This is a genomic window from Solibacillus ferritrahens (assembly GCF_037027585.1).
GTDB classification, from domain to species: domain Bacteria; phylum Bacillota; class Bacilli; order Bacillales_A; family Planococcaceae; genus Solibacillus; species Solibacillus ferritrahens.
Window position 1 is genome coordinate 57,672 of record NZ_JAXCLE010000006.1, and the last position, 113,563, is coordinate 171,234.

The 113,563-nt window shown below is 36.5% G+C and carries 135 protein-coding genes, 3 pseudogenes and 2 riboswitches (2 of these 140 only partly in view); of the genes and pseudogenes, 104 read left to right on the forward strand and 34 right to left on the reverse strand.

Annotated elements, in window-relative coordinates; all coding sequences use genetic code 11:
- The 4 genes from SNE38_RS07595 to SNE38_RS07610 form a co-directional block, all read right to left on the reverse strand.
- Positions 1-1,098, reverse strand: partial view of a HAMP domain-containing sensor histidine kinase gene (locus tag SNE38_RS07595; protein WP_336046226.1) — the 5' portion only. The gene continues 279 nt to the left of window position 1, outside the view; 1,098 of the gene's 1,377 nt are visible here — the first part of the coding sequence; the start codon lies at positions 1,096-1,098; its stop codon lies beyond the left edge, outside the window.
- The gene (locus SNE38_RS07600; RefSeq protein ID WP_336046227.1) at positions 1,095-1,772 is read right to left on the reverse strand and encodes a response regulator transcription factor; all 678 of its coding nucleotides are present in this window, start codon (positions 1,770-1,772) and stop codon (positions 1,095-1,097) included. Before SNE38_RS07600 ends, SNE38_RS07595 begins: the two co-directional genes overlap by 4 nt.
- A gap of 84 nt (positions 1,773-1,856) precedes the next feature.
- Positions 1,857-2,534: an ABC transporter ATP-binding protein gene (locus SNE38_RS07605; RefSeq protein ID WP_191703557.1), complete on the reverse strand. Its 678-nt coding sequence runs from the start codon at positions 2,532-2,534 to the stop codon at positions 1,857-1,859.
- 1 nt (position 2,535) lies between these two features.
- Positions 2,536-3,567, reverse strand: a complete 1,032-nt coding sequence (locus SNE38_RS07610; RefSeq protein WP_336046228.1) for an ABC transporter permease — start codon at positions 3,565-3,567, stop codon at positions 2,536-2,538.
- Between the two features lie 236 nt (positions 3,568-3,803).
- Between SNE38_RS07610 and SNE38_RS07615 the strand changes: the two genes are divergently transcribed.
- From SNE38_RS07615 to SNE38_RS07660, 10 genes and pseudogenes are all read left to right on the forward strand, one after another.
- Positions 3,804-4,508, forward strand: coding sequence for a YoaK family protein (locus tag SNE38_RS07615; RefSeq protein WP_336046229.1), 705 nt, complete (start codon positions 3,804-3,806; stop codon positions 4,506-4,508).
- Between the two features lie 124 nt (positions 4,509-4,632).
- On the forward strand, positions 4,633-4,827 hold the full coding sequence (locus tag SNE38_RS07620; protein ID WP_191703554.1) for a hypothetical protein: 195 nt from the start codon (positions 4,633-4,635) through the stop codon (positions 4,825-4,827).
- A gap of 565 nt (positions 4,828-5,392) precedes the next feature.
- Positions 5,393-5,962: a GNAT family N-acetyltransferase gene (locus SNE38_RS07625; protein ID WP_336046230.1), complete on the forward strand. Its 570-nt coding sequence runs from the start codon at positions 5,393-5,395 to the stop codon at positions 5,960-5,962.
- 96 nt (positions 5,963-6,058) lie between these two features.
- A pseudogene (locus SNE38_RS07630) lies at positions 6,059-6,166 on the forward strand (DNA mismatch repair protein MutT); the annotation flags it as partial.
- A 40-nt stretch (positions 6,167-6,206) separates the two neighbouring features.
- Complete coding sequence (locus SNE38_RS07635) at positions 6,207-6,722, forward strand: DUF6985 domain-containing protein (protein WP_336046231.1); 516 nt, start codon at positions 6,207-6,209, stop codon at positions 6,720-6,722.
- A gap of 366 nt (positions 6,723-7,088) precedes the next feature.
- The gene (locus SNE38_RS07640) at positions 7,089-7,643 is read left to right on the forward strand and encodes a sigma-70 family RNA polymerase sigma factor (protein ID WP_336046232.1); all 555 of its coding nucleotides are present in this window, start codon (positions 7,089-7,091) and stop codon (positions 7,641-7,643) included.
- Positions 7,640-8,743 carry a DUF4179 domain-containing protein gene (locus SNE38_RS07645; protein WP_191703550.1) on the forward strand — a complete coding sequence of 368 codons (1,104 nt, stop codon included), beginning with the start codon at positions 7,640-7,642 and terminating at the stop codon, positions 8,741-8,743. The genes SNE38_RS07640 and SNE38_RS07645 overlap by 4 nt, the downstream gene beginning before the upstream one ends.
- Before the next feature lie 180 nt (positions 8,744-8,923).
- Positions 8,924-9,370, forward strand: a complete 447-nt coding sequence (locus tag SNE38_RS07650) for an NUDIX hydrolase (protein ID WP_336046233.1) — start codon at positions 8,924-8,926, stop codon at positions 9,368-9,370.
- Positions 9,371-9,579: 209 nt separating this feature from the next.
- Entirely contained in the window at positions 9,580-9,933 is a 354-nt protein-coding gene (locus SNE38_RS07655) for a hypothetical protein (protein ID WP_225223738.1), read from the forward strand.
- A 270-nt stretch (positions 9,934-10,203) separates the two neighbouring features.
- A complete protein-coding gene (locus SNE38_RS07660; protein ID WP_191703547.1) occupies positions 10,204-10,581 on the forward strand; it encodes a nuclear transport factor 2 family protein in 378 nt (125 codons plus the stop codon).
- A 47-nt stretch (positions 10,582-10,628) separates the two neighbouring features.
- Here SNE38_RS07660 and SNE38_RS07665 read toward each other — a convergent pair whose 3' ends face one another.
- The gene (locus tag SNE38_RS07665; RefSeq protein WP_191703546.1) at positions 10,629-12,473 is read right to left on the reverse strand and encodes a serine hydrolase domain-containing protein; all 1,845 of its coding nucleotides are present in this window, start codon (positions 12,471-12,473) and stop codon (positions 10,629-10,631) included.
- Between the two features lie 271 nt (positions 12,474-12,744).
- On the opposite strand from SNE38_RS07665, the gene SNE38_RS07670 reads away from it, so the two are divergent.
- From SNE38_RS07670 to SNE38_RS07680, 3 genes are all read left to right on the forward strand, one after another.
- Complete coding sequence (locus tag SNE38_RS07670) at positions 12,745-13,305, forward strand: AAA family ATPase (RefSeq protein WP_191703545.1); 561 nt, start codon at positions 12,745-12,747, stop codon at positions 13,303-13,305.
- Between the two features lie 72 nt (positions 13,306-13,377).
- Positions 13,378-14,427, forward strand: a complete 1,050-nt coding sequence (locus tag SNE38_RS07675; RefSeq protein WP_336046234.1) for an ankyrin repeat domain-containing protein — start codon at positions 13,378-13,380, stop codon at positions 14,425-14,427.
- A 165-nt stretch (positions 14,428-14,592) separates the two neighbouring features.
- Positions 14,593-15,369 (forward strand): class I SAM-dependent methyltransferase, encoded by a 777-nt coding sequence (locus SNE38_RS07680; protein WP_336046235.1) that lies wholly within the window; start codon positions 14,593-14,595, stop codon positions 15,367-15,369.
- A 333-nt stretch (positions 15,370-15,702) separates the two neighbouring features.
- Here the strand turns inward: SNE38_RS07680 and nadR are convergent, their stop codons facing one another.
- Entirely contained in the window at positions 15,703-16,782 is a 1,080-nt protein-coding gene (gene nadR, locus SNE38_RS07685) for a multifunctional transcriptional regulator/nicotinamide-nucleotide adenylyltransferase/ribosylnicotinamide kinase NadR (protein ID WP_191703542.1), read from the reverse strand.
- A gap of 2 nt (positions 16,783-16,784) precedes the next feature.
- Positions 16,785-17,498 carry a nicotinamide riboside transporter PnuC gene (gene pnuC, locus SNE38_RS07690; RefSeq protein ID WP_336046236.1) on the reverse strand — a complete coding sequence of 238 codons (714 nt, stop codon included), beginning with the start codon at positions 17,496-17,498 and terminating at the stop codon, positions 16,785-16,787.
- Between the two features lie 293 nt (positions 17,499-17,791).
- Here pnuC and SNE38_RS07695 point away from each other — a divergent pair, with 293 nt between their 5' ends.
- A complete protein-coding gene (locus SNE38_RS07695) occupies positions 17,792-18,067 on the forward strand; it encodes a YqhV family protein (protein ID WP_191703540.1) in 276 nt (91 codons plus the stop codon).
- A gap of 45 nt (positions 18,068-18,112) precedes the next feature.
- Here SNE38_RS07695 and SNE38_RS07700 read toward each other — a convergent pair whose 3' ends face one another.
- Both SNE38_RS07700 and SNE38_RS07705 read right to left on the reverse strand, forming a co-directional pair.
- Positions 18,113-19,345 carry an MFS transporter gene (locus SNE38_RS07700; RefSeq protein ID WP_191703539.1) on the reverse strand — a complete coding sequence of 411 codons (1,233 nt, stop codon included), beginning with the start codon at positions 19,343-19,345 and terminating at the stop codon, positions 18,113-18,115.
- A gap of 117 nt (positions 19,346-19,462) precedes the next feature.
- Complete coding sequence (locus SNE38_RS07705; RefSeq protein ID WP_191703538.1) at positions 19,463-20,089, reverse strand: LysE family transporter; 627 nt, start codon at positions 20,087-20,089, stop codon at positions 19,463-19,465.
- A gap of 149 nt (positions 20,090-20,238) precedes the next feature.
- Here SNE38_RS07705 and SNE38_RS07710 point away from each other — a divergent pair, with 149 nt between their 5' ends.
- Together SNE38_RS07710 and SNE38_RS07715 are read left to right on the forward strand one after the other, a co-directional pair.
- A complete protein-coding gene (locus SNE38_RS07710; RefSeq protein ID WP_191703537.1) occupies positions 20,239-20,505 on the forward strand; it encodes a YesK family protein in 267 nt (88 codons plus the stop codon).
- Between the two features lie 507 nt (positions 20,506-21,012).
- On the forward strand, positions 21,013-21,381 hold the full coding sequence (locus SNE38_RS07715; RefSeq protein WP_191703536.1) for a VOC family protein: 369 nt from the start codon (positions 21,013-21,015) through the stop codon (positions 21,379-21,381).
- A 14-nt stretch (positions 21,382-21,395) separates the two neighbouring features.
- Here SNE38_RS07715 and SNE38_RS07720 read toward each other — a convergent pair whose 3' ends face one another.
- The gene (locus SNE38_RS07720) at positions 21,396-22,058 is read right to left on the reverse strand and encodes a GNAT family N-acetyltransferase (protein WP_336046237.1); all 663 of its coding nucleotides are present in this window, start codon (positions 22,056-22,058) and stop codon (positions 21,396-21,398) included.
- A 403-nt stretch (positions 22,059-22,461) separates the two neighbouring features.
- Between SNE38_RS07720 and SNE38_RS07725 the strand changes: the two genes are divergently transcribed.
- The 10 genes from SNE38_RS07725 (at position 22,462) to SNE38_RS07770 (ending at position 30,017) form a co-directional block, all read left to right on the forward strand.
- Entirely contained in the window at positions 22,462-22,890 is a 429-nt protein-coding gene (locus tag SNE38_RS07725) for a DUF1641 domain-containing protein (protein ID WP_191703534.1), read from the forward strand.
- 33 nt (positions 22,891-22,923) lie between these two features.
- On the forward strand, positions 22,924-24,111 hold the full coding sequence (locus SNE38_RS07730; protein WP_191703533.1) for an NAD(P)/FAD-dependent oxidoreductase: 1,188 nt from the start codon (positions 22,924-22,926) through the stop codon (positions 24,109-24,111).
- A 123-nt stretch (positions 24,112-24,234) separates the two neighbouring features.
- Entirely contained in the window at positions 24,235-24,858 is a 624-nt protein-coding gene (locus SNE38_RS07735) for a serine protease (RefSeq protein ID WP_191703532.1), read from the forward strand.
- Between the two features lie 15 nt (positions 24,859-24,873).
- Positions 24,874-26,208, forward strand: a complete 1,335-nt coding sequence (locus tag SNE38_RS07740) for a dehydrogenase (RefSeq protein WP_336046238.1) — start codon at positions 24,874-24,876, stop codon at positions 26,206-26,208.
- 96 nt (positions 26,209-26,304) lie between these two features.
- Positions 26,305-26,946: a cyclic di-AMP binding protein CbpA gene (cbpA, locus tag SNE38_RS07745; protein WP_191703530.1), complete on the forward strand. Its 642-nt coding sequence runs from the start codon at positions 26,305-26,307 to the stop codon at positions 26,944-26,946.
- Positions 26,947-27,084: 138 nt separating this feature from the next.
- The gene (locus SNE38_RS07750; protein WP_191703529.1) at positions 27,085-27,717 is read left to right on the forward strand and encodes a GIY-YIG nuclease family protein; all 633 of its coding nucleotides are present in this window, start codon (positions 27,085-27,087) and stop codon (positions 27,715-27,717) included.
- Between the two features lie 126 nt (positions 27,718-27,843).
- A complete protein-coding gene (locus SNE38_RS07755) occupies positions 27,844-28,227 on the forward strand; it encodes a hypothetical protein (RefSeq protein WP_191703528.1) in 384 nt (127 codons plus the stop codon).
- A 134-nt stretch (positions 28,228-28,361) separates the two neighbouring features.
- The gene (locus tag SNE38_RS07760) at positions 28,362-29,072 is read left to right on the forward strand and encodes a cytochrome c biogenesis CcdA family protein (protein ID WP_191703527.1); all 711 of its coding nucleotides are present in this window, start codon (positions 28,362-28,364) and stop codon (positions 29,070-29,072) included.
- A 55-nt stretch (positions 29,073-29,127) separates the two neighbouring features.
- The gene (locus tag SNE38_RS07765; RefSeq protein ID WP_191703526.1) at positions 29,128-29,493 is read left to right on the forward strand and encodes a response regulator; all 366 of its coding nucleotides are present in this window, start codon (positions 29,128-29,130) and stop codon (positions 29,491-29,493) included.
- 32 nt (positions 29,494-29,525) lie between these two features.
- Complete coding sequence (locus SNE38_RS07770; RefSeq protein ID WP_336046239.1) at positions 29,526-30,017, forward strand: CcdC family protein; 492 nt, start codon at positions 29,526-29,528, stop codon at positions 30,015-30,017.
- A gap of 52 nt (positions 30,018-30,069) precedes the next feature.
- On the opposite strand, the gene SNE38_RS07775 is transcribed toward SNE38_RS07770, so the two are convergent.
- A complete protein-coding gene (locus SNE38_RS07775; RefSeq protein WP_191703680.1) occupies positions 30,070-30,504 on the reverse strand; it encodes a DUF2621 domain-containing protein in 435 nt (144 codons plus the stop codon).
- Between the two features lie 119 nt (positions 30,505-30,623).
- On the opposite strand from SNE38_RS07775, the gene SNE38_RS07780 reads away from it, so the two are divergent.
- The 4 genes from SNE38_RS07780 (at position 30,624) to SNE38_RS07795 (ending at position 32,025) form a co-directional block, all read left to right on the forward strand.
- Positions 30,624-30,842, forward strand: coding sequence for a DUF1659 domain-containing protein (locus SNE38_RS07780; protein WP_191703524.1), 219 nt, complete (start codon positions 30,624-30,626; stop codon positions 30,840-30,842).
- Between the two features lie 33 nt (positions 30,843-30,875).
- Entirely contained in the window at positions 30,876-31,097 is a 222-nt protein-coding gene (locus SNE38_RS07785; protein WP_191703523.1) for a DUF2922 domain-containing protein, read from the forward strand.
- 44 nt (positions 31,098-31,141) lie between these two features.
- Complete coding sequence (locus SNE38_RS07790; protein ID WP_408022377.1) at positions 31,142-31,300, forward strand: YvrJ family protein; 159 nt, start codon at positions 31,142-31,144, stop codon at positions 31,298-31,300.
- A gap of 113 nt (positions 31,301-31,413) precedes the next feature.
- On the forward strand, positions 31,414-32,025 hold the full coding sequence (locus SNE38_RS07795) for an SCO family protein (protein ID WP_336046240.1): 612 nt from the start codon (positions 31,414-31,416) through the stop codon (positions 32,023-32,025).
- Between the two features lie 632 nt (positions 32,026-32,657).
- Here the strand turns inward: SNE38_RS07795 and SNE38_RS07800 are convergent.
- Positions 32,658-33,191, reverse strand: coding sequence for an HIT family protein (locus SNE38_RS07800; protein WP_336046241.1), 534 nt, complete (start codon positions 33,189-33,191; stop codon positions 32,658-32,660).
- Between the two features lie 99 nt (positions 33,192-33,290).
- Between SNE38_RS07800 and SNE38_RS07805 the strand changes: the two genes are divergently transcribed.
- The 7 genes from SNE38_RS07805 (at position 33,291) to SNE38_RS07835 (ending at position 36,859) form a co-directional block, all read left to right on the forward strand.
- Positions 33,291-33,821, forward strand: coding sequence for a GNAT family N-acetyltransferase (locus SNE38_RS07805; protein WP_336046242.1), 531 nt, complete (start codon positions 33,291-33,293; stop codon positions 33,819-33,821).
- Between the two features lie 33 nt (positions 33,822-33,854).
- Positions 33,855-34,766, forward strand: a complete 912-nt coding sequence (locus SNE38_RS07810; RefSeq protein WP_336046243.1) for a hypothetical protein — start codon at positions 33,855-33,857, stop codon at positions 34,764-34,766.
- Positions 34,744-35,424: an HAD family hydrolase gene (locus SNE38_RS07815; protein WP_336046244.1), complete on the forward strand. Its 681-nt coding sequence runs from the start codon at positions 34,744-34,746 to the stop codon at positions 35,422-35,424. Before SNE38_RS07810 ends, SNE38_RS07815 begins: the two co-directional genes overlap by 23 nt.
- A 13-nt stretch (positions 35,425-35,437) precedes the next feature.
- Complete coding sequence (locus tag SNE38_RS07820; RefSeq protein ID WP_191704453.1) at positions 35,438-35,584, forward strand: hypothetical protein; 147 nt, start codon at positions 35,438-35,440, stop codon at positions 35,582-35,584.
- Between the two features lie 115 nt (positions 35,585-35,699).
- Positions 35,700-36,026, forward strand: a complete 327-nt coding sequence (locus tag SNE38_RS07825) for a hypothetical protein (protein ID WP_336046245.1) — start codon at positions 35,700-35,702, stop codon at positions 36,024-36,026.
- A 138-nt stretch (positions 36,027-36,164) separates the two neighbouring features.
- Entirely contained in the window at positions 36,165-36,722 is a 558-nt protein-coding gene (locus SNE38_RS07830; RefSeq protein ID WP_336046246.1) for a cysteine peptidase family C39 domain-containing protein, read from the forward strand.
- A 2-nt stretch (positions 36,723-36,724) separates the two neighbouring features.
- A complete protein-coding gene (locus SNE38_RS07835) occupies positions 36,725-36,859 on the forward strand; it encodes a hypothetical protein (protein ID WP_336046247.1) in 135 nt (44 codons plus the stop codon).
- Between the two features lie 123 nt (positions 36,860-36,982).
- Here the strand turns inward: SNE38_RS07835 and SNE38_RS07840 are convergent, their stop codons facing one another.
- From SNE38_RS07840 to SNE38_RS07850, 3 genes are all read right to left on the reverse strand, one after another.
- The gene (locus SNE38_RS07840) at positions 36,983-37,186 is read right to left on the reverse strand and encodes a transcription initiation factor TFIIIB (RefSeq protein WP_336046248.1); all 204 of its coding nucleotides are present in this window, start codon (positions 37,184-37,186) and stop codon (positions 36,983-36,985) included.
- A gap of 20 nt (positions 37,187-37,206) precedes the next feature.
- Complete coding sequence (locus tag SNE38_RS07845; RefSeq protein WP_336046249.1) at positions 37,207-37,896, reverse strand: VC0807 family protein; 690 nt, start codon at positions 37,894-37,896, stop codon at positions 37,207-37,209.
- 98 nt (positions 37,897-37,994) lie between these two features.
- Positions 37,995-39,188, reverse strand: a complete 1,194-nt coding sequence (locus SNE38_RS07850; protein WP_336046250.1) for a transglutaminase-like domain-containing protein — start codon at positions 39,186-39,188, stop codon at positions 37,995-37,997.
- A gap of 198 nt (positions 39,189-39,386) precedes the next feature.
- Positions 39,387-39,521: riboswitch (FMN riboswitch) on the forward strand.
- 100 nt (positions 39,522-39,621) lie between these two features.
- Positions 39,622-39,755: riboswitch (FMN riboswitch) on the forward strand.
- Between the two features lie 120 nt (positions 39,756-39,875).
- Between SNE38_RS07850 and ribE the strand changes: the two genes are divergently transcribed.
- Genes ribE through ribH form a run of 3 tightly spaced genes read left to right on the forward strand, consistent with a single transcriptional unit; the run spans position 39,876 to position 41,617 of the window.
- Entirely contained in the window at positions 39,876-40,511 is a 636-nt protein-coding gene (ribE, locus tag SNE38_RS07855) for a riboflavin synthase (protein ID WP_336046251.1), read from the forward strand.
- A gap of 14 nt (positions 40,512-40,525) precedes the next feature.
- Positions 40,526-41,137 (forward strand): 3,4-dihydroxy-2-butanone-4-phosphate synthase, encoded by a 612-nt coding sequence (gene ribB, locus SNE38_RS07860; protein ID WP_191704458.1) that lies wholly within the window; start codon positions 40,526-40,528, stop codon positions 41,135-41,137.
- A gap of 15 nt (positions 41,138-41,152) precedes the next feature.
- On the forward strand, positions 41,153-41,617 hold the full coding sequence (gene ribH / locus SNE38_RS07865; protein WP_336046252.1) for a 6,7-dimethyl-8-ribityllumazine synthase: 465 nt from the start codon (positions 41,153-41,155) through the stop codon (positions 41,615-41,617).
- Between the two features lie 641 nt (positions 41,618-42,258).
- Here the strand turns inward: ribH and SNE38_RS07870 are convergent.
- The gene (locus SNE38_RS07870; protein ID WP_225223836.1) at positions 42,259-42,504 is read right to left on the reverse strand and encodes a hypothetical protein; all 246 of its coding nucleotides are present in this window, start codon (positions 42,502-42,504) and stop codon (positions 42,259-42,261) included.
- Positions 42,505-43,032: 528 nt separating this feature from the next.
- Here SNE38_RS07870 and SNE38_RS07875 point away from each other — a divergent pair.
- The 6 genes from SNE38_RS07875 to SNE38_RS07900 all read left to right on the forward strand — a co-directional run bounded on the left by SNE38_RS07875 (position 43,033) and on the right by SNE38_RS07900 (position 48,124).
- On the forward strand, positions 43,033-43,335 hold the full coding sequence (locus SNE38_RS07875) for an ArsR/SmtB family transcription factor (RefSeq protein WP_336046253.1): 303 nt from the start codon (positions 43,033-43,035) through the stop codon (positions 43,333-43,335).
- Positions 43,323-44,612, forward strand: a complete 1,290-nt coding sequence (locus tag SNE38_RS07880) for an arsenic transporter (protein WP_191704462.1) — start codon at positions 43,323-43,325, stop codon at positions 44,610-44,612. Before SNE38_RS07875 ends, SNE38_RS07880 begins: the two co-directional genes overlap by 13 nt.
- Positions 44,613-44,632: 20 nt before the next feature.
- Complete coding sequence (gene arsC, locus SNE38_RS07885; protein WP_191704463.1) at positions 44,633-45,046, forward strand: arsenate reductase (thioredoxin); 414 nt, start codon at positions 44,633-44,635, stop codon at positions 45,044-45,046.
- Positions 45,047-45,254: 208 nt separating this feature from the next.
- Positions 45,255-46,553 (forward strand): NAD(P)-binding domain-containing protein, encoded by a 1,299-nt coding sequence (locus SNE38_RS07890; protein WP_191704464.1) that lies wholly within the window; start codon positions 45,255-45,257, stop codon positions 46,551-46,553.
- 17 nt (positions 46,554-46,570) lie between these two features.
- Positions 46,571-47,050 (forward strand): GNAT family N-acetyltransferase, encoded by a 480-nt coding sequence (locus SNE38_RS07895; RefSeq protein WP_336046254.1) that lies wholly within the window; start codon positions 46,571-46,573, stop codon positions 47,048-47,050.
- A gap of 234 nt (positions 47,051-47,284) precedes the next feature.
- The gene (locus SNE38_RS07900) at positions 47,285-48,124 is read left to right on the forward strand and encodes a methyl-accepting chemotaxis protein (protein ID WP_336046255.1); all 840 of its coding nucleotides are present in this window, start codon (positions 47,285-47,287) and stop codon (positions 48,122-48,124) included.
- 424 nt (positions 48,125-48,548) lie between these two features.
- Here SNE38_RS07900 and SNE38_RS07905 read toward each other — a convergent pair whose 3' ends face one another.
- A complete protein-coding gene (locus SNE38_RS07905; RefSeq protein ID WP_191704467.1) occupies positions 48,549-48,833 on the reverse strand; it encodes a hypothetical protein in 285 nt (94 codons plus the stop codon).
- Positions 48,834-49,093: 260 nt separating this feature from the next.
- Between SNE38_RS07905 and SNE38_RS07910 the strand changes: the two genes are divergently transcribed.
- The 6 genes from SNE38_RS07910 to SNE38_RS07935 all read left to right on the forward strand — a co-directional run bounded on the left by SNE38_RS07910 (position 49,094) and on the right by SNE38_RS07935 (position 54,899).
- On the forward strand, positions 49,094-49,876 hold the full coding sequence (locus tag SNE38_RS07910) for an ABC transporter ATP-binding protein (RefSeq protein ID WP_191704578.1): 783 nt from the start codon (positions 49,094-49,096) through the stop codon (positions 49,874-49,876).
- Positions 49,866-51,920 carry an FtsX-like permease family protein gene (locus tag SNE38_RS07915; RefSeq protein ID WP_191704468.1) on the forward strand — a complete coding sequence of 685 codons (2,055 nt, stop codon included), beginning with the start codon at positions 49,866-49,868 and terminating at the stop codon, positions 51,918-51,920. The genes SNE38_RS07910 and SNE38_RS07915 overlap by 11 nt, the downstream gene beginning before the upstream one ends.
- Before the next feature lie 10 nt (positions 51,921-51,930).
- Positions 51,931-52,608 (forward strand): response regulator transcription factor, encoded by a 678-nt coding sequence (locus SNE38_RS07920; RefSeq protein WP_336046256.1) that lies wholly within the window; start codon positions 51,931-51,933, stop codon positions 52,606-52,608.
- The gene (locus SNE38_RS07925; RefSeq protein ID WP_191704470.1) at positions 52,605-53,627 is read left to right on the forward strand and encodes a sensor histidine kinase; all 1,023 of its coding nucleotides are present in this window, start codon (positions 52,605-52,607) and stop codon (positions 53,625-53,627) included. Before SNE38_RS07920 ends, SNE38_RS07925 begins: the two co-directional genes overlap by 4 nt.
- A 525-nt stretch (positions 53,628-54,152) precedes the next feature.
- The gene (locus SNE38_RS07930) at positions 54,153-54,608 is read left to right on the forward strand and encodes a DUF2975 domain-containing protein (RefSeq protein ID WP_336046257.1); all 456 of its coding nucleotides are present in this window, start codon (positions 54,153-54,155) and stop codon (positions 54,606-54,608) included.
- A gap of 39 nt (positions 54,609-54,647) precedes the next feature.
- Positions 54,648-54,899 carry a hypothetical protein gene (locus tag SNE38_RS07935; protein ID WP_191704472.1) on the forward strand — a complete coding sequence of 84 codons (252 nt, stop codon included), beginning with the start codon at positions 54,648-54,650 and terminating at the stop codon, positions 54,897-54,899.
- 200 nt (positions 54,900-55,099) lie between these two features.
- Here the strand turns inward: SNE38_RS07935 and SNE38_RS07940 are convergent, their stop codons facing one another.
- Positions 55,100-55,558, reverse strand: a complete 459-nt coding sequence (locus SNE38_RS07940; RefSeq protein ID WP_336046258.1) for a hypothetical protein — start codon at positions 55,556-55,558, stop codon at positions 55,100-55,102.
- A gap of 140 nt (positions 55,559-55,698) precedes the next feature.
- Between SNE38_RS07940 and SNE38_RS07945 the strand changes: the two genes are divergently transcribed.
- The 6 genes from SNE38_RS07945 to SNE38_RS07970 all read left to right on the forward strand — a co-directional run bounded on the left by SNE38_RS07945 (position 55,699) and on the right by SNE38_RS07970 (position 60,798).
- Positions 55,699-56,013 carry a PadR family transcriptional regulator gene (locus SNE38_RS07945; protein WP_336046259.1) on the forward strand — a complete coding sequence of 105 codons (315 nt, stop codon included), beginning with the start codon at positions 55,699-55,701 and terminating at the stop codon, positions 56,011-56,013.
- Positions 56,010-57,215 (forward strand): DUF2812 domain-containing protein, encoded by a 1,206-nt coding sequence (locus SNE38_RS07950; protein WP_336046260.1) that lies wholly within the window; start codon positions 56,010-56,012, stop codon positions 57,213-57,215. Before SNE38_RS07945 ends, SNE38_RS07950 begins: the two co-directional genes overlap by 4 nt.
- An 87-nt stretch (positions 57,216-57,302) precedes the next feature.
- Positions 57,303-58,268 (forward strand): M23 family metallopeptidase, encoded by a 966-nt coding sequence (locus tag SNE38_RS07955; RefSeq protein ID WP_336046261.1) that lies wholly within the window; start codon positions 57,303-57,305, stop codon positions 58,266-58,268.
- 29 nt (positions 58,269-58,297) lie between these two features.
- Positions 58,298-59,476, forward strand: coding sequence for a DUF2812 domain-containing protein (locus SNE38_RS07960; RefSeq protein ID WP_336046262.1), 1,179 nt, complete (start codon positions 58,298-58,300; stop codon positions 59,474-59,476).
- A 396-nt stretch (positions 59,477-59,872) separates the two neighbouring features.
- Positions 59,873-60,493, forward strand: a complete 621-nt coding sequence (locus tag SNE38_RS07965) for a LysE family translocator (RefSeq protein ID WP_336046263.1) — start codon at positions 59,873-59,875, stop codon at positions 60,491-60,493.
- Between the two features lie 182 nt (positions 60,494-60,675).
- Positions 60,676-60,798 carry a hypothetical protein gene (locus tag SNE38_RS07970; protein WP_336046264.1) on the forward strand — a complete coding sequence of 41 codons (123 nt, stop codon included), beginning with the start codon at positions 60,676-60,678 and terminating at the stop codon, positions 60,796-60,798.
- A gap of 43 nt (positions 60,799-60,841) precedes the next feature.
- Here the strand turns inward: SNE38_RS07970 and SNE38_RS07975 are convergent, their stop codons facing one another.
- Together SNE38_RS07975 and SNE38_RS07980 are read right to left on the reverse strand one after the other, a co-directional pair.
- Positions 60,842-61,441: a GNAT family N-acetyltransferase gene (locus SNE38_RS07975; protein ID WP_336046265.1), complete on the reverse strand. Its 600-nt coding sequence runs from the start codon at positions 61,439-61,441 to the stop codon at positions 60,842-60,844.
- Positions 61,442-61,502: 61 nt separating this feature from the next.
- Positions 61,503-61,916 (reverse strand): carboxymuconolactone decarboxylase family protein, encoded by a 414-nt coding sequence (locus tag SNE38_RS07980; RefSeq protein ID WP_336046266.1) that lies wholly within the window; start codon positions 61,914-61,916, stop codon positions 61,503-61,505.
- 106 nt (positions 61,917-62,022) lie between these two features.
- Here SNE38_RS07980 and SNE38_RS07985 point away from each other — a divergent pair, with 106 nt between their 5' ends.
- From SNE38_RS07985 to SNE38_RS07995, 3 genes and pseudogenes are all read left to right on the forward strand, one after another.
- Positions 62,023-62,433: an Lrp/AsnC family transcriptional regulator gene (locus tag SNE38_RS07985; RefSeq protein WP_336046267.1), complete on the forward strand. Its 411-nt coding sequence runs from the start codon at positions 62,023-62,025 to the stop codon at positions 62,431-62,433.
- 88 nt (positions 62,434-62,521) lie between these two features.
- A pseudogene (locus SNE38_RS07990) lies at positions 62,522-62,746 on the forward strand (GNAT family N-acetyltransferase); the annotation flags it as partial.
- 114 nt (positions 62,747-62,860) lie between these two features.
- Entirely contained in the window at positions 62,861-63,580 is a 720-nt protein-coding gene (locus tag SNE38_RS07995) for a TspO/MBR family protein (protein WP_336046268.1), read from the forward strand.
- 319 nt (positions 63,581-63,899) lie between these two features.
- On the opposite strand, the gene SNE38_RS08000 is transcribed toward SNE38_RS07995, so the two are convergent.
- The gene (locus SNE38_RS08000) at positions 63,900-64,979 is read right to left on the reverse strand and encodes a copper resistance D family protein (RefSeq protein ID WP_336046269.1); all 1,080 of its coding nucleotides are present in this window, start codon (positions 64,977-64,979) and stop codon (positions 63,900-63,902) included.
- Positions 64,976-65,527, reverse strand: a complete 552-nt coding sequence (locus SNE38_RS08005; RefSeq protein ID WP_336046270.1) for a copper resistance CopC family protein — start codon at positions 65,525-65,527, stop codon at positions 64,976-64,978. Before SNE38_RS08005 ends, SNE38_RS08000 begins: the two co-directional genes overlap by 4 nt.
- Positions 65,528-65,680: 153 nt before the next feature.
- On the opposite strand from SNE38_RS08005, the gene SNE38_RS08010 reads away from it, so the two are divergent.
- Positions 65,681-66,427, forward strand: coding sequence for an alpha/beta hydrolase (locus SNE38_RS08010; protein WP_336046271.1), 747 nt, complete (start codon positions 65,681-65,683; stop codon positions 66,425-66,427).
- 32 nt (positions 66,428-66,459) lie between these two features.
- Here SNE38_RS08010 and SNE38_RS08015 read toward each other — a convergent pair whose 3' ends face one another.
- Entirely contained in the window at positions 66,460-66,843 is a 384-nt protein-coding gene (locus SNE38_RS08015; RefSeq protein ID WP_336046272.1) for an SET domain-containing protein, read from the reverse strand.
- Between the two features lie 76 nt (positions 66,844-66,919).
- On the opposite strand from SNE38_RS08015, the gene SNE38_RS08020 reads away from it, so the two are divergent.
- From SNE38_RS08020 to SNE38_RS08030, 3 genes are all read left to right on the forward strand, one after another.
- Entirely contained in the window at positions 66,920-67,321 is a 402-nt protein-coding gene (locus SNE38_RS08020) for an SLAP domain-containing protein (RefSeq protein WP_336046273.1), read from the forward strand.
- 226 nt (positions 67,322-67,547) lie between these two features.
- Positions 67,548-68,441 (forward strand): 3-hydroxyacyl-CoA dehydrogenase, encoded by an 894-nt coding sequence (locus SNE38_RS08025; protein ID WP_336046274.1) that lies wholly within the window; start codon positions 67,548-67,550, stop codon positions 68,439-68,441.
- A 98-nt stretch (positions 68,442-68,539) separates the two neighbouring features.
- Positions 68,540-68,764 (forward strand): hypothetical protein, encoded by a 225-nt coding sequence (locus SNE38_RS08030; protein ID WP_225223838.1) that lies wholly within the window; start codon positions 68,540-68,542, stop codon positions 68,762-68,764.
- A 112-nt stretch (positions 68,765-68,876) separates the two neighbouring features.
- Here the strand turns inward: SNE38_RS08030 and SNE38_RS08035 are convergent, their stop codons facing one another.
- On the reverse strand, positions 68,877-69,374 hold the full coding sequence (locus SNE38_RS08035; protein ID WP_336046275.1) for a hypothetical protein: 498 nt from the start codon (positions 69,372-69,374) through the stop codon (positions 68,877-68,879).
- A gap of 521 nt (positions 69,375-69,895) precedes the next feature.
- Here SNE38_RS08035 and SNE38_RS08040 point away from each other — a divergent pair.
- From SNE38_RS08040 to SNE38_RS08050, 3 genes are read left to right on the forward strand one after another with little or no spacing between them, the layout of a single operon-like run.
- Positions 69,896-70,402: an RNA polymerase sigma factor gene (locus SNE38_RS08040; protein ID WP_336046276.1), complete on the forward strand. Its 507-nt coding sequence runs from the start codon at positions 69,896-69,898 to the stop codon at positions 70,400-70,402.
- Positions 70,392-71,363 carry an anti sigma factor C-terminal domain-containing protein gene (locus SNE38_RS08045; RefSeq protein ID WP_336046277.1) on the forward strand — a complete coding sequence of 324 codons (972 nt, stop codon included), beginning with the start codon at positions 70,392-70,394 and terminating at the stop codon, positions 71,361-71,363. Before SNE38_RS08040 ends, SNE38_RS08045 begins: the two co-directional genes overlap by 11 nt.
- A 26-nt stretch (positions 71,364-71,389) precedes the next feature.
- Positions 71,390-71,755: a topoisomerase gene (locus SNE38_RS08050; protein ID WP_336046278.1), complete on the forward strand. Its 366-nt coding sequence runs from the start codon at positions 71,390-71,392 to the stop codon at positions 71,753-71,755.
- A 467-nt stretch (positions 71,756-72,222) separates the two neighbouring features.
- Here the strand turns inward: SNE38_RS08050 and SNE38_RS08055 are convergent, their stop codons facing one another.
- Complete coding sequence (locus tag SNE38_RS08055; RefSeq protein ID WP_336046279.1) at positions 72,223-73,407, reverse strand: MFS transporter; 1,185 nt, start codon at positions 73,405-73,407, stop codon at positions 72,223-72,225.
- A gap of 664 nt (positions 73,408-74,071) precedes the next feature.
- Here SNE38_RS08055 and SNE38_RS08060 point away from each other — a divergent pair.
- The 18 genes from SNE38_RS08060 (at position 74,072) to SNE38_RS08145 (ending at position 88,821) form a co-directional block, all read left to right on the forward strand.
- Positions 74,072-74,389: an NUDIX domain-containing protein gene (locus SNE38_RS08060; protein WP_336046280.1), complete on the forward strand. Its 318-nt coding sequence runs from the start codon at positions 74,072-74,074 to the stop codon at positions 74,387-74,389.
- Positions 74,390-74,534: 145 nt separating this feature from the next.
- Positions 74,535-74,696: a hypothetical protein gene (locus SNE38_RS08065; RefSeq protein WP_336046333.1), complete on the forward strand. Its 162-nt coding sequence runs from the start codon at positions 74,535-74,537 to the stop codon at positions 74,694-74,696.
- Positions 74,697-74,803: 107 nt separating this feature from the next.
- Complete coding sequence (locus SNE38_RS08070; RefSeq protein ID WP_336046281.1) at positions 74,804-75,358, forward strand: rhomboid family intramembrane serine protease; 555 nt, start codon at positions 74,804-74,806, stop codon at positions 75,356-75,358.
- A 580-nt stretch (positions 75,359-75,938) separates the two neighbouring features.
- Entirely contained in the window at positions 75,939-77,078 is a 1,140-nt protein-coding gene (locus SNE38_RS08075) for an acyl-CoA dehydrogenase family protein (protein ID WP_336046282.1), read from the forward strand.
- A gap of 4 nt (positions 77,079-77,082) precedes the next feature.
- On the forward strand, positions 77,083-77,955 hold the full coding sequence (locus SNE38_RS08080) for an ABC transporter ATP-binding protein (RefSeq protein ID WP_336046283.1): 873 nt from the start codon (positions 77,083-77,085) through the stop codon (positions 77,953-77,955).
- Positions 77,956-77,966: 11 nt separating this feature from the next.
- A complete protein-coding gene (locus SNE38_RS08085; RefSeq protein WP_336046284.1) occupies positions 77,967-79,037 on the forward strand; it encodes an ABC transporter substrate-binding protein in 1,071 nt (356 codons plus the stop codon).
- Between the two features lie 17 nt (positions 79,038-79,054).
- On the forward strand, positions 79,055-79,825 hold the full coding sequence (locus SNE38_RS08090) for an ABC transporter permease (protein ID WP_336046285.1): 771 nt from the start codon (positions 79,055-79,057) through the stop codon (positions 79,823-79,825).
- Positions 79,822-80,178, forward strand: coding sequence for a FixH family protein (locus SNE38_RS08095; RefSeq protein WP_336046286.1), 357 nt, complete (start codon positions 79,822-79,824; stop codon positions 80,176-80,178). Before SNE38_RS08090 ends, SNE38_RS08095 begins: the two co-directional genes overlap by 4 nt.
- On the forward strand, positions 80,175-80,666 hold the full coding sequence (locus tag SNE38_RS08100; RefSeq protein ID WP_336046287.1) for a redoxin domain-containing protein: 492 nt from the start codon (positions 80,175-80,177) through the stop codon (positions 80,664-80,666). Before SNE38_RS08095 ends, SNE38_RS08100 begins: the two co-directional genes overlap by 4 nt.
- A gap of 15 nt (positions 80,667-80,681) precedes the next feature.
- The gene (locus tag SNE38_RS08105) at positions 80,682-81,980 is read left to right on the forward strand and encodes an O-acetylhomoserine aminocarboxypropyltransferase/cysteine synthase family protein (RefSeq protein ID WP_336046288.1); all 1,299 of its coding nucleotides are present in this window, start codon (positions 80,682-80,684) and stop codon (positions 81,978-81,980) included.
- Positions 81,981-81,995: 15 nt separating this feature from the next.
- A complete protein-coding gene (locus SNE38_RS08110; RefSeq protein WP_336046289.1) occupies positions 81,996-82,367 on the forward strand; it encodes a chemotaxis protein CheY in 372 nt (123 codons plus the stop codon).
- Positions 82,368-82,379: 12 nt separating this feature from the next.
- Complete coding sequence (locus SNE38_RS08115; RefSeq protein WP_336046290.1) at positions 82,380-83,507, forward strand: LLM class flavin-dependent oxidoreductase; 1,128 nt, start codon at positions 82,380-82,382, stop codon at positions 83,505-83,507.
- Between the two features lie 4 nt (positions 83,508-83,511).
- A complete protein-coding gene (locus SNE38_RS08120; protein ID WP_336046334.1) occupies positions 83,512-84,840 on the forward strand; it encodes an LLM class flavin-dependent oxidoreductase in 1,329 nt (442 codons plus the stop codon).
- A 12-nt stretch (positions 84,841-84,852) separates the two neighbouring features.
- Entirely contained in the window at positions 84,853-85,386 is a 534-nt protein-coding gene (gene ssuE / locus SNE38_RS08125) for an NADPH-dependent FMN reductase (RefSeq protein ID WP_336046291.1), read from the forward strand.
- 671 nt (positions 85,387-86,057) lie between these two features.
- A complete protein-coding gene (locus SNE38_RS08130; RefSeq protein WP_336046292.1) occupies positions 86,058-86,567 on the forward strand; it encodes an RNA polymerase sigma factor in 510 nt (169 codons plus the stop codon).
- Positions 86,557-87,177 carry a zf-HC2 domain-containing protein gene (locus SNE38_RS08135; RefSeq protein ID WP_336046293.1) on the forward strand — a complete coding sequence of 207 codons (621 nt, stop codon included), beginning with the start codon at positions 86,557-86,559 and terminating at the stop codon, positions 87,175-87,177. Before SNE38_RS08130 ends, SNE38_RS08135 begins: the two co-directional genes overlap by 11 nt.
- Positions 87,178-87,444: 267 nt before the next feature.
- Positions 87,445-88,251, forward strand: coding sequence for a hypothetical protein (locus SNE38_RS08140; protein ID WP_336046294.1), 807 nt, complete (start codon positions 87,445-87,447; stop codon positions 88,249-88,251).
- Positions 88,252-88,272: 21 nt separating this feature from the next.
- The gene (locus SNE38_RS08145; protein WP_336046295.1) at positions 88,273-88,821 is read left to right on the forward strand and encodes a hypothetical protein; all 549 of its coding nucleotides are present in this window, start codon (positions 88,273-88,275) and stop codon (positions 88,819-88,821) included.
- 311 nt (positions 88,822-89,132) lie between these two features.
- Here SNE38_RS08145 and SNE38_RS08150 read toward each other — a convergent pair whose 3' ends face one another.
- On the reverse strand, positions 89,133-89,657 hold the full coding sequence (locus SNE38_RS08150) for a carbamoyl-phosphate synthase small subunit (RefSeq protein ID WP_336046296.1): 525 nt from the start codon (positions 89,655-89,657) through the stop codon (positions 89,133-89,135).
- A gap of 106 nt (positions 89,658-89,763) precedes the next feature.
- Here SNE38_RS08150 and SNE38_RS08155 point away from each other — a divergent pair, with 106 nt between their 5' ends.
- From SNE38_RS08155 to SNE38_RS08165, 3 genes are all read left to right on the forward strand, one after another.
- On the forward strand, positions 89,764-90,009 hold the full coding sequence (locus SNE38_RS08155) for a CPCC family cysteine-rich protein (protein WP_336046297.1): 246 nt from the start codon (positions 89,764-89,766) through the stop codon (positions 90,007-90,009).
- The gene (locus tag SNE38_RS08160; protein WP_336046298.1) at positions 89,951-90,127 is read left to right on the forward strand and encodes a DUF4083 family protein; all 177 of its coding nucleotides are present in this window, start codon (positions 89,951-89,953) and stop codon (positions 90,125-90,127) included. The genes SNE38_RS08155 and SNE38_RS08160 overlap by 59 nt, the downstream gene beginning before the upstream one ends.
- An 83-nt stretch (positions 90,128-90,210) precedes the next feature.
- The gene (locus tag SNE38_RS08165; RefSeq protein WP_336046299.1) at positions 90,211-90,714 is read left to right on the forward strand and encodes a GNAT family N-acetyltransferase; all 504 of its coding nucleotides are present in this window, start codon (positions 90,211-90,213) and stop codon (positions 90,712-90,714) included.
- A gap of 111 nt (positions 90,715-90,825) precedes the next feature.
- On the opposite strand, the pseudogene SNE38_RS08170 reads toward SNE38_RS08165, so the two are convergent.
- From SNE38_RS08170 to SNE38_RS08180, 3 genes and pseudogenes are all read right to left on the reverse strand, one after another.
- Positions 90,826-91,880: pseudogene (locus SNE38_RS08170) on the reverse strand (LLM class flavin-dependent oxidoreductase).
- 13 nt (positions 91,881-91,893) lie between these two features.
- Positions 91,894-92,832, reverse strand: a complete 939-nt coding sequence (locus tag SNE38_RS08175) for a ring-cleaving dioxygenase (RefSeq protein ID WP_336046300.1) — start codon at positions 92,830-92,832, stop codon at positions 91,894-91,896.
- An 18-nt stretch (positions 92,833-92,850) separates the two neighbouring features.
- Positions 92,851-93,285, reverse strand: a complete 435-nt coding sequence (locus tag SNE38_RS08180) for a MarR family winged helix-turn-helix transcriptional regulator (RefSeq protein WP_191704513.1) — start codon at positions 93,283-93,285, stop codon at positions 92,851-92,853.
- A gap of 134 nt (positions 93,286-93,419) precedes the next feature.
- Between SNE38_RS08180 and SNE38_RS08185 the strand changes: the two genes are divergently transcribed.
- Positions 93,420-93,827 carry a hypothetical protein gene (locus SNE38_RS08185; RefSeq protein ID WP_336046301.1) on the forward strand — a complete coding sequence of 136 codons (408 nt, stop codon included), beginning with the start codon at positions 93,420-93,422 and terminating at the stop codon, positions 93,825-93,827.
- Positions 93,824-94,954 carry a DUF4362 domain-containing protein gene (locus SNE38_RS08190; protein ID WP_336046302.1) on the forward strand — a complete coding sequence of 377 codons (1,131 nt, stop codon included), beginning with the start codon at positions 93,824-93,826 and terminating at the stop codon, positions 94,952-94,954. Before SNE38_RS08185 ends, SNE38_RS08190 begins: the two co-directional genes overlap by 4 nt.
- A gap of 291 nt (positions 94,955-95,245) precedes the next feature.
- Here SNE38_RS08190 and metC read toward each other — a convergent pair whose 3' ends face one another.
- Together metC and SNE38_RS08200 are read right to left on the reverse strand one after the other, a co-directional pair.
- Complete coding sequence (metC, locus tag SNE38_RS08195) at positions 95,246-96,409, reverse strand: cystathionine beta-lyase (RefSeq protein WP_336046303.1); 1,164 nt, start codon at positions 96,407-96,409, stop codon at positions 95,246-95,248.
- Positions 96,406-97,521 carry a methionine biosynthesis PLP-dependent protein gene (locus tag SNE38_RS08200; RefSeq protein ID WP_336046304.1) on the reverse strand — a complete coding sequence of 372 codons (1,116 nt, stop codon included), beginning with the start codon at positions 97,519-97,521 and terminating at the stop codon, positions 96,406-96,408. The genes metC and SNE38_RS08200 overlap by 4 nt, the downstream gene beginning before the upstream one ends.
- 461 nt (positions 97,522-97,982) lie before the next feature.
- On the opposite strand from SNE38_RS08200, the gene SNE38_RS08205 reads away from it, so the two are divergent.
- Together SNE38_RS08205 and SNE38_RS08210 are read left to right on the forward strand one after the other, a co-directional pair.
- Positions 97,983-98,159, forward strand: a complete 177-nt coding sequence (locus tag SNE38_RS08205; RefSeq protein WP_336046305.1) for a hypothetical protein — start codon at positions 97,983-97,985, stop codon at positions 98,157-98,159.
- Complete coding sequence (locus SNE38_RS08210; RefSeq protein WP_191704517.1) at positions 98,146-98,631, forward strand: DedA family protein; 486 nt, start codon at positions 98,146-98,148, stop codon at positions 98,629-98,631. The genes SNE38_RS08205 and SNE38_RS08210 overlap by 14 nt, the downstream gene beginning before the upstream one ends.
- Positions 98,632-98,741: 110 nt before the next feature.
- Here SNE38_RS08210 and mscL read toward each other — a convergent pair whose 3' ends face one another.
- Positions 98,742-99,134: a large conductance mechanosensitive channel protein MscL gene (mscL, locus tag SNE38_RS08215; RefSeq protein ID WP_336046306.1), complete on the reverse strand. Its 393-nt coding sequence runs from the start codon at positions 99,132-99,134 to the stop codon at positions 98,742-98,744.
- Positions 99,135-99,278: 144 nt separating this feature from the next.
- Between mscL and SNE38_RS08220 the strand changes: the two genes are divergently transcribed.
- Positions 99,279-99,974 (forward strand): lytic transglycosylase domain-containing protein, encoded by a 696-nt coding sequence (locus tag SNE38_RS08220; RefSeq protein WP_191704519.1) that lies wholly within the window; start codon positions 99,279-99,281, stop codon positions 99,972-99,974.
- Between the two features lie 68 nt (positions 99,975-100,042).
- Here SNE38_RS08220 and SNE38_RS08225 read toward each other — a convergent pair whose 3' ends face one another.
- Together SNE38_RS08225 and SNE38_RS08230 are read right to left on the reverse strand one after the other, a co-directional pair.
- A complete protein-coding gene (locus SNE38_RS08225; protein WP_191704520.1) occupies positions 100,043-100,300 on the reverse strand; it encodes a GlsB/YeaQ/YmgE family stress response membrane protein in 258 nt (85 codons plus the stop codon).
- A 103-nt stretch (positions 100,301-100,403) separates the two neighbouring features.
- A complete protein-coding gene (locus tag SNE38_RS08230) occupies positions 100,404-100,946 on the reverse strand; it encodes a cysteine hydrolase family protein (protein ID WP_191704582.1) in 543 nt (180 codons plus the stop codon).
- A 739-nt stretch (positions 100,947-101,685) separates the two neighbouring features.
- On the opposite strand from SNE38_RS08230, the gene ilvD reads away from it, so the two are divergent.
- The 10 genes from ilvD to SNE38_RS08280 all read left to right on the forward strand — a co-directional run.
- Positions 101,686-103,356 carry a dihydroxy-acid dehydratase gene (gene ilvD / locus SNE38_RS08235; RefSeq protein ID WP_191704521.1) on the forward strand — a complete coding sequence of 557 codons (1,671 nt, stop codon included), beginning with the start codon at positions 101,686-101,688 and terminating at the stop codon, positions 103,354-103,356.
- Positions 103,357-103,803: 447 nt separating this feature from the next.
- Complete coding sequence (gene ilvB, locus SNE38_RS08240) at positions 103,804-105,552, forward strand: biosynthetic-type acetolactate synthase large subunit (protein WP_191704522.1); 1,749 nt, start codon at positions 103,804-103,806, stop codon at positions 105,550-105,552.
- Entirely contained in the window at positions 105,549-106,064 is a 516-nt protein-coding gene (gene ilvN / locus SNE38_RS08245) for an acetolactate synthase small subunit (protein ID WP_191698894.1), read from the forward strand. Before ilvB ends, ilvN begins: the two co-directional genes overlap by 4 nt.
- Positions 106,065-106,149: 85 nt before the next feature.
- A complete protein-coding gene (gene ilvC / locus SNE38_RS08250) occupies positions 106,150-107,163 on the forward strand; it encodes a ketol-acid reductoisomerase (RefSeq protein ID WP_191704523.1) in 1,014 nt (337 codons plus the stop codon).
- A 1-nt stretch (position 107,164) separates the two neighbouring features.
- Complete coding sequence (locus SNE38_RS08255; protein ID WP_191704524.1) at positions 107,165-108,709, forward strand: 2-isopropylmalate synthase; 1,545 nt, start codon at positions 107,165-107,167, stop codon at positions 108,707-108,709.
- A 336-nt stretch (positions 108,710-109,045) separates the two neighbouring features.
- Positions 109,046-110,146, forward strand: coding sequence for a 3-isopropylmalate dehydrogenase (gene leuB, locus SNE38_RS08260; RefSeq protein WP_336046335.1), 1,101 nt, complete (start codon positions 109,046-109,048; stop codon positions 110,144-110,146).
- Positions 110,147-110,294: 148 nt separating this feature from the next.
- Positions 110,295-111,704: a 3-isopropylmalate dehydratase large subunit gene (gene leuC, locus SNE38_RS08265; RefSeq protein ID WP_191704525.1), complete on the forward strand. Its 1,410-nt coding sequence runs from the start codon at positions 110,295-110,297 to the stop codon at positions 111,702-111,704.
- A gap of 12 nt (positions 111,705-111,716) precedes the next feature.
- Positions 111,717-112,307 carry a 3-isopropylmalate dehydratase small subunit gene (leuD, locus tag SNE38_RS08270; protein WP_336046308.1) on the forward strand — a complete coding sequence of 197 codons (591 nt, stop codon included), beginning with the start codon at positions 111,717-111,719 and terminating at the stop codon, positions 112,305-112,307.
- A gap of 128 nt (positions 112,308-112,435) precedes the next feature.
- Positions 112,436-113,005: an ABC transporter substrate-binding protein gene (locus SNE38_RS08275; protein WP_336046309.1), complete on the forward strand. Its 570-nt coding sequence runs from the start codon at positions 112,436-112,438 to the stop codon at positions 113,003-113,005.
- Positions 113,006-113,129: 124 nt separating this feature from the next.
- A protein-coding gene (locus SNE38_RS08280; RefSeq protein ID WP_336046310.1) for a spore germination protein crosses the window boundary here: on the forward strand, positions 113,130-113,563 show its 5' end (the start). The gene runs 907 nt beyond the window's last position; the window shows 434 of its 1,341 coding nt (coding positions 1-434); it begins with the start codon at positions 113,130-113,132; its stop codon lies beyond the right edge, outside the window.

The following is a 113,563-nucleotide window of genomic DNA, read 5'->3' on the forward strand; positions in this document are numbered from 1 at the left end:
ATTTGTATATTTTATCGCATTTGATAGTAAATTATCCCACACCGCATTTAACAATTCTGCATCTGCATAGATTTGTACTTCAGGTAGAGAATAGCTAAGCATTAAATTTTTTTGTTGAATTTGCCATTCATAATGCTGGAGCAGCTGTTTGATTTGTTTACTTACTGAAAATAATTTAGGTTTTAAAGGCAGGTCTTGCTGATCGAGCGTTGTGAGCTGTAAAAGTTGATTCGTCATAGTCGACAGTCGAGTAATTTCATGATGGATTGTATTAATATATTTTTGATTTATTGGATGCTCTTTTTCAATTAATGTGACATAGCCTTTAATATTTGAGAGAGGTGATTGGAAATCATGCGAAATATTTGCGATGAATTCTTTACGCTTCTCTTCAACTTGTGAAAGCTGTTTTGACATTTGCATAAAGCTTTGTGATAATCGTCCGAGTTCATCAAGTCTTTTAATATCTAGCTTAATATCGTATTTTCCCTTTGCAATACAAGTGGTAGCTTCGGTTAACTTTGTAATAGGTTTAACAATTAACTTCGTACATAATAAAACAAGTAATATGCTAAGGATAATCATTAATAATAATATTGTGGCAAATAAAAAGTGCATTTCATTAAATAACAACTTTATATTCGTTCTTACAAATAATGCGTAAGTCTCACCTTGATACTGAAGCGGAACACCTATTGAGTTTTTTAATTCATTTGCAAAAAAACCAGTCACAAATGTTTGATGGGGAAATTGTAAAATCCCATGATAAATAGTACCATCTAGAACCTGCTGAATTGTTGCATCTTCAATAGATGTGTCACGAAATGGATCCTGAAATGTAGTAGATTGCAATTCACGGTTAAAAACCATAATATGGTAACCGAGTGATGCCGAGTGCTGTAAATACTCGTGTAACTCAAGTTCTGGATGAGTTTCAATATAATTTGCCAATTCAACAGCAAGTAGTGTTGTCTTCTCATCATTTTGAGGCTTTAAGGACTGTTGATAATACAGGTTGGAAAAAAAGAAGGCCACTATGCTGCTGAATACCATAATGACAACCGTTGTTATGACAAATTTTGCATATAATGATTTCATTGAATTTCCTCTATGGAGTAGCCAATACCACGAACGGTTTTAATTTGAATTCGCGGTGTTAATTTTAAGAGTCGTGCACGTAATCGCTTAATATGTACATCAACCGTCCGTTCATCACCACTATAATCAATACCCCATACTTCCTCAATTATTTGTTCGCGTGTTAGCACTTGTGTAGCATGTTTGACTAAAAAGGCCAATAGCTCAAATTCCTTTAAAGGTAGCAATAATGTCCGTTCATTTATAATGACTTCATAGCTTTTATATAAAATTGTAAGTGGACCTAAATGGTAAGTAGCTGAAGGTGTAGTTGCTTCGTAACGACGAAGGAGCGCTTCTACACGAAACTGTAATTCTTTTGGATCAACAGGCTTTACGACATAATCATCCGTTCCAGCTACATACCCCTTTTCCTTATCCTCAAGTTGTCCCTTGGCTGTTAATAAAATGACAGGAAGATTATAGTAATTACGAATAGCTTTAGTAAGCTCATAGCCGTCTAAATAGGGCATCATCACATCAACAATTGCAATTGTAATCGTATGCGTCTTCAATCGCTGAAGTGCCTCCATACCATTCTTTGCATTCAGGACTTGATAGCCTATCTTGGAAAAGTAAATTGTAATGACGTCGCGTACAAGCGGATCATCATCAACAACTAAAATGGTAGTCATCGTCTAAACTCCTAACCTCTATTTAAAATAGCCCAGCATAAGCTGCGCTATTTTAAATAAGTTACAGTATTTTTGAAATCTATTTTATGAAAGCTGTTCATCCAGAATTTTACCATCTCTCATGTGTACAGTTTTATCAACATAACGAAGCATTTCTTCATCATGTGTTACAAGTAAGGTTGTTAAGTTTAATGTTTTTGTTAAACTTTGAAGAAGCATCATAACTTCACTGGAACGTTTTGAATCAAGACTAGCTGTCGGTTCATCTGCAAATAATATTTTTGGTTCATGAATGATGGCACGAGCAATTGCTATTCTTTGTTTTTCACCACCAGAAAGTGAAGAAGGATACGCAGTTTTTCGATGTGTCATTCCTACAAGTTCTAGTACACGAGCGACATCCTTTTTATTTTTTTTCTTATTTGCAACATCCAACATTAATAATAACTGCTCTTCTGCTGTAAGAAACGGTACTAAGTGTGCAAACTGAAATACGAAGCCAAATTGCTCGGCCCGCATTTGGCGAAGCTGTTCCTGGGAAAGGCTTGTTAGGTCTTGCTCATTAAAATAAATATGTCCATTTGACGCAGATTGTAACCCAGCGGCAATTGTTAATAAAGTACTTTTCCCTGAACCAGAAGCTCCGACAAGTGCTGTGATTTCACCTTTATGAAGGGGCAGGTCAATGCCTTTTAAAATCATTTCATTTGTTTCTCCGACAGTGAATGATTTTTCTAGTTGTTGTATAGTAAAAAAACTCATATTATATCTCTCCTTGCTGTATTGCTTGTAAAGGTTGAACTTTTTTAATTTGAAGCCCTGATAATGTTGCTCCGAAAAAGCCAATGACTAAAAATATTGCAGCAAATAATAAGGTCGTATTCAGTGTTAAATGGAAGGGCATACCTTGTGGAGCAAAGTTTTGAAATAGTTGGCTTAACAGAAGGGAAATGCTTAAAGCAATTGCTGAAATTAGGAGCATTTGCGTCCACATCATGATAAATAATGTGCTTGTTTTTACTCCAATTGCTTTCAAAATTCCATATAAACCTATTTTTTGCACGTTCATCATATAAAAGAAAATTGCAAATAGCATGCCACTAATCACAACTAAAAACCAAATAATCATGTTAAGCGAAAGCTGTTCAGCAGAATAACTAGGAATCGTATTTAAAAAATCTTTGTTCGAATACATAGTTAAGCCATCAATTGTTTTTACCTCTTCATTTGCTAAATACAGTAGTTGAAGATCAGTTGTCCGGTACATTTCTGTGAAATCCTCTTGATGAATAAAGGCTACAGCTGCGTGATTAAATTTGGTTTGATCGGAGAAACCAACAATTTCCCACTGACCGCTAAATTGATTACTCGTTAAAATATCACCAATTTTAAACCCTTCTTCTTTTAAAGAAATATCTACAATCATTTCACCTGCAGCGACCCTAGGGAAGATATCGGATTCGGTTGTTGTTACAAAGGCCACACTCTGCTGATTACCTTCAGCATTGTGGAACATACCCATTTGAATAGAAAGGGCCGTAGCATCTGGATACTTTTTAAGAAGCTCCTTTTGCTGTGTACTTGATATTCTTGATAGGGCGTAGTTATCTTCTGCCTCGGTTGTCATATAAAACTGTCCATCTGGTAGCTCTTTAATTAGTGCTGCATTATCTTGAGATAATCCGTTTGCTAACCCTGCAATCATAAATGTCAGTAAGCTAATTAAAAGGACAATTAGTCCAAAAATGAAAAATTTACTTTTATTTTTCTTCATCTCTTTCCATGCTAAGTTCATAAAATTGCCTCCTAATATTGTTGATAGCGTTAGTATATAGACTAATTATGAACACACGATGAACGGGGTATTAAATACTGTCGTCAGCATAGTTTGCACGTAAGAATTATTTGATTTAGTTAATAACTCTATTTCGAATAATTAGCAGCTGCATGTGGAATAATGCCAATTAAATAATAATGTTCTTCAAGCCTGCCCAATATTATTAGAGCATTTTGTGTGAGGAGATAAAGTAAATGAAGGATAAAACGAAAAGGTGGTACTCATTAGCACCTAATTCTTTAGTTATGGGTATGATACTGGCTCTAGTCGGGGGATATTTGGATGCTTATACGTATATCACCAGAGACGGGGTATTTGCGACAGCACAGACCGGAAATACAGTCTTGTTTGCGGTGCGGGCTGCGAGTCCGGAATATAACGGAGCACTTCAAAATATCCCACCATTCGTGGCTTTTATAGCGGGCGTTTTAGTTGCCGAGCATATGAAAGATCGACTGGATATGCACAGACGATCCGTTTTGGCTTTAGAATGTGTGATTTTATTTATCGTCGGTTGGTTACCAGGAAGTGTTCCTAATATGATCATTACAATAAGCGTGGCATTTGTGTCTTCGTTACAGATTGCGACATTTAACAAACTGGGGAAATGGAGCTATAACTCAACCATCACGACAGGGAATTTACGAACAGCATCTTCAGCTTCCTATGAGGCGTTTGCCAATCAGAATAAAGAAGCCATGAAAAAATTTATAAGTTTTTCAGCCATCATCCTTTCTTTTATCGGTGGAGCCTTAATTGGAACCTACTTCAGTACGACATTGGAATACAAAGCAATATGGATTGCCTCGGGAATTATCCTCGTTATAACAATCCTTTATCATAAAACGAGAGAACAGGAAGGCACAGATGAACCAATTGAGGTAAAAGAAAGCCCGTAATTTACAGCGCTCACTTGATCAACAGGTGAGCGTTTTTTAGCGTTAAGAAGTGATTACACTGGTTTTAGTATTAAAACCATTATGCTACAATTGTAAAATATTACATAGCAATTTGGAGGTCACAATGTTTTTTATTTTTATGGCTGTATATGGTACACCAGTTTTAGCGATTATTTTTTGCTTAAACTTGGCCCTAATAATCGATAAATCCCGTAACGATAAGGATTTTCAGGTAAATGTCTACTTAATGACGGGAGCATTTACAATAATGATGTCCTGTATAACAATTGCGCTGTTAACTGTTTTAGATGGCGTTTGATCAAAAAGATGCTTAGGACAACATTAAATAAGGGGAGATTTTACCGTTATTTGATTGATGTAGCTCATTTTAAGATAAATAAGGGAACATTTTACCGCTATTGTAAATAAAATCATAAATTTTCATGTTTTTTAGGTCAATAACGGAAATCCCTTCCCTTATTTTTACTGTATTTTATGTTATTTTAAAAATAACGGAAATTCATTCCTCTATTTATCTCATTACGTAATTCAATCGCCCTCCCCAACCACTCCAACTCAAAGTAATACACTACGTTAAAATCTATAATTACTTTAACAGTAAAACATTCTATTATGCCGCTTGCGCTATCTCGAGGAGGCAGAGAGCGGAACTAATATATTTTATATCTTCATTTTTGCAGAAATTCACTTTATATCAAAGCAGAGCGGACTTCATAAGAAAATCTTATTTTTCAAATTTGTCATCCCCAACTTATGGTGTTGGACCAAGAAAAGATAATAAATGGTATAATGTGGAATGTAGCGGAATTTCTCTTCAATTCATAAGTGTAAGAACAAATTTATAAGAAAAGAGGAAATTTAACTTGTATAAAGATCAAAACTTAATCATTCGACCGATAGAAGAAATGGATTTACCTCGTATTTGGGAATTGGAGTACAAAGAAGAAAAGCCAGAGTGGAAAAAATGGAATGCTCCTTATTATCCGCATGAAACAAAATCATTCGATGAATTTTTACCCATCGGTAGGGGTTGGGTATATCAATCGAATGTGTGGGTAGTAGAAGTTGATGGTATATTGTGTGGAACTGTTTCTTATTACTGGGAACATGAACCATCAAAATGGCTAGAGATGGGTATTCTTTTTTACGAAGGTGGAAACTGGGGGAAGGGGCTGGGAACCCGTACTTTAAAACTATGGATTGATCATTTATTTAACACAATGCCTTTAGTTCGCGTTGGCTTTACTACATGGTCAGGAAATGAACGGATGATCCGCGTAGGTGAAAAATTAGGGATGCAATTAGAAGCGCGCATTCGTAAAGTTCGTTATTATGAAGGAAATTACTATGATTCGATTAAAATGGGCATCTTGCGAGAAGAATGGGCAGCACAGAAATTTAATCATGAAAATAAAATAACGTCCCCAAATTAAACATTAGTAGTTATGTAATTACATAGAGAGCAACATCGCTTGTTTTCATTTAAGGATAGGGATTTTTTTAGAATTGAATGAAAAGAGGTTACGGATATGCGGGATAGAGGTTCAGTAGTAATAATAGAAAATGATAAAGTTGGGTTAATTAAAAGAATTAGAGATAGCTCTGTTTATTATGTTTTTCCCGGTGGTGGAATAGAATTTTAGAAACATCTATTAGTTTTAAGGAGGAAGCTTATTTATGGATTTATTGCACCCTATATTCGGAGAGTTAGAGTTAAATGAATTTGAGGAATACGAAGCAATTAGACTTATAAAGTTTTCAGGATTAGAAAAAAAAGTGAAAATAACTTTTGATGATGAAATCAACGAGGAACATTGTCGAGCATATCAATCTTTTATAGAAAATTTAGATAGAATAACCCCAGATATAATACAGTCTATCATTGAATATCAGAATGAATGTCATGATGACACTGACTATACAGCGAGTTTTAAATATTTCGAAAATACTAATGATGTCATAGAAAGTACCGAACTTTTTGAAATTGCTCTTCAAACAGAACTTCATGGGGGAGTTACGGATTCAAACCTCTATCATAAAGTAATGAAAGAAGAACTAGATGGTATTGAAGAAGAAAGATACGTAGTACTATTGTTTGAAGCGAATTGGGTTAATGATGATTATCGTATCTTAAGTGTTGCTTTGGCGAATGAAAAGGTGATTTACGTCACAGATGAAAATATTACAGTTTAATTTGCAGATTATGAGTATAATACGAAGTCTATCATCTTAAAGATTTACATTCGATGTCGGTGAAATGCTTTTCCACAATATTGTATTCAAAAAAACGTTTTCAATAAGACTTGCTGACTAAATAAAATGCATCCATATGACGATTGATTTAGTTAATCATTTTCGAACATCACTCAACAACAATCATGCGCTTTCCTTGAAATAAGGAAAGTGTTTTTTTATTAAAGGCTCATATTATGCTCGATATCTCTCATCTTTTATGTTTTAGCGTTTCCATAAATAAAAAAATTAGAATAATGAGAATTATTTTAGGTTTATACGATGTATTAAGTGTAGGGCCCTTACAAAGACAAAGGAGTTAATTGTATGAAGATTACGAGCGAGAACTTTATCAAGTATTTTAAGAAGGGAAGAGAAGATGCACTTGAATTTGTAATTGACCAATATATTGGGATTGTGAAAGCAATTATATATAATGCGTTAATATCCTTCCAGGACTCGCAGCTTATTGAGGAATGTATAAGCGATACGTTTCTAGGAGCATTTGAAAATGCAAAGCAGTTTAAAGGAAACCAAGAGGACTTCAGTAAGTGGATTTGTACGATTGCCAAATTTAAAGCGATTGATATACAAAGGAGATCGGTAAATTCACCAAAGGTTGTCGAATTAACCGTGAATGGCTCCGAAGTGAAATCGGCAGAGGATGAATTTTTCTCTAAGTACATGATGGATGAATTATTAATACTCATGGAAAAATTGGATCAGATAGATCATGACATTTTCATTATGAAATATTTTTTAAATATGAAAAATGAAGAAATTGCTCATCAACTAGGCTTAACAAAGGCAGCAGTTGATAATCGCTTATATCGTGGTAAAAAAAGACTTCAACAATTACGTTTAGGAGGCGTTTTCTCTTGAAAAAATTTTATCGTAAATTAAACGATTTAAAAATCGAAATGGACATTGAACCTATGGATGTAGACGAATTGGAAAAGGCTAGAATTAAAAAAAATGTTCTGAAAGGCAAAAAGAAAAATAACTTATTCAGAAATATAGCCGTTGCTGCATCCCTTTTGTTAGCTTCTAGTTTCACTTTAAGTATTGCATTTCCAACCTATGCTGCCAAGTTGCCAATTATCGGTAGTGTTTTTGAATTGTTTAATGAAGATGATCGTTATGTTTTTGGAGAGTATAGCAATTATTCGACTGATATCGGTATTTCAAAAGAAAGTAATGGTATAAATATTACCTTAACAGATGCAGTTTATGACGGTGAAAATGTTGCAATAGCATATACAATTGAAAGTGAAAAGGATCTAGGAGAAAGACCAATTTTAGAAGGAGATTTCATAGTAGAAGAATTTAATGGAGCGTATGAACATAATGGATACTCTGAAAACTATTTAACTAAAAAAATTGGTGAGAATGAGTATGCCGTTCTTTATGTAAATGAATTAATCAAAGGTCCTAAGCCTAGTAAAATAAATGTTTCATGGGAAGGGAACTCAGTTAGAAATTTGAATAATGGGAAACAACAAAATTCTGGAGAATGGTCTTATCAATTCGCTTTACAGGCTTTAGAAAGCGAAACGGAAAATTTAATCGGAACCGGTTACAACACTGAAGACACTGGGGTAGCAATAACACTTATAAAAAAGACTGAAACGCCTATCTCGAGTACATTTTATTTATCGGAATTGGTAGACGAACGTCTGGTTTCGAAGGAAGATGATGAATTCCGAGGTGTACTTATTGAATATAATGTAACAGATGATTTAGGAAATAAACAAAACTTCATTCACTATCGAGATACTGGTCATAGTACTGATTTTCTCGGTAATGTAAGCTTTCCTAGATTAACTCTAGGTGATTTTGATAATAGAGCAAAGTCCATCACTATTACACCAACAGTTCATGTTTTAACAGTTGGTAAATCAGACAGCGATGGAAATAGACCATTGGTACCTGTAATGGCACCATACGAAATTGACCCAATTGTATTTCCCCTAAATAAGTAGCTTTTGCCTGAAATTAAAGGTTCCAGAATGATAATTCTTATCCAATATGCGGGTGCGATTCTGTAACAAGGACTCGCGCTCGTTTTCATGATTGGTCGAATAAGTGGAATAAAAGAAGGAATTATTCGTAAGTGAATCGAAACAACTAAAGATTATTGATTAATAATTTGGAGGATTACAATGAAAAAAGGAAAAATAAGAGCACTGGTTATTTGTATATTTCAAAAAGACGACTCCATTCTTGTTGCAGAGGGCTATGATTCAGTAAAAGGTGAGTATTTTTACCGTCCTATAGGAGGCGGAATTGAATACGGAGAAAAAAGCACAGAAGCATTAATGAGAGAGGTACGAGAAGAAATTGAAACCGAAATTTTTAATCTTACATATTTAGGGACGGTTGAAAATATTTTCACTTTTAACGAAGAAGTAGGTCATGAGATTGTCCAAGTATATGATGCCGACTTTGTTGATTCAACTTTTTATACAGAGGCATTGTTTGAAGGTAAGGAAAGTGACGGGAACACCTTCAAAATTATGCGATTACCTATAAGTAGGTTTCAAAACGATGAACTACGACTTGTTCCTAAAGGTCTTTTAGATTTAATTAAAGAACAACAAAATTGTTAAGGCCTCTAATTGGCACGATTCTTGAAGCAAAATTGCGTTTTTTTCAGCAATAGGGCTAGATCAACTATTCATAAGGGATTGCCTATTTTCTTCAAAAACTGGGTATGGTATAGAAACGGTTTATAATTGCTCTATCAAATTAACAATGCAATAACATCAAATTTTGAAAGGTATTGCAGAGCTATTAAAAAGCATATGATATACCTTAAATGCAATTCTGTAATAAGGATTACGGTAGTTTTTATTATGAACCATTTGCGAAGACGCCTAGTCTGCTAAAGAAAGTAATTGTTGAAACTGAACAAGAAATGGGGGAACTAGCCATGTTGATACTAAATATGTTGCAAGTAAATGATTTTGTTGATAGTCGGATGTTGAATAAGTTAGGGTATCAATTAGATATTTATAAAAATGCTTATATTAGTAAGTGTGGTTCTACACTCGTTTATCTGTATCGAAAACCGTATTTCGGAGAAGTAGTAATAGCGAAAGAAGGAAATGAGCAAAAGCACCAAGAGAATTTAAATGCCCTATTCGCGGCTGGTTATTTGGTCGAAGGGTGAAGTGGAAAACAAAGGAACATAATAATTTCATGCTCCTTTGTTTAAAATTGTATGAAGTTTTTTCCTCAACTAGTAAGAAAATAAAATTAATTAGTAGTCGATACAGGGCGCGATTCTCTTACAAGAATCGGCTCTTTTTTCATTAAAAGTGCCTTTTATATAGGGAGATAAATTGTATACTTAAGCAAATGGGGTGTTGATAAAAGAAGGGTTAATGCTCATTTTGTTGAAATTATTACTATCGAGGAATCAAAGCAAAGGGGAATAAGAATGGACTTCGTGAAGGATTTGTTAAATAGTTATTTTAAGGCTTGGAATGATGGTTTTGTTAGTAAGAACAGTGATGGGATTAGAGATTATATGTCAAAGAGCTTTGTAGGGTATTGGGCACATTCAAATTTAGATAAGCCGGATGTATATTACTATGACTATGATCTTAACAGCGTACTAAGACAAATGGATAATGCCGAGAAAAGCTTTGAAGCTGTGTCAATTACTAAACGCAATAATGAAAATGAAATATTAGTTTTGGGCAGGGAAACCAATTTAATAAATGGAGTGCCTTATTATGCTCAATGTATGTTTGTATGGAGAAAAGAAAGTAATGAGTGGAAATTACTAAGAGAATATATTGAGTTGGAAAGGTAAGAAAGGATAGTAGAGTATAGAAATCAACTTTATCTATCCTTTTCAGTTTAATAATAAAGCTCCCAGCCGAAAATTAAGATGATAATTAGCAGTGAGGAGAAACAACAAAGTGCAATGCGAATTTTTTGACCACGTAGTATCGTCTTTTTTCGCCACTCTAGTAACTGTGCTGCTATACAAACTGCAACTACGAACACATATGCATAATTAATCAAAAAATGAATTCTTAGTTGGGCATAAGGAGTGTAATTTAGTGTTCTATAAAATAAAATGATTACATTTATAACAGGTATGATATTCGCTAAAAGTAGTATCGTTTCCCATTTTTTCGAAATTGCAGTGTGAGCTGTTTTATTTCTGTTTTTTATGGATTGGATGAAACTGATTAGGAGTGTAATAACTGAATAAAGAATACTAAAAGTTATAGCTACGATACTGAGCAGCTTAAAGATTTTTGAACTTTGAGAGATCGGTAACATATCACTTGTTAGCGTTGAGATTTTTTCAAATTGACCACTGTTCAACGTTACATGAAGATAATCATTAGAACCATCTGTAGATTGATAGAGAGAAGGGGAAATTTGTTTATACGTCCCTCCAAAAGCATTCATTTTGTTTGGACCTGGTACTTCAAATCTATTAAGGGTGAATACTCCATATAGTTTGCCAAAACCTTTATAAGGTTGCCTCGCCCAATAGTAACCTTCCTTATGATTCTCTACATTGGGCATGGATTGAGTTACGTTTGTTGGTGAATATTCTCCAAATAGGAGTGTTGGTAAGCCATAACTAAGCTCTACTTCATTCTGTTGATTGGTCATGATAATTAAACCTAAGTTGTTTTCATTGGAAAAGATAAAATTGCTAGAAAAACTATCAGTATTTCCTGCATGCCCTAATACATCTACTGCATAAAGACCTCTCCAAAAACCATGGGCATTTCGTGGTAAACCATTGTTATAGAAATCACTCGTCGTTAACATTTCATCCAATGTACTGTTACTTTGAAATAACGCGCTATTCTCACCATCTCCTGGCATAAGGGCCATCATAAATTTAGCTAAATCCCCTATAGTACCAATTGCACTACCTGCTGGATACAAACCAATAAAGATACGCTCGTTTTTTGAAATACTTAACTCACCTTCACTACTACGATATCCAAGAACTGCATCTCTTTTTGTAGCTATATTTAGGTTATCTTGCTGTTTAGGGTGAATCGATGTGTCGTTCATATTTAAAATAGAAAATATATGTTCATTTACATATTCATAAAATGGCTGTCCAGTGAGGTGTTCGACAATGAAAGCGGCCAGTGCTACACCATAGTTGGAATAGGCAACTATAGTTCCTGGTTCATGAATTTGATAAGGCGTAACAATGTGAAGCATTTCCTCCAAAGGTTTTATTTCATCTGCTGATTTATAGAATAAATCGATAAAACGATCCTCCCACCCGGCATTATGGTGCATAAGATTTAACATCGTAATAGGTGCATTATATTGTAGTTTAGTTAAAAATCCCTCTGGTAAATACGTGCGAATATCTTCATTTAATTCTAATTTTCCCTGCTCTACAAGCTGCATGACACTGGTCCATACAAGAAGCTTCGTAACAGAACCCCACTCAAACACAGTATTTGGTGTAACTTTAATTTGATTTTCAATATTTGCGAAGCCATAGGACGTGTTCATGATAATTTCGTCGTCCTTAATAATTAATACATTAGCTCCAGCAGAAGATGTCCCAATATATTCAGAAACATATTCATCCACCCGGTCCTTCAGTTCAGAATAAGGAATTCCTGAAGGTGTTAACACATCCTCATTTGCAGACACAACTGATGCACAACAAAACAGAAGTACTAATACTATTAAAGTTAATTTTCGCATTAACGCGCTCCTTTTTACATCATTCTATAAATGTTTAAATCTTCCATTTTGTTATATTGTAATTTAGAAAAGGCAAAATAACTAGGAGAATTATTGTTTCATTTAAATGAGAGCGAAATTTGTATAATGACGAGGGTTGGTGATTTTTTACTACTAATGCAGCAGATGAGTGGAAGAAGGAATTTTCCTTATAAAAAAGAATTGTAATATATGGAAAATGCTATAGAATTGGAGTACTGAAGTTGTACTATATTGAATTAGGGGGAAGTTTATGAAATTGATACATATATTTGGACCACAGGCGGTTGGTAAAATGACAGTTGGGCAGGAGCTAGCTAAAATAACAGATTTAAAACTGTTTCATAACCATATGACAATTGATTTAGTTACTCATTTTTTTGATTACAGTACAAAAGAAGGGAAAAGATTAGTAAATTTATTTCGTCAGGAGATTTTTGAAGAGGTTTCAAAAAGTAATCTGTATGGAATGATCTTTACTTACGTCTGGATGTTTGATCAGGAGTCGGATTGGGATTATGTAAAGCAACTTTCCCAGCTTTTCGAGTCCAGAGGAGGCACTGTTTATTATGTAGAATTGGAAGCTGACTTAGACGAGAGACTTGAGCGGAATAAAACCCAAAATAGGCTGGAGCATAAACCTAAAAAAAGAGATATTGAATGGTCTGAAAATGACTTGAGAAGCACAATGGAGAAACATAGACTAAATTCTTTAGAAGATGAAATTTTATTCCAAAATTACATCAAGATTAACAATACGAACTTAAGTGCTGAAGAAGTTGCCAAGATAGTAAAGTTGAAATTCGATTTATAGCATTTTCTTTGGGAGTATTATGTAAGTGTTAACTAACGTAATTTTAAAAATTTGAACTGAGGAGATGCTGGGATGGGGAAGAAGAAAAAAACTTTACCGAAAAATTTCAGTGAACTAATTGAAGCGGGTGATATTTCAGCATTAAAAGAAGTATTTGTGCATTGCGAATTAGATGCCCGTGGCGGTTACAGTAAATCAACTGCTTTAAGCTTTTTCAATATACCGGATGAATTGGTTCGCTGGCTTGTGGAACAGGGTGCGGATATAAATGCTAGTGACAGTTACGGAAAAACAGCTCTACATAATCATGCAAAAAGTTGGCGCGGTAATACGGAATTGCTTCTTGAGTTAGGTGCAAATATAGAAGCAAATGATTATCAAAACGAAACACCTTTATTTGCCGCAGCAGGTTCATTTAATCCAAATGCAGTATCCATATTAGTTGCCAAAGGTGCAAATATCAGTGCAGAAAATAAAAAGAAACAGACGCCTTTAGAAAAAGCTTTGTCGTTTTGTAGAAACATAGATATCGTCAATATGGCGAAAGTTGCTGACATCTTGCTTAAAGCTGGAGCAACTAAAACGCAGAAAATGAAAGACTCTATTAAGCGAATTGGAAATGAGTTTGAATTTTACAGAGAAGGCTTTAATCCAGAATTTTTGAATCAAACAGATGAGGCACTTTTACATCTATATGAACTATTTGATGTTCCTCCAGTAGAGAAACGGATAACTCACGATGACTCCTCTCCAATAACAGTTAAAACAAAAGGATGGCAGGCGCAACATAATGAACTATGGAATTTATTAATTCCTTCACAAGGGCATGCGAAAACTGTACAGGGTGAAGTGATTCGTATTACCGGTAAAGTATCCTATGAAATATTGGATAATGGTGGTGTCAACTGGGATAATCAATTTCGTAAAATGCTTAACAGCTTAGATCAATACTTTAGCATGGGTACGCCTTTACATCCCGCAACTCTTCAGGAGGTCAAAACATTAGTGAAAGAACTGCATAACGGTAATAATGATCCTACGAGACTTTGCGAACTGGCAGTGCAATGGGTACTCAGTAATCCAAATCCTATTAGTTTGGAACAGCCAGGCTATAAGCGATAACTAAGAATTTAATTATCCATAACGTAAGGAGACGGAACTTGGTATTATTTCTTTTAGCCCCTATAGTAATCTTTTAAGTGCGTTGATCCAAAAAGGATTCAGCGCTTTTTTTGTTGAAGTATTATACAAACAGAGCGGAGAAATAAAAGACAAGGGGGATTTATAGTGGGAATTGATTTTCATAATGAAAAAAACAGATATTCTTATTCAACTCGAAAGGCAGATAGTTCATGGATTCATGCTATGGAGGAGTTAGTAAATTTCAACAATATTCCTAAAGCGTTGGATATAGGCTGCGGTGGGGGGATTTACTCGAAAGTGTTATCTGACATGGGCGTAATGTCTGTTACAGGGGTCGACTATTCCGAGGAAATACTGAAAGCTGCTAGAGAAAATTGTAACGAGTATCCAAACATATCATTCAAATTAGGGAATGCCCTACAAACTGATTTAGAAAGTAACGAATACAATTTAATTTTGGAAAGAGCGTTAATCCATCATATACAGGATTTGCAAATGTGCTTCAAAGAGGCCTATAGACTGTTGCTAGAAAAAGGAATTTATATCGTCCAGGACCGGACACCGGAAGATTGTTTATTAAAAGGTGATGCGAATCATATTAGGGGATATTTTTTTGAACGCTTTCCACAATTAATTGAGAGCGAGACGAAACGGAGATACAGCAGTGAATTTGTCATAGAAACACTTACTGATGTTGGATTTACAGAGATTCAGGAAATTAAGTTATGGGAAACTAGAAAAGAATATACAAATAAAGCGCAATTACTAAAAGATTTAAGTGAGAGAACAGGAAGAAGTATATTACACGAGCTAACGGATGAGGAATTAAAATTATTAATTGAGTATATAGATGAAGCAATCTCGTCTGATCAAAACATCGTGGAAAAAGACAGATGGACAATTTGGATAGCGGTTAAATAATTTATAAGCGGTATTGGGATGATCTGGCCCGGATGCATCTACGGGTAGGGCAGGTAACTGATGAAATAGACGGAGAAATTTCCCTTATTCAGAAAATAAATTAAAAAAAGGCCAAAATAACGGTAGAAATTACCGTTATTCGTTCAAAAAACATAAAAATGAAAGCTTTTAATTCAAATAAACGGAAAATCTCCCCTTATTTCTGCAAGATAACGGCTCCAGTCAACAAATAACGGTAAAATCTCCGCTTATTTTGCTTAATTAAAAAACATTTCAACAAGCGTCTACAGGGGAGTAGCCGTTGTTGAAATGTAAAAATTCGCGGTAAATTTATTAATGCCCAGTTATACTGCTGCTTACGATCTCCTTACAATGATTAAACCGTTTATTTCGATCTATTTCATCGACAATTTTCAGTTTAATGCCATACATTTCATATATCGATTTCAGGAGATTATTACGCTTCTGTCTCTCAACATCCGTAACCGGTCTGCGTGTGCCGTCCAGCTCATGGAAGTTGTGGGGTTCGATAAAGATATATTCATCGATTTTCTCTACTTTCAAGTTCAGCATCGTATCAACCAATTCGTGATACTCACCGGTCTCCATGAAATGGAAAAATTGTGTATAAACTAGATCGGTATCTACCATCAACACCTTGTTGGACTTTTTGCTGGCTTCATTCATCAGATGTACATGACCTGCTGCAATATCTGCATAGTCCGATGGCTCCGATATATCGGCGTACCCATTGATTTCGTCATAATATAACCGACCATACTCTTCCAAATGGTTAGTTTCGAAGTGCTTCGCTAACATTTTAGTAAGATGCGACTTACCGACCGATTCTATGCCGCAAATAGCAATACGTTTTACATAATGTTCACGAACAGCGGGCGGTAAGAAATTCCAAGAATGAAAAATACCGTTTTTTCTAATTTCTGTTGCAGAAATGTTGAATGCTGATCTTGCGGTATCAATAATGTGATGCTTTGCCTGCGGTAAGTATTTTGCGAAATATTCTTCATATTCGGGCTCACTGCTGAACACTACATCCACTTTGCCGCCAATTTTAGATAGCAGCTCTTTGTGCGAATCAAAAATGGAATCATCATTCATGTAATCATCCGAGCGCTTTTCATATTGCGAAAGCACACGTATATTCTTAAAATTCTTCAATTCCTTCGTAATCCAGCGTTCACGGACACGACTCGATACCCATTCAAAGCCTGTATTTTCACATAAACTTTTATCATAGACATCATCATAACCAACGACAACGAACAAAATATCTACGAGAGACTGTGCTTCAAAAATACAGTTTAAATGTCCTTTGTGGAATGGTAGGAACTTACCGCCATATAATCCGATTTTTTTATTTTTATATTCGCTGATTGGTACTCCAAAGTTCAATTTTATACAGCTCCTTGCGCCTTGCTAATTTTAATCCAGTTAATATATCCGTAAATTGAGTTAACTAAAAATGCACACCACATGACAAATACTGTCCAATCATTGCCGCCTTGCTGAACTAAAATAATCGCCCATAAGGCAATCGTAATGACATTGACAATAATCCATAAAATCCATTGTTCAGCGTACCGCATAATCATTAAAATTTGAGCTACTACCGATAAAACAACGGCCAAACCATCAAGCCCCGCCAAGTTTGCGCCTATTCTTGATAAAAATAGCGAGTATGAAATATATGCAACTAGTATTCCGGCACCCGTATATAGCCATTGTTTCGTTGTTAGTCTTTTTGCATAAATTTCTTCCCCGTAAGCAGCTTCATCAGGGGATTTCTTATTTTTAAACCATAAGTAAAATCCGATAAATTGAATAGGTAAATAGAATAACAAATTCAGCATGGATTCACCATATAATCCATAGCCATATGCAATGTAACCGTATGTCGTACATTGAACTACCCCGACTACATATGTTCCGATTTTCCCTTTAGCTGCTAATACAACACAAATAATGCCGGCTATAGATGAAATCGTTCCTAGGAGCGTATCGTCCCATAATATACTAAGAATGAGGATGATAGCTGTTGAAACGATTAACCAAGCCTTTTCGAATAACGTCCAATTTTTGAACATAACTACTGTACCTTCTTTCTCCATGATGAATGGCTAAAACGAATATTTATAATGCATCCTAGCAATGGGTAATATTGGTTTAACCGCTAATATTTTAACATTAATTGGAATTAAATGAACTAATTATTCTATTATATTAACAAGAAATTTTTATGTTTTAAGAGAATTATTTATACGTTATATAGGAATTATATGTAATTGTGGGATGATGGTGATGCTCATAGGTATGGGAATCTGCTGATTAAAAGAGAATGCTCTCCAGCTAATATAAATTCGAGGTTAGCTGCATATGTTATGAATGAATAATAGCAGGGGATGTGGTTCCATTTATTGAAAAGGCACTTCTTATTATCATTATTTTAAGACTTATTTCAGGAAGTATTGAATTGACGGCTGCCGCTTTAATGTTTAAATTCAATGATTTGGAAAAGGCCTTTTATATCAATACAATGTTAGCTTTAGTAGGTCCGGTTGTTCTAATCGTTACAACTGGACTAGCTCTATTAGGTCTGGCAGAGAAAATTTCAATGACTAGAATAATATGTCTTTTTGCCGGCATTTCCCTTATTCTGTTCAGTTTGAAAGCTCAATAATTTTAAGGACCGTTCCAGCCGAAAAAGCTGTCAGGTCCTTATTTTTTATGCTGTTTCTTTGGATTTTTCAATTTCCTCGACATTAATGCATTTAAATACAACAAATAATAGGATAAATCCTAATACACCTGCCACAATATAACTGACATTGAGATAGTCTTTCATGACGAGTGACATAATAGGGGGACCGGCTGCAACACCGATAAATCTCGCTGAGCTATAAAAAGAAGAAACTGTGCCTCTTAGTTCTTTTCTGATGTTATCTGTAATAATTGTATCAAGTGCAGGCAAGAGTGCTCCAATGGCGATGCCGACTATACTTGTTACTATGAGCAAAAGAATGAGGTTTTTGCTTGTATAACCTACGAAAACAATGCTTGTAGACATAGCAATTAACGAAATAATAATTATTTTTTTCATTCTTTTCAAGTCGCCTTTAATTTTACGACCAGAAATAAAAGAAGAAATACACAATAGTAAAAGTGGGATAGCTAGTACAAAACCCTTTTTAACACCTTTTATATCATGAACTTTTTCGAGGTTGTCGGATAAGAAGAATAACATACTGAATAATATCAGCATAACGAGTACACCATTTAAAAATATGGTATACAACCATTTGCCTTTCTCTTTGAAAACTTCTTTCGTATTACTTAAAAATTTCTTGAATTTTACGGGTTCATCTTTTTCTTTAGGGACTTTAACAAAGAAAAAAATAAGTGCAATAGAAATTAAACTAAGCGCTGAAATAGAGAAGAAGGGCAGAAACCATAAAATAGCTGCAAATATTGAACCTAAAATGGGGCTTAACACTTTCCCGAACGTATTGGACGTTTCAATAATTCCTAAGGTGGAGCTTATTTTTTCATCATCATCCTGGTATAGGTCACCTACAAGTGGCATTACGATCGGCATTGCTCCGGCCGCACCTATTCCTTGAATAACCCTACCAATAATGATCATCATGTACGGGTCATCCATTTTCCAGGAAGCAAACCCGGCAATAAGACCACCGATTAAAGCGAGGATTAAACTAGGTAATATTACCATTTTCCTTCCAAATCGGTCTGATAAATAACCTGCTACAGGTATAAGGAAAATTGCCGCAATAGAATAGCTTGTAATAATCATGCTTGACTGAAATGATGTGATCCCGACCTTGTCTTCGAGTATCGGGAGCACTGGTATAAGCATGGAATTTCCCAGCGTCATGATTAGAGGAATTGAAGTTAAACTGACAATGCACCAGACACTTACTTGAACCTTACTTTTGTCCATTACCACACCTCGACTAATTTGATTATTTATTAAGGTATGGTTACATTTCGGGCATTTTATGCGCCTTAATTATTTGACAAGATTTTCATATAACAATTTAAGTGTTGTCCGTATGCATTAAAATAACAAATGAAAAGCCATTTTGCCGAAGTAAAGTCCAAATCCGATCATTAATATGGCTGAAACGAAGGAAACGATTTTCAAAAGCCTCGTGGATAATAATTTTCGCGCGAAACTGGAGAAAAAGGACATAAGGAAATCCACTAAAATAATACCAACTAAAATGGCGATACTAAGTATAATGATTTGATAGATTGTAGTTGTACCAGCATTTTTTGCAAGGATGGAGCCATATATCCCAAGCCAGAAAAGAATCGTTAGCGGGTTTAGCAGCGACATGAAGAAACCGGACATAATCGATTGTCTAAGACGTGTTCTTTTTTTGGTATTTGAATCCATCTCAATTTTATGTAGCGATAGAAGATTTTCTATACCTGTATACAAAAGGACAAAACAGCCGAAAGACCAAAGTATCGTTTTCAATAATTCCGAATCAATAAATTGTCCAATCCCGAAATAAACAACAAACATATAAATGACGTCAGTTGTTAAGGCACCGAGACTGAAAAACCAGGCATGAAAAAAGCCATTTTTCAAACCCGTATTTAATAAAACGGTTTTTACAGGTCCAATTGTTGCAGCCATAGATATGCCTAAAAAGACATACGTCAAAATAGAATTCATGAATAGCCCCCCAAGAAAATGATTTCCTTGCATTTTATTCCGAGCCAACGACTTCTAGGACTAGTTAAAGGGAAAATCAAATAGAAAATATAACTAATAAATGAATAAGGTAAACTGTAATGTTATAATTTTCTATAAGGGGGAATTAAATGGATATTTTGATGTTGGATGGATGGACGCCTTTATTGCTAATCGGAATTGTGGCTGCAATAGGGATATTTATTACATCTCGTAAAGTTTCAAGAAAATCTATATTTTCTATCTCTACTGTAATAAGTCTAATATGTATTGTAGTATTTATTTATAGCATTATTGGCGTTGGTGGCTGGGAAGGAATGGGACTTGGAATTATATCGTTTATTATTTTAGCGGGTATATGGATAGGTACTTTTATTGGAGTAGCCTCCAAGGTATAGAGCTTCCGAGAGATTTTATTGATTACGAAATTAAATATGAAAATTCATTTCAGGCACATTTCTTCAATGGAGATGTGTCTATTTTTTATTTAGTAGGAATTAGTAGTTATATATAATTTGCATAAAAATAAGATTTTCTAATGAAGTCTGTACTGCTTGGTGATAGGGTAGGGAGATTGAATTGTGTAATGAGATAAATAGCGGAATGAATTTCCCTTATTTCGAAAATAAAATAAAAAATAGTAAAAATAAGGGAAGGGATTTCCGTTATTGATCTAAAAAACAAGAAATTCCACGATTTTATTTGAAATAACGGTAAAACGTTCCCTTATTTAACCTGAAAATGAGCTACATCATTTAAATAACGGAACAATCTCCCCTTATTTTAGGACGGCATTCATACTTCAATAAGAAATACTTATGAATTTTCATAAATAACCCATAATTTTATTTATATACCATATAACATATAATAAAATTACAGTCTTAATATTTAGGGGGATATATATGATTCTTGGATTACATCATGCTCAAATTACGATACCAAAAGGTGCCGAAGAAGAAGGAAAAAATTTTTATTGCCATGTCTTACGGTTAGAAGAAATTAAAAAGCCAGATTCACTTCAAGGAAGAGGGGGCTTTTGGTTACAAGTTGGTAGTACACAGGTGCATGTAGGAACAGAAGATGGATTTAACAGATTATCAACGAAAGCCCATTTAGCATATGAGGTAGAAGATGTATCCTATTGGAAAGAATTATTAGTTGAAAATGATATAAAAATATTAGATTCAGTACCTATTCCCAATTTTGAACGTTTTGAGTTTAGAGACCCTTTTGGAAACAGAGTAGAGATTATAAGTAACACTCAAAAATAGCTCAAGTAATAAACCTATTTAAACGGATTTCTCCATTCCATTAAAACACCGTAATTACAGGATTCTTCATCCTGCAAATAATTGGGTATGACCTGAACAGGTATACGTCCACAGTGCAGCAAAAAAGAGATGACAGCGTCCTTTATATCGCCGTTAACTACTGACTGAACGTATAATTCTGGTGTAAGCTCTTTTTCATAACGATGGTAGCCGGGCATCCGACTTCCTCCTAATAATCTTTCCAACTTGAGATGGACGACTATATCATACATCGATAACATGAGCCATTTTCCTAAGCCTAACTTACGATAGCCAGGACTTACACAAATATCAACTACATAAAGTGTATTGCCGTTTTGATTATGAGTTCTAATATAACCGTTGTCTGTTATTTCCTCCCATGTATGGTGCGGTTCATTCATATCAAAGTCGACAAGCAAGGCTGTCATAGAGCCAGCCAGTTTTCCTTCCACTTCAATACACAATGCACCTTCTGGAAATAGTTCAGTATGATTTTTTAATTGCTCCGTATTCCACCATAATTCTTCGGGGAATGGAGGGGGGAAACACTCCTTTTGAATGCGGATTAATTCAGCGAAATCCTCTTCCCGATAGTTTCGAATCGTCGCAGGAAACGGTTTACTTTCATTGGATACATATAACTCTTTATAATACATTGCTCCGCCTCATTTCCGGTTTGGATTAAGATCTTTGCGCAAATATTTCTAAGTTGTTGCACTCCGCTTTTAGTAAGTTTCTTCTTATTAATTACAGCATAAATTTATTTACCTCAAAAAAATTATCGCAAAAAAATACTTCATGAAAATAAAATATAAAAGAATAATTCAACCCGAAAAAACCAAGAATATCTCTTAAAATACATAAAAATAAAATTTTTTAATCGGATTAAATTACAGAATATTCGATTAATTAACTTTTCCTAATTTTATTTCATTTTTCTAATTGTAACAAGCGATTCTTTGTGCTATCGTTGCTTAATGAATGGGAATGTGAAAGTAATTACAATTAAGTATGAACTTTCGTTAGAAAAAATATTGGTGTTGGCAAAGGAGAGTTATTATGTCAGAAATGAACAATCAGCAGGTAGAAAAAGTGTCTGTTACGCAAGAACAATTAGACGTATTAGACCAACTATTAAAGCCAGAGGTACAGGCTTCATTAACTACGTTGGTAGATAATTTACCGAAATTAGCTGAAATGACAACTTTATTAACAAAAGCGTATGACTTCGCAACAAGTGTTGCAACAGATGAAACGCTGAAAAATGATACAGTAGCTGCAGTTACTGAAATGGCAAGTCCAGTAGTAGGAACGGCAAAATCTATTGCTCAAACTGCAATTGAAGCGAAAGACCGTGCTGAAGTAAGCAATGAAACAGTAGGTGTTTTTGGCTTATTAAAAATGTTGAAAGACCCTCAAGTACAAGGGGCATTACGTTTTGCAAACGCATTTTTACAAGTAGCTGCTGAACGTAAAGAAACAAAATAAATTGCATAATCTATTTATTGGAGGATATTGATCATGGTAACTAAAGAAATCGTTATTTTAGGTGCTGGGTTTGCCGGTGTATTAGCTGCACAAACAGCTCGCAAATTTTTAACAACTAATGAAGCGCGTATTACAGTCGTAAACCAATTCCCAACACATCAAATTATTACAGAATTACACCGTCTTGCTGGTGGAACAATTAAAGAAGGTGCTGTATCTTTATCACTTGAAAAAATCTTCAAAGGCTTGGATATTAACCTTGAAATCGCAAAAGTTAACAGCTTCAATGTAGATAATAAAGAAGTTGCACTTTCTAACGGCAAAACTTTACAATATGATACGTTAGTAGTTGCCTTAGGTAGCCAAACTGGATTCTTCGGTATCCCAGGCTTAGAGGAAAACTCTTTCGTATTAAAATCAGTAGATGAAGCAAACGCTATTCGCGAGCATATCGAAGCTCGTATTAAAGCATACGCTAAAACTAAAGATGAAGCAGATGCGACAATCGTTATCGGCGGTGGCGGTTTAACAGGTGTTGAGCTTGTTGGTGAAATCGTTGACCACTTCCCGAAAGTAGCGGAGAAATACGGCGTGAAATTCGAAGACCTAAAAATCAAGCTAGTTGAAGCAGGTCCAAAAATTTTACCAGTATTCCCGGATAACTTAATCGAGCGTGCGACAACTTCATTACAAAAACGTGGTGTTGAATTTATCACATCAACTCCTGTTACAGGTGTAGAAGGCAATGTTATTCAGTTAAAAGACCGTGAACCAATCGTGGCAAACACATTGGTATGGACAGGTGGGGTAGCACCACTTCCAATCGTAGGTGAATCTGGTTTAGCGGCAGACCGCGGTAAAGCGACAATCAACGATTTCCTACAATCAACTTCTCACCCAGAAGTATTTGTAATCGGTGATGCATCAGCACACATTCCTAACCCGGGCGACCGTCCAACTTATGCACCAACTGCACAAGTAGCATGGCAGCAAGGTGAAGTAGCAGGCTATAACATCTTCGCTCAAATTAAAGGTGCGGATTTAAAAGAATTCAAATTCACAAACTCAGGTACTTTAGGTTCTTTAGGACGTAAAGACGGTATCGCTACAATTGGTGCTAACAATACTCAATTAGTAGGATTACCTGCTTCACTAATGAAAGAAGCTTCAAATGTTCGTTATATGACGCATATTAAAGCGCTATTCGGTTTAGCGTATTAATTATATAGGGCATACTAGAAAGTTTATTACTTTCTGGTATGTCCTTTTGTTTTCGAATATTTTTTATATTTTTGTTAAAAAACTATTATAATGGAATAAAATGATTGATGAGGTGATATATAGTTGAAATATTTTGAAGCATCCAACTCTTTATTTCTTTTAAACGAGCAACAGCATAACCAATTTTCAAAACTTGAATACTATGATTACTTTTATCACTTAATCCATCCAGACTTCCATTCATTATCATTCGCAAATTTTAGTTTAAGTGACATTTGGGTTTACTATTATTTCGAGGAAGTACCTATTATAAATTCCGAGCATGCGCTACTCTTTTTATTGCGGAATTTTATGATGAATGAAGTCCTGATCAGTTCAAAATTTAAACGATTGAAGAAAACGACAATCGGGTCATATACAAATGCCTTAATGGCTGCTGTTCTCACAGTGAATCTGTTTTTGGACTTTTTGAGTGAGTTGCTCGATGTACTGCCAAAAGAGGAATGCGACTTATACATGAAATTTGAAAACAGCTCGAAGCAACTTTTCAATGATCGGTTTTCATCTTATGAACATTACCCTAAGAAACTGGTACTAATCGAAACAATGATTATTAAAAGTATGCGCCAATACTTGGAACAGAATGAAGCGACCTATACAGAACGGAAATTAAAAGTAATACGTTTTATGGATCAATTTACAATTACAAAAAGAGAGCTATTTGAATTAGTAGCTATAAAGGAGTAGGAGGTCCGCGAATCCATGGTAGAACGATTGAATACAATACATCAGCTTGAATTTTATCGATCACAACAATTTCCATCGTGTGAAGCCCAATTTGAGGCGTTTGAGTCAATTTTTACATACATCATTCAAGAGGGCGATATCGAAACAATCAATGACTTCATACTCTTGGATAGTCAGCCGTTTATATTGTCGAACCATAATATGAAGTTGCTACAATGTCTAATAGATCAGGAACCTTATTTCAAGGACAACTTAAAAGATTGTTTAACCATATTCTATTTGGTTATTGGTCATTGCTATTATTTTAGTCTGAATTTCGAACAGGCGAAAAACTTTTATAAAATTGCGAGTAGCTATGCACTCCAATCTGAAAATTACTCCTTGCTGTCAATTGCTATGAATAACTACACTTCAGCACAGAAGGAAGTTTTGCCGAGTGATATATTATGGCAAATGAGTAAACTCCCAGCAGTCTTTTTTAAGATGGGATCAGTAGATGATGAGCGGTACTTCATAACACGATTTATTGCTCATATTGAAATATCGCTCCATCTTAATAAAGTTCAGTATGCTGAAAGTTTATATAATAGCTATTTTACCGGATATGAAGTGGAAAAGGATTCCCGCATTGATTTACATATCCGTGTACTTCGGGGGAAAATACATTATCAAAAAGGTGAATATGAAACAGCAATAGAGTTGCTGCATGAAGTGCTAGTCGTCTGCATGAATTTAAAAAGAAATAAAGATTTAGTTCAGGAATGCTATACGTTCATTACCGACTCATATAGAATGCTGAATGAGGATAGCATCTCTCGGGAAATGGAGCAGTTTCATGCGCGGTTTTACCGAAAAATCGAAACTGACAAGCGCTATATGGAAAAGTATATTAAAGCTGCCTATAACAATGAGTATGAACAGGATGAACATTTCCTTTCTCCGTTATCGCGATTTAAACTTGCAGGAAAGTGTCTATTGAGTAATATAGACAATGATGGGCATACACTAGTATTGGTGGATTGCAAAATACTAACATGCGAAGAGGATAGCATTAATGACATTCTTTATTTAATTAATGAAGAAATGATGAAGGAAATGAAACAGGCGATTATTACCAGCACAAGAATTGACGCCTCCACAATCGGCTATATTATCCAATTATCTGAACAGGTTACCGATGAGCTGTGTGCGAAGGTGTTTTCAAGAATCCGAGAGCAATATCCAAGGAACGGCAGCGCATTGGAGGCCATCTATTTTGCCTCGGTCAATAATAAGGAAAACAACCTGACAAACTATCAGAAATGTCTCGATTTAGCATATGCGTATATATATTATGAACTTTATAAATAACGTATCGTTTTATTTTACAAAATATTCAAAAAATAACTTTCGTAATTAGGAATCTACTATTAAAATAATAGATAGAACACCAAAGGAGGTAACACAATGCTTGTTAAACAAAAGTATGTTAAAAAGAAAGACGTAAGCTATGTTAAAGAAACTGACCTGATTTCAGATGTACTTGGTCAATTAAATGAGAATGGCTACCGATGCATTCCCGTGCTGGACGAAGCCGGCGAAAAATTTATCGGCAATATCTATAAAGTAGAATTGCTCGAACATAAATTAAAAGATGGCGATATGAAGTCACCGGTAAAGGTACTAACAGAAGAAGCCGATGCTTTCATTCATGAAAACAGTTCGTTTTTTGAAGTGTTTCACTCCATTAAGCAACTACCATACCTAGCCGTAGTTGATACAAAAGGCAATTTTTCAGGCATTTTACCTCATTCTAAAGTATTCGAGCTATTGGAAGAAGCATGGGGTTACAGAACAGGCAGCTGTGCGATTACAGTTGCGCTACCGGATACGGATGGCATATTAATTAAAGTGCTAACGGCAGTTAAAAAGGTATGGCCATTACATTGTGTGTTCTCGATGGATGACGATACTACCTATTTGCGCCGTGTTATCATGACTTTGACTAAAGGTGCTAAACAGTCTACAGTTGATGAGCTGGAAGCCGCTATTACAAAGCAAGGTGCGCGCATTATAGATCTTGAAATATTCGATAAAGAGAATTTTTAATGAAAAAGCGATTCGTTCAAATAGAGCGAGTCGCTTTTTTATTGTACTAATACAGTAGAAATTAAATATTTAGAGGATTTTGTAAATTTATATAGAAATTAAAGTAAATGGGGGATTTATATAGAAAGGGGAGCTAATATGCATATTCAAGTAAAAGGGCAAAAGATTAAATTTAATAAAGTTGAATTGCTTGTACTAGAACAGGGGATTGAAAATTTATTCGTAAGTTTCGATAAAAAAACGTTGAATGAACTTACTTTGCAAAAAAAATACGAACATCTGCAGGAGGAAGCGAGCCGGCATGCACAGCATGTTATAGATTGGCCAGCTGGAAAGGCGTTAAAGCAATTAAAAGATGAGGGGAACATCTTTTATAAGCAATTTCTAAACAATTATGGAGATCTTACATATACACGCTTTATCGTCAACGGGGAAGATGAATTACTGAAGCAGAAAGGGATATATACAATTATCGTCAATAATGAGCTTAAATTTTGCGGGGTTTGCGCACGGACCTTTAAAGAGCGCTTTAATCAACATATAGGTAATATATATGCGAAAGGCTGCTTCAGAGACGGCACGGCTACTCATTGTCATGTGAATGCGAATATTACGTTAATGCTGCCGGACAATGACGTCCATTTTGCTATTTATCCAATGGAGGATGAAAAGGAAATGAATAGCTTGAAAAATGCAATTATTAATCGATTTGAGCCGGAATGGAATTTACGTTCTAACAGAGATTTATACGAATTAACCTCAGTTTTTTAGTTCTTTTCAACTCTCATCGATGAATTGTAGAGGTAATTTTTCACATGAATATAAAAATCAATCACTTTTCTCGTTTCATTTGCCTATATTAGTGGGAATAGTAAATGAAAAAGAATAGGATTGGTGATGAATGTGGAAGCAGCATTAAAATATTACAGGCAAGTTCATAGTGAATATTTATGGCTCCATTTAGTAGTAGCAATTGTATTATTATTTACATCCGTTTTTTGGTTTGTACTTCCTTATTTCGTGATTAGTTACGGGAAATATACGACGACAACGTTCCAGCAAGTGGGGATTTTAATGGGGTTATATACTTTCCCTTCATTGATCGTTACTTTACATTGCTGGTTTATCAATTTTAAAGCGGCACTTCGATGGAAAAAAGAAAATCCACATGAATGTGTTTGGCGTTGGTCGATTAAATTTCAAACAATTACGATCTTCATCGTTATACTATTTACATCAGTCATTTATTCAAGTTTGCTGGTCATTGATATGATTCGGTAGGGATAAACCATTTCATTTTTCGTTTCACATATACCTCACACAGCTGTCAAAAAAAGTTCACATTAAAAAAGTGAGTAATGTATTGGAAAATTTGGTACGATTGAGGCATCAATGTGAAGGAGATTGAATGCAGCATGAATACAGATTTAAATATCTTCTTAGCGTTCGGTGCTGGGTTTCTAAGTTTTATCTCACCATGCACCTTACCGCTTTACCCGGCGTTTTTGTCATACATTACCGGCATGACACTCGATGAGCTCAAAACCGAAAAAGGAATGATGCAAAAGCGTGCCATATTACATACTTTATTTTTCTTGCTCGGATTTTCGATCATATTCATTGCAATAGGGTTTGGAACGTCTTTAGCAAAAGACTTCTTCTTCCAGTATCAGGATTTACTGCGTCAAGTAGGTGCGATTTTAATTGTTGCGTTTGGTTTAATGATTGTCGGCTTATTGCAAGTTGACTTTTTAATGAAAGACCGTAAGTTCCAATTCAAAAACCGACCATCCGGCTATTTTGGTTCCGTGCTGATTGGCCTTGCTTTTGCAGCGGGTTGGACGCCATGTACAGGACCAATACTCGCATCAATTATTGCCCTCGGAGGAGCAAATCCCGATTCGGCGATTTGGTATATGCTCGCATATTATTTAGGGTTTGCTATTCCATTCTTTACATTGTCGTTCTTTATTTCACGATTAAACTGGATTCGCAAACATAGTCAAAAAATTATTAAAATTGGCGGATATATTATGATAGCGGTCGGAATTTTATTGTTCTTTGATGGGTTGACGTACATTATTAATATTCTCTTGCCGATTTTCGATGGCTTTAAGGGATTCTAACAGTACCATGCTTGGAAATAGCATGCTATACTATGGAAAGTGATGTGATCGTTAAATGCCTACTGTTTTGATTGTGGATGATTCGCTTTTCATGCGTGTTACAATCGGAAATATATTAAAGGAATACGGCTTTGAAGTGGTGGGAGAGGCCGCCAATGGAAAAGAGGCAGTTCTGCTTTATGACCAGCTATTGCCTGATCTGGTAACGATGGATATTACAATGCCGGTTATGACAGGCATCGAAGCGGTCCGAAGAATAACTGCTAAACATTCGGATGCAAATATTATCATGATTACGGCACTTGGTCAGCAAAGTAAAATTAAATCCGCCATTGAAAGTGGTGCCAAAGATTTTATTACAAAGCCTTTTCAGCCTGAGCAGTTAAAAGAGGTCGCATCAAATGTTCTCAACTTAACATAATATTTATTTGTCAGCATAAGAGGAGGAATATGATGTTTGACAGTATACCTTCTCACTATTTATTAATTGGTTCGACGATTATGGCCGTCATCATGGGCTCGTTTGTCATGGTTATACGCCTGCGCGCACAAAAAAAGCCGGTATCTACAAAAAAAATCCTCATTCCTCCATTTGCCATGTCTACAGGGGCATTGATGTTTCTTTTTGAGGAATTTCGTGTGGCGCCTATTCAAATAGCGGAAGCGGCGGCTCTGGGCTTATTGTTTTCCGTAGTGTTAATACTTACGTCGAAATTTGAAATACGGGATGACTCAGTATATATGAAGCAATCCAAGGCATTTCCTTTTATATTAGTGGGATTATTGGTTTTACGGATTATTTTAAAATTATTGTTTGCAGAAAGCTTTGATATAGGCGAGCTTGCGGGAATGTTCTTCATTTTGGCGTTCTCCATGATTTTACCGTGGCGTATCGGTATGCTCATCAAGTACAAAAAGCTTGAAAAGTCTCGAATCATTGCATAAATAAAGGCTGTCCATGAAAGTTATTTACTTTCAAGGGCAGCCTTTTTACGCATTAAACCTCAAATAAATGGTCGTAATGGGTTGTATCAATTTCCATTTCCTTCAGTTTTTTACGCAGAAATTTATGGTCGCGTTTAGGAGAGGCGATAATATAACCACGGATAATTAAATCCAAATCAATTTTCGTAGCATGCTCCTCAATAGCAATTTCCCCGATTTTCCCTGCAATTTTCTCCTTAGCTACTTGACGAAATAGCTCAGGTACGGGACTTACAAGTTCAGAAAGCAGCTCTTTTTCTTCATCACCCCATAAATGGATCGTTTTATCTAAATAAATGGCTTGCCAGTCCAAATCCGATTTTCCATCCTGTTTTGGAAGCGCCTTTAAAAATTTGCGGAACATAAAGAAGCCGCCGATCCCCATAAGCGAAACTAGCACGACAACCCAAAATAATATAAACCATAAAAACCAGCCTTCTAAGCCCACAATGTTCACCTCAATTTTACTCAATATTGTCTATTATATAAGGTTTTGTAAATTTTTTCATCGTCATTGTCCCTTTTTTCGAAAAATCGTGACATATATAGGGCAAGGAGGTGATAAACATGAACGAATTCGGATTCCTTTCCGCAACATTGACAGTATTCTATCAAACGGGCGTCGATGAATTTAATGAGCCAGTTATTAAAAGCTCAACTTTCAGAAATGTGGCGTTGAATGCAACAGCACAGCAACTTCACAATGTCGCAACAACAATCGTTGGGTTAACAGATTATGATTATATCGAATCTGTGAAGACGCAAAAAGAAAGTGTAACAGCCTAAACAAACAAAAACTAATGAATCGGAGGTGAGCATATGGCACAAGTATTACAATTAACATTTGCGAATGCTGCTGGAAGTACAATGACTATTAATATTAATGACCCAAAACCAAATTTAACGGAAGCTGAAGTAAATGCAGCAATGCAAACAATTATTGATCAGGCAGCATTCTCAAAAGAAGGATTTTTATTCAACGTGAAGAAGTCCGCAAAAATTGTCGAGCGTCATGTGACAGCTATAGAACTGATCAACTAAAAGGAAGGCCGGTGAAGTGCAATGCTTTACCGGCTTTTTATATAGTGGAAGGAGTGATTATGATGGACCAGTGGATTGCAATCATTCAGGAAGTAACGTTTCCAATCTTTATTTCATTGTATTTGTTATATCGAATTGAAACAAAGCTTGAAGCGATTCATACTGCACTCGTCTCTCTTAGTAACCCGTTAGAACGCCATTAGTTGTGAAGCGTGGTTTCACAATTTTGACACATAACCTTTCGCACGATAACTATTGAGAATGTGGACAACATTCGATAAGATGAAGGTAATGTTTGGGAAGTGGAGAGAGATAAATGAAAAAGAAAAACATAATACTCGCATTTGTACTCGTAATCGCTACAGTACTTTCTGCTTGCAGTAATTATCAATTTAAACCAACGACAAGTTTCGAAATTTCTAATTTTACAGTAACCGACCATCGTAATGAGGAAGTATCGCTAGATAGCTTAAAAGGGGAACCATGGCTTGCAATGTTCATCTTTACAAGCTGCACGACAATTTGTTCACCTATGACGCAAAATATGAAACTAGTACAGGATGAGATCGAAAAGAAGGGGCTTGAGCAATATAAAATTGTCGCCTTCTCCGTAGACCCTGACTACGATACACCAGAGCGCTTAACGGAATACTTAAGCCGCCACAATCCATCAAATGAATCGAAATGGCATATGCTTACAGGCTACGACCAGAAATTTATCGAGCAGCTCGCAGTCAATTCGTTCAAAACACCGGTTAGAGCAATTGAAGGCAATGATCAAGTTATTCACGCAGATACATTTTTCCTAGTCGATGAAAAAGGAGTAGCCGTTAAAAACTATTCCGGCACAGCCCAAGGAACAGACGGTGTTCAATACGAGACAATTGCCAGCGATATGGAAGCATTAATTAAAGAACGGTTAAAATAATAACGTAGGTTTGAGTTTGAGCTCACTAAAGGTGGAAGTGCTTTTAGTGAGTTTTTTTGTAGTTTTTGAGCGGGGTATGGGGCTGGGCCGGGGATAAGGTCGCGGTTATTAGAAGATTTTGGTTTTTTTAGAAAATCAGGTGGAGATATTCGAAATAGCTGAAGCCATTGTAGTGGCGATCTGAGTTATTAGAAGGTTTTTCGTTTTATTAGCAAATTGAAGGGATATATTAGAACAATTGTAACTGATATTAGAAAAAGCCGTACCCATTTCAATGGCGATCTGAGATATTAGAAGATTTTTCATTTTATTAGCAAATCGGAGGGATATATTAGAACAATTGCAACAGATATTAAAAATAGCTGAACCCATTTCAGCGGTGATCTAAGATATTAGAAGATTTTTCATTTTATTAGCAAATCGCATGAACTTATTAGCAAATCAGGTAACTTTATTTGCGGATTTCGCAGTATATTAGAAGAACTCCAGAATATATTAGCAAATCCTCATTTTATTAGAACATTTTAAAATTTATTAGAACATTTCGGTAAGATATTAGAAAAACTTTTCGATCGAGAATAAATGAGAGCCTTCTAATACTGCGAATGAATGAAAAGAATCAGGCAGTTGAATTATTTATTTAACTCCTCGGTAAGATTGCGGATTGCTTCCATAACTTTTTCAACATTGCCTTTATCATTCATTTTATTTCTAGCGTGAAGTAATACCGGTCGAACTGACTCTACTGAACGTCCGAATTCATACATCCATTCATATCTAGGAACCATCCAAGTATGAAAATGATGCGTTGTGTCTTCGTTATAAAAATAATAGACATATTCGATTCCTAAAACCTCTCTTTGTGCTTTTCTTATCCTTGATAAAATATTTATGTAATCTAATCTTTCAAGCTCGGTTAATTCATCTAAAGATTTAATATGTCTTTTAGAAGCTAAAATTATTAACCCTCTAATTGGATAAGCTACATCTTGATGGGCGTGAAAATACGGTGTTTCAATAACCACACCGCCTTCAGGTTCAACTAACCCGCTTGTAATTGCACAACTTAGACACTCAACTTCTACTGTTTCCCCATTTGATAAGTTGATTTTTCTCAAGTATTTTTCCCCCGAAAGAATTTGTTTTTTAATACCAGCTTTATCCATTATAAAATTAAATCCAATTTTCCCACAAATAAATTACGAAAGTTTTAAAAATATAATCCCAATATAAGGTAAAATAAATGTAAACAGGAGGGGGTTTATATGCAAATTAGGCAAGCTCAGTTAAAGGATGCTGCAGGAATCGCCAAAGTACATGTGGATAGCTGGCGGACGACGTATAAAGGAATTATTCCGGATGAATATTTGGATGGGCTATCCTACGAACAAAGAGAAGAACTGTGGGAGAGAAATATGGCAGCTCCCGATAATTACATAGTTGTTGCCGAAAATAGCGATGGGCACATTGTCGGCTTTGCTACTGCAGGGAAAAGGGAAGAAAATCAAACTGACAAGGCAGCTGATTTAACCTCTATTTACCTGTTTGCTGATATGCAAGGTTATGGCATCGGGAAAATGCTAATGAAAGAACTGTTTATCTATTTCACTCAAAATGGTTATGAAAAGATATTTGTGGAAGTGCTAAAGGATAATAAAACCCGCCATTTTTATGAACATTACGGCGCTCAACTAGTAAAGGAAGTCCAAATCAAAATAGGCGGCAAAGCACTTGATGAGCTTATTTATGAGTGGGAAAGTGCTGAGAAGGTACTTGAAAAACTATCGATCTCCTAACACCAGATTTATAAGGAAATGGAGTGATAAAATATGTGGCAAATCAAACAAGTACAGCATATTGATCTATCTACATTAATGGATGAATTAAGGCTTCAATTGGAAGAGGTAAAGCCTCGTATTGAAAAAAAGGCATTTCATGAGTTATTTATTGTAGAAAAAAATGACGAAATCATGGGGCTCTCGCTTAGTTGGTTAAACAGCTTTCATCCAAAAGCTAAATATGTAAGAGTCTATACAACTTCAGCCTGTAAAGAAACAAAGTGGCCGACAGCTCTATATGAGCAATTATTCAATGATACTTATCCGCAGAAGCAGCTTATCTTTTCATGTTGGGATGAGAAAAAAGATGCTATTTCTTTTATGGAAAAGCAAGGTTTTAAGCTATTTAGGAAAACGTATATGCCTGATTTAGAAGTACGAGCTTTATTACAGCAAATGCCGACTGTTCCAACCTTTAAGCAATATGAATCTCTAAATGATGTCCTGCAAAATGAGGAGAAGAAACAAGCCTTTCTTACACAATTAAAGGAAAACTATGAGAACACACATTTACATAATCCTGTGCAAACATATACATGGCAACAGTGGGGAGAAATATTGCTCGATGATGAACCTGATCTAGAGTATAGCTATGTTGTATTTGAAGAAGCACAAGTAAAGGCGTATATTTTGTTGCATAAATTAGGCAATCATTATGAAGTCGGATGGATTGGGTTTCAAGGAAATACCGAAGATGAATGGAAACTGACAGCTCTTTTCAAAACACAAATGGAACTGTTACAGCGTGAAGGAATAAAGAAGGTCTCTATTGAAATAGATACAACAGATACCAGCGCCTTTTCATTATTTAGGTTTCTAGATTTTGAACAATTTCCTAGCTGGAACAGTTATTCACACAAATTCGATAGGGGTAATATAAATGGTCAAAGCAGTGATATTTGATTTGGACGGTACATTATTAAACAGGGATGCATCAGTTAAGCAATTCATAGCGAATCAATATGACCGTTTCTATCACCAACTACATTCTATTAATCGGCTAGATTTTTTAAACCGCTTTATTGAACTGGAACAAAGAGGTTATGTATGGAAGGATAAAGTTTACCAGCAGCTAGTACAGGAATTCAGTATTGAAATCTCTTGGGAAGTCCTGCTTCAAGATTATATAGCTCATTTCCATTCCCACTGTATCCCTTTTGCCCATTTGTATGAAATGCTTGATGAGCTGAAACAGAGAAACATCCGATTAGCAATCATTACAAATGGTTTCGGACAATTCCAGATGGATAATATCCATGCACTCGGTATTGCACACTATTTTGATGCCATTTTAGTATCAGAGTGGGAGCAAATGAAAAAGCCACAGCCTGACATCTTTTATAAGGCACTGAAGCAAATTAGCGTTCAGCCTGAAGAAAGCATATATGTAGGTGACCATCCAGTAAACGATATAGAAGGGGCTCAGAGTGTGGGCATGAAAACTATCTGGAAAAGAGATCCATATTTTGGTTCAGTAACTACACCTTATATAATTGATGATTTAGATGAAATTATAGGTATTGTAGATACGATCAATGAATCCCAATCCAGTCTGCTATGACAAGGAGGTCATTATGAATCATATTGCCATCCATACTCATAAAGAAGCGGCACGCTTTATGTGCCATCTGCTTGAACAGGAAAAGGAATGGATCTTTTCTAAACTAGAGGAGCCGAAACGAATTTTGAGATTTTGGGAGAGAGTTATACAAATTATGTAGCGAAATAATGAACAGTTTTTCCGTTAAAGTCCAATTATATAAGCCTCTTTCCTAGATACATACCATATATGTTTGTTAGTATGAAACAGAGATGAATTTTAAAAGGGTGAATTTGATGTATAAAAAAATGTTAATCGTATTTAGTGCAGCTACTATTTTATCTGCATGCGGAAACAGCGCCGATGCTGAGAAGGAAGTAATTGAAGCGCAATTTGAGCTGCATGGGGATTATGCAAATTTACCAGAATACCTGTATATTCTTGAAGAAATTGAAGCCGAGCAGTATGATTTTAATACTGTAACCGACAATGATGACAAGCGCGTCATTTCTATTCAAGCGGATAGTGAAAATTACCGATCTATTTATGTTTATAAAACATCTCGCTTAATCATCCAGCATGAAGGGGATCAAGGCGAAATATTTAATGAAGAAATCGATTGAAACCACATATAACTAGCTCAAAATCCTCCTACTAGTAGTGGGGATTTTTTTACTCTATGCTAAGGGGGAAGTACTATATTTATATTTAATACAGTCATTTTATGGATCGTTATATCCACACTTATTAATACATATTTAATGACATTTCCTATACCCGTTTTACGTAAAAGAGCTTATCCTGCCAACTATCTGATTCAAGAAAATAATCGAATAGATTTCCAAAACAATTCGGAATGTGCGGCCTTTTCAACAGCGTATATTTTGCGCCATTTTGGTTTGGAGGCGGAGGGGGAAGCGTTATACACACATTTTCCTAGTAAAACGATGGCCGGCAATGTATATCCAAAGGGAATCCGGACGGTGTTAAATAAAAAGGGCTTTAAAACAAACTATTATAAAGGGAATATGCACACATTAAAATACGAAGTTAGTAAAGGAACTCCTGTAATTGTTTTTATTAAAGTACATAAGAATCTCAATAACTTGCATTTTGTCCCGGTTGTAGGCTACGACAAGGAGTATATTTACCTTTCAGAGTCTTTAAAGCATCTGGTGAATAGTGAAGGTGAACACAAGAGCTATAATCGGAAAGTTCCAATCGAAGAATTTAAAAGACTTTGGGATGTAAAGAGACTGCATATGCTTTTTTATAGCAATACATACTTAGCCGTTCATGCCAATTCAAAGGAGGGATGAAAATGTTTAAATATATCGATGATATGGCTGGAGCTATATTTGATATTTTTAAATATATTTGTTATTTTTTTGCTGGCGCAATAATCGTTGGTGCACCACTATACTTGATTGCTAAATTTTTTGAGTGGCTTTTCTAAATGTCTTATATATAGAACTTTGAAAGGATTTAAATTCTAGCATAAGAAAAAAATATCCATTTTCTTTAGGGAAATGGATATTTTTCGGTTAGAGCATAAATTAAAGACCATCCGCCTATAAAATTAATACGTGTCCTTAAACCGTTTTGGCTTTTTAACATAGCCTTCAATTACGAACCCGCACTCCGTACAAATAATGTATTCAACCTTGGACCCGAACCCTAATTTATTGACGACGGACATGACGCTATAGCCATTGTGCTGACCTTTTCCTAAATCCGTCGAACCGCATTTTGGACATTCACTTACCTTTGTAGAATCGATCAATTTCTTCACTCCTCGTTTTGCTATACTGATTCCGTTACTACTTCCGAACTTTGTGTCTCCGGTTGCTTGTTTTCATGTGATTGTTTCGTATGTTTTTGCACAACGTTATTAATATTAAAGAAAAGTCCCATTACAATAATGGAAAATATCCAGCCCGCTACTTTTTTATAGATAAGCATGTCCCCATATCCATCGATACCATATTTATTTAGCAGAAACGCCGTTAAACCTGCCATAAAGAGACCCCGAATAATAAACACCGCTTGGATGATTTGAAACCATTTGAAAATGCCCTTTTGAAAAAATAAAGTTTTGCTGTCTTTTCTGTCATAGCCCTGTAAATAGGCAAAATCGACCGCGATATATAATGAAAAAGGCTGCTTTACGATGAATAGAATACAGTATAAAAAAGTATAAAAGAGACTTAAATAAATGCCATTTATAATCATTTGCTCTGCTGAACCTGACAGTAAATCGACCGTTGTGCCAATTAACAGCGAACCTAAAATAAATATTCCTGTTATATTAAACTGTCTATCAAAAATAAAGCGGTAAAGGGTATAAACAATACCAGGAACGGTTGAAAGCAGCATCGCAACATAATCCCCTAAAGGTTCCCTACCAAAATTCCAAATAATATAGGGTAATGCCGCATAAAATAGCAGCTCAAGTAAAATAGAATTTTTATTCGACTGTGGTTTTTTTGCCATAGAATCCTCCAATATAACAATATAAATACAATTATAAACTGAATTTACATAAAATGGATTACGTTATTTCTTAAAGAATTAATATAAAAAAGTAATTGTTAGACTAACTTGATTACATTTGACATGAAGAATAATAAAAAGTACAGCGTAACAAATGTGAACAATAGGATTCTTTCTTTTCTGGCAATATATGAAATACACGTAACAATAATTGATCCAGCTGCCAATGCAGAAACTAAAGGACTGCTTAACAGAAGGCTTAAGGTAAAGAAAACAAAGAAAGCTGCATAGGACCAGTTTTTTAGTTTTAAAAATACCCCTTGAGCACCTGTTTCGGTAATTTTCCATTTACCTAAATAGTTATGTTCGTTTTTATTAGGTTTTAGTGATAAATTCTCTTGATCAAACTGCATGTATACGGGCTGCAAATAAGGTGCACACCCATCTACTGCTTCATAACCCCAGTAAAAAGGTTCTCCATCAATTTGGAAAGACGCAATGGGCGGGTATGGCGAATTAACTATTGTTAGTTTATCCAGATCGTTATATTTAGGGGATAAATAGAGCTCTGCATCATAAGAAAAGACAACACGCTGTCCTTCTAATTGACCGAAGTATGCAGTCCATTTTAATGTACGGATATTACTAAACAAAAACTGGAATTTCTTCTTCTTTTGAAGTGATGCTAAACTGCAATCGACAGGAACCCAGCCTGCCTGTTCATCATAAAGTTCATTCCACACATGAGCTCCCATCTTACCATTAGCCCAACTACCGATAAGCGTACGGCAAGGAATCCCGATGGAACGACATAGTGAAGAAAATAGAAAAGAATATTCTCCACAATCACCTTGCTTCGCTTGTAAAAAGGACTTTGTGCCACGTCCTTTAGGGGGATAAACATATTTATATTGAGTGACTGTATAATTAAAGATAGCCTTCGCTTTTTCCATTGTCGTTACAGCCCCAGCCGTTATTTCATGTGCTAGATTCCTCATCTGTTCATCCACAACAACGAGTGTACCGCTGCGCAAATAAAATGCCTTTTCCTTATCCGTAAGCATTTTTTGTTCATTTTGTTTATACGTATCGATAGAATAATTCATTTGAAACTGTTCATTTTCTTTTAAAGTAAAATAAAAGAGTTCATTATTGCCGTCATCAATTGTTTTTTCTTCAGGGGAATGAGTACAAGTCACGTCAGGGTGATCCATCGGTAAAGTAGTCCATATCCTTGTTATGCCTTTATTTGAGTTGTGATACGAATATGCTATATTGACAATATTTTTCATTATAGACACCTTTTCTTTTAATGGTTTTTAAATATTCTGGATATTTGTATATACGGAAAATACTTATAAAAGTTTCAATGTATTTAATTTTATAAGATCAAGTAAAGGTAAAAGGAATGAGAAAGAGGGTAGCAAGAAGGTGCGAATTTACTATTAGTTTTCTGATTTATCTATGTTACAATAATTTTCAAATAAAATAATTTCCTTCGGGGTCGGGTGAAATTCCCAATCGACGGTGATGAGTTAATCTCTAAGCCCGTGAGCCGCTTTTTGTGTGCAGGATTTGGTGCAAGTCCAAAGCCGACAGTATAGTCTGGATGGGAGAAGGAATAGCCACGCATTTTTTAAAAATTTGATTTAAAATGTGCTTTTTTGCTATACACTTTTCCCGTCGCACCAAGTGACGGGATTTTTTTATTGATAATTTTATATGAATTTCCTTCGGGGTCGGGTGAAATTCCCAATCGACGGTGATGAGTTTAACTCTAAGCCCGTGAGCCACTTTTGTGTGCAGGATTTGGTGCAAGTCCAAAGCCGACAGTATAGTCTGGATGGGAGAAGGAAGCAATGTCATTCGCTTTTTGAAATTTGTGTTCAAAAGGCTTATTTGATGCTGCTAAATTTCCCTCTCATCGAACTCCGAATTCAATCGGGGTTCTTTTTTAATTTTAAAAAGAGGTGAGTAGGATGTTTACAGGAATTATTGAAGAGTTAGGAACTGTGGAGAAGATTAGTCAGTCCACACAAACGATGGAATTATCCATTCGAGCAAGTAAAATTTTAGAAGATGTAAAACTCGGAGACAGCATTGCGGTGAACGGTGTTTGTTTAACAGTGAAAAAATTTTCGTCCAATTCATTTTTGGCAGATGTGATGCCTGAAACTGTTAAAGCAACAAGCCTGAAACAATTAACTGTTGGTATGCATGTCAATTTGGAACGGGCAATGCTGGCGAACGGTCGATTTGGCGGACATATCGTATCAGGCCATGTTGATGGTGTTGCAATCATACAGCGGAAAAGACCTGTTGCTAATGCGGTCTATGTGGATTTAGCGATGGACCGTACTTTAATTGCACAGTGTATCGAAAAAGGTTCTATAACAGTCGATGGCATAAGCTTAACGATTTTTAATGTGTCAGATACACTCGTTACCATTTCCTTAATCCCCCATACTTACGAACAGACCGTGTTGGGCTATAAAAAGGCTGGGGATGTTGTGAATATTGAAACAGATTTGATCGGGAAATATGTGAAAAAGCATTTACAAAATCAAACGATAAATACGATTACACAAGATTTTCTGCAACGTACAGGGTTTTAAAGGAGTGGGAAAAGATGAATACGATTGACGAAGCAATTCAAGCATTAAAAAATGGTGAAATTATTATTGTATCTGATGATGAAAATCGAGAGAATGAAGGAGATTTTCTCGTTTTAGGAGAATTTGCAACACCGGAAAATATCAACTTTATGGCACTTCATGGTAGGGGATTAATATGTACACCTATTTCTCTAGCCATCGCTGAAAAACTTTGTCTTCACCCAATGGTCCAGAGTAATACAGATACATATCAAACGGCTTTTACGATTAGTATCGATCATATTAACACAACGACAGGAATCAGTGCATTTGAACGTTCAGCAACGATATTGGCATTACTTGAACCAGCAGCGAAGCCGGAACATTTCCACCGTCCTGGGCATGTTTTTCCGCTTATCGCAAAAGAAGGCGGGGTAATAGAGCGCCGCGGTCATACAGAGGCAGGGGTAGATCTTGCAAAATTATGCGGGTCGATGGAAGCGGCGGTCATATGCGAAATTATGAATGAAGATGGTTCGATGGCGCGGATGCCGCAGCTTGAAAGACTCGCACTAAAACATCAGCTGAAATTTATTACGATAGAAGATTTAGTTCAATATATAAAAATAAACACAATGGTTGTATAAGAAGGAGCATATGAAATGGGAAAAACATTTGAAGCGCAATTAGTAGGTACAGATTTAAAAATCGGAATCGTTGTCGGCCGGTTCAATGAATTTATTAATGATAAATTATTAAGCGGTGCAATCGATGGATTAAAAAGACACGGTGTAAATGAAGATAATATTGATACTGCCTGGGTACCGGGTGCATTTGAAGTACCCTTTATTGCAAAGAAAATGGCAGAAGCCAATAAGTATGATGCAGTAATCGGCTTAGGTACAGTCATTCGCGGATCAACAACACATTATGATTATGTATGCAATGAAGCAGCTAAAGGAATTGCCAAAGCGGGCTTGGATACAGGGGTACCGGTTATTTTCGGGATTGTCACAACTGAAAATATCGAGCAGGCGATTGAGCGCGCAGGGACAAAAGCAGGGAATAAAGGCTATGACAGTGCGATGTCAGCTATAGAAATGGCGAATTTAAATAAGTTGTTTTAGATGTTGTTATGTGTCATACCAAGGCATAATGATTAAAAAAGGCTTTCCGAAATCGTATCTTTTCGGAAAGCCTTTTTCGTGCATACGCAAATTTGATTTGGAAACATTATTTAGAATGATTCTGTATGCTTTATCAATCTTTAATTGGACGCTTAGACAACAATAAATTGATTATGAAACCACTGATAGTAAATATAATCATCCCTATCAACACCTTTACTAATGATACCTCGATATCCACAATATGATCAGTCTCCTGTGTTATTTCAAGTACTGTCCACCAGTTATCGATTGAGGATTCATATATGGCAAAGTATAACCATATTAAAAAACAGAAATATACAAATATAAAAATCCCCATTTTTCTATTCATAACACACCTCCTATACAACTTTTCGCAAATTCAGAGTGTTATACCTTTTTAATCTTTCTGATATTATTCGTGTTTTAAGAAAAACGTTTTCAAATGCAAGTTTGGGGAATCTAAAGTCGATCTTCAACAATCGGGCGCTTTCCTTGAATAAGGAAAGGCCCTTTTCTTTCACTTCCGTTTGTATAATCAGCATTGGAATATAATAGATCCTTATTTATAAATTTCTAGCAGTGTTTTTCATTGCCAAATGTTCGAAGAATGAATTTGTTTATTTATTTTTACCGGTTTTTTCATTGCCGTGTTTAAAGTTCCCTGTAATTTTAGCTAATAAAAGCTGTACTTCCATTATATTTTCTGCTGCATTTAATTTTTCTATAAGTTGCGCAGCCTTCCCATCCTTTACAATTTTGATTTGCTTGCCTTCAAAATAGATGATCACTGTCCCTTTTTTCGTTATTTGGTAATTGAATGGCTCTTCCCTTAATCTGTTGCGTTTATCTATTTCACTCACCATATTACCCCCTGTCGACAAAATAGCTTACAAGCCATTTTGTGAAAATATATCCTCTTTCGCAGGGATAATACTCTCTTTTTTATTGTTTAGTTTAAGTAGGGTGTATGTAGACCAAATATCTATGCTTATAATAACTGGAATTTTAGATTTAGTTGGTACATCATATTTTGTGTATCAAATTGTTTCAAAATTGGTTATTCATTAAGATATATAAATGCAGTTTCATACTAGTTAATAGAAGCTTTTCAGTTATTAAATTAAAGGGCGCGATTCTTCAATAAGAAGGTCGCGTTTTCCGTTAAAGGACCATATTGTTGAATAACACTCATTTATAGTTTCCAAACACATATAGGTATGGAAATTTGAATTCTCAATAAGTTCAAAAATATTTTTAAGAACATTTTATTTATTGTCACCTTCTTAGTTGAAGGTGACAATTTTATTTTTATTACATAAGTATTTACTTATATTGAAAGAAATGATACGTTATATAAGTAAATACTTATGTAAAAGATTGGAGGGGTCGTTTTGGATTTATTAGAACAACAACTAAAAGCATTGGCAGATAAAAATCGTCTTACGCTTTTAGCATGCATGAAAAATGGTGAGGTATGTGTTTGTGATTTTGTTGAAGTGCTTGGCATTTCGCAACCTGCTGTTAGTCAACAGTTAAAAAAATTAAAAGATGCAGGTATTATTTTAGAAAGAAAAAAGGGGACGTGGAAATATTACCGAATTGCAGAGCAACTTTCCCCTATTGTAGAAGCTGTCATTAACCAACTAGAAGCTGATGATGGGTGTCGTTGTGGAGGAAATACATGTTCTTGTTAGCAAGCATTCTCTTTATCACAACATTAATTTTCGTTATTTGGCAGCCTAGGGGACTGAATATTGGTTGGTCTGCCATAGCTGGCGCTGTAATGGCATTACTTCTTGGTGTTGTTGATTTTTCTGATGTTGGCTCAGTAATTAACATAACATGGAATGCTACGCTCTCATTTATAGCTATTATCTTAATCTCATTGATTTTAGATGAAATTGGTTTATTTGAGTGGGCTGCCTTACATATGGCGCGTGCAGCAAAAGGCAGTGGCATCAAAATGTTTGTTTATGTTAGCTTACTTGGCGCTATTGTAGCAGCATTGTTTGCTAATGATGGGGCTGCACTGATTTTAACGCCGATCGTATTAGCGATGGTTCGTAACTTACAATTCAGTGAGAAAATGATTTTCCCGTTTATTATGGCAAGTGGCTTTATCGCTGACACAACCAGCTTACCTTTTGTCGTCAGTAATTTAGTAAACATTGTCTCTGCTGACTTCTTTAACATAGGCTTTATCGAATATGCTTCACGTATGTTTATTCCTAACTTATTCTCACTTGTGGCAACCATTGTTGTGCTACTCCTATATTTTAACAAGTCGATTCCACGGGCATATGACGAAGCAATGTTAAAAGAACCACGTCTTGCCATCAATGACATGAAACTATTTAAGTTATCTTGGTTCATCCTAGCAATATTAGTGATTGGTTATTTTTCAAGCGAATGGATTGGCGTACCCGTTTCACTAGTTGCAGGGGTAATTGCAATTTTCTTCTTAGTAATGGCACGTCGAAGTAAAGCTGTCGATACAAAAGCAGTTGTTAAAGGTGCTCCATGGAATATTGTTTTCTTCTCAATTGGTATGTATATTGTCGTTTACGGCTTAGGGAATGCAGGTTTGACATCTGTACTTGCTCGACTTATTGAATGGACAGCAGACCAAGGTTTATTTGTCGCAACGGTTGGTATGGGCTTTATTGCAGCTTTTCTATCATCTGTTATGAATAATATGCCGACTGTGATGGTCAATGCATTAGCAATTGCTGAAACGACTACCAATGGCACATTACGAGAAGCGCTCATTTATGCCAATGTTATTGGTTCTGACTTGGGACCAAAAATTACGCCTATCGGATCTCTTGCGACTCTTGTGTGGCTTTATGTACTTTCAGGAAAAGGCATTAAAATTTCATGGGGGACGTATTTCAAGACAGGGATTTTATTAACGATACCTATTTTACTGTTTACATTATTCGGTCTTTATATCACGCTTTATATTTTTTGAGGAATGGAGCCTTATTTTATATGAAAAACACGTTATATTTCTTATGTACCGGCAACTCATGCCGTTCACAAATGGCTGAAGGTTTTGCCAAAAAGTATTTACCTGATTGGAACATCAAAAGTGCTGGGATTGAAGCGCATGGATTAAATCCAAATGCTGTCAAAGCAATGGCTGAAAAAGGCATTGATATATCGAAACAAACTTCAGATATCATTGACCAAGAGATTTTAAATAACGCAACACTTGTTGTGACTCTGTGCGGTGATGCAGCCGACAAATGCCCAGTAACACCACCGCATGTAAAACGTGAACATTGGGGATTTGATGATCCTGCAAAGGCGAGTGGAACTGAAAAAGAAAAATGGCTTGTATTTCAAACAGTGCGCGATGCGATAGAAACAAGAATTCAGTTGTTTGCTAGTGACCAAAACTGATGCAAATACACAAATCGGGCGATAAGTCAGTCACATTTTTCACGGCTTATATGCAACTCGTTTTACAAGCTAACATCACTTCAGTTGAAAATCTTGAAAAATACATGGTCCAACACTTTTTTCAAAATGATATATCTTCACTCGGTACAATTACGCTTGCTAATTTTAAACAAGCGCTTAAAATATTTATAAGAAATGAGGAATAAAAATGGAGTTTAATATTTTAACAAATTCATCTTGTTGCACACCAAATACAGGGTGTTGCGAACCAAAATATCCAGTCGCTATTATTGGTGCAGGTCCTATTGGGTTAGCCGCTGCTGCCCATTTAAAATCTTACAAATTGCCATTTATCATATTAGAGAAAAATGAGGTGGCTGCAAATGTTGCTTCTTGGGAACATGTGCAACTATTTTCACCATGGGAATTTAATGTAGACAGTGCTGCTAAACAATTGTTAGAAAACACTGGGTGGACGATGCCGAATAAAAACACTATTCCAACTGGAAAAGAATTACGAGAAGATTACTTAATTCCTCTAAGCAAGTTGTTTAAAGAGCAGATCCATACGAATGAAGAGGTTATTGCGATTACAAAGTTAGATACCGATAAAATGAAATCGACCAACCGAGTAAATAAGCCTTTCTTGATTTTCACAAAGAACGGGCAAGCGACAAAAACTTATAAGGCCAGCGCTATTATTGATGCGACAGGTACATGGGGACATTCCAATCCTGCTGTTAGCCATGGGGTATGGTTACCGAACGAACACGCAGCCAGTCATAAAATAAATTATCAAATTCCTAACGTATCTGCCGATTCTTCACGCTATGCAAATAAACGCATTGGTGTTGTAGGTGGTGGACATTCAGCCATCAATTCCCTACTTCAACTAGTAGAATTAAAAGGTGCATACCCACAAACGGAAATCACATGGATTTTGCGTAAAAAGCGTGTTGAAGATGCTTTAGGTGGCGGAACTTCCGATGAATTAGCTGCGCGTGGTGAGCTTGGCTTAAAAATGAAACAAATACTCTCTGATAAAACGATTCATGTGGAAACACCTTTCTATATCCAAACTATTTTAGAGAAAGAAGAAGGATTGATCCTTAAAGGTACAGATAAAAAAATTGGTCCTTTTGATGAGCTAATTGTCAACACAGGCAATCGTCCAGATTTTTCATTCCATAGTGAATTACGTTATGAGGTGGAACCATCGACAGAAGCTGTTTCTGCAATTGCTTCATTAATTGATCCAAACCTTCATAGTTGTGGAAGTGTACCAGCACATGGTGAAAAAGAGTTACGGCAACCAGAAACGAACTTTTACATTGTTGGCTCTAAGTCATACGGACGCGCTCCAACTTTCTTAATGGCTACTGGTTATGAGCAAGTACGTTCAATTGTTGCGTTCCTTGCTGGCGACATATCTGCTGCTCTTGATGTGAAATTAACACTACCAGAAACAGGCGTTTGTCATACTGGGATTGAAGGATGCTGTCAATAAAAAGGGGCTTATATTAGATGATTCGTTATTTAGAAAAGAAAGATATACCTGACGTGCTGACAATCTATCAATTAGGGATTGACACAGGTATCGCGACATTTGAAACAATGGCACCTTCTTTAGAACAGTGGGACCAAAAATTTCACCCAAACCTTCGATATGTCTTTGAAGAAAATGATAACATTTTAGGTTGGATATCTATAACGCCTGTTTCTTCAAGAGAGGTTTATAAAGGAGTAGGAGAAGTAAGTGTTTATGTACACCCTCATGCTAAAGGCAAAGGGGTTGGTACTCAACTACTTGAACAATTAATTGTGCAAGCCAAACTCTCGGGTTACTGGATGCTACAATCATCTATATTTGAAGTGAATTTAGTTAGTATTCAACTTCACAAAAAGTCCGGATTTAATATTGTAGGGTTACGTAAAGGAATTGCTAGAAAAAACGATCAATGGATGAATACAATTTTGATGGAACAACATTTAATACTTGAATAACGAACCTTTAGATAAATGATATTCAACAATCAGGCGCGATTCTTCAATAAGAAGATCGCGTTTTTCCGTTAGAGGACCAGATTGCTCCCAAAATATTATTTTATAGGACTTGTGTAGCATATATTTTAAAACCGTGTTATGTTATTGAAAGAAATACTATACATACAAGCAAACAGCTTGTTATTCAATAGCATTGTAAGATGAAATTTAGCAATTACTCAAAGGAGAACAACAATGAATAAAATAAATTTAAACACAGCCATTCATCCGACTTTACAAAATTATTTAGAAATTTTACCTTTATTCCACTCAATGTTACCAGACCTAGCTATTGGATTAACTGATACACAAGAATGGATTGCTTACTTTCCGGGGCGAAAAATAGATATAGGAGCAAGAGCAGGTACTAAAATAAATCCACAAGAACCTCTAGCAGATTGTATTAAAAACAAGGTAATAATAAATGATGAAGTTCCACCGGAGTTCTTTGGACTTCCTTTCACCGGCATAGCTGCACCTATATTAGATAATGGTCAGGTAATTGGAGCACTAGCCATTCAATTACAAAAACAAAATGAAAAACAACTTAGAGCTATTTCAGATCAGATTTTACAATCACTTGAAAAAGCTAGTAACCGTGTCGTGTCTATCACAGATAGCTCGGAAGGTCTCTCAAAAATCAGTGATAAATTGTTAGAACAGTCCACTCAAGCAATGGAAGAAGTGAAAAATACGGATGAAGTATTAAATTTCATTAAGAGAGTTGCTGATCAAACAAACCTTTTAGGGTTAAATGCCGCTATTGAAGCAGCAAGGGCAGGGGATAAAGGTCTTGGCTTCACAGTAGTTGCTAATGAAATAAGAAAACTTTCTTTTGAAACCGTTTCTTCCACAGAAAAAATAAGACAAACACTAACGAACATCCAAAATTCCGTGAATGAGATTACAGCTTCTATTCAAGAGGTTGTGGTTGTTGGACGTGAACAAGCATCCTCTACTGACGAAATTTCAAACATTATTACTAAGATTGAATCTATGAGTAAAGAGTTAAACAAGTATGCTTCCGAATTATAAAAATTAGGAACGTAAAAAATATACATATAATATGGATTTCCAAAAATAAAAGCGAAGTAGTACCTAAAACAAGGGGCTACTTCGCTTTTAGACTTATTTATTGTGAATACTTAATATTATATACATAATGGCGTAACGGAGTGATGATAATATGACAAGAAATCAGAAAAACGAGGTACCTATTGTTGTTTTAAGCAGCTTTTCTATCCTAGTTTTGCCTGCACTTTATTATAGTGGAGTAAATAGTTTAATCGTAGGAACTTATACTATTATCATGTTTATTATTCTATCTACGTTAACAATAAGCATGATTAAACAACAAAATAGTAGAAAGAATAATAAGGAAGAAAATCACTAAAATGATTTTGAACTTACTGTGGCTTTAATCAACAAACGGGCGCAATTGTTATAAATAAGACTTAGGTCATAATTTCTTACGTTTTCGTTCTAAAAATATAGGTGCTAAATTTAGCAAGATAGAAACAATTGTCAAAAACCAAAATGCCCTTGCCATACCAGGCAGTTCACTTAAAGCCGACCAGTCTTCCACTTTTACCCACCGATTTAAATTACTGAAAGCTGCACAAATTGTTAATGCTGTTAATGATAATGCCATCGCCATAGCAAATTTATAGTCCTTTCCTGCTGCATACATATAAAGATTTATAAAGGTTATAACTACTGCAATAAGACCTAATATTACCCACATAATAATACCTCCATCATACTTTCATTTTTCAATATAGATATAAATTGTAAGTTTATGGTTCTTAAAGCGATGTTTGATATGTGCGTCTTAATTCATTTATATTGGTTGGGCGTATTGAAATCGTAAATTGAATGACTAAGAGAATGGAACTATATTGTAAATCAATTCCTTCTATTTCAAACCTTACGCCAACTGTAAGAGTAATTTTGCTTATTTTTGTAGTAAGGTATTGCTAAGGAAACAAACAGGAGGCTGTAATGGTGAATGCGTCGAATAAATTACTTGAAGTGAAAGAAGTTCATAAAGTTTTTGGGAAAGGACAAAGTGAAACAAAGGCATTAAAAGGTGTCACTTTTGATGTTTTACCAGGGGAGTTTCTTGGCATCATGGGAGCGAGTGGTTCAGGAAAGACAACGCTATTAAATGTAATCGCTACAATGTTGAAGCCAACATCAGGTCAAATATTACTAGAGGGGCAAAATATTTCGTCGTTCAAAGGGGGGCAGCTTGCTGCATATCGAGGCAATCACATTGGTTACTTATTCCAGCAATTTGAACTGATTGATAATTTAACGGTGAAAGAAAATATCGTGTTGCCGTTAGCCATTCATGGAATTCATGTAAGTGCACAGGAGCAACAGTTGTCGGAATTAGTGAACAGATTTGATATTGAAGAACTGTTAAATAAATTTCCGTCACAGTTGTCTGGCGGTCAAAAGCAGCGGGTTGCGGCTGCAAGGGCATTAATTTCCAATCCTAGTATTGTCCTAGCAGATGAGCCCACAGGAGCGCTAGATACAAAAAATGCAAAAGTTTTAATGGAGAAGCTATCTGAACACAATCAACTGCATCGGTCTACGATTTTAACGGTGACGCATGATGCGAATGCAGCTAGCTATTGTTCTAGAATTTTGTTTATCCAAGACGGGGTCATTTTCCATGAACTACGCAGAAATGTACTGGGCGAATCGCAAGAGGCATTTTATGAGCGCATTGTGATGGTGATGGCGCAGCTTGCTGGAGGTAGTAGCAATGTTCTTTGATTTTGTGAAACGTAATAGCCGACAAACGCGAAAGGAAAACGGGGTGTATTTTGCATCGCTGATTGTATCGATTATGGCGTTTTATGTGATTTTGTCACTAGGTGAACAAGATGTGATGCGGTATTTGAAGACAATTGAAAGTGATGCAGTAGATCGCTTACTATTATTAATTCCCGTACTTTATGGGGTTTCACTAGTATTCGTGTTCTTCCTTGTGTATTTTGCAAATCGCTATCAGATGCAGCAGCGTAGTCATGAGTTCGGTATGTATCTAATGATGGGGATGAAGCAAAGTAAGTTATTTCTCATGACGATGGGAGAAGCGATATTGAATAGTATCATGTCTCTTTGTATAGGCTTACCGATTGCTTTGTTTATAACGGAGCTTATTAATTTAACGACGTCTCGTTTAGTTGGCATGGGGATTGTAGGACATGCATTTCGAATTTCATGGGTTGGCATACTATTAACGATTTGTGGTTTCTTTCTTGTGCAATTACTAGCAATGCTGATTTTGAGCTTTAAGTTGAGCCGAAAAGAGCCGAATGAATTACTTCATGAGGATAAAGATAAGTCGCAAAGTACAATGACACCTAAATGGGGTGTAGTCAGTCTACTATCTGGTGCTACTTTACTGCTTGGGACAATCTTTTTATGTATCGCATACGGCATGGCGATTTTATATTTAAGAAATTTTGATTACAGCATATTTGCACTTATTTTACTAATCGGTATAATGGGGACGTTTATAATGTTCCGCGGTTTAGGCAGCTTGATTGGTTTTTATGTGATGAAAAAAGGTAAGTCCACAACAGGTATATCAATGTTTACAGCGAGACAGCTACAGGAAAACGTACTGCATCAATGGAGCTCACTGGCAATTTCATCACTACTTATTTTAATGGCGATGGTGTGCTTTGCGTTCGGGACATTTACTGCGTTAACGAATGATGCAGTATCTACACGAACAGTGGACTACACGTTTAATGATGAAAAGGCAGAAATTCAAGCGGTTGTGCAATCAGAGGAATTAGCACCATATATCGAGCAATTTTACGGCATGGCGTTGCACAATTTTTACGCAAGCGAAGATGAGTCAACATTAAACTTTCATTTTGCTTGGTCAGGATTAATGGAGGAAATATCGAGTGCAACTGATTCAGAGGCTAAAAATATTTTAATTAATAACTTTTCACAGAAAGGTAATCCTTATTTTATTTCATTATCAAGCTATAATGATATGCTACAAGCAGCAGGTAAGGAACAAATTGTACTCGCTGACAATGAAGTTGCGATGTATTCAAGTGAGGTTACAGGTGCTCCTTATGATGTATTAAAGGATTTATTACAAAAGGAGCCGACAATTGAAATTGCGGATAAAGAGTATACATTAGCGTCAAATCTATACTCAGATAATATTGTAGCGGACCGTGCGATTACGTTAATGTATGCACTTATCGTACCAGATACATTGTTCACTCAATATTTTGATGTAGTTGATACGTGGCTGTGGAATATGACGTTAAAAAGTGATTTCGTAAAAGAAAAAGGGCTTATGCAGGCGATGCTTGAAGTCGATCAAGTACTCAACACAATGGATGTGCAATTTGAAAGCTACCTTGCAAGTATGGGCAGACAGCTATTTTATACGGTAGCAGCAACCTATACAACGTTTTACTTAGGCGTGATGTTTTTACTAATCGCCAATACGGTGCTAGGCTTGAACTTTTTAATGCAACAACGAAGCACGCGTAGTCGCTACGAAACACTGGTGATGCTCGGTGCAAATGTACATTCTATCTGTCTGTCTGCACGCAAGCAAATTTGGTTATATTTTATTTTAGCGATTACAGTGGCACTTATTAGTGGTAGTTTTGGGATTTGGTCTTTATTAACCGCCTTGCCAGCGGCTGAGTTTAATGTTCGTAACATCAGTGTGATTGGACTTGTTGTGCTACTATTTATAATAATCGAAGTGATATATATTCGTATGATACAACGAAAAAGCGACGCAGAAATTCAAAAGCTAAACGATATTGACTAGAGGTGTTTGTATGGCGAACATTGTCATAGTAGAGGATGACCATTTTCTACGTGAAGAATTACAACATATTTTACAAAAGGAGGGGTACTCAGTTGTGAGTATCTCTACTTTTGATGCCCCCGTAGAAGCGATTATACAAGCCAATCCGTCCCTTGTATTATTGGATTTAAATTTGCCAGATATGTCCGGCTTTCAAATTTGTCGTACGTTAAAGGCGAAGGGCGTTGGTCCAATATTAGTGTTAACAGCACGTAATCAGTTACGAGATGAACTGCATGCATTAGAGCTCGGGGCGGATGATTTTTTAAATAAACCGTGTCATCCGAAGCGACTCATTGCCCGAATCGAAAAGCTACAGCAACTGTACGCTACAATGCCTAGACTATTAAAATGGGCACAATTCACGCTAGATGAAAAAGGGAATATTTTATATGCTGCTCAGCAGTCTGTCGCCTTATCAGAAAATGAAGCCATTATGATGAAATTATTTATTAACAATTCACCAGCAATAGTGACAAAGGAGCAACTTTTTATAGAGCTATGGGGAAGTAGTGAATTTGTAGACGAGAACATTTTACAAGTCAATATGACGAGACTTCGAAAAACGTTAGATAAGGTGGGAATGTCACGGTCAATTAAAACGGTCAGAGGTATCGGCTATCAATTAATAGGGGGCGAAACCTCATGAAAAAAGTCAATTGGCTACATCTATTTCAGCACTCGCATCACTGGATTTTACTCCTTTTTGTGAATAGTGCTTTATTTATATTTTTAGCGTGGGTTGCTTATCCAAAAGAATTTAAAATATTAGTACCGACGATGCTCATTATCACATTGGTTACGATGTTGTATGGGGTAATTATTACATTGAAAAAACAGCAAGAGAAACAAAATCCTTTTTATCAGTTTTTAAAAGAGCCCTCTCTTGAGAAGGAAGAACATTTATTACAAATTTTAGGTAACTCCTATAAAGAAGTCGTGCACAATTTAGCCAATGAATTACGTCGCCTGCATGATGAAGCACTAGAGGCAAAGTACCAGTCATTAGAATATCAAACGTTTATCGAAAGCTGGGTGCATGAAATTAAAACACCACTTTCATTATTTCATTTTGTGTTACAAAATCGGAAAGACGAAATGTCTTCTTTAGTTTATAAACGGCTAGATCATGCAAATATAACGATTCATGATTACGTAGAACGTATATTATTTTTTGCCAAGCTTCAAGCAGTGCATGTGGATTATAGCTTGAAAAAGGTCTCGATTTTGGAATGCTTTGAAGACGTCTTACTAGAGCTACAATCATTATTGGAAGAGCAGAAGGTAAGTGTTCATACGGATATCAAGGACATTCCCGTTATATCTGATGAAAGAGCGCTTCATTTTATTTTAATCCAGTTACTTGTGAATGCAATTAAATATCGAAACGTAGATAGTGATAGTTTCATTTGGATAGAAACAGGCTTTGAACATGAAAAAGACAGCTATTATGTGAAAGTAGCTGACAATGGACTGGGTGTCTTGCAATCAGACTTACCATTTATATTTGATAAAGGATTTACTGGAGACACTCACAATCAAAAGCAGTCTACAGGAATGGGCTTGTTTTTAGTGAAAAAATTATGTGATGATTTGCAAATTGAAATGAAGGTCGACTCAGAATATAAGCGTGGTTTTACAATGAAGTTATTGTTTCCGAAGGTTTAACCGTACGAAATTGAACAAAAATACTAACGAAGCTAATCGTCCATGAAACGGTTAGACACTGTTACCGTTTGAGGATGATATTCCAACTTTGTTACGTAGTAAAGGGAAATATTTAGTATGGGAAGCAGTGTTTTAGTAGGTGGATTAGGCATGCAGTTAATCACACAAACTTAAGATTACAGAAAATGACTAAAAAGTATATTAGCGATAGTGTGTAAAGGCTGCGAAATCCTTGTCGAGCAAACGAAAATATAATAAGCGAAGAATTTTTCCTTTAGATGCTGTTGACCTTTAGTTTTAGGTGAAAATAAAGGGAACTTTTCCGTCTATTCATAGAACAACGCACTCACTCACTTATTTTTTAGGATAATAAGCGAAATTTCTTCGTCTATTTTGACCACTTTAAAAAAAATATATAAATAAGCGGAATTTCTCCCTCTATTTAAGCCCATTTTCATTTTCACGGAAACCTTCATCCAGATAATTCGTTTTAATGAAAAACATTGGAAAATAAGGGAGGACACTATGAAGAAAATCAATTCCGTTCTTTTAAGTTTAGGTATTGTAGCGATTGGCATAATCGTATTATTTTTATGTGTATATCTTTTACCTATCCTTGCCCAGGAAGCAGCTGCTGTTCATCCGGAAGTCGCCTACTTGCAATATCCTATTTTACTTGGATTATACGCAACAGCAATCCCATTTTTTTACGCGCTTTATGAGTCATTGAATATGATATATGTGATTGAACGGAAATCATTATTTTCAAGCAGCATTATAAAAGGGTTAAATTATATTAAATATTGTGCATTCATTATCATCGCTTTGTACGTAGCAGGATTTATTATACTTGATACGGCAAATGCTTTCCCGCCGATCATGGCAGTAGCAGGGTTAGTAATTATTATCGTTTCCTTAATGGTAGCAACCGGATCAGTATTTATTAAAAACGTTTTATTAAAATTTCCATTATCAAATTAACAGTGGAGTTTAAAAAATAGTGATCAAGGAGATGGTGTTTTGAGCGATATAGATAAACGAAACAGATTAAAAGAAGAGCCATTCACTTATCGAATAACTAAAAATGGAACGGTAGCAATTAACTTTAAAGGTAAGCAAATTAAAATAGTAAAGGATAAGGAGGCAGAACGTCTTATAGCAAGAATTAAAGCAGTTGAAGATAATATATTAGAAGTACAATTATTATTAGCGAAAATTACGGGTAACTTTAAACATGGAAATGAAAAATCCGGAAAAAATAAAAGAAAATAAATATTGGTAATGTAAAACATTGAGGGTGGGACAAAAGTAGAGATCTCATTGAATAGAAGAAATTCCTTATTAAGGGCCATGTTCCTGTAACGGAAAACAATTCTGGGAGTAGCAGAAAAATACCGATCTTTCCTTTTGGAAAATCGGTATTTTTTGTTTTGTCCCAGGCTCTTTTTATTTGGGTTGGCTTGATTTTATACCTATTTAATGAACTCAATTAATTTTTCCGTCATTTCTTTCCCAACTGTATAAGCTGTATGGGTATCTTCGGTGTTTATAAAAGTGCTTGTTTCACCTTTTTCGTTTATCCATAGATGAAAATACTGTACATTTCCATTCTCATAAATAATGTTCATATAATATTCTGGATTAGTCATATCCGCTATGCCATTTACTTTTACACCACTCATAATTATAGTTTTTAACATTTCGATAGAACTAATATCTTCAAGAACGATTTTGTTGGTTCCTTTCGTTTTTGAAATACTAACTTCTTTAATTTCCCCATCGATCTTTAATGTTGAAACCGCCTCTACCTTTGACTGCTGTTTAGGTTTATTTTCACCACTGTTTATTGTATTGCTTTCATTTGTTTGGCAACCAAAAAGAATCGTTGATGTAATAGTCAGTGATAAAACAAGTAACATAACTTTTTTCATATAATAATCCCTCCATAATAGTTAGACGGAGTTAACTCCCTGAAAGTTACAAGTGAAAACAGTGTTTACAATTATTTCCGATTACTTTACTATTATGTTACACGATATATCGCGACGCATAATAAAAAGGAGGGATAAATATGTCCTATAATGGTGGACCGATGACAGAGGCAATGTATTATGTGTTATTGGCATTAATACGTCCAAACCACGGGTATCAATTAATGCAATCAATTACAGATGTATCGCGCGGAAGGTTAAAGATGGGGCCGGGCACATTATACGGAGTTCTTTCACGTATGCAAAAGGACGGATTAATAGTATTGGCAAAGGATGATGGCCGAAGAAAAACGTATGAAATTACGCAACAAGGCGAGGATGCATTGCGAATGGAATATGAGCGTCTAAAATCTTTAATTATAGACAGCAGCATTTTAGAGGAGGGAAGCCGATGAGTAAAATTGTACGTAAAATTCGACCGTCTGATTACTGGCGGATCGGGGAGCATGAAAGCTATTTTTCCGATATGTCTTTAAAGGGGCTGCATCTTCATAAAATAGGGACTCATTTTATTCATTTTAAAAAAGGGGAGCCGAAGCGGATCGAATACCGCGTGGAAGTGACGAAGAACAAATCCATATCGTATGAACAAATAGATTTGTATGAAGAGAATGGCTGGGAACATGTAACAAGCTATCAATATTTTCATGTCTTCTCATCCCTGGAAGAGAGCAATGCACCAGAAATTCATACAGACCCGGCGGAACAGGCTTATACGTTACAGCGCCTAAGTAAGATCCTTCTTATTAATTTAATCGCAATGTCATTGACGGTAGCATTAACAATCGGTATGCTGAGCGCTACATGGTTTTTGGATGGAACACCGGTTTTACGACTAGTAGAAGGGCGTATTATTCAGCAAAGTATCATGAGTATCATCCTTCTTTACTATGTGTATTACTCCATACGAGCAGCACGGGCAATCCGTTCATTAAAAAGAGACTTAAAGGAAGGGAAAGCAATCGATCATCACGCTCCATGGCAAAGCAGTTTACATAAAAATGCTGTTTTTCCGATTATACTGATAATAGTTGCATTTATAAGTGCTATATTGCCATTGATGCAATTAATAAAAATGGATACTTATACTCTGCCACAAGAGGATGGGGGCTTACCGATTGTCCGTTTGGCAGATATTGAACAGAATCCTTTACTTAAACGAGATGAATATTATATCGATGAAGTGGATTGGGCAAACCGCTACTCGACGAATTGGGGTATTTTTGCACCTGTGCAATACGAGGTAGATGAAAGTGGCATCGTTGAGGGGAGGATGTGGGTAGATGAAAGCGGCCCATATTCACCTAGTATCTCATCGGAAGTTTATGAACTCACTTTTCAAGCTTTTGCAGCTCCATTAGTATCCGATCTTATTAAGTGGAATTCGTATGAAGAGGAAATTGATTCGTACGTAGAAATAGATCATGCCACACTTGATGAATTACGCGTTTATGAAAAGGAAGAAAAGAAACAAATAGTTGCTGTTAAAGGTAAAGTAGTCATGTATGTCCGCTATTACGGTTATGCGGAGGTTGATCATCTAATAGAAAACGTCGCACGAAAAATAGAAGTGCTTGCTGAAAAAGAGAATATCTAATATTTGATTTTTTTAAAAATAACGAATTTTGAAACGAATTCGGAGCTTGAGCCGTATAAATAGTAAGAACTTTTAGGAGGGATTTTTATGTCGGTTCAGGATCCACTTTCGTTTGGTACATATTTTATCAATAATGAATTTAAAAAGATTTATAATGCTTCTACAGCGGATTTCCATACCTTAATTTCTGTTGATGATTTTATTGAAGTTGGGAAGGAATTTAATAAAGGTGTAACACATTATGAAATCGCCCATCAATTTCAATACGATGACATCACTCAATTTGTCTGGTTGGATGATCAGAAGAAAAAAGCAATTGTCGTTGCATTTGATGTGGAAAATGTCATTCAAAGTCTTTATTTAAAGCCATATGTTATATTTCCAGAAACCGATCAGAAATTTACGAAAAACAAATATCGTATGCCCATTGAACAGGAATGGTTTGTATTTTGGGGAGGTACGAATGAATTCGTCAATTACCACTATCCATATGAACAGCAGCGCTATGCCTATGATCTTATTATCATGAAAGATGGCAGAAGCTATATGGATTCACCGACATTGAATGCTAGTTACTATGCCTTTAATGCAGATGTTGTAGCTCCATATGTAGGGAAAGTCATAACAGTCGTCTCACACATTAATGACAATATTCCTGGGGAAATGGATGAAGAGAATGCTGCAGGCAATTATGTTGTCATTGCCCACCCTAATGAGGAATACAGTATGATTGCTCATTTTAAGAAAGATTCAATCGTTGTAAAGCCGGGGGATACAGTAAAAGAAGGGCAACTGCTTGGTCAATGCGGGAATTCAGGCAATTCATCGGAAGCGCACATTCATTTTCAAATAATGGATAAAGCCGATATGAACGAAGCAAAATCGATTCGAATTCAGTTTCAGGATGATTTTGAGCCAATACAGGGGGATACAGTTAAGCCACTGCCTTTTAAAGATCATTCTGAAGGAAAATTTGATAAAGTCGAGAACTCATTTTCAATTGTTGAAGTGATACAGATGATACCTAAAGTAATCGGTCAATTATTTAAGTAGAACAGATCCAGAAGAAGGAGGTTGAAAGAATGACGAAAACTGTACGCAAGTTAAGACCTGCTGATTTTTGGAAAGTCGGAGAACATGAGAGCTGGTTTTCGGATATGTCCGAACAAGGCCTACATATATATGATATAGGGACCCATTTTGCTAAGTTTAAAAAAGGTGAACGTAAGCAGATGGAATACCGATTGGAACTGGCGAAGGACAAATATATTTCAAATGACAAAATCGATTTATATAAGGAAAATGGCTGGGATTATATAGCAAGTGACCGCTACTTTCATATTTTTGCAGCCCCGACTGAAAGAAAGACGAAAGAGATAGAAGTCCATTCGGTAGAATATATGGCTGTATTAAAATCACTTCAGAGAAAAATGCTGCTGAATCTCCTTGTAACAGTAGGAGGAGTAGCATTAATAATTTTTGTATTATACAGATTTTGGTTCCTTGATAATACTAAAATATTACTTTTAATTGACGGGGGCTTAGAAGTTACATTAATTTTAGCTGTAATTAATTCCTTCTATATAATAACTGCATTTAAAAGCTGGAGGGGAATTACTCGGGTACGTAAAAAATTTATAGAAGGTGAATTGATCGATCATCATAAACCTTGGGAACTCTCTTTTTTATATAATAAGATTACCTATATATTTAATATTGTAATTACCATAATTGCTCTGATTATCCCGATTTACCAAATAACTAAAATAGATCATTTGACGTTACCGAGGGAGGATACGTCATTACCGATTGTCAGACTGGAGTCGATTGAAAATAATCCGCATTTAGTAAGAATGGAATGGGGTAACTATGTTAGCGTTAATTGGAGTGCTTTTGCCCCAATCATATATGAGATTGTAGAGAATGGTGAAGAAAAAACGGGGGAATGGACTGATCCGAATAACACTTACACACCAATAATATACTCAAATATTTATCAGCTACGTTTTCAATTCCTTGTGGATCCTTTAGTTAAAGATTTAATAAAAGAAAGTAATTATGAAAGCAATGATAAAAAATTTTTTACAGAAACAACACATGAAAAATTTGACCAACTGCTAATTCATGAAGGAGATGAAGTTAAAGAATTTATTTTCGTAAAAGATAATGCCGTAATGTATATTTCCTACAATGGAAAGGTAAAAGCAGATGTCATAATAGATCAGGCTGCTGAAAAAATCAGCTTACTAACAAATAAATAGTTTCTGCTCCCCTCCGCTCCGCGTCATTCTGCTTTGGCATAAAGTGAATTTCTTCATAATTGAAGATATAAAAGAGAACCCTTCCGCTCTCCGCCGCCTCGCGATAGCGCAAGCGGCTTGATTGGGTGTTTTTTACTTCACTTTATAACGTGGGTAAAATTTTGTAATTGGTGGGCCTCACAATCGGCAATAAAGGCAGTGATAAAGACACGTATCACGTGGCTTTATCGCTGTCTTGCCGTAGCCCACCAATCAATCAAGTTAAATTTTATTAGAAAATCTTCCACATGTTATAGTGAGGAGCCAGCAAAATACAAGTCATTTAAAAATGTATGTAGCTTCCTTCGTCTTAATTATGTTAAAATAACTAAAAATTTAGAAAACGAAGGTGAGAAAATGGAGAATATCGTATTCTTTATTATTGCATGTGTGCTGTTGATTATTTTGCCGGGTCCTGATACAGCAATTGTGACGAAAAATACAGTCGTCAATGGACAAAATGGTGGCTTTCAGACGATGCTCGGATCATGTGTAGGCTTAACCGTTCATACGATTGCTGCGGTTGCCGGATTATCAGCCCTTATCGTTAAATCTGCCGTAGCATTTACAGTGTTAAAGTATGTGGGTGCCGCTTATCTATGCTATTTGGGTATAAAAACATTGCTTGCTATGCGTGTGAAAAAAACAGAGATTGATGAAGTTCCGACCATCGAAGCAAAGGGGAAATCCTATTTCAGGCAAGGGTTGGTAACGAATATTACAAATCCTAAGGTGGCGGTATTTTTCCTTACGTTTTTACCGCAATTTTTATCAGCAGGCAGTGAGCCATTTTGGCCTTTCTTAACAATGGGTATTATTTATATTGTACTCACGTTTGTATGGTTTGCTGTTTATGTATTCTTATTAAACAAAATACGCAATTTCATGAAAAAACCAGCTACACAATCAGCTATAGAAGGGTTAACTGGTGCTGTGTTAATTGGATTTGGCATGAAACTCGCATTTGAAAAGCAGTAATAGGTGGGGCATAAGTAGAGTTTTTTTAATAAGTGAATTAACCTTATATCTCAGAAGCATCAACGCCTGATACTACATGTTCAGGCTGTGGTCTTTTTATTAAATAACCTGCATGTAAATGCAGGTTATTTTAATTTGCTTAGAAAATTAGTTTGAAGAAGTATTTTATAGGTGGGAATAAAATGGATCGATCCATTGTTAATCTTAATGAATATGACCCTAAGTGGGAAAAGATGTTTGAAGATGAGAAGAAACGAATTGTGCAGGTTTTAGGTGATAAGATAGTTTTTTTCCCTGTATCATAAATGATGATTTGGATTATAACGACTTTTATTTCACCATTGTTTATTATATTAACCTAACGATATGTTTTTTGGTCACATCATTAATTTTAAAATAATCTTCCTGTAGCATGCCATAAATAACACAGTCTTTGTATTGATTTTTAGCATTTCGAATCATATGGCGGATGATGCCTTCTTGAACCATCCCAGCCTTCCTCATTATTTTTCCTGAGGCAGGGTTGTCGGTATTATGTGCAGCAGAAATTTTATGTAAGTTCATATATTGGAAGCCAAATTCAACAACCGCCTTTAACGCTTCGGTCCCATACCCCTGATTCCACCATTCGTATCCAATAGAATAGCTTACTTTACAGTTTCCCGTAGTAATATCAAAATCATATAAATCAATTTCTCCGATCAATTCTCTATCAACTTTTCGTTCAATCGCCCACCAACAAAATTCTTTACTGGCATAATTACTTATAATTTTTTCTACTCTTTCGCTCGTTTCTGCAACGGTCTTATGTGCGGCGCTTGCTCGGTTATCAGATACCCGTTCGTCTGAAAGCCAGTGATCAAAGACCTTTTGAATATCCGATATTTCCATCCTTCTAAGGATTAATCGCTCGGTTTCAATTTTCGATGTTCCTAAAAAATTAATCATGTTCCACCTCCTCAAATTAATTATAGATATTTCTTATATTTTTCCGAAAATATTTTACTCTTTAATTAGTAGGTAACAATTGCATTAAAGCGCCAAAATATTGCGAAGCTGTAGTAAAACTAATAAAAGCAAGCAGTTCACTAATTTCTTCATCCGATAAATATTTTTTTAAAACTAATGTAACATTTAATGGTGTATGTCCTTTTGTTTTTAAAAAAGCTTGAGCGAAACCTGTACATATAGCTGTTTTTTCATCGTAAAGTAGTGGGTCTGGTTTTCCTTTTGCTTTACAATATTGACACCCATTTTCTTGTGCAAGTATTCTGCGGACTTGTTCCTTTAATGTGGCCGATAAGAAACCATCCTTTTCAAGTGTCTCTCCTAAACTAGACCATTGCTCCTGAACTTGTTGATTGAATCCTAATAATTGTTGGAATGGTGTATCTCCAATTGTATTGATTTTTATAATTGTCATTATTCATCCCTCCTGATTTTAGTATAGAATGAATATAAAAGGTTTCATATAAATAATTTAAAGTATTTTTATGTGCATTATTTAAAAATAGAAAGGATTATTTGAAATGGATTTAATTGATGAATTAATTATTAATGAACTTAAACAAGATAGCAGATTATCCATGAGCGAACTAGGTCGTCGCGTTCATTTAACCTCTCCTGCAGTTCGAGAGAGGGTACGACAATTAGAAGATAAGCAAATTATTACGGGTTACACCGTTAATTTAAATGCAAAAAACTTAGGATTTCCCATTGCAGCGATTATCGAAGCGACAATTAAAAATAATCGTTATGAGGAATTCAAACAACACATTTTGTCTTTTTCAAATGTAGAATTTTGTTATAGAATTGCAGGAAATGCTTGTTTTATGTTGAAGGCAAATTTTTCTACATTTGAAGATGCAGAAACCTTTATTGATGGATTACTATTATTTGCACAAACAAAAACTAACTTTATTTTTTCTGAAGTAAAATAGAAATAGATACGCTATCATAGTTGTAATTTATCTAATGGGCGTATAATTCTCTCTATACTACGTAGTACAAAAATTTGGAGGTATAAAATTGATTATTAGAGACTATAAAGTCACAGACGAAATTGGATGGGTAAGATGCAGAACACTAGCATTTTTACAGACAGCCTATTTTGATAACGTACTCAATAAGAAGGAACACTATCAAAATCCGGCAATTGAGCTAGTCGCAGAGTTAAATGGTCAAATTGTGGGGCTTATTGATGTAGAGTACGAAAAAGAAGAACGAACAGTTTGCTCTAGAGGAGAAGGGTTAGTCCAAGCTCTTTTGATAATTTAACAACTGGATTATTTATAAAGCCTGTTACGTTCGCATATTTTTTTAGAAGGAAGGGTATGGGTACCTAATCTTGAAAAAGGGTGTGACGTTATGGGATTATATATTGTAATGTGGCTGGCATTGATTGCTGTAATTGTAGTGAATGCACTTTCTAATGCGCTGCCATTCAACGGATTGACAACATCGGAAATTTCCAATAGGCTAGATGTTCTCTTTACACCAGCTGGCTATGTATTTTCAATTTGGTCGCTTATTTATCTATTGTTAGTTATCTGGTTAATTGCTATATACAAAAAAGTGAAAGAAAACCGTTTTAAATCAAAAGTCGGATTATTATTTATTATAAGCTGTGTGTTAAATATTGCATGGCTGTTTAGCTGGCATTATGAGCAATTTATTTTATCTATTATCATCATGTTTTTATTACTGTTCACGCTCATCACGATATATTTGCAGTACAAAAATACAGAAAAAGGTTTATCTGAACGCTTTCCATTTTCATTTTATTTAGCGTGGATTTCAGTGGCAACAATTGCCAATATGAGCTATGTATTAAAAAATTATGATGTAGACCTCGGCATTTCTGAAGTAGCAGGATCACTTGTACTTGTAGCTGTTGCAGTTATCCTCGGCTATTTGGCAATCGCCATTTCAAACGATATATTCTTTGTATTTGTAATAGTATGGGCATTAATCGGGATTGCTGTTCGAACTGATGACATGACGATGCAATACGGTACTATTGCATTAACTGCAATATTAATTATCGCATCGCTCATTCGCTATATGCGAAATAAGAAATTTGCTTAAGAGGATTAGGCAGAATTAGATATATCTAATAAATGAGAGAATATTAATATTAAAGTAGATACTTTATGATTGATTGGAGTGAAGGGTCGAGTGTAGCTGACGGCTAGCGCCTTTCGCTACAAGCAAAGCTTCCTACGGGAATAGCGAAATTATTTTTGCGACGAGTAACCGCAGGAGCATGACGCTTGAGACTACAGGCTCAGGCCACGCCCGTGGAAAGCGTACCCGTAACGGAAATCAATTGCGGGATAAACAGAAAAAACCATTTTCTCATGGAGAAGATGGTTTTTTCGATTTTGCCATATACTTCAATTGTAAATCATTTAAAAAACACAATCGACATAAAGCCCATATAAAAACATAAAGCAATGGCAATTGTCATAGCTACCGAAATAATAACAGGAAGCTGCTTAATGTAGCTAACAATACCAAGTACGATAAATAGCACCGTTAGCAGGAAGAAGGCTAAACCAATTCCAGTCATTTGCAAATATGCCCGCATGCCTGTTTCAATCGAGCTACTATAGAAAAGCTCGAAAAACGGCGAGATTTCCTGTACCGTAAAGCTTGGGGGTTGTTGTTCACTGAATAGCGCAGTAATGAACAGAATCATAATGAGCAAAGAAGTTTCCATTATAACCCAAGTGCGCGGTTCAAATAATGGTTTGTTTATTTTCAGCTTAATGAATAACGAATTTGCCAAAATAATTACTGTAAGGGGCACGAGCAGGACATGTTTAATAAATAAAAATTGCCCGTAATTACTTGACCAGCTCGTTACATAGCTCGGAACAATTGCTTCAGTCATCATCACACCGCTTAATGCAATTGCTGTAAGAGATACAAGTGCAACAGGTGAGAACCACTTTAAATAAGCTTCCCAATTCGCCGCGTCTTTTGAAAAAAAGCTAATCATGATTAAAATACCGAGCCAAACACTTACAGCAAACAAATGAACAAAGTCGAAAATGGATCCAACAATGCCTGACATCGAACCTGCGTGACTTATATAGCCAATTGCTGCCATAATTGCGATAAGTACTAAAATTCCCATAACAGCACTAAGCTTCGACTCTTGTTTTACATAAATCCGAACGATTAATAGTAAAATAATCGTGAAGCCAACAATGGCAAGCCATGAATGTCCGACTTTAAATTTTGATAGCAGCATCCAAATTGAGTCGAAAAAGCCGAATTGCGGCATCAATATCGTAAGCAATTGTATATTAGGAACAAACGATACAACAGGTAAAGCAATCGCACTGATCATTAACCATTTTTTTGAAATATAAACTTGCGGACGTAACGAAGTGGGGACACAGCTTAGAATAAAAGTCCCCATTAATATCGATAAGCCTATATAGAGCAGAAATTGGCTAAAAATCGTTATAGCTATCATTTAGTCTTTTTCCGTGCTAAAAGTATGATTATACTAATGAGAATAATAGCTAGTAACATTCCGCCAACGATCAGCAGTGGTGTATTATTTTTATCATTCTCTACATTTACGGGTTCAGATTCAGGCACATCGACTTGTGCCGAATCTTCTACTTCAGCCTGCTCAACGTTCTCTTCTGAAACAGCTACCTCTGTCTCAGGTGCATTTACAGTAAAAGAAAACTCTCCTGATAATGGATGTCCGTCCTCACTTATACTGTTCCATTGAACTGTATAATCCCCATTCGGTAAAGGGTTATCAAAACTACCTGTTAAGACACCGTCCACTAATGTTATATCGCTTGTTTCAACTTGTTCGCCATTACTGGCAATTACTTTAAATATGCTACCTTGTTCAATTTTTCCGGCATATGTGAGGGCGATGGATTGCAGCGGTTCTGTTACCACTTCGCCATCTTCCGGATTTGTCGTATCTAAGTAAGTATGTGCTGCGGCATTTGGAACATATAAAAAAAGAGCCGCAAGAATCGATAATAATACTATTTTCATATTAAAATGATTCTCCTTTCAGGTTATTTTCACTCATCCACTATTGTAGCTGAAACATAAATTATTTTCATCATTACGGTGCTGGAAACCTATTAAAATAAATAACTAAAGCGCTATGCTATAATAATTTTAACTAGTGAAAGGGAGATTATTATGCAGTTGATTGAAAACATCTATTTACAAGGCAATGAAAAAGCCATTTTGTTATTACATAGTTTTACAAGTAACGCGAAAGAAATGCAGTATTTAGCAAAAGCGCTTCATCATGAAGGATACACATGCTATGCCCCAAACCTGGCCGGGCACGGTGGGTCACCGGAGCATCTATTCGCCAGTTCCATTGAACAAGTAGCCGCCTGCAGCAAAGAGGCCGTTAATTTTTTAATCGAGAAAAAATACGAAACGATCTATGTCATTGGCCAATCTTTAGGTGGTGTATTAAGTATTCGATTGGCAAATGAAATTCCGCAAATAAAAGCAGTTTGCATTATTTCCTCGCCTTTATTGGAACGACCGGCCAAAGAGTTGGAAAAGAGAGTGGCATATTTTTCAAAGCGTTATTTAAAAAATAATGGAAGAACGGAACAGGAAATTCAGGAGTTTATGAGTGAACACTTTCCAAGACCTATCGAAAAATTCCTCGCCTTTCAGCAATTTATCGTCAAGTCTGGAAAGGAAGTACAAGCGATGAAGCAGCCGTTGTTTTTGGCAAAGGGTGCGTTGGATGAAGATGTATTTCATAAAAGCATCGATTTAATCGAACAGACAGTGAATGGAAATATTGTATGCAAAAAACTATATAACAATAGTGGACATCTTATCTCATTAGGAAAAGAACGCGAATTGCTTGCTGAAGATATTTTGACGTTCCTGAAGCAAATAGAAAAAAGAACTGTTTAAAGTTACCTTTAGACAGTTCTTGATCATAATGTTTATTCTTCTTCTTTATTAAACCATAATGGATCATTATCATCGATATCACCATTATAATTAATAAAAATTTCTTCGCCGGCTTTAATATCTTTGTGGGCAAAAAAATCGAATGTTTCATTTTCAAAATTTATTTCATACGTAGCATTAGGCTCATAAGAATGATTAAATAACATCCCGTAGCCTAATAATATGGCAGATCGGCCTACACCGAATTCAAATGCATAATCTGCAAGACTTGTTTTTTCAATATGTTTATGCTGCTCATTCGGGTAACTAAGGACAGGAGCCTGGTGGAATAAAGTGCCTGCTGGGATTACTTCTATCGCAAAAACGCCGCGAGTATATTCTCCCTCACTAATTGGGGAATTTTTTATTTCAATCATTTTTTCGCCTTCTATCTTTTAAGATTCAACTCTACTGTAACACGGATGTTGTAAGAAAGGTTGTATTCTAGCTTATTTGCTGAAAAAACGGGAAGGAGAGATTATTATCGTACAAAAACTACAATTTGAAGCGGCATGGGATAAAACGATTGCAAAACAAGACCGCCTCATAATCGAACAATTATTTCATCAATCTAAGGATGAGGACACGGGGAAGATTTCGTGCTGCTTCGTACGAAAAGCATTGAATCATCGGCAGCAGCTGCTCCTGACAGTACTCATTCATAATCGAAGTGAAGAAGTGCTAAATTTTCAAAATAGAGAAGTAACCTGCACAACAGCTAAGGGTGTTTTTGCAAAAGCATTCACCATTCCAAAACTGAAAATTCCTCCACATACTTCAATGCCATGGACCTTTATTTTTGATGACGAAGAAGAATTTCTATTCACTGAACTTTTGCATGTGGATATTCAATAATTCATTTGGAAACTAGGGGGGGCGTCACACCGATTGACGATCCCCACCGTTATTTTAAACTTTCCACAAAGGCTAATAGTAAGCAACAGATTTCTTCAAATAATCCCCACATCAATTCTCCTTAAATTAACATTTCTTTATATGTATATAATACCGATAAATCGCCTTAAAATAGATAAATTATTCTTGAATATTAGAAATAATTTTACTAAAAGGAGCGGTTTTTATGCATTTCAAAAATGTAACGATTGCAGGTAGTGGTGTTTTAGGGAGTCAAATAGCATTTCAGTCCGCATTTTTCGGCTTTAATGTAAGTGTTTATGATATAAATTCGGGAGCTATTGAGGCAGCAAAAGAGCGTATGGCAACATTAAGAACAACATATGGTGAGTATTTTAATGATACTAACCGTGCTGAGAAAGCATTCAGCAATCTGAAGTTTTTTACTGATTTAGCGGAGGCAACAAAAGATGCGGACATCGTTGTTGAAGCAGTACCGGAGCGCATCGAAATTAAACAGAGTTTCTATGAAAATCTTGGGAAAGTGGCGCCTGAGAAAACAGTATTTGCTTCAAACTCTTCCACCTTGTTGCCAAGCCAATTTGCAGCGTATACAGGTCGTCCTGAAAAATTCCTCGCATTGCACTTTGCCAACTCAATTTGGCAAAACAATACGGCCGAAATAATGGGACACCCGGGAACAGATGCAAAGTACGTAGAGCAGGTGGCAAATTTCGCTCGTGCAATCGGCATGATTCCATTTGTGCTGAAAAAAGAGCAGCCTGGTTACATCCTAAACACATTACTAGTTCCATTTTTATCTGCGGCAATGGAGCTTTGGGTGAAAGATATTGCTGATCCGCAGACAATTGATAAAAACTGGATGATTTCAACGGGTTCACCTCGGGGACCATTTGCCATTTATGATATCGTCGGAATGGAAACACCATATAACCTGAATTTAATGCGTGCCGAGCATGACCCGGCTGCCAAATTTGTTGCCGACAAAATTAAACGTGAAATGATTGATCAAGGCAAAATGGGCATTTCAACAGGTGAAGGCTTCTACAAATACCCAAACCCTGCCTATATGGATCCGAGTTTTTTGAAATCGAATTAACATTATTTTGGCGTGCACATCATGAAAAGGTGCGCGCTTTTTTAATTTGTAAACACAATTAGTACTTCATACAGTATACTGGAAAACGAGGTGATTTTATGGAAATGGTAAATCAATTTAATTCGGCAATATGGATGTCATTCGTTACACCGATTTTCTTAATAAGCTGTCTGTATTTTTCGCTTTCGTTTTTGCAGCATATGAAAAGCGGTAACGAGCAGCTTTTAAATTATAACAAGTGGGGCGCTGTATTATCGCTCGCTTTTGCTCTGCTTGTCCCAGCATTCTATAATATTTATTTTTATTATCAAGTAATGCAGTAACAGGATTACATAAGAGGAACAGGAAAGTCACGAAACGTTGGTGAAACAGCATTTCGTGACTTTTTAAAATGTTCTTAAACTTCAAATCGAAAAGTTAGAGTTATTATGTGAATTAATATTGAGTTTCTAGGCGTTTTTTAATTTTTTCAACCATTTCATGTTTTTCATCATGCATAGCGTCATAATCAGGTAGCCTAATGTCTTGAAAATCTCTCGTAATAAATCGAGTTGCCTGTAACGCCTGTTCTAAATCAGCAACATCCTCCTCTGAAAGGGAAGAATCCAACATATAAAGATGGATATGAGATTGAATATCATACATTCGCTGTCTCCATTCAAAATGCACCACATTGCCATTAAAAAGTAAACTTGTTAAATTCATCATGTCCAAATAAAGCCCTTCTATATACGCTCTATCTCCATTAGTTAAAGGTTGACTAAAATTCCATTCTAGGAGTTCTTCAACCGTACTTCTTAGTAATAAGATTGCAGAATCGTATTGATAACTAATATCTTTTTCTAATTCTCTTACTTGTTCTCTTGCAGGGTGGACGATCCAAACCACTCCACATAAAGCAAGTGCAATTAAAAATCTTATAAAGTACTTCAATTAAAACACCTCTCATTTTCTCCGTTTCCCCAAGTAACACTTGAAAAGGGAAATGGATATTTATGTTAATGTAAACTATAAAGTAATGGTGCAGGCTAATGCAATAAGAAGCATTACAAGGATATAGTGAAAATGCGTCTTAGAAGTACTAGCTACCGAAATAGACGGAGAAATTCCGCTTATTAAGTAAAAAAATTAAAAAAACACGAAAATAAACGGAGGAATTCCGTCTATTGATTAAAATCAACATGAGATTTACGGGTTTTAATGTACATAAGCAGAATTTCTACCCTTATTTTCATTGAAACGAGCACATTTTTCAAAATAAAGGGAAATCGTCCGCTTATTTTTCAAATTTAAATAACGGTTGGCTGTTAATGAATTTGGTGGGAAGCGTAAACTTCGAGCCAAGTTCTTTTTTATGCTCAAATCTTTAATTATATGGAAATAATTAACCGTAATTTGTAATTTATTTGTTAACCTTTTAAGTATTGGAACGTTTTAAAGGTGGGAGGTTTGAAATGAATGATTCTTTAATGGGAAAAAAATTAAACGAGATACTTAAATTTGTGTACTCTTACCTGATAAAAATGGGAGCTTCAAAGGAGGATGCAGAAGATATTATCCAAGATACTGCGTACAAGTTTTTACAATACATAGAATCAGTCAAGATTGATAATATTCAAAGCTGGCTTTTTAGAGTCGCAATCAATCAATATTATGATTTATCCCGCAAGAAATCAAGGCGAAGAGATATATTGTTGAAGTTTAACGTACAGGAAATATTTGAAGAAGAAACTCCCGAAAAGGTACTTATGCAAAATGAACTAGAAAGAGATGTACAGGAAATCTTATCTAAATTAAATCCGAAATATAGGCAAATGCTCCTTCTGAAATATAGCACAGGTTTAAAAATGAAAGAGATCGCAGTACTGTATGGCATGAAAGAAGGATCAATTAAAACCGTACTCCATAGGGCTAGGAAAGAATTTATCGAACAATATAGGAGGTATGAACATGAACAATGAAAAAGAGTTTTTCCCTAAGGATTTTGAATTTGAGAAATTAGTGAAAAAAGCAAGGAAACGCTCAATAATAAAAATGGTACTTATTTCATTAAGTATTAGTCTCATTGTTTTATTTGGAAGCTATTTCATTGGGGACACAGTCATGAAATTAAAGATGGAAAAGGAAATTGAATTAGATACATCTTGGAATAGAATTATAGGGGCCAATGTGGAAGAACGAGGTACCATCTATAATTATTCACTTACATCAGCAACAGCAAAATCATCATTCGTAAAAGTTGTTGGAGGCGTACCAATTCCTTGGGGGGAACAGGAAAAAGTTTTTACGATTTTGGGAACATCTCGACTGATTTCAATTAATGGTCCTTCTAGCTTAGGCTACATAGATGATGAGCGAATTCCTATGTATTATGAAGGCAAAAGAGTCGTTGAATTTTTTCATCCGCAAGTTAACTATAAACAACTATTTGATGATCGAACATTGCTTAATGAGATTGATGATAACAAAGTTGTAGAAATGGCTTTTTCATTTGATGATGGATACTCCATTAAGTATGTAAATGAAGTATTTAAAGACAAATTAGCATGGTATTGGGTCGATACGTTTAGTAAAAATCAAATAGAAAATGAGAATAATTTGAACCAGGATGAAGAGTTACGAGACGCTACTGTTCATGGTTTCCAAGCATATGGCTTTTCCTATCATCGAATGTCAGAAACATTTCCGGTAATGAACTTTATAACAACTTTAGAAAAAATGATGGAAGATGGTGGAGATTATGAAGAAGATGCGAAAAGAATTGTTAGTAACATCACAAATCACGGTGAAGTAAAACTAGAACCTCAGAATATAAAAATTATAGGTGTGGTAGTTACAGGAAAACCAAGTGAGTTAATAAAGTTTAGTGACGAGTCCATGGTTCGCGGTGCTACTTTAGGAGCAACAACAGACCAATATTAAATAATAATTAAAGGGGGAATTTAGAAATGATGAAAAAGGCCATCCTATCGGGTATTATTTTTTGTTCAGCCTTGTTAGTTGGATGTAATAATATCGAGGTAATAGAAAGCGAGCAGGAAGTAGTAGTTTCTCAGGAAAGATTATTTTCTGAATTGCAAAATGAAATAATAGTATCCATTACAGAGCAAACAGAAATTGAAAGTGATTCACTAGCAATAATGTTAGATGGTGGTGCTGATAAATATACAATATCAGTTGGTTTCCCGAAGGATTCAAATATTGATAGTAAGGTAATTCAACAAATAGTTGAAGATTCGATTAAAGATATTTCTGAACCAGAAACAACTAGCGAAGAGAAAATCAAAATGACAATAAAGATCGAGACATATTAACAGTGAAACGCTTAAATAGGAATTGAAAATTAGATTTTCAGTAATAGGTCCAGATTGTAGAATAGCTCATTTACGATAAAACTATTGTAAGATATATAATAATAGAAACATTTGGGTGATGAGACGATTATTTGACCAGCGAAAGGGGGATCAAACAGCTATTTTATTGCTATATTCAGGCGAACCCTATTATTGGAAGAGGAAACCAGATTAAGCGATTAAAATAGAGGGAGGAATTCCGCTTATTTAGAAAATAAACTAAAAAATCCCCAAAATAAACGGAGAAATTCCGTCTATTGATTAAAAAAACATAAAATTTAGAGCTTTTAATGTACATAAGCGGAAAATCTACCCTTATTTTCACTGAAATAAGCATAATTTTTCAAATAAGGGAAAATCCTCCGCTTATTTATTTAACTTTTGGTAATTGTTTAAAGTGTTCTGTATTAATAATTATTCATAGGTGATTAAGCGATTTTTCTTAATTTCCATAAAAAATATAATGTAGGTATAATTAAAAGAGCAGAGGTGATAATTCCACCTTGCACCGATGTATAAAGTGCAATAATGCCAACTAATGGTCCTCCAGTTACTTGACCAAATGCATCCAATTGACCGTACAACGAAAGCGTAGTTGCTCGACCTTGTGAATGTAGTTGTTTGTTCGTCATGACACTTATTAATGGATAGTTCACTGCTCTAAGTGATGCGATTACCCAGTATAAAATTGCCGCTATTAAAAATAGTTCAGTAATTGCGAAATATACCATTGTAATCACAAGCAAGCTATTAAGTAACACTAAAATAGTGGCAAAATGCTCTTTTACATATGTTTCTATAATTTTAAGTAAGCCAATATTTAGTAAAAAGGCAACTGCATAAAATGCACCAAACCAATAAATTGCATGTTCTTCATTCATTTCAAAGCCTTCAATAAAATGAGGACCCCAAAGTCGATCAAAGCCCTCACTAGCAAAACCAGTAAATAACGTAATTGCCGCAAGACTAATTAATATTTTATTCCCTTTAATTAGTGAAAGACTGTCTTTTAGCGCGCCATTCATTTGTTGAATACTAGAAGAGTCCTCACTCACTATACTTATAAATTTCGTTTCGGGTATAACTTTTAACGAAATAATCGCAATTAAAATAAGGAAGCCGCCCGCAAGTAATATGGCCATTTGCACTGTAAAAACAATAGCGATCAACACACTCATAATGATGCCCAAGAAACTACCTAGCGAGCTGAATTTCGCTCCTTTTAATAAAGTAATATCAAGTTCTTTATTTTCTAATTCATCTGCAATCCAAGCCGTTTCTGCGCCACTAATAAACGTCCATCCAATGCCCCACAAAGCAGCACCCATCGCAATTGCCCAAAATGAAGGAATACTACCTTCTAAAAGATGAGCTGAACCGATAATGAAAGTCCCAATAATTAGTGATTTTTTACGTCCAAAAATATCAGCAACTAAACCAGTAGGTATTTCAAAAAAAAGAATGGCCAACTCCATAATTGTTCCAAGTAATACTAACTGCAGTGGATTTAGACCTGCTTGCGATACATAGTAAATAGCATTTAGTGTAAAAACGATTTGAATACAAAACGAGCGAGAACTCGTCATTACATAATAAGCAGTTTTAATGTTCAATTTAATGACCTCCGAATTTATCGAGTAAATATTAACCCTCGAATCGGAGAATAAGTGACAAAACTATATTAAACCATCATACCCTCCGATTCATTGATAATCGTAAAAGTAAAGACTGTCATATTCCTCTCTCCTTTAAATGTAATTATTAAATTGTACCATTAAATACAGAATATTGTATTAAATTTATTAATTTAGTTCATCACCACATGGGGTTTATTTTCTAATAAAATTTCACTTGATTGGTGGGCTACGGCAAGGCAGCGCTAAAGCCACGTGACGTGACTTAGCGCTGCCTTTATTGCCGTTTGCGAGGCCCACCAATCCGAAAATTTTGATTTTGAAGCGTCCGTCCAACTTCGAGTGGTCAAAACGCTTTAGTAGATAGAAAGTGCCTTATTTAAAATTTTCAGTGCCCACCTAAAATAAGGGGAGATTTTACCGTTATTTGAAGGATGTAGCTCATTTTGGGGTAAATAAGGGAACGTTTTACCGTTATTTTAAATGAAACCCCGACATTTCATGTTTTTTAGGTCAATAACGGAAATTTCTTCCCTTATTTTGACTATTTTTTATATCATTATCGAAATAACGGAAATTCCTTCCGCTATTTCTCTCATTACGCAATTCAATCTACAAAAGCTTTGTAGCCACGCCGCCCCCTATGGAACCGGGAGAAACGTTTTTTGAAACTGCTATGCGTGAAACTTTAGAAGAAACAGGATTAAAGATTGAACATTTAAAGTTGTTTGGTCTTTATTCAGGTGAAGAAGGATTCTCAGAATATCAAAATGGGGATCAGGTTTTCAGTGTGCAGATCATTTTTTATTCAAATTGTTTCTCAGGAGAATTACTTCAAAGCACGGAAGAAAGTCATGAGCATCGGTTCTTTTCACGAAATAACCTGCCTCAGTTGAACCCTCATCAAGAAAGATTCATACAGGACTGGGTCATTCAAGTGAATTTGCCAGTAATAAAATAATTCAGCATATGGAGAGCGATTGGCATTTTTAAAGTGATATTCAATAATCAGTATCGCTACGGAAACTAATTGGATCTAGAATTGTCCAAATGGCAAACAAAAACGTTTTGCCAAAGGTGTTACACTAAGCGAAATTGCCAAATCGATTAGTCCGAGCTTAGTTAAAAAATCAATTGCGGGAAGTGGAAATACAACGACAACCGATTTGACACAACCAATTCTAGTGGACGCTGAAATTTCGCTGTATGATGCCAAGTCAAAAGATGGATTAGCATCTAACAAGCCATACAAAAGCAGACTATTCTAACATGCAGTGCTTTTTTATGGGAAATTATGTTAAAATGTTAATTATAATGATATAATCATGTTACTCGATAATTGAAAGGAGAGAGTTGATTTATAGTGACTGAAAATGTGAATTTACCAATGGTTTCTTTGGTACTTGCCTTTCTGTATATTTCAATATTTGTATTAGACAGGCTCGTATTTAAAGGACTTCTTTTTCAACATGGAAGCGGAAAAAGCTTTGATATGATGCAACAAAATGAATGGTATCGAATCGTAACAGTTTCATTTTTTCATAAAAATATGTTGCATTTATTAGCAAATGTTTTTGGTATTTACTATGTAGGCCTAATTTTAGAAGATAAAATTGGCCATATGAGTTTTTTACTTATTTATTTGATTAGTAATATCGGTACTTACATAATTTATTCGATGCTTATATCTTATACGGACGGAAACGGTGCATCACCAGGAATTTATGCATTGATTATTTGTATTATTATTTTATATTTTAAGGATTCAACTTTTTTAAATCTAAATTTCAAATCCTATCCAGTTCAATTTACTATCGGCTATTTCATCATCGGGAATTTTTATAATTTAGGTGCATTTACGGTTCATTTAATTGGCGCAGTGATCGGGGTAGTTCTTACTTTCATCTTTTTAATTGTTGGTATCTTTTAAAAATTATCTTCTAAATATGAAATATAAGCTACAATGTTCACGTTCGTTGATTTAATTAATCGTAGATATCGTATCTCACTTTATTTAAAGAGATGAATAAGTTGATTGGAGTGGAGGGACCGTGACTCCACCGGGAACAGCAAAATTTATTTTGCGACGAGTAACCGCAGGAGCACCGCGCGGAAGATCCACTGAATTGTGCCTGCCGTTGTAGGCACAATTTATTTAGCTGGAGCCGTGCCCGGGGAAAGCATCGGTCCCGGAATGGAAATCAACGGTTCAATGTTAAGAATATCTTTTTAATTTACTTAGCATTTTCTCTTCCTCATAATTACCATATAAAAAAGTAAGATAATAAGGTGGGGATAATCTTACTTTATTCAAAGCACCATTAAAATTAAAACACTGTTAAAAATTACATAGTAAAGCGTTTTAATACGCTGATTCGCTAAAAACATATTATTCCTGTATGAATTGTTTAAATTCGCTATTGACTTTGGGTAAATGCCTCTGTAAACTTACGAATTAAGATTACTGAATTGCAAGAAAATTCTATTACTTATTTAAAGGAGCAGGTATGATGACAGCAGTTGCACACTTTGAAGAGATAGCCCTTCAACTCGCCGCTCAGTTTGAGAAAACTGCAGTGAAACGGGATAAAGATGGGGGTAATGCAAAGCACGAGCGTGATTTAATACGAGAAAGCGGGCTTTTAAAACTTATAATCCCGACTGAATATGGTGGTTTAGGTGGTAATTGGCATGACGTATTTAATGTTATAAGAACTTTTGCCCGTGTAGACAGCTCGCTTGCACATGTATTTGGTTACCATTTTATTAATTTAGTCACACCGCATTTATGTGGAACTACACAGCAGAAGGAACACTTTTACAGAGAGACAGCTAAGCATAATTACTTTTGGGGCAATGCTTTCAATCCAGTAGATATTAAGCTAAAAGCTGAAAGAACTCCAACTGGTTATGTATTAAACGGAATAAAAACATTTTGTTCAGGCAGTGTCGATTCGGACGTTTTATTAGTATCGGCTTTACTGGATGGCCAGAATGAACCTTTGTTGGCTGTTATTCCGAGTAATCGGATAGGTGTAGAAATAAATGCAGACTGGGATAATATGGGGCAACGTCAAACTGATAGTGGGTCTATACAATTTCAGCAGGTGGAAGTGTTTCCATCAGAAGTATTGCAGCGCGGTTTTTATGCAAGCGAGTTTTCACAGCTCCGCTTAAATATTGCAACATTTGTATTAAACCATGTATATCTTGGTATTGCAGAAGGTGCACTTAAATCCGCGCTTACTTATACAAGAGAACAAACAAGACCGCGTACGATTACACAGACTTCAGCAATTGAAGATCCGATTATTCAGCATCACTACGGACAGTTTTATGTTCAGATTGAAGCGGCAAATTTGGTTGTAAAAAAAGCGGATCATTTACTGCAGCAGCTATGGGAGCATCCTGAAACGATAACAGCAAACAACCGAAGTGAACTGGATAATGCGCTACAGACAGCGAAAATTTTTACAACGCAGGTTGGGTTAGATATTACTTCGAAAATATTTGAAGTGATGGGAAGCAGGTCTACTGCGAGTCATTATGGATTTGATCGCTATTGGCGCAACCTTCGAACAATGACATTGCATGTTCCTGTCGACACATCGCTTCAAGCATTAGGTAAAAAATTTTTACTGGGAGAGTGATTTAATGGTTCAACTATTAGAGCGCCAAGTGCAAGAACCGGAAATACCAAGTGTAGAACAGACTCAGAAAAAAACAAAAATTAAAGTGCATAATATTGATTTTAGCTATGATGACAAGACAAAAATCTTAAATAATATACAGCTTGAAGTAAAAGATGGTGAATTCCTTGTATTTATGGGACCTTCCGGATGCGGGAAGAGCACATTACTACGAATGATTGCAGGACTTGAGCCGTTTTCCGACGGTGACATTGAAATTAATGAAAAATCTGTGAGGCAAACGCACCCAGATTGTGGTGTGGTATTTCAGGATTACTCGTTATTCCCTTGGTTGACTGCACAATCCAATGTCATGCTAGCCTTAAAGCAACGGAATAAAAAAATGCCGAAGAAAGAGCTCGCGCATATTGCAGAACAATATTTAACACTCGTTAATTTAGGGCATGCCATTAAAAAGTATCCTGGTCAAATGTCAGGCGGCATGAAGCAGCGTGCAGCTATTGCAAGAGCTTTAAGCTTTGGATCGGATTTGCTGTTAATGGATGAACCATTCGGGGCACTGGATCCGGTAACCCGTATAAAGCTTCAGGATTTAATCGTCCAAATTAGCGCCGAGCAAAAACGCACAGTAGTTTTTGTAACACATGATGTCGATGAAGCGATTTACTTAGCGGACAGAATTATCATTTTTGCCCCTGGAAAAAACGGTGCAGTTACAAAAAGTATCGAAGTACCGGTTCAGAAAAAAGGAACAAACCGTCAAAAACTGTTTGAGGACCAGCAATTCAGGGCATTCCGGGAATCATTATTAAACGAAATGAATGAGCAAATCGTTAACAGTTTAAAAACGGAAATAACAGATGGAGCAGGAATTTAGGAGGATGGATAATGCAAAAAAGTAAACTGAAATGGCTGGCATCTTTAGCAATAACGGCAGGGATACTTGCTGCCTGCGGGGATGAAAAGCAAATTTCACAAGGCAAGGCTTCGAATGATTACGAAATTACTGTTGGATTAAGTCAATCTGCGGGTGGAGTGTTAGTCGATATTGCCCACCAGGAAGGCTATTTTGAAGAAGAAAATATCGAGGTGAATCGGGTTGGCTTTGCGAATTCAGCAGATGGGCTAAATGCATTGCAGGCTGGAAAAATTGATGTAGGTTTAACATTTGGTACTGCAGGTCCCTTAACATTTATCGCAAATGGCTCTGATTTTTCGATTATCGGAGGACATTTGGAAGGCGGTCATCCGATTTTAACGAAAAAGGAAAATGCTGGACAGTATACATCTCTAGAAAGCTATAAAGGAAAAAAAGTCGGTACAATCCGTATTTTCACTTCGGATATCGTGTTCCGATCAGCGCTTGAAGATGCAGGCATTGACTGGAAAACAGACTTGGAAATTATTGAATTTAAAACAGGTAGTATGTTGCTTGAAGCTGTAGCATCCGGGAAAGTAGATGTTGCCGTATCTGCCAACTCATTTTATGCACAGGGTGTTGATATGGGGCTAGAAGCAGTTGCTTGGAGCAATGACTTGCAGGAAGGTCATGTTTGCTGCCGTGTTGTAACCCGTTCAGAATTATTGGCTGAAGACGATGGTGAAGCGTATAAGCGATTTTTAAAAGCTTTAATTCGTGCAGAGCGTAAAAAAATTGAAGATCCGGAAACTGCCATTACCGCAGCAAAAGAATATATGAATGTTGATGAAGAGGTAATCAATAAAATCGTAAATGAAACTCATTCAACTTATTCATCGGATCCAAGTAAAGAAAAGGTCGTTCAAATGTGGGAACAAATGAAGGAAATTGGCTATGTAGAAAATGTTGACGACATTGATGTGAATGACTATGTCAATATCGACCTTTATGAAAAAGCATTAAGTGAATTAATCGAACAGTATCCGGACGATTCGTATTATAAAGAACAATTAGTTCGTTTCAATGAACAGAACATTTAAGTAGGGAGTGAGAGTGAATGCTCACATTTTTTAAACGCTATAATCTTACTATTTTGATAGGAATTATATTCATTGCAGTTTGGACAATCGTCACGAAATATGCAACGTGGATTAATCCGGTTATATTCCCGCAGCCAATAACGGTTATCCAGTCATTTGGTGTAAAAATCGGCGAGCTTTTAAACGGTGTGGTGAGTTCGATGAAGCTGCTCATTCCAGGGTTTTTCGGAGCATTGATCATAGGAGTTGTAGGGGGGCTGTTCTTCGGATTAAACAGAAGATCGCGTGAAGTGTTAATGCCTTATTTCCATGCATTAAGCCCAATTCCACCGACATTGTTTATTCCATATGTCATTGCGATTTTACCGACGTTTCAAACAGCATCAATGTCCCTTATTTTTATCGGAGCATTTTGGCCCGTTTTCTTAGGAACGATTCACGGAGTTCTTTTAATAGAAAAGCATTATTTGGATAATGCAAAATCACTTGGTTTAAAAGGTCCAACATTTTTATTGAAAGTCGTTTTACCAGCGAGTGCACCTCATATTTTAAGTGGTGCCAGTACGTCACTGGCAATGAGCTTCCTCATATTAACGATTGCTGAAATGTTCGGTGCTTCATCGGGAATGGGATTCTTCATTCAATACTACAGTGATTTTTCACAATACCACTATGTGTTAGCCGGCATTATTTTTAACAGTATTATTATCGTCACAGTCATGATCGCCTTTGAAAAGATTAAAAAACGTTTGCTGTTTTGGACGAATTTAAAGGCGGATAGTAAGTGAAGAAATTACTTTATTTATTCGTGTTACTGCTTGCCGGCTGTAACGCACCGTCTGCCGAAACACTTGAAGTGACGATAAAAGCAACAAAACATGAGGTGGCAGCCTTTGAGCCAGTGAAAATTACTTCGCATGTAACAGTGAATAACGAACCGATTAGCAGCGGGGTGGAACTTGATTTTGAATTGTTCAATCCAGATGGTACTTCGATTGGAACCGTTAAGCCTACAAATGAGGGCAATGGTCTATATTCACTTGAAACGAGCTTTGATGGTCAAGGTACTTACAAAATTATTTCGCATGTCAGCTACGGAGAATTACATGAAATGCCTGAAGTGGAGGTCACGCTGAAATGAAAAAAGCTACACAGCTAACCCTTGTCATTGTACTAATCATCGCGCTCAGTTACGCCATTATATCAAACGTAACGAGCAGTCATGCTGAAGCAAAAATCAATCATATTGAACTTCTAACGACTACTGGTCAACAAGTTACCATTCCTTCAGAAGGCAGTTATATTCTCAATTTCTGGGCAACGTATTGTCCTCCATGTGAGCGGGAAATGCCGGCGTTTGAAGCAGCTTACGCAACACTGCAAGCTCAAAATATCGAGCTGTATGCGGTGAATGTGGAAGAACCAACGAAACTCGTTAACCGGTATTTAGCACAATTTAATCTGACGTTTCCTATTTTGTTGGATCGGAACGGCGAACTAAAAGAGGCCTATGAAATTTTAACATTACCTACAACTTTATTTGTGAAAGATGGAAAAGTCGTACACACCGTCAAGGGTGAACTGACGGAACAGCAATTGCTTACATTTACTAAAAATTTTCTTTACTAAAGGAGAGCACCTACTATGACATTTTTTAATCAAGAAACCATTGCCTTACATACAGGGCAAACAGTAGATCCAGTAACAAGATCACGTGCCGTTCCGCTATATCAGACGACATCTTATGTATTCGATGATACAGAGCATGCGGCAAGCCTTTTTAAACTACAAGGCAGCGGCTATTTATATTCCCGCAATGCGAATCCAACGAATGCCGTTTTTGAAGAGCGTCTCGCTGCACTTGAAGGGGGAGTTGGAGGGTTTGCTGTTTCGTCAGGTCAGGCGGCCATTTTAATTGCCGTATTAACTTTGGCACAGGCGGGAGAGGAAATTGTTGCAACAAATGCGCTTTATGGTGGTACTTATACGTTATTTTCCAAAACGTTGCCCCGCTTTGGTGTGACAGTACGCTTCGTCGAAGGATCTGATTTACAGCAAGTTGAAGCTGCGATCAATGAAAAGACACGTGCCGTATTTACAGAAACAATCGGTAATCCAAGCTTAGAAATTGCTGACATAGAGGGATTGGCACAAGTGGCACATCGCCATGACGTGCCACTGATTGTTGATAATACGTTTGCTACACCTTATTTATCAAAACCTATCGAATTTGGCGCTGATATCGTTGTTCATTCAACGACAAAATTTATCGGTGGACACGGAACTTCTCTAGGTGGAGCAATTATTGATTCAGGTAAATTTGAATGGAAAGAGACGCGCTTCCCAACGTTTGTACGACCAAATGAATTAATTGATAACCGTTCATTTGTTGAAGCTGCCGGTGAAAAAGCGTTTATCGCGAAAGCCCGTTTTGAATTAGGTCATGATTTAGGGGCAACATTGTCACCGTTTAATGCTTGGCTATTTATTCAAGGGCTTGAATCTTTGGCTGTTCGCGTACGCCAGCATGTTGTGAATGCACAGGCAGTAGCCGAGTATTTAGCAAAGCATGAATTAGTGGAATGGGTAAATTATCCGACATTACAAGGAAATGACCCGCAAAACTTAGTAGCAAAATATTTACCAAAAGGTGCAGGTTCAATTTTTAGTTTCGGCATTAAAGGTGGATTAGAGGCGGCGAAAGCATTTATCAACAATGTACAGCTCCTTTCACACGTGGCAAATGTAGGTGATTCAAAATCACTTGTCATTCATCCGGCAAGTACATCGCATTCCCGATTAACGGCTGAGCAGCAGCTTGCAAGTGGTGTAACACCTGGGTTAATCCGTTTATCCATCGGTTTAGAGGACATTGAAGATATTAAAGCAGACTTGGCACAAAGTCTTCAAAAGGCTGCCGAAGTCGCGCAAATTACAAAATAATAGGAGGAATTGAAAATGACAATTGCAGTAGTAGTTAATGATGAAGGTATTGTAACACCAATCGTGGAAGGAACGATTTTACGAATTATTCAAAAAGACCATTCTATAGAAGATTTTCGCAACCCGGCACTCGATTTAACAGAAGGTCGACGCGGTGCCACATTACGTAAAGCCATTGAGCAAGGGGCAACAACATTTATCGCACCGCCTGAAACGTTTTGTGAACTTTCTTATAAAAAAGCGCAGGAAGAACAGATTTCGTTTATTAATATTGCAGCAAACCAATCATTTGCACAGGTTATAGAACAGGTAACTTCAGGTGAAATTCAAATTTCAAAGGAACTGCCGGCTGATGAAGTAGTACCAAGCGCACCGGCTGTACAATAAGGAGGAAAAAACATGACAAAAGTAGAGTTCATTACAATGGCACCAACTTCTGGAGACAGTGAGTATATAGGGAATCAAGTTTCGAATAAAGGCCAGCAAACATGGTCTGGTGTTGGCGTAGATTCTGATCGTGAACCTTCTGTTGAGTATATTACACAGATCGCTCAAGCTGCTGAAAAAGCCGGCTTCTCAACATTACTGTTACCGATTGGCGGAAACTGCGTCGATTCTTTAGTCGCAGCATCTCATTTAACTGCACATACTAATACACTAAATTTCCTGTTTGCTGTACGTCCCGGTTCTACAGCTCCAACACAATTAGCAAAGCAGTTCGCATCAGTTAATTACTGGACGAATAATCGAGTATTCGTAAACGTAGTCACAGGTGGGGCGCCAAAGGAACTGGAAAATGACGGCGACTTTTTATCACATACGGACCGCTACAAGCGTACGCGTGAATATATCGAAATTTTAAAACGTTTATTCAATGGAGAGACATTTGATTATGATGGTGAGTTTTACACATTAAAAGGTGCGAACTTGCCATTACCGGTAAAAGAAGCACCACCAATTTTCTTTGGGGGTTCCTCACCAATTGCAAAAGAAGTCGCTACAGATGTTGCGGATGTCTACATGCTGTGGGGTGAAACATTGGAAACAACAAAAGAAGAGCTAGAATCAGTTGTCAAACTCGCAAAAGAGAAAAAACGCAATTTATCATACAGTGTGTCATTCCAGGTTGTTCTAGGTGAAACGGAAGAAGAAGCATTTAAAAATGCCAATAAAATTATTAGCCAAATTGCACCAGAAGTGTTAGCAGCAAAACATGAAAACACATTAAAGAACGGGGCAGTTGGCGTAAATCGTCTGCATCAGCTAATGCTAGAGGCAAAGGATAATAACTTTGTCATTGCACCAAATATTTGGGCTGGCTTAACACAAGTATTATCAGGCAATTCGATTTCATTAGTCGGAACGCCGAAGCAAGTTGCAGAACGAATCGTGGAGTTTGTAGATTTAGGGTTTGATAAAGTATTGCTTCGTGGATTCCCTCATTTAGAGGTCATTACGGACATAGGTGAAAAAGTAATTCCGCTTGTGCATGAAATTTTGGCTGAACGCGAAAAGCAAGTAGTATAGGGGGATCATCATGACGAAAAAGCAAATAAAACTAGGTGTATTTCTAATGGGAACTGGTCATCACATCGCTTCTTGGCGTCACCCGGATGCCCAGGCAGATGCTAGTGAGAATGTAGAGTTTTTTAAAGAAGTAGCCATAAAAGCAGAGCAAGGAAAACTGGATATGCTGTTTTTGAGTGACGGCCTATCTTTTAATGAACTGTCACATCCTGCTGAACAAGTACGCTTTGAGCCATTGACATTATTAAGTGTGCTATCAACGGTGACTAAAAATATCGGCTTAACAGGTACGGCTTCGACTACGTATAATGAGCCTTTCCATATCGCCCGTAAATTTTCTTCGCTGGATCATTTAAGTAGAGGTAGAGCGGCTTGGAATATTGTTACGAGCTATTATGAGGCAGAGGCAAGCAACTTCAATCAAGATAAGCATTTGGACCATTCATTACGTTATGAGCGGGCAGATGAATTTGTTGAAGTGGTCAAAGGTTTATGGGATTCCTATGAGGATGATGCACTCGCACGTAATAAAGAAACAGGCGAATATATTAAAAAAGGGAAGCTACACACGTTAAATTATAAAGGCGAATACTATTCGGTGCGCGGTCCATTAAATTCATCACGACCACCGCAAGGAAGACCAGTATTAGTGCAGGCAGGATCTTCTGAAGCAGGGACAACATTAGCAGCAAAGCAAGCCGATGTCATTTTTACAGCCCAGCAAACATTAGCCGATGCACAAAGCTTTTATAAAAAGTTAAAAGACAAGGCAGTCGCAGCAGGTCGGGATCGTGATGATATAAAAATTATGCCGGGTGTTTCGGTTTATGTAGCGGAAACAGAAGAAAAGGCACGTGCAAAATATGAACAGCTGCAACAATTAATCACACCGGAAATTGGCTTGGACTTTTTAGAAGATTATTTAGGTATTGATCTATCAGGCTATGATTTGGACGGTCCACTTCCAAAAGATATTCCGCCAACTAACGGCAACCGTAGTCGTCAGCAGCTTATTATCGAGCTTGCTGAGCGTGAGAACCTGTCAATCCGTGAGCTGTATTTAAAAATTGCTGGCTCCCGTGGACATCGAATTATTTTCGGTTCGCCTAGTCAAATTGCCGATCAGCTAATAGAATGGGTGGAAAACGATGCGGCAGATGGCTTTAATTTAATGCCGCCATACTTCCCGGGAGGATTTACGGATTTTATTGATCTGGTCATTCCGGAACTCCAAAAACGCGGAGTCTTCCGTACAGAATATGAGGGCAATACATTACGAGAAAATTTAGGCTTACAGCAAGTGCCATCAAGATATGCATTACAACAAGTTTAGGAGGAGTGAAAAATGACAAAAGCAATATTAATTAATGGCGGCAATAGTATTTCGTCACGATTAACGGGAATTCAGCAATATATCGAAAACTTATTGGATACGCAAGGTATTACACATGAGACAATACAGGTACACCAACTGCCTGCACAGGATTTAATTACAGCCAACTATGCAAGTGAAGCAATTGCAAAGGAAATCGTAAAAGTAGGTGAGGCGGATGTTGTATTCTTCTTAACCCCAATCTATAAAGGTTCATTTACAGGGATTTTAAAAACTTTCATCGACTTATTACCGCAAAAAGGGCTGGAAAATAAGACAGTCATACCGGTAGCCATAGGCGGATCAATTGCGCATTTATTGGCTTTGGAGTACTCATTGAAGCCGATACTTTCCATTTTAGGAGCTACAACGATATCGAGTCCAATCTATATAGTAGATTCTCAAGTGACAAAAACAGAAAACGGCTTTACATTGGATCAAGCAGCAGTAGACCGCATAGAAAAGGTGTGGGAAACCGTTGCGCCACAAGTGAAACAAACCGTATAAATGATCATCCTCGCGAAGAGTAATTTAATTCGCGGGGATTTTTTAATGTAAATTCAAATTATGGTATAATTTTGCAGATAGTGGGGTTTTGAATAAAGGGGCAACCAGGAGAAGCAACCAAAATAGGCGGACAAATTCCGCTTATGAAAAAAAATAAAATAAAAATCACCAAAATAAACGGAGATATTCCGTCTATTGAGTAAAAAAATATAGAATTTATAGATTTTTACGTACATAAGCGGAAATTCTCCCTTTATTTTCATGAAAACAAGCACAATTCTTCAAATAAGGGTAAATCCTCCGCTTATTTAACTCTCGTGGGGCTCACTTGGATTTATTAATTTAAGTGCTACACAGGTTTTAATTGTTTTAACTTGTATTATGGGTACATCAATCCCATTAACAATGGTTATTTATTCAAAACTAATTTAATAGTTAACTACAAATCAATACAAAATAACGTTCCTAAATGTGACACTTAAACACCTTATTCATTCAAGTGAATAAGGTGTTAAATTTTAGCTGCTTATGTCCCGAAACGACGCTTTGGGAATTTTCCATACATATTAGATTATAATTCATTAAATTAATTTAGCATTAATTGTAACGAATCTTTGTTTCATTCTATATATAAGTGAACTCAATTTAAGGATGTTGGAGGGAGGTATTCAGTGGAGGATTTAAGTGAAATCTATAAATCCTATGCAAATGAAGTAAAACTTTTTCTTCTTTGTTTAACATCAAGTGAGGATTTAGCAGAAGAATTAACACAGGAAACGTTTTATCAAGCGGTTAAATCGATTCATCGTTACAATGGCGAATGCAAAATTTCAGTTTGGTTATGTCAAATTGCTAAGCACAGCTATTTTGATTATTTAAAGAAGGCAAAGCATCGAAATCATACGAGTATTGATTACTTAATTAAAACAGGTGTAGATATACGTTCAAAAGAAGATTTGCCTGATATCGCAATGATTAAAGAAAGTACTCTACGTGAAATCCATCAAGAAATTCGGCAATTACAAGAACCGTATTCTGAAATTTTTTTACTTCGAATAACTATGAATTTAAGTTTTAAAGAAATAGGTGACATCTATGAGAAAAGTGAAAACTGGGCAAGGGTTACATATTATCGTGCAAAATGCAAATTAGCAGAAAGGGTGGATTTGGATGAATTGTAATATTATAAAGGATTTGATGCCGTCCTATATAGATAGAATTTGTAGTAAAGAAACAGGTGCAGCAGTGGAAGAACATATTGAGCATTGCCAAGATTGTAAAAAAACTATGCAACTGATGCAGCAACCCACCATACAAATAGTCGAAACAAATGTAGAGGTTGCGAAAAAACCGTTTAACCTCATTAACAAAAAGCGCCGATTTCAAGTTATTACAGCTATTTTGATGACCTTTATGATTACTACAATAAGTGCTCTAGTAATACAAGATGTAGGGGTTGTTAATCAATTCTTTTTCCCAAAGGTTACAGCAATTGCACATATAACGAATGACAGGGAAGAATGGCAAAGTATTAGATTCTCTGCCGATGGGATTAATACTCAAGATTATGTGATATATGATAGCGTTTTTTGGAAGAAGGAGATTATTAATGATGCTAATAGTGATAGTAATGTGTATCTAAGAGTAAAAGATGAAAAGGGCGATGTAATTATTGATGAATTTCCAATATCCTCTGGAAAAGGGGTTAAATTAGAAGGTTTGAAGAGGAAAGAAAAATACTTTTTTGAAATAAAAGCTTCACCAGGGCGCTTCTTTATTAATGCAGTATAGATGTATCTAGTATCAAGTTGATTTTATAATTCAAAATAACGTTCGTAAATAAAAGTTTGTGGAACATTGTATATACTTGATTTTTTGCAAGGTTCCTCATTTCAAAAGGAAGGATAGAAGAGGTGAGGGAAACCGTTGCACCACACGAGAAAGAAACTGTTTAAATAATTATCCTCGCGAAGAGTTGCTCACTTTGCGGGGATTTTTTATATAAAAAAGCTCACTATATCCAAAATATGGTATAATTTACCGGGGAGGGGTGAAATTATGAGCAAACGCTTTATTTTGATGCTTGCTGTAACGTTCATTATTTTTACAACAAGCAGTGTGATTTTACTTCAAAAGGAAATCGAAGAGCCTATTATTCTTCCAATTGGTACACAGGCACTGCATATGGAGGAAGAGAGCTTTATTAATATGAGCTATGTTACAAATCATAATGAGGATATAGAACTCAAATCTATTCAAGTAGGCGAACTGGAGCTAGTACCGTATACGAAACCATATCACTTCTCTGTGAATACAGAAACTGAAGAAAGTGATTCCCTTATACAAAGCTATCCATATTATGATCTTCATTCGGTCGAATTTAAAGTAAACGAAAATGAATACAGTGCATTAACTGCTGCATCCAACAAAAATGCAACGGCATTTTTTTCTAATGGTGTAAAACAGGAATTCCCTTTGAAATTGGAAGTTCTTACAAAGAAGAAAGAATACTTGTTTGTCGGAGTACAAAGTAGTGATACAGCAGAAGGTGAATCAGAAACAATATTTACTATTACAGAGGCTGGAACTATAGAAGAAATAGAAACGGTATTTCCATTGGCGAATATCAAGTTATATAAAGAAGATAAGCAGCTGACTCTTCCATACAATACAGAAAAAGGCGAAAAGCTATCGATTCACATCTCGCCAAACTACCGTATTTGGGATTCTAGATATAAGAATATTATTGTTCACGGCACATTTGCGACTGGAGAACCATTTACCGAGGGAATTGCACAATACATATATGAACTCCCTCCTAAAAAATGGATAAACGATTTTGTAATGGAAGCGAGGAACAGATAAATGCACCAATTTTTTTCCCGGATGCTTATTGGCTATGCTTTTATCATTATTGATTTAAACTTTGGAATTGATATTGTACCGGATATTATCGGCTATATTTTCATTGCAAGAGCGATTCAAAAATATGCCAAGTCGAAGTACAATAAAACCGCAGTCCTGCTTTCATATATTTCAGGAGTCATATCTATAATAGAAATGCCTATCTTATATAGTGCAGTAGAGAATTTCCCGACAGTAGTGTTTTTACTTTACGGGTTTATAACGAGCATCATTCAACTTCTTTTTTATTATTATATTTTTTGGATTTTCTTTAGCTTTGTTCAGAATACACCTCATGTAAATTACACGAAAAGGGTGAAGCATTTAGTTGTAGGGAGCTTATGGATTGTCATTACATCGATCTATCTTTTTGAAATTACTCAACATATTATTTTAGGATTTGCGGTAGTGATTGCAGGAATAGCATTAATTATTGGGTTTATTATGTTTATCATATACTGTTATAAAATGATGAAGTACGGGAAGTTAATTGAACTAAGCGAAAAGGAAGAACATGTGGAGACAACGTAAACTAGTGAGCAGTACCTCAATTTGGATAATGGGTGAATGACTGTTACTGAATAACAGAATTAGACGGAGCAACTCCGCTTATTAAGTAAAGAAAGAAAGAAACCACTAAAATAAACGGAGAAATTCCTTCTATTTCATAAAAATCCATAAAATATCGAGGTGTTAGTGTACCATAAGCGGAATTTCTACCCTTATTTTCATAGAAATGAGCGCAATTTTTCAAATAAGGGTAAATCCTCCGCTTATTTAACTCTAGGACCTGTGTATATTTTATGGTTAAATTCATTTAATTTAGTTGAGTAGTTTCCATTTTAGTCATATGGTTTATCATAATCCTGAATTTTAAGCTCCTTTAGAAATTCAATAAAATTTATTCTATATCTATATTTTTCTCTATAATATGATTTTTTACCGAGAAAATCTTTATGCACAATTTCAACAATATAAGGTTTCATCCGAGTTTCTTCTGCATAATCATAATTTTCAGTAAGCTCTATTAAAAAGGAAACAAGATAATTAAATACTACAGGGAAATCTTTTTCGATTTCTTCCTGTTGTTCAACTAAAGCTTTAATATACTTATATAACTCACTTTGTTTAGTAAAACGGAAACTGCAACCTGAATTCCAATACCCAAGCCAAATAGTAAATATACTAACAGAATACCGTCTCAATTCTTTATCAGAATCCCCGAAATATAAATAATATGGGTATTGTGGAAACGCCATTCCACCATCAAAACCTAATATTCGGAAGCCACTGTTCAATACTTTATTAACTTCTGTAATAATCATACTTTTTTCTTCATTTGTAAGTTTCACATCTTCAGACTTCATAATACCTCCTCAATTTTTTACTTTTTATTATATCAAAATATTGGTAAGTTATTTTATAAATGAATTCTTGCCTGTAAATAAAGAAAATATATATTGAGGTGATTAAATGAAATATACTTGTCCTTGTTGTGGCTATAAAACATTAGATGAAGAACCTCCAGGAACATATGAAATATGTAGTATCTGTTTTTGGGAAGATGATGGAGTTCAATATGAAGACCCAGATTATGAGGGAGGCGCAAATCTACCATCTTTAAGAAAGGCACAGAAAAATTACGTCTTATTTGGGGCTTGTGAAGAAAGTTGTATTGACGCTGCAAGAAAACCAAATATCCTTCGCTCTTTTTATTAGACGGTTATTAATTAATTCCGCGGTTAAAGCAAATAATTCGAATGATTTAGGTGAAAAAATGGATAAGTTAATTGAACAAAACGAACAGCTGCTTTTATTATTAAAGGAACAAAAATAGATTTAAAAGATATAGAGGAAATTTAAGTACTTTTAAGCTTTCATATTTTTAATATACAAATATAGTAGGGGAGAAAAATAGCCGTGATTTCAAATCAAGAACTACATATACGACTTATGGACAAGGCTGATTTCAATCTAATGGTAAAGTGGCTAAATAATCAGCAGGTATTAGAGTTTTATGAAGAACCACCTTCAAATTTAGAACGAGTGATAAATAAATACGGACCAAGAATAGACGGCAAACACTATGTTACTCCCTGTATTGTAGAATACAATAATGAATCAATTGGTTATATCCAATATTATGAGCTTCAAGATACTGAACTTAAAAAGTACGGCTATCCAGGAAACCAAAATATTTATGGAATAGATCAATTTATTGGTGAACCTAAATTATGGGGGCAAGGAATAGGGACAAAAATGATACAAATGATGTTAAATTTCCTTTGTAATAAAGGTGCCTCAAAGGTTCTATTAGAGGTGAAAAGTAATAATGTCAGAGCAATATCAAGCTATAAAAAATGCGGTTTTAAGAGAATTAAAGATCTTAACAACGATCTGGTTTTAATGGAATGGATAGTTTGAATTGATTGAACATAAAAAGAAGAACCCATTTTAACCAAAACGGATTCTCCTTATAATTAAAAAATAGTACTTACGAGCTTTTCATCAATTCCGCCACGGCTGACACTACTTTTATTTTGCCGTATATTTTTTTATAGCCGGAATAATTTCATTGCCAATAAGCTCGATGTTTTTCATCACTTTATCGAACGGAACGCCGCCGAAATCAATTTGAGCCATGAAACGTTGCATGCCGAACAGTTCATATTGGTACAGCATTTTTTCAATAATTTGGTTCGGGCTGCCGACCATTAAGGCATCCTCTACTCGAGGAGCCTCTTCTACTTGCCAGCGCGGATAACCTTGTCCACGAATTGCCTGGAAACCGCCGCTTAAAAAAGGATGCATCCCGTCAACTGCCTCTTGTTCTGTTTCTGCAACATAAAATAAACTTGTCGTTGCGATCGGTAATGTACTCGCATCAAAGCCACTGCGATCAGCTGCTTCCCGGTAAGCATCAACAGAAGCCTTGAAATTAATTGATGGACCACCTAATGTCGTTAGTATCATCGGTATCCCCATATAACCAGCTTTTATGGCACTTGCCGGAGGTCCTCCAACTGCACGCCAAATAGGAATGGAGCCGTTTAATGGCTGCGGTAAAATATGGGCATTATTTAAAGAAGGACGGAATTTACCACTGTAATTGACAACCGTATTGTCATTTAACTGTTTTAGTAAAGCTAACTTTTCCTCAAATATTTCCTCGTAATCTCGTAAGCTCACACCGAACAATTCATGTGCGCCAACACGCGATCCACGACCCGCAACAATTTCTGCACGGCCGTTTGAAATTAAATCAATCGTAGCAAAGTCTTCATATACACGAACCGGATCAGCTACACTTAATACCGTTGCAGAGCTGGAAAGTTTGATGCTCTTCGTTGCATTGGCTATCGCCCTAACACAACCGAATGTGCCTGTGTTGTAAAATATTGCTGATGACTTTCACCGACAGCAAACACATCAATACCAGCTTGCTCGGCTAATTGACTTGCTTCAATAATTTCCTTTAGACGCTCTTGTGCAGAAATACGAGAGCCTGTTAATGGATTGGGCATATGATCACCTAATGTGTACAACCCAAATTCCATTCCTTTTTTTTCATCAATTCGATATTGTTCCATCACTCATTTCTCCTTAAAAAATCGGTTTTAGTTTTGCGGTAATTTCTTCGCGTCTCTCTTCTAAAAAGTCCGGCAAATCCAACTGTTCCCCCAGTGTTTCGATATCGCCGTCGCGCAAAAAGCCTGGACCATCAGTTGCTATTTCAAATAAAATTCCGTTCGATTCACGGAAATATAAGCTTTTAAAATAATATCGGTCTACAATGCCTGATGAGATAAATCCAAGTTTTTTTACTTGTTCATCCCAATAGGCGAGTTCTCCGTCATTTTTCACACGAATCGCCAAATGGTGGATGCTGCCTCGACCTGGTTTTTCGGAAGGACCATCCTGTTCGTTGATGAAAATCTCACCAAATATTTCACCTTTAACGGATTGGAGAAGGGCAGTGGTTTCTGTCTGTTCCTTTACTTCATAACCGAATATTTCTGTTAACGTACGGATCAGTTTCCCCATACTTTTTACGGTCATTTCTACAGGACCCATACCTTGTATTTGATGTTCAGCCGGTACTACCGACTTTTCATACGTTTCCCAATAGGGCACTTTTGTATTGGGCGCGGCAATTAGTGCCATTCGTAAACCTTCTTCATCCTCAAATAGCACAGCAGGACGGTTCGTAAATGTAGAGCGCCCCTCATGCTTTACACCAAACTCATCAAACCGCTTCACCCAATAGTTCAGGCTTTCTTCGGAAGGGACGATTAAACCGATTTTCGTAATCGCATTCGTACCGCGATGAGTGCGTCCGACTAGTGGAATTTCAAAAAATGATAACTCGGTGCCTGGACTGCCTGTTTTATCTCCGTAGAATAAATGATACATTGAAGTTTCATCTTGATTAACTGTTACTTTTACACGGCGCAACCCTAGAACATCTCGGTAAAATGTATTATTTTGCTGTGCATTTTTCGTAATCATGGAAATATGGTGATGTCCTGGAATTGTATACATATATGTTGCCTCCTATTTTTACTTACTCCGCTGTTCACTATTTTTTTGAACACGGGAGATCAGTTTATACAATGTTTTTTGTTCTTCTTTTGTTAATGTTTCATCAAAAAAAGAAGATTGAAAGGCGAGCTGGGCTTCGAAAGCATTATTTAACTTTTCATTGCCTTTTGGTGTTAATGAGATAAATTTCGTTTTCCAGTCCTGATGTCTTACAATAAGCTGTTCCTGTTCAAGACGTGTAAGCATTCGGGAAATACCACCTTGTGTAACCGTTACTTTCTTTGCAAGCTCGGATTGTGTAATCGGCTCGAATATGGAGATTTGCAAGAGCACATCGAATTGCGCAGTCGTTAAGTCAAACTGTTTTAAAAACTCATTTGAAAGATTATTACTTTCATGAGTAAAACGCATCATACGAAGCCATATAAGAGAGCCTAAAGTATTTTTCTTCATCGTACACGTCCTTTCTTAATTATCACTTTACTACTCAAATGATAATAATGCAATGAAAATATCTCGAATTCGAAATAAAATAAATTGTAACTTTTTTACTTTTCTTGCGACCAATATAGAAAGGGGGATGACAAATGCGAAAATGGTTTATTTTATGCGTTTTTGTTTTATTAGGTGGCTGTCATTCACCACAGCAATCCGGTTTTATTAAAGCGCTGGAGGAACTGCAAGTACCTGTAAGAGTAATGGAGAAAAAAGAAAAATCGATTTTCACGCAGGATTTAAATGGGGAAAAGCCGAAAACGTATTTACTGAATGATAAATTACTCTCGGTATATACATTTGACCAGAGCAAAGATCGTTCAAAAGCGAAACAGCAATTTTACGAAAAAACCGCCTCACAAAATGTCGTCTCTTATGAACTGTATGAGCTAAATACAATGCTCATTTTTTATGTCCATGAACAAAATTTACATGTTGCCATTCCATACGATGAGCAGATCCGCAAAGCTCTAACACAACTAGGGGAGGACGAAGAATGAAAAGAATACTTGTATTTGCGGTGTTGCTGCTGTTAGTCGGATGTACAGATGAACAGAACGATTCAGGTTTAATTCAGCGCGCGGTAATTGAACGGGTAGTTAGCGATAATAATATTGGGACAGAAGAGATCATGGTTTTTGATCAAGAGGAGCTTGATGACATCCAGGGTTATTTGTCCGAAACAAAATGGCAGCCAAATGTCGAGGCCGAAATGGCAAGGAAAGAAGATGTAGTATTGAGATTATTTATTGAATTGGAGAAAAACTTGCCCGAACGAATTAACACGTACCGCATCTGGTATGAGCAGGATCAGTCCATAACGATTCTGAGTAATGTTGAAACAGAAGGATACGGACGGCTGAATGCTGAATTTGGCAAACCATTTAAAGAGCTGCTTCAGCCATTGATAAATGAAAAAAAGCAGGTCATTGATAGACACGGGCAGATTGAAAATGAAGAACTGTTTGAAAAGTTTTTAAACGACATCGAAGCAAATAATGAAACATTACTTGAAATGATCCGTTACACAATCGAAGGGGACCCGATTTACTGGACAATCAAATATGATGGACAGCAATTTGCGATTGAAATTGATAACCGGGAAGATGCATTTGGAAGTAAAACGATTGAAAACTATCGATGCACACAACTGGATGAGGTTGTGACAGGTTCTTTAATCGATTATAATTTTACAGGATGTGATGGAGATTTTGATATTAATTTGCTGTCATTTGAAAAAGCTACAGAAGCATCTACTAAGCTTGAAATTCCAAATATAAGCTTCATAATTGGTGATCAAACAATTAAAACTTATAAAGGCGCATATTCCTGGAGCTCATTTGATGCATCAACAGGAGAAACGACTACAACTATGACAGACCACGCATCACCCAATCAAATGATGGAGGCAGTTCAGAAAATAGAAGTGAATCTAAATGAACCAGTTGAGATCACTTTTGATAGTGAGCCGACAAAGGTAGAATTCAACATTTGGAACGAAGCGGGCATCATCTCAACGTATCATTCATTGGAAGAAATTAAGGAAACAGGACCTTTCATTCTGGAAATTGTAGGCTATTGGAATGAAAGTCGCGCAACGTATGTAACAGCGTTAAAAGTTGAATAGGGGCAACTTAATAATAAACGGATATATGAATTGATTGGAGTGAAGGGTCGACTCCAGCGGGAACCGCACGATGCCTGATACTACAGGCTCAGGCCGTGCCCGCGGAAAGCGTACCCGGAACGGAAATCAATTCTAGTGGAAGTTGAAAAAATTTTTACTCCCACGAGACAAAAGGCCTCAAGAGTTTGTCTCTCGAGGCCTTTTGTCTTTTTATGAATTTAACTAGATGCTTAGGAGGAACCGGGGAAAGCTTCGGTCCCGGAATGGAAATCAACGGGTTTGTCCCATAAATTATTTAAATGGCCCAGCAATATTCAATGCCTGTGTGAAATCTTCAATTAAATCATCTTCATTTTCCAAACCGACTGAAAAACGCAGCAATCCATCTGTTATACCACGCTTCGCACGCTCTTCCGGCTCCATTGCCGCATGACTCATTTTGGCAGGATAAGATAAAATCGATTCGACACCGCCAAGGCTGACAGCAAAAACGGGAATCTTCATTGCGTCAACAAACGCTTTGGCAATCTCATAGTTCGGTAAACTGAACGATAATACCGCTCCGGCAGAAGTTGCCTGGGCTGCATGAATTTCAAAGCCTGGATGTGTTGGCAGTCCCGGGTAATACACTTTTTCTACTAACGGATGGTCATGTAAAAACTGTGCAATTCGCATCGCAACACGTGATTCTTCATTGAAACGAACAGCCGTTGTTTTCATGTTTTGAATTAACGTGTAGCAATCCTGTACACCTAATACAGATCCAAAAGAATTTTGGACGAAATAAATTTGATTGCCGAGCTCTTCATCCTTTGTTACTACTAAACCGGCTACAATATCCGAATGTCCTGATAAAAACTTCGTCGCAGAATGAATGACTACGTCTACACCCATATCAAGCGGTTTTTGATGCAATGGTGTCATAAACGTATTGTCTAAAAATGTCATGGCACCATGTTGTTTCGCAATATCGACAACAGCTCGAATATCCGTAATGCCTAATGTAGGATTTGATGGCGTTTCAATATAAATTAGCTTCGTTTCAGGTCGAACTGCTGCTTTAACAGCCTCAATATCCGTAAAGTCTACAAATGTATGGGTAATACCATAGCGAGGTAATACTTTTGTGACAAAACGGTACGTCCCTCCATATACGTCCTCTGTAATGACGATATGATCACCGGCAGATAAAATCATAAAGCATGCTGATACGGCAGCCATACCTGTAGCAAAGGCGAAACCTCGATTTCCGCCTTCTAGTTCAGCGATAGCCTTTTCCAATGCGGCACGTGTTGGGTTGCCTGAGCGAGCATAATCATATTCGCCAAATTCATCGATCGATTCTTGATGGAAAGTGGAAGATAAGTACATCGGTACATTTACTGCACCTTTTTTATCGGCATAGCCTTCTCGAATGGCACCGTGAATGAGCGCTGTTTCAATGCGATTTGTCATGCGAATTCACCTCGTAACGTATCGAAAACTTGCTTCAGATCGGCAATTAAATCTTCCGCTTCTTCAATCCCTACAGAAAAACGCAGCAATCGGTCACATACACCACGTGCTACACGCTCCTCATATGGCATATCCGCATGAGTCTGTGTCGCAGGATACGTAATAAAGCTCTCCACACCGCCTAAGCTTTCCGCAAATGTAATAAGTTTCATGCCTTTTAAAAATGGATTGACCATTAACGCTTCCTTTACTCGGAATGAAAGCATGCCGCCTTTTCCGGTATACAGCACATCCGTAACAAGTGGTTCAGTCTTTAAATAGTCCGCAATTTTCTTCGCATTTGCATCATGCTGCTTCAGACGCAGGTGCAAAGTCTTCAGTCCGCGAATAAGCAACCACGAATCCATCGGTGCTAATACCATGCCAATGCCATTATGATAATAGGCTAGCTTCTCGCACAGTTCCGTACCTTTCGCAACGACAAGCCCTGCCAATACATCATTGTGTCCGCCAATATATTTCGTCGCACTATGTAAAACAATATCCGCACCTAATTCAATCGGACGTTGGAAATAAGGTGTATAAAATGTGTTATCCACAATTAAAAGTAATTGATGCTTTTTAGCCAATGCTGCATATTGAACTAAATCAATTTCCTGCATTAAAGGATTTGTTGGTGTCTCGATAAACAACGCCTTCGTATTTTCATTGATTGCACTTTCTACATCATTTACATTCGTAAACGCATTATAGACAGGTTTAATGTTGTAATTTTCTGAAAATGTTTTAAATAGTCGGTACGTCCCACCATATAAATCCTCTGGTACGATTAGTTCATCATTCGGTTTAAATAATGACATGACAAGCTGAATGGCTGCCATTCCTGAACTGCAGGCAAACCCAGCATCTCCACCTTCAAGTTCTGCAATTCCTTCTTCCAAAATAGAACGTGTCGGATTTTTTGTACGTGTATAATCATAGCCTGTAGATTCACCGATTCCTGTATGCTGGTAGGCTGTTGACATATAAATCGGAGGATTGATTGCTCCTGTTTTTGCATCACTTAAATTTCCAAGCTGTACTAATTTAGTTTCTATAGAGCGCTGTGACATGAAAACACTTCCTTACACTTAATTTACGAAACATTTCAAATGGATCGATTATTAAATCAATTTAACATGAACAACTGAAAGGGACAATAGCGGAAAGTAGGAATTAACGAAATGGATAGTAAAACGTGTAAAAAAGAACAATAACGCAACTCTGCACCAATGGGCATTTATAAATAATTGATAAAACAGTTGCATATACTTCCAAAAACATACGACGTCAATCGACATTTCTTTTTGAAATAAACGAGGACCTTTAATGTTAGGCAATTACATCCCCCAAATTTTCACTCCCTTTTCTTAACCGAAAAGTAATTCCACATTTTATGATTGATACATAGTGAAAATAACACGTGAAACAAGAAAATCTAGCAATATACTTATAAAGGATAAGGAATTTTGACAGTAAGCCTTCTAAACAAACATATGGATTTCGAAATCAACGAAGAGGAGAAGGTAATATAATGATACATGTATTTCTAATAGCGGCATTGGGTTACATTGGAACAGCCTTTGTCATAATGCCATACCAAATAGCTGTTGCGTTATGTTTATTAGTGTATTGGATTATGAGCCGGATTACATTTCCACATCTAAAAAAACACATGATTGAACGGGAACTGCCAAATGGAAGTCCTTAATCAGCTTGTGTCGCAATATGGGTACTTGGCTATTTTCGTAATTCTTTCATTAGGGCTTTTCGGACTCCCAATTCCTGATGAATTACTCGTTTTATGGATAGGGTATTTTACTAAAATCGGCACGCTGAATTACACCTATTCTCTTGTCGTCTGCATTATCGGCACGTTTCTCGGGATGATGTTCAGCTATTATGTCGGAAAAAAAGCGGGGCGTCCTTTAATTGAGCGAATTGGCCGGTGGATTGGATTAACAGATAAAAGAATAGGAAAGACCGAAAAATGGATTCATAAGTACGGTCCGTCTTCTATTGTCATCAGTTTCTTTATACCAGGCATACGGCATGTTACTGGCTACTTTTTTGGTGTTTCTCAGATGAGATTAAAAACCTATGCGATCTATGTAGGCATCAGTGCAATTATTTGGTGTTGTTTACTTTTAACTTTAGGAAGAATTGTAGGTCACTTTGATTAATAACACGGGGGAGAGTTAAAAGAGCAATGGTTAATATTCATTATGAAAGCCACGAAATGTTGAATCAATAACATTTCATGGCTTTTTTAGTTTTTCTGATTAAGATTTGATTATTTGGCTTGTTCGTTCTTTAATAAATCACGAATTTCTTTTAATAGTTCTTCCTTCGTATCAAGTTCCGGTGTAGGATCTTCTACAATTTCCGATTCCTTTTTCCGATTTAATTTTGTTAATAGTCGTAGAGCCATGAAAATGGCAAACGCAATAATAAGAAAATCAATGATCGATTGGACAAATACTCCAAGCGCTATTTGTGCCTCACCTGAACCAAATTTCCACTCATTCTTTAAATCAATTCCACCTGTAAGCATCCCTACAAGGGGCATTATTATATTTTCTACTAAGGATGTTACGATTTTTCCAAATGCAGATCCAATTACAACTGCAACAGCTAAATCAATAACATTTCCTTTCATAGCAAATTCCTTAAAGTCTTTCCACATGTTCAACAACTCCCAATATCAATTATTAATGCAGTATACTATACTAACGATTACCTCTATAATTATCAACTATGAAATAAAGTTGAAATTTAGTAAAATGAATAGAATAATAGGGTATTAATAAGTTAAAGATTGGTGGAGGCTATGACAAAAAGCAAAAAGAAACAACCTTTATTATCACCCAAAGTAAAAATCTACATAATCGTACTGCTCATCCCGATATCATTAACGATATACATATTTGCTTTTTTTAGCTGGCAGCAAATTCGTGGATTACCTTTTATCGAACGATTTACCGAAAAGTCGGTCTACCAGCAAATTCAGGATCAGTTTGATTTAGAAATCCCAATCGAATACATACCGGTATATGTGGCTGCGGAACAAAAGTACAATGTACCATGGACACTTCTCGCTGCACATCATCGTGTGGAAACACGCTTTTCTACAATGAGAACACTTATTTCTCCTGTGGGAGCAGAAGGGCATATGCAATTTATGCCTTGTACATTTGTCGGCTGGAAGCATCCATCATGTAAAGACTTAGGTTTAGGGGAAATCCCAGAAAAGGATAAAACAAATCCAGCGGTAATTAAAAAATATGGTGGGTATGGGGTAGATGCAAATGGCGATGGTATTGCAGATCCATTTGACATCGAAGACGCGATCTATAGTGCGGCAAAGTTTTTATCAATTGCCGGTGTAAGGAATGGGGAATTGAAAAAAGCAGTTTTTCAATATAATCACAGCGATGCATATGTAGAAGATGTTTTATATTATTACAAACAATACCGTGATTATGGCGATCAGCTTAAGCAAATCGCAATGGGTGATACCAAATAAAAAAGTGTGACGTGAAGTCACACTTTTTAAAATCTTAGATGCAGAAATTAATTTTGATTGAGTGTTATTTACATTGCTTTTCGCATAGATCGTAAAATGAAGCTTACAATGAAAATTAATACAATAGCACCGATTAAAGCTGGGAATACGTAGAAGTCTGAAACTCTCCAACCCCAGTTTCCTAATAACATACTACCGATCCAAGAACCGACAATACCAGCAATAATGTTACCAATAATGCCTCCTGGAACGTCCTTACCTAGAATAACTCCTGCTAACCAACCTAAAATACCTCCGATAATTAAAAACCAAATGAAACTCATCATAATTGTCCAACTCCTTCTGAAAATAGTGAATGATAATTGCATCTAGTTAGTTATTTCCTTTCTTCAGAAGGGTTAAACATTTTTATTGTTATGCTATGGATTATTATAGAATGGTAGCGCCTAGACAGCCTTTAAAATGTTGCAGCGCCCAGGCATGTCCTGCCTCATTGAAACTAGCTACCGCCTTTTCTGGAATTGTGATTTTATAGCCAAGGTTGTAGCTGTCAACGGCTGTATGCAATACACATATATCTGTACAAACCCCGACAAGAACAACTTCTTCAACACTTCGCTCACGAAGAAGGATATCCAAGTTTGTCCCTGCAAAAGCACTATAGCGGGTTTTATCGAAAGAAATGACTTGTTCTTTGTATTTTTCATACATATCCTTTACAGATCCGTACAGATCACGGCCTTTTGTTCCTCGAATATTATGGGGAGGGAACAATTTCGTTTCAGGGTGGTAAGGATCATTTTCCTCATGTAAATCATTTGCGAAAATAACTACTTCATTTTGTTCAACAAATTGTTCAATTAACGTGCTTATGTTCTGTTCAATAGCCTGGCCAGGTGCTCCACAAGTTAATTTTCCATCCGATGCGACAAAATCATACGTATAATCAATTACAATTAACGCTTTTTTCACCATAAATATCCTCCTTAAGTGTTATAAAACTATTATGCCATGGTAAGAGAAATAAAGATAAAATAAAATATTAACTAAATATTCAAAATATTTTGATTTATTTTGTGCGATACTGTATATTAAGAATATCAAAAAAAATGGGGTGGATAAGATGGATCAGGCATTAATGAGAAAGTTAAACCGTCAGGCACTTATTTTTGTAGGAATCCACAGCTTTATAATCATGAACTTTGCAATTGAATTACTACTACTCAAATAAAATGGGATATTCTTAACCTAGCATCAGTTTGCTAGGTTATTGTTTTTTTGTTAATCATTTTAAACTGTTTAACGACAATGCTAACAAGGCATGTAAGCATTTAGGACAAGTACGGTGATGAGCTTCAACACAATTTTTAAATAAAAATAAATTAAATTTTTAAAAAATTCAAATTTATAAAAATTGAACTGAAAGAGAATAAAAGGCACAGTAATCACTATGAAAACGGTTCCAAAAAAATCGAACATTTAGAATTGTATAAAAAATTCAAAAAATAGTGTTGACGGTAGCACTCATTCCGTACTATGATAACAACAATTTAGTACACCACATCATTCAAGCACACAAACATGTTACATGAATGATGTGACCAAATCGATTCCCTGTACAATTAAAAGTTAGAAAATTCTTACTTTTAATTGTTGGGAAGCGAAATATATAACAACAAGAGTGAAAGCTTTGCGTTGAGGGGCGTTTAATATGAGAAGTGATATGATCAAACTTGGAGTTGACCGAGCTCCACACCGTAGCCTTTTATATGCTACAGGTAAAGTAAAGGCGAAAGATTTAGAGAAGCCGTTTATCGGTGTTTGTAACTCATATATTGATATTATTCCAGGTCATGTGCATTTACGTCAGTTTGCAGACGTTGTAAAGGAAGCCATTATAGAAGCAGGCGGTATTCCATTTGAATTCAATACAATTGGTGTTGATGACGGAATAGCAATGGGTCATATCGGCATGCGTTATTCATTGCCATCTCGGGAAATTATTGCAGATTCAGCCGAAACAGTTATTAATGCACACTGGTTCGATGGCGTGTTTTACATTCCGAACTGTGACAAAATTACACCGGGTATGCTAATGGCGGCTGTCCGAACGAACGTACCATCAGTATTCGTTTCTGGCGGTCCGATGGAAGCTGGTATTTCATCAACTGGTAAGCAATTATCATTGACGAGTGTATTTGAAGGAGTCGGCGCACATAAGGCAGGAACGATGTCAGCAGAGGAACTTCTTGATATTGAAAACAATGCATGTCCAACATGCGGATCATGTTCAGGAATGTTCACAGCCAACTCAATGAATTGCCTAATGGAAATGCTAGGTTTGGCTTTGCCAGGTAACGGAACAATTGTTGCAACTAGTGACAAGCGGAAAGAGTTAATTTATGAAGCAGCCAAACACTTGGTACGCATGATTAAAGAAGACGTAAAACCACGCGATATCGTAACAAAAGAAGCTATTGATGATGCATTTGCATTGGATATGGCAATGGGTGGTTCAACAAATACAGTACTTCACACATTGGCAATCGCGAACGAAGCTGAAATCGAATATAACATTGAAGAGATTAATAAAGTCGCAGAACGCGTTCCTTATATTGCGAAAATTATGCCGGCATCGGATATATCGATGGATGACATTGCAAAAGCAGGCGGCGTACAGGCAATTATAAATGAATTAACGAAAATTCCAGGTGCGATCCATCCAGATCGTCCAACAATCGCAGGCGTAACGATGCGAGAACTTGTAAAAGATTACGAGATTACGAATGATAAGGTTATTCGTACAAAAGATAACCCATATAGTGCTGTAGGTGGGCTTTCCGTTCTATTCGGAAATATCGCACCTGAAGGATCTGTTATTAAGGTAGGTGCTGTTGACCCTTCTATTAAAACATTTACAGGTGAGGCAATCGTATTTGAATCACAGGAAGAAGCACAAAAAGCAATCGATGAAGGCATTGTACGTGAAGGGCACGTAGTTGTCATTCGCTATGAAGGGCCAAAAGGTGGTCCGGGTATGCCGGAAATGCTTGCTCCTACATCAGCGATTCAAGGACGCGGATTGGGAACGAAAGTAGCTTTAATTACAGATGGTCGTTTCTCAGGCGCATCACGCGGAATTTCCATCGGTCATATTTCTCCAGAGGCTGCTGAAGGAGGTCCAATCGCATTAGTAAACAATGGAGATATTATCGAAATCGATTTACCAGGTCGAACAATTAATTTACAAGTTTCTGATGAAGTTCTTGCAGAGCGTCGTCAAAACTTACAACCATTTGAACCAAAAATAAAGCGCGGTTGGCTTGCACGATACTCAGCTTTAGTAACGAATGCTTCCCAAGGCGGCGTAATGAAAATATAAAAAGAATAATATAAATCGTTGATGAGGTTAAAGAATATAGAGTCTTGTATTTACCAGAGAGCCGGTGCTGGTGGAAGCCGGTGATACAACTATATTCGACATCCCCTCGGAGTGAGCTATTAAACGCATTCGCCATTAGATAGCTCCGGGCATAATCGAAATGCTCGTTATTAATGAATCGCTCTCTTTATTAGTTGCACAAATTTCTTATGGAATTTGGTAATAGAGAGGTCAAAGCGGTTCACGAGGTAGCAAGGTGGACATTGGTTCTTTTAAAGGGACCTTTGTTATCTTTGCTATAAATAAGGGTGGTACCATGAAAAGTCTTTTTCATCCCTACGTAAGAGGTTTTCTTTTGCGTGCGGATATAAGAGGCTTTTTCTTTTTATATAAAATTAGTCCATGAGTTAACATATAAAGTTTTTTAAAAGGAAGGAGTATTAAAAAATGAGTACAAATGTTTCAATCAGTAAAGAAATTGAAATGCCTGAGGAACAGCCACAAGTAATTAAATCTAGAGATGGTGCCGATATTTTAGTGCAGGCATTACATGATCAAGAAGTAGAAATTATTTTTGGATATCCAGGTGGGGCCGTATTACAGATTTACGATGCACTTTACCGTAACCCGATTCGCCATATTTTAACACGACATGAACAAGGTGCTATTCACGCAGCTGAAGGGTATGCACGTGTTATGAATAAGCCCGGTGTAGTCATTGCGACATCTGGACCAGGGGCAACAAACCTTGTAACAGGTATTGCGGATGCGATGATTGATTCCATTCCACTAGTAATTTTTACAGGTCAGGTAGCGACGTCAGTCATCGGTACGGACGCTTTCCAGGAAGCAGATATTATGGGGATCACAACACCAATTACAAAGCACAACTATCAGGTACAGGATGTAGCGGATATTCCACGAATCGTTAAAGAAGCATTCCATATTGCGAATACAGGACGTAAAGGGCCGGTAGTTATTGATTTCCCAAAAAATATTTCACAATCTGTCTTCCTTGAGGATATAAAAGCACCTGAAGATATTTATTTACCAGGATATCAACCAACGACAAAACCGAACTATTTACAAATTCAAAAAGCGATCCAGGCGATTACTTTAGCTAAAAAACCTTTAGTACTTGCAGGTGCAGGTGTATTATTCGCAGATGCGTGTGAACAATTAACTGAATTTATTGAAAAATACAATTTACCCGTTGTAAACACATTGCTTGGTTTAGGAAGTATACATGGGCAGCATAAACAATTTTTCGGAATGGCGGGAATGCATGGTTATGCAACAGCTAATGATGCCATAACAAAATGCGATTTATTAATCAATATCGGGGCACGATTTGACGATCGCCTGACAGGGAAATTAGCAACATTTGCACCGAATGCAACGATCATTCATATTGATATCGATCCAGCAGAGATTGGGAAAAATGTTCCAACAGACATTCCAATTGTAGCGGATGCAAAAGAAGCACTCTATGCATTATTGAAAAAAGATTTCCAAGGACCAGATACAACGGAGTGGATGAGTTATTTAAATGATAGTCGCGATAGATACCCACTTTGGTATGAAGATGCTGGTGAGGAAATTTTACCGCAGCAAGCACTGGAAATCATCCATAGGCTAACTGGTGGCGATGCAATTGTCACAACAGACGTAGGTCAACATCAAATGTGGGCAGCACAATATTATCATTTAAACAATCCACATGGCTGGGTTACATCAGGTGGATTAGGAACGATGGGCTTCGGTTTCCCCGCAGCAATCGGTGCACAATTTGCGAAACCTGATAAGAAGGTTATTTCCATCGTAGGTGATGCAGGATTCCAAATGACAAACCAAGAGCTGATTCTATTAAAAGAATTCAATTTACCTGTAAAAGTTGTCATTTTGAATAACAGCTGCTTAGGAATGGTACGTCAATGGCAGGAAACTTTCTATGAAGAGCGCTACTCTCAAAGTCTTATGCCGATTCAGCCGGATTTCGTAAAACTTGCTGAGGCATATGGAGTAAAGGGCTATCGAATTGATAATTTATCGGAGGCAGAAGCAATTTTTGCCGAAGCAATTAATTCAGATGAACCAGTCGTAATTGACTGTCGAGTTAAACAGCTCGTGAGCGTCTTCCCAATGGTCGCACCAGGAAAAGGATTACATGAAATGATTGGAGTGGAAAAACCATGAAACGTGTGCTCACAGTAACAGTAATTAATCAAAGCGGAGTATTAAATCGAGTGACAGGTTTGTTAATGAAACGCCAATTCAATATTGAATCAATTACAGTTGGTCACTCAGAACAGCCGAACTTCTCGAAAATGACGTTTATCGTTCATGTGGAAGATGAAAATAAAATCGAACAGTTAATTAAACAGCTATCGAAGCAAATTGACGTATTAAAAGTAAATGATATTACAGAAAAATCAATCGTTCTTCGTGAGCTGGCACTCATTAAAGTAGTATCACCACCGAATATGCGAATGGAAATGAATGCAATTGTTGAGCCGTTCCGACCGCAAGTTGTAGATACCTCAAAAAATGTTGTCACATATGAAGTTGTTGGTCATCCGGAAAAAATCGATGCATTTATCGAACTGATTAGACCATACGGCATTAAAGAATTAACACGTACCGGCGCAACTGCATCGATTCGTGAAGCACAAAAAATCGAAGGTCCACAACTATCAATTTTAAAATAACCGGCATTCCATACGGGGCGGAGGATGTCATCTGATGCCCGTATATCAAAAAATATATAATTCAACTTAATTGGAGGAAATGAAAATGTCTAAAATGTATTATGAAAATGAAATCAACGAGCAAGTACTAAAAGGGAAAAAAATCGCGATTATCGGTTATGGTTCACAAGGCCATGCCCATGCGCTTAACTTAAAAGAATCAGGTTTTGATGTAGTAGTAGGTATCCGTCCAGGTAAATCTTATGATGCAGCAAAAGAAGACGGCGTAGAAGTAAAATCAGTTGCTGAAGCAGCAGCAGAAGCAGATGTAATCCAAATCTTACTTCCGGATGAGCGTCAAAAAGCAGTTTACGAAGCAGAAATCGCACCGTACTTAACAGCTGGTAAAGCGTTAATGTTCGCACATGGTTTCAACGTACACTTCGGTCAAATTCAACCACCAGCAGATGTAGACGTATTCCTAGTAGCTCCAAAAGGCCCAGGTCACTTAGTACGTCGTCAATTCACTGAAGGTGCTGGCGTACCAGGATTATTCGCAATCCACCAAGACGCGACAGGTCAAGCACGTGATTTAGCTCTTGCATACGGTAAAGGAATCGGTTCAGCACGTGGCGGATTACTTGAAACAACATTCGCTGAAGAAACAGTAACGGATCTATTCGGTGAGCAAGCAGTACTTTGCGGTGGTACAACTGAACTTGTAAAAGCAGGTTTCGAAACATTAGTAGAAGCGGGCTACCAACCAGAATTAGCTTACTTTGAAACATTACACGAATTAAAGCTAATCGTTGACCTAATGTTTGAAGGCGGTATGGCGACAATGCGCTATTCAATCTCAGATACAGCTGAATGGGGAGACTATGTATCAGGTCCACGTATTATCGACGCATCTGTAAAAGCACGTATGAAAGAAGTGTTAACAGATATCCAGGATGGTACTTTTGCAAAACGATGGATCGAAGAAAATGAAACGGGTCGTCCAGAATATACGAAGTTTAAAGAAGCTGGCGCTAACCACCAAATTGAAGAAGTAGGCGAAAAATTACGCGCAATGATGCCATTCATCAACAAAGGAAAACAAAAGGTTACAGTGAAATAATATGAGAAAAATTGACATTTTTGATACAACATTGCGCGATGGTGAACAGTCTGCAGGTATTAATTTAAATACAGCAGAAAAAGTGGAAATCGCAAAACAACTAGAGCGTTTAGGTGTCACAATTATTGAGGCGGGATTTCCTGCCTCATCTCCAGGTGACTTGGAAGCTGTTTCGTTAATTGCGAAAACAGTGAAAAATTCAATTGTAACAGGCTTAGCGCGTGCCGTGAAAAGTGACATCGACGCAGTTTGGGAAGCAATTCGCCATGCAGAACAACCACATGTTCATACATTTATTGCAACAAGCCCGATTCATATGGAATACAAATTAAAGAAAAATCCGGATGAAGTAGTCGAGCAGGCAGTAGCCGCTGTGAAATACGCAAAGGAAAAGTTCTCGCTTGTAGAATTTTCCGCAGAAGATGGCTTCCGTTCCGATAAAGAATTTTTAGTACGCATTTGCCAGGAAGTAATTAAAGCAGGTGCAACAACAATTAATATACCGGATACAGTTGGTTACGCATCGCCGGAAGAATATGGCGCATTATTCCGCTATTTACGTGAAAACGTCATCGGAGCAGAGAAGGTTAAATTTTCAGCCCATTGCCACGATGATTTAGGAATGGCAGTAGCAAATTCATTAGCAGCCGTTCAAAATGGTGCGGATCAAGTAGAATGTACGATTAACGGTATCGGTGAACGTGCCGGGAATGCGGCATTAGAGGAAATTGGTGTGGCTCTTCACATTCGTAAAGATTTTTACGGTGTTGAAACAGGGCTTAACTTAAAAGAAATTAAACGTACATCTCAAATGGTAAGCCGCCTGACGAATGTTGTTATTCAGCCTAACAAAGCTGTTGTTGGGAAAAATGCATTTGCTCATGAATCGGGTATTCACCAGGACGGTGTATTGAAAAATCCGGAAACATACGAAATTATTTCTCCGGCACTTGTAGGAGAAGACGATATTCCATTAGTTTTAGGTAAGCATTCCGGACGCGCAGCATTCCGTGATCGTGCTGAAACAATGGGCTTCGAGCTATCGGATGAAAAACTGAACAAAGCATTTGCTGAGTTCAAAAAATTGGCCGACCGCAAAAAAGAAGTGACTGAAGACGATTTAACAACGATTTTAACTGAGCAGCAAGTTTCAATAGAAGATGTTCCGTTATTTGAATTGAAATCAGTTCAAGTTCAGTACGGTACCGAGAATATTCCGACTGCTACTGCATCAATTGTTACTCCTGAAGGCGAAACGAAAACACTCGCTTCAACAGGATCAGGTTCAGTAGAAGCAATCTTCAATACTTTGGAATTACTTGTTGGAGGAAAGGTGAACATACTGGATTACCGAGTACAATCAGTCGGCAAAGGGCGCGATGCACTTGGAGAAGCGGTCGTTAATTTAAAATACAATGGCTATACCTCCACAGGACGCGATTCAGCACAAGATGTATTAGAAGCAAGTGCAAAAGCGTACTTAAATGCAGTCAATCGCCAACTGATTCAGCAGCAAGTACGCGCTGAAAATGCAATTATGGTGTAATAGATTATACAAACTAAATTGTTGTTTGGAGTGAAGGTGGCGAGTGCAACTGCCGGCTATGCCTTTCGTTGCAGAGCGAAGAGGGAGTCAAAGATGCCAATCAAAGCTTCCTGGGGGAATAGCACGATTCCTGAGACTAGGAAAGGAACAAAAGCTAAGAACGCCACGTCCTGTGGCAACGCTTTTGTGACCGACATCGTGTCGGCCTCGTGCCCCCGGAAAGCGTCCGCCGTAACGAAAAACAACCGCTAAAACTTTATGAGCAAAATAGCGTCATCACAGCAGATGGCGCTTCTACATCAAGTAACTTCACGTAGAAAGAAAGGTGTTTTACAAATGGAAAAGAAAATTACAGTACTACCAGGTGACGGCATTGGTCCAGAGGTTGTTGCAAGTGCAGTAAAAGTATTACAAGTAATCGGGAAACGTTTTAAACATACATTTCATTTAAACTACGCGGCAATCGGTGGAGCAGCAATTGATCAGTACAACAATCCATTACCGGATGAAACAATTGCTATGTGTGAAGCAAGTGATGCCATTTTATTAGGCGCTGTCGGTGGACCGAAATGGGATAATAACGCACCAAGCCTACGTCCGGAAAAAGGTTTATTAAAAATTCGTAAGCACTTCGATTTATTTGCGAATTTACGTCCTGTGAAAGCATTCCCTAGTTTACTTGCATCTTCTCCATTAAAGCGTGAAGTTGCGGAAAATGTAGACTTAATGATCGTCCGCGAATTAACAGGAGGGCTTTACTTCGGAGAGCCACGTAAAAAAACAGATGCAGGTGCTATTGATACATGTGTGTATTCACGTGAAGAAATTGAGCGTATTGTCGAAAATGCTTTCGAATTAGCTCGTTTACGTCGTGGAAAACTTTGCTCAGTAGATAAAGCAAATGTACTTGATACATCACGTTTATGGCGTGAAATTGTAGAAGAGAAGAAAAAGCAGTACCCAGATGTAGAAACAGAACACAACTTAGTTGACTCAGTGGCGATGAAGCTTATTACAAATCCTGGTCAATATGATGTCATCGTTACAGAAAACTTATTCGGTGATATTTTAAGTGACGAAGCCTCTGTTATTACAGGTTCACTAGGTGTATTGCCTTCAGCGTCAATTCGTGGCGATAACTTCGGTCTTTACGAGCCGGTACATGGTTCAGCACCGGAAATTGCAGGGCAAGGTGTTGCCAACCCGGCAGCAACAATTCTTTCAGTAGCGATGATGCTCCAATACTCATTTGGTTTAAAAGAGGAAGCAGCAGAAATTGAACGTGCGGTTACAGCAGTATTTAATGATGGGTATTTCACAGCAGATTTAGCACAGGAACATACACGTTCACTATCTACTGAAGAATGGACTGAACAAGTACTAAACGAAATCGATGCAAACTTCGTTTCGGACAGCATTATGATTTCATATAATTAATAGATTTGGATTGAGGATACTGTTGATTGGAATGTGTGGGGGTCGGCGCTTCTGCTGTGGTCGCAATAAATTGCCACCATCCTCAGCGTCAAGTGTCCGACCTGGAATGGAAATCAACACTATATATGGGTAAGGAACGGTGAAAACTATGGGGAAAAATATTATTGAAAAAGTGTGGGAACAGCATGTCGTACATCGTGAAGAAGGGAAACCTGACCTACTTTATATCGACTTACATTTAATTCACGAAGTGACAAGTCCGCAGGCGTTTGAGGGTTTACGCTTAGCAGGACGAAAAGTACGCAGAACAGACTTATGTTTTGCAACAATGGATCATAACGTACCTACTAAAAATTTACCGACGATTAACGATCCAATCGCCAAAAAGCAAATCATGACACTTGCTGAAAATGCGAAAGAATTTGGCATTGAATTAGCAGATATCGGACACCCGGATCAAGGGATTGTCCACGTAATCGGACCAGAACTAGGGTTAACACAACCTGGTAAAACGATTGTTTGCGGAGACTCGCATACAGCTACACACGGTGCTTTCGGTGCAATTGCATTCGGTATCGGAACATCGGAAGTGGAACATGTTCTATCAACTCAAACATTATGGCAATTAAAGCCACCTACAATGGAAATTCGTGTTAACGGTGAGCTAGGTCTTGGCGTAACAGCAAAAGACATCATTTTAGCGATTATCGCCAAGTGGGGAATCGGCGTAGGAACTGGCCATATCGTTGAATATACAGGAGAAGCAATTCGCAAACTTTCTATGGAAGAACGAATGACAATCTGTAATATGTCAATTGAAGCCGGAGCAAAAGCCGGTCTTATTTCTCCAGATGAAATTACAGTCGAATTCCTTCGTGGTCGCCGCCATGTACCACAGGGCGAACAGTTTGAAGAAGCAGCAAAGTACTGGTTAAGCTTAGCGTCTGATCAGGATGCTACTTATGATGTGGTACTTGAAATTGATGCAGACGAAATCGAACCAATCGTAACATGGGGTACGAATCCAGCAATGGGTGTAGGTGTTTCGAAAACGGTACCAACTGCTGCAGACTACAATAACGAGGCTGATAGAGCAGCATTAAATAAAGCACTGGAATATATGGATTTACAAGAAGGACAAAATATTACTGATATCGAGATTCAGCACGTATTTATCGGTTCTTGTACAAACTCACGCATTAATGACTTACGCGCAGCAGCAGATATCGTTAAAGGTGACAAGATAGCTCCAGGTGTTAAAGGTATTGTTGTTCCAGGATCTTGGTCAACAAAACGTCAGGCAGAAGAAGAAGGCCTTCACCAAATTTTTCTTGATGCAGGCTTTGAATGGCGCGAATCAGGATGCTCGGCTTGCCTAGGCATGAACGAAGATGTCATTCCATCCGGTGAACGTTGTGCATCGACGTCAAACCGTAACTTTGAAGGACGTCAAGGCGCGGGTGCACGTACGCATCTTGTATCACCGGCAATGGCCGCAGCTGCCGCAATCCATGGGCGCTTTGTTGATGTCCGTAAGCTACAAAAGCAGGAAGCATAAGGAGAGATTAGTATGGAACCGATTAATATCGTCAACAGCATTTATGCACCACTAGACCGTAAAAATGTCGATACTGACCAAATTATTTCAAAAGAGTTTTTAAAGCGTATTGAGCGTACAGGGTTCGGACAATACGTATTTTATCACTGGCGTTTTGATAAGGACGGCAAGCCAAATGAGGATTTCGTATTAAACAAGCCTGAATATAATAGTGCTGAAATTTTAGTCGCACAGGATAACTTCGGCTGCGGTTCTTCACGCGAACATGCACCATGGGCCATTCTTGATTACGGCTTCCGCGTAGTCATAGCACCGAGCTTTGCAGATATTTTCCATAATAACTGCTTTAAAAACGGTATTTTACCGATTAAATTAACAGAAGCTGAATGTGATGAACTATTGGAAAAAGGCTTAGAAAAAGCACAGGCCATTGAAGTGAACCTGGAGCAACAAACAGTTACTACAGGTTATGGCAAAACGTATTCATTTACGATTGACCATTATTATAAGCAAATGCTGTTAAATGGCTGGGATGAAATTTCGTTGACATTCCAGTATGAAGATCAAATAGCGGCATATGAGAAAAAGCGTATAGCATATTAAAAAACAAGTCTGTTATGAAGGGTCAACACCTTTCGTAACAGGCTTTGTCTTATTTTACCGGTTGTTGCAGAAATTTGCCGATGCTATAATTCTGGTATAATGTTTAAGTATTAGGAGTGTAGTAGCTGGTGAAGAAATTTTGGAGTTGGTTCGGAATAATTTTTGTAATATTACTTTTAATGAGTAATTGGATGGTTTTCGTAGGGGCGATTGTCCTGTATTTTGGCTTCAAGAAGTTTAAAAAGTATAAACAAGAAAAGCAGCTGCAAAAAGCATTGGAAGCTAAATTAAAGCTAAAAAAAGAAAGTCAATCCACGATCGAATATAAAATGGAAAGACTGTTAACGATAACGAAAAACCTCGACCCGAATCGTTCTAAGCGTCAGGAATATAAAACTAAGCAGCAATTGGATTTGCGGGATTACTGGTATAAATATTTGGATTTACGCGCCAAGTTAATTTTAAATGACACGTCTACATACCGTGAAGAGGAAGTACTACATATCATGTGTGATGAATTACTTAATCGTATGGACAAACTGGAAATCGAAGTGACAGATGCGGTAAAAAAAGAATTCATTGAGGAAAACTTGATGCCATTATTACGAGATGTAGTTGAAATAATGGAAGGCATTAGTCCTGTAAAATCTATTAATATTAATGCTTACCGTTTACTAAAGCAAATCAATAATGATTAATAGCGTAAAACCATTCTCATCACTTGAGAATGGTTTTTTTATTGACCAAAATTAACCTTACATGATTAATATTCCTAGAATTGGACATACTGAAATGAAGTTATTTAAGAATAGGAGAATTACGATGTCTTCTGAAAAAAATATTAAGTCAATTGAACAATTCAAGGATACAAACGAACTAACGAAGAAGACGCTAGAAGATGAGGGAAAAAAAGCAGAAATACATTATATTAAGTCCCTTATTAATTTGGAATTACTTCAAAAAATTATTATTAAGCCTTTTTTTGAAATGACCTCCGAAACTAAATTTGTACGGTATATTCGGGCATTGCCGCAATTTCAAGAAAGCAAATCAAAAGAACAGCTTAAACAGGATGTAATGAGCGGTAATGTAATAATCGTTATTCAAAATGAAACTCTATTACTCGATTTAAAGTTTTCTACGAATGATCAAATAAATACAACCTCTGTAGAAATGACCACACATGGTTCACAAATAGCGTTAAGTGAAAATCTGACAATGAGTATAAATATGATTCGATCGAATTATCATCAGCC

Excerpts from the sequence above, each read along its gene's own strand:
- SNE38_RS07600 (WP_336046227.1), bottom strand. The coding sequence starts at position 1,772 with ATGACTACCATTTTAGTTGTTGATGATGATCCGCTTGTACGCGACGTC.
- SNE38_RS07605 (WP_191703557.1), bottom strand. The coding sequence starts at position 2,534 with ATGAGTTTTTTTACTATACAACAACTAGAAAAATCATTCACTGTCGGA.
- SNE38_RS07610 (WP_336046228.1), bottom strand. The coding sequence starts at position 3,567 with ATGAACTTAGCATGGAAAGAGATGAAGAAAAATAAAAGTAAATTTTTC.
- SNE38_RS07615 (WP_336046229.1), top strand. The coding sequence starts at position 3,804 with ATGAAGGATAAAACGAAAAGGTGGTACTCATTAGCACCTAATTCTTTA.
- SNE38_RS07620 (WP_191703554.1), top strand. The coding sequence starts at position 4,633 with ATGTTTTTTATTTTTATGGCTGTATATGGTACACCAGTTTTAGCGATT.
- SNE38_RS07635 (WP_336046231.1), top strand. The coding sequence starts at position 6,207 with ATGGATTTATTGCACCCTATATTCGGAGAGTTAGAGTTAAATGAATTT.
- SNE38_RS07640 (WP_336046232.1), top strand. The coding sequence starts at position 7,089 with ATGAAGATTACGAGCGAGAACTTTATCAAGTATTTTAAGAAGGGAAGA.
- SNE38_RS07650 (WP_336046233.1), top strand. The coding sequence starts at position 8,924 with ATGAAAAAAGGAAAAATAAGAGCACTGGTTATTTGTATATTTCAAAAA.
- SNE38_RS07655 (WP_225223738.1), top strand. The coding sequence starts at position 9,580 with ATGCAATTCTGTAATAAGGATTACGGTAGTTTTTATTATGAACCATTT.
- SNE38_RS07660 (WP_191703547.1), top strand. The coding sequence starts at position 10,204 with ATGGACTTCGTGAAGGATTTGTTAAATAGTTATTTTAAGGCTTGGAAT.
- SNE38_RS07665 (WP_191703546.1), bottom strand. The coding sequence starts at position 12,473 with ATGCGAAAATTAACTTTAATAGTATTAGTACTTCTGTTTTGTTGTGCA.
- SNE38_RS07670 (WP_191703545.1), top strand. The coding sequence starts at position 12,745 with ATGAAATTGATACATATATTTGGACCACAGGCGGTTGGTAAAATGACA.
- SNE38_RS07675 (WP_336046234.1), top strand. The coding sequence starts at position 13,378 with ATGGGGAAGAAGAAAAAAACTTTACCGAAAAATTTCAGTGAACTAATT.
- pnuC (WP_336046236.1), bottom strand. The coding sequence starts at position 17,498 with ATGGAGAAAGAAGGTACAGTAGTTATGTTCAAAAATTGGACGTTATTC.
- SNE38_RS07700 (WP_191703539.1), bottom strand. The coding sequence starts at position 19,345 with ATGGACAAAAGTAAGGTTCAAGTAAGTGTCTGGTGCATTGTCAGTTTA.
- SNE38_RS07705 (WP_191703538.1), bottom strand. The coding sequence starts at position 20,089 with ATGAATTCTATTTTGACGTATGTCTTTTTAGGCATATCTATGGCTGCA.
- SNE38_RS07710 (WP_191703537.1), top strand. The coding sequence starts at position 20,239 with ATGGATATTTTGATGTTGGATGGATGGACGCCTTTATTGCTAATCGGA.
- SNE38_RS07715 (WP_191703536.1), top strand. The coding sequence starts at position 21,013 with ATGATTCTTGGATTACATCATGCTCAAATTACGATACCAAAAGGTGCC.
- SNE38_RS07720 (WP_336046237.1), bottom strand. The coding sequence starts at position 22,058 with ATGTATTATAAAGAGTTATATGTATCCAATGAAAGTAAACCGTTTCCT.
- SNE38_RS07725 (WP_191703534.1), top strand. The coding sequence starts at position 22,462 with ATGTCAGAAATGAACAATCAGCAGGTAGAAAAAGTGTCTGTTACGCAA.
- SNE38_RS07730 (WP_191703533.1), top strand. The coding sequence starts at position 22,924 with ATGGTAACTAAAGAAATCGTTATTTTAGGTGCTGGGTTTGCCGGTGTA.
- SNE38_RS07740 (WP_336046238.1), top strand. The coding sequence starts at position 24,874 with ATGGTAGAACGATTGAATACAATACATCAGCTTGAATTTTATCGATCA.
- cbpA (WP_191703530.1), top strand. The coding sequence starts at position 26,305 with ATGCTTGTTAAACAAAAGTATGTTAAAAAGAAAGACGTAAGCTATGTT.
- SNE38_RS07750 (WP_191703529.1), top strand. The coding sequence starts at position 27,085 with ATGCATATTCAAGTAAAAGGGCAAAAGATTAAATTTAATAAAGTTGAA.
- SNE38_RS07755 (WP_191703528.1), top strand. The coding sequence starts at position 27,844 with ATGAATGTGGAAGCAGCATTAAAATATTACAGGCAAGTTCATAGTGAA.
- SNE38_RS07760 (WP_191703527.1), top strand. The coding sequence starts at position 28,362 with ATGAATACAGATTTAAATATCTTCTTAGCGTTCGGTGCTGGGTTTCTA.
- SNE38_RS07765 (WP_191703526.1), top strand. The coding sequence starts at position 29,128 with ATGCCTACTGTTTTGATTGTGGATGATTCGCTTTTCATGCGTGTTACA.
- SNE38_RS07770 (WP_336046239.1), top strand. The coding sequence starts at position 29,526 with ATGTTTGACAGTATACCTTCTCACTATTTATTAATTGGTTCGACGATT.
- SNE38_RS07780 (WP_191703524.1), top strand. The coding sequence starts at position 30,624 with ATGAACGAATTCGGATTCCTTTCCGCAACATTGACAGTATTCTATCAA.
- SNE38_RS07785 (WP_191703523.1), top strand. The coding sequence starts at position 30,876 with ATGGCACAAGTATTACAATTAACATTTGCGAATGCTGCTGGAAGTACA.
- SNE38_RS07795 (WP_336046240.1), top strand. The coding sequence starts at position 31,414 with ATGAAAAAGAAAAACATAATACTCGCATTTGTACTCGTAATCGCTACA.
- SNE38_RS07800 (WP_336046241.1), bottom strand. The coding sequence starts at position 33,191 with ATGGATAAAGCTGGTATTAAAAAACAAATTCTTTCGGGGGAAAAATAC.
- SNE38_RS07805 (WP_336046242.1), top strand. The coding sequence starts at position 33,291 with ATGCAAATTAGGCAAGCTCAGTTAAAGGATGCTGCAGGAATCGCCAAA.
- SNE38_RS07810 (WP_336046243.1), top strand. The coding sequence starts at position 33,855 with ATGTGGCAAATCAAACAAGTACAGCATATTGATCTATCTACATTAATG.
- SNE38_RS07815 (WP_336046244.1), top strand. The coding sequence starts at position 34,744 with ATGGTCAAAGCAGTGATATTTGATTTGGACGGTACATTATTAAACAGG.
- SNE38_RS07820 (WP_191704453.1), top strand. The coding sequence starts at position 35,438 with ATGAATCATATTGCCATCCATACTCATAAAGAAGCGGCACGCTTTATG.
- SNE38_RS07825 (WP_336046245.1), top strand. The coding sequence starts at position 35,700 with ATGTATAAAAAAATGTTAATCGTATTTAGTGCAGCTACTATTTTATCT.
- SNE38_RS07830 (WP_336046246.1), top strand. The coding sequence starts at position 36,165 with ATGACATTTCCTATACCCGTTTTACGTAAAAGAGCTTATCCTGCCAAC.
- SNE38_RS07835 (WP_336046247.1), top strand. The coding sequence starts at position 36,725 with ATGTTTAAATATATCGATGATATGGCTGGAGCTATATTTGATATTTTT.
- SNE38_RS07845 (WP_336046249.1), bottom strand. The coding sequence starts at position 37,896 with ATGGCAAAAAAACCACAGTCGAATAAAAATTCTATTTTACTTGAGCTG.
- SNE38_RS07850 (WP_336046250.1), bottom strand. The coding sequence starts at position 39,188 with ATGAAAAATATTGTCAATATAGCATATTCGTATCACAACTCAAATAAA.
- ribE (WP_336046251.1), top strand. The coding sequence starts at position 39,876 with ATGTTTACAGGAATTATTGAAGAGTTAGGAACTGTGGAGAAGATTAGT.
- ribB (WP_191704458.1), top strand. The coding sequence starts at position 40,526 with ATGAATACGATTGACGAAGCAATTCAAGCATTAAAAAATGGTGAAATT.
- ribH (WP_336046252.1), top strand. The coding sequence starts at position 41,153 with ATGGGAAAAACATTTGAAGCGCAATTAGTAGGTACAGATTTAAAAATC.
- SNE38_RS07870 (WP_225223836.1), bottom strand. The coding sequence starts at position 42,504 with ATGGTGAGTGAAATAGATAAACGCAACAGATTAAGGGAAGAGCCATTC.
- SNE38_RS07880 (WP_191704462.1), top strand. The coding sequence starts at position 43,323 with ATGTTCTTGTTAGCAAGCATTCTCTTTATCACAACATTAATTTTCGTT.
- arsC (WP_191704463.1), top strand. The coding sequence starts at position 44,633 with ATGAAAAACACGTTATATTTCTTATGTACCGGCAACTCATGCCGTTCA.
- SNE38_RS07890 (WP_191704464.1), top strand. The coding sequence starts at position 45,255 with ATGGAGTTTAATATTTTAACAAATTCATCTTGTTGCACACCAAATACA.
- SNE38_RS07895 (WP_336046254.1), top strand. The coding sequence starts at position 46,571 with ATGATTCGTTATTTAGAAAAGAAAGATATACCTGACGTGCTGACAATC.
- SNE38_RS07900 (WP_336046255.1), top strand. The coding sequence starts at position 47,285 with ATGAATAAAATAAATTTAAACACAGCCATTCATCCGACTTTACAAAAT.
- SNE38_RS07905 (WP_191704467.1), bottom strand. The coding sequence starts at position 48,833 with ATGTGGGTAATATTAGGTCTTATTGCAGTAGTTATAACCTTTATAAAT.
- SNE38_RS07915 (WP_191704468.1), top strand. The coding sequence starts at position 49,866 with ATGTTCTTTGATTTTGTGAAACGTAATAGCCGACAAACGCGAAAGGAA.
- SNE38_RS07920 (WP_336046256.1), top strand. The coding sequence starts at position 51,931 with ATGGCGAACATTGTCATAGTAGAGGATGACCATTTTCTACGTGAAGAA.
- SNE38_RS07925 (WP_191704470.1), top strand. The coding sequence starts at position 52,605 with ATGAAAAAAGTCAATTGGCTACATCTATTTCAGCACTCGCATCACTGG.
- SNE38_RS07930 (WP_336046257.1), top strand. The coding sequence starts at position 54,153 with ATGAAGAAAATCAATTCCGTTCTTTTAAGTTTAGGTATTGTAGCGATT.
- SNE38_RS07940 (WP_336046258.1), bottom strand. The coding sequence starts at position 55,558 with ATGAAAAAAGTTATGTTACTTGTTTTATCACTGACTATTACATCAACG.
- SNE38_RS07945 (WP_336046259.1), top strand. The coding sequence starts at position 55,699 with ATGTCCTATAATGGTGGACCGATGACAGAGGCAATGTATTATGTGTTA.
- SNE38_RS07950 (WP_336046260.1), top strand. The coding sequence starts at position 56,010 with ATGAGTAAAATTGTACGTAAAATTCGACCGTCTGATTACTGGCGGATC.
- SNE38_RS07955 (WP_336046261.1), top strand. The coding sequence starts at position 57,303 with ATGTCGGTTCAGGATCCACTTTCGTTTGGTACATATTTTATCAATAAT.
- SNE38_RS07960 (WP_336046262.1), top strand. The coding sequence starts at position 58,298 with ATGACGAAAACTGTACGCAAGTTAAGACCTGCTGATTTTTGGAAAGTC.
- SNE38_RS07965 (WP_336046263.1), top strand. The coding sequence starts at position 59,873 with ATGGAGAATATCGTATTCTTTATTATTGCATGTGTGCTGTTGATTATT.
- SNE38_RS07970 (WP_336046264.1), top strand. The coding sequence starts at position 60,676 with ATGGATCGATCCATTGTTAATCTTAATGAATATGACCCTAAGTGGGAA.
- SNE38_RS07975 (WP_336046265.1), bottom strand. The coding sequence starts at position 61,441 with ATGATTAATTTTTTAGGAACATCGAAAATTGAAACCGAGCGATTAATC.
- SNE38_RS07980 (WP_336046266.1), bottom strand. The coding sequence starts at position 61,916 with ATGACAATTATAAAAATCAATACAATTGGAGATACACCATTCCAACAA.
- SNE38_RS07985 (WP_336046267.1), top strand. The coding sequence starts at position 62,023 with ATGGATTTAATTGATGAATTAATTATTAATGAACTTAAACAAGATAGC.
- SNE38_RS07995 (WP_336046268.1), top strand. The coding sequence starts at position 62,861 with ATGGGATTATATATTGTAATGTGGCTGGCATTGATTGCTGTAATTGTA.
- SNE38_RS08000 (WP_336046269.1), bottom strand. The coding sequence starts at position 64,979 with ATGATAGCTATAACGATTTTTAGCCAATTTCTGCTCTATATAGGCTTA.
- SNE38_RS08005 (WP_336046270.1), bottom strand. The coding sequence starts at position 65,527 with ATGAAAATAGTATTATTATCGATTCTTGCGGCTCTTTTTTTATATGTT.
- SNE38_RS08010 (WP_336046271.1), top strand. The coding sequence starts at position 65,681 with ATGCAGTTGATTGAAAACATCTATTTACAAGGCAATGAAAAAGCCATT.
- SNE38_RS08015 (WP_336046272.1), bottom strand. The coding sequence starts at position 66,843 with ATGATTGAAATAAAAAATTCCCCAATTAGTGAGGGAGAATATACTCGC.
- SNE38_RS08025 (WP_336046274.1), top strand. The coding sequence starts at position 67,548 with ATGCATTTCAAAAATGTAACGATTGCAGGTAGTGGTGTTTTAGGGAGT.
- SNE38_RS08030 (WP_225223838.1), top strand. The coding sequence starts at position 68,540 with ATGGAAATGGTAAATCAATTTAATTCGGCAATATGGATGTCATTCGTT.
- SNE38_RS08040 (WP_336046276.1), top strand. The coding sequence starts at position 69,896 with ATGAATGATTCTTTAATGGGAAAAAAATTAAACGAGATACTTAAATTT.
- SNE38_RS08045 (WP_336046277.1), top strand. The coding sequence starts at position 70,392 with ATGAACAATGAAAAAGAGTTTTTCCCTAAGGATTTTGAATTTGAGAAA.
- SNE38_RS08050 (WP_336046278.1), top strand. The coding sequence starts at position 71,390 with ATGATGAAAAAGGCCATCCTATCGGGTATTATTTTTTGTTCAGCCTTG.
- SNE38_RS08060 (WP_336046280.1), top strand. The coding sequence starts at position 74,072 with ATGGAACCGGGAGAAACGTTTTTTGAAACTGCTATGCGTGAAACTTTA.
- SNE38_RS08075 (WP_336046282.1), top strand. The coding sequence starts at position 75,939 with ATGACAGCAGTTGCACACTTTGAAGAGATAGCCCTTCAACTCGCCGCT.
- SNE38_RS08080 (WP_336046283.1), top strand. The coding sequence starts at position 77,083 with ATGGTTCAACTATTAGAGCGCCAAGTGCAAGAACCGGAAATACCAAGT.
- SNE38_RS08085 (WP_336046284.1), top strand. The coding sequence starts at position 77,967 with ATGCAAAAAAGTAAACTGAAATGGCTGGCATCTTTAGCAATAACGGCA.
- SNE38_RS08090 (WP_336046285.1), top strand. The coding sequence starts at position 79,055 with ATGCTCACATTTTTTAAACGCTATAATCTTACTATTTTGATAGGAATT.
- SNE38_RS08100 (WP_336046287.1), top strand. The coding sequence starts at position 80,175 with ATGAAAAAAGCTACACAGCTAACCCTTGTCATTGTACTAATCATCGCG.
- SNE38_RS08105 (WP_336046288.1), top strand. The coding sequence starts at position 80,682 with ATGACATTTTTTAATCAAGAAACCATTGCCTTACATACAGGGCAAACA.
- SNE38_RS08110 (WP_336046289.1), top strand. The coding sequence starts at position 81,996 with ATGACAATTGCAGTAGTAGTTAATGATGAAGGTATTGTAACACCAATC.
- SNE38_RS08115 (WP_336046290.1), top strand. The coding sequence starts at position 82,380 with ATGACAAAAGTAGAGTTCATTACAATGGCACCAACTTCTGGAGACAGT.
- ssuE (WP_336046291.1), top strand. The coding sequence starts at position 84,853 with ATGACAAAAGCAATATTAATTAATGGCGGCAATAGTATTTCGTCACGA.
- SNE38_RS08135 (WP_336046293.1), top strand. The coding sequence starts at position 86,557 with ATGAATTGTAATATTATAAAGGATTTGATGCCGTCCTATATAGATAGA.
- SNE38_RS08140 (WP_336046294.1), top strand. The coding sequence starts at position 87,445 with ATGAGCAAACGCTTTATTTTGATGCTTGCTGTAACGTTCATTATTTTT.
- SNE38_RS08145 (WP_336046295.1), top strand. The coding sequence starts at position 88,273 with ATGCTTATTGGCTATGCTTTTATCATTATTGATTTAAACTTTGGAATT.
- SNE38_RS08150 (WP_336046296.1), bottom strand. The coding sequence starts at position 89,657 with ATGAAGTCTGAAGATGTGAAACTTACAAATGAAGAAAAAAGTATGATT.
- SNE38_RS08155 (WP_336046297.1), top strand. The coding sequence starts at position 89,764 with ATGAAATATACTTGTCCTTGTTGTGGCTATAAAACATTAGATGAAGAA.
- SNE38_RS08175 (WP_336046300.1), bottom strand. The coding sequence starts at position 92,832 with ATGTATACAATTCCAGGACATCACCATATTTCCATGATTACGAAAAAT.
- SNE38_RS08180 (WP_191704513.1), bottom strand. The coding sequence starts at position 93,285 with ATGAAGAAAAATACTTTAGGCTCTCTTATATGGCTTCGTATGATGCGT.
- SNE38_RS08185 (WP_336046301.1), top strand. The coding sequence starts at position 93,420 with ATGCGAAAATGGTTTATTTTATGCGTTTTTGTTTTATTAGGTGGCTGT.
- SNE38_RS08190 (WP_336046302.1), top strand. The coding sequence starts at position 93,824 with ATGAAAAGAATACTTGTATTTGCGGTGTTGCTGCTGTTAGTCGGATGT.
- metC (WP_336046303.1), bottom strand. The coding sequence starts at position 96,409 with ATGACAAATCGCATTGAAACAGCGCTCATTCACGGTGCCATTCGAGAA.
- SNE38_RS08200 (WP_336046304.1), bottom strand. The coding sequence starts at position 97,521 with ATGTCACAGCGCTCTATAGAAACTAAATTAGTACAGCTTGGAAATTTA.
- SNE38_RS08205 (WP_336046305.1), top strand. The coding sequence starts at position 97,983 with ATGATACATGTATTTCTAATAGCGGCATTGGGTTACATTGGAACAGCC.
- SNE38_RS08210 (WP_191704517.1), top strand. The coding sequence starts at position 98,146 with ATGGAAGTCCTTAATCAGCTTGTGTCGCAATATGGGTACTTGGCTATT.
- mscL (WP_336046306.1), bottom strand. The coding sequence starts at position 99,134 with ATGTGGAAAGACTTTAAGGAATTTGCTATGAAAGGAAATGTTATTGAT.
- SNE38_RS08220 (WP_191704519.1), top strand. The coding sequence starts at position 99,279 with ATGACAAAAAGCAAAAAGAAACAACCTTTATTATCACCCAAAGTAAAA.
- SNE38_RS08225 (WP_191704520.1), bottom strand. The coding sequence starts at position 100,300 with ATGATGAGTTTCATTTGGTTTTTAATTATCGGAGGTATTTTAGGTTGG.
- ilvD (WP_191704521.1), top strand. The coding sequence starts at position 101,686 with ATGAGAAGTGATATGATCAAACTTGGAGTTGACCGAGCTCCACACCGT.
- ilvB (WP_191704522.1), top strand. The coding sequence starts at position 103,804 with ATGAGTACAAATGTTTCAATCAGTAAAGAAATTGAAATGCCTGAGGAA.
- ilvN (WP_191698894.1), top strand. The coding sequence starts at position 105,549 with ATGAAACGTGTGCTCACAGTAACAGTAATTAATCAAAGCGGAGTATTA.
- ilvC (WP_191704523.1), top strand. The coding sequence starts at position 106,150 with ATGTCTAAAATGTATTATGAAAATGAAATCAACGAGCAAGTACTAAAA.
- SNE38_RS08255 (WP_191704524.1), top strand. The coding sequence starts at position 107,165 with ATGAGAAAAATTGACATTTTTGATACAACATTGCGCGATGGTGAACAG.
- leuB (WP_336046335.1), top strand. The coding sequence starts at position 109,046 with ATGGAAAAGAAAATTACAGTACTACCAGGTGACGGCATTGGTCCAGAG.
- leuC (WP_191704525.1), top strand. The coding sequence starts at position 110,295 with ATGGGGAAAAATATTATTGAAAAAGTGTGGGAACAGCATGTCGTACAT.
- leuD (WP_336046308.1), top strand. The coding sequence starts at position 111,717 with ATGGAACCGATTAATATCGTCAACAGCATTTATGCACCACTAGACCGT.